This window comes from Veillonella parvula (assembly GCF_040094895.1).
Taxonomy (GTDB): Bacteria; Bacillota; Negativicutes; order Veillonellales; family Veillonellaceae; genus Veillonella; species Veillonella parvula_L.
In genome coordinates, this window is the sequence record NZ_JBBNGV010000001.1 from 230687 (window position 1) to 346029 (window position 115343).

Genomic DNA, 115343 nt, shown 5'->3' on the forward strand with positions numbered 1-115343 from the left:
GAAGTGGCCACACTAAAACGCTTTGGTTTAACACCCATGCAGTACAATGTTTTAGAGTTTGTCTATGTATCATCTTGTAGTCCAACATTAGGCTTTATAGTAGATGAATTACGCATGTCATATGGTAATTTGTTTGAAGTCGTTAAAAATCTAGCGAAAAAAGGCTTAGTTAATTGTGATACTTGTCCAAATGATAAACGATCTAAATGCTTAGCTTTGACCTATGAAGGAAAGACTTTATTTGAAGAGGTACAAGTGGTACATGATAAAGTCTTAGGGAATACATTTTCTGCTATGTGTATGCGTAAAAAGGGAGAAATGAAATCAAACTTATCATATGTACTTAGCCATTTTAGTCAGGAAAAAGTAGACTAATCTGTTCAGATTAAATATGGTAGCTTAATGTTTAAAGAGGTTAGATAATAAGCATTGTATTAAAACATTAGTATATAAGTATAGGAATTAAACTGCTAAAATTAAGAATCCTACAATTTCCGGTAATAAGAAATTGTAGGATTCTGATAGCTAATTAATTTTATGCAATTCCGATCCAGTGCCAGTATGTGAGTGCAAATACGAGCATCATGATATAGCCGATGATGGTTAATGGAATGCCTGTAGTCATAAATGTTTTTACGTCGAATGTATCTGTTCCGTAAGCTACCATGCCTTGTGGTGAGTTTACTGGTAATACTAAACCGAAGCAGATTGCATATTGCATGAGCATTGTTACGCCAAGTGGATTAAGTCCTTCTGCGGAATGTCCCATAACGATGGATATTACGATAGGAATCATGGCAGACGAGAGAGCTGTAGCTGATGCAAATCCAAGATGGATTAAAATCAGAAAGGCAGCCATAATAGCAATCAAAAGGAACACACTTGCCGTTTCAAGGGAGAAGGCATTTACAAATACCTGTGCGAGCCAAGTAGCAGCTTTTGTTTTAAGTAATACGGAACCAAGTCCTATACCAGCTCCAAACATAACAATCGATCCCCAGTCGATATTTGGCTGTGCAAACTTCCAGTCCATAATACCAATTTTAGGGAAGAAGAATAAGGCAATTGCAATAATTGTAGTTGTTGTAGTATCGATAGAGTGTAGTTTACCCCCTGTGGCCCACAATGCTAATAAACCAATGGAGATGCATAATAGTTTCTTTTCATCAAATGTCATTGGACCGATTTCTTTACGCATTTTAGCGAGTTGTACATCACCGCCAACGAGCTCTTTAAACTCTGGTTTGATAAAAGCTTGCGTTACAAAGTAGGTAATAATAGCCATAATTATGGAGAACGGTGCAGCTGCTGTGAGCCAATCAATCCAGCTTACCGATGTGTCCATCTGTGTTTGCATAAATCCAACAGCCACGAGGTTTTGAGCGGCTGCTGTTTGAATCATAATATTCCAAAACGTATCTACTTGTACGGCACCTATCATGAGCAAGGCTGCTACACGGCTTTTACGTTCAATACCTAAGTTTTCGACGATACCGATAATAATTGGGGCCAAACAAGCGATACGAGCCGTTGCACTCGGCACAAAGAAGGCGAGAATAAGTCCTGTAATAATAACACCTAAATAGATGCGGCTAACCTTTGTGCCTACACTAGATAATACGAGCATAGCAATGCGACGATCGAGACCTGTTTTACGCATGGCTACGGAAATAAACATCGCTGCACCTACGAGAATCATCGCAGGGGAAGAATAACCTGAAATAATCAGCTTTAAGGCATTGGCCGTGCCCATAGCTTTCGCTGGCGCTTCTGGATTTGGAGAGAAGCCTAGTAATAAGGCAGTGAGTGCCGTAATCATAGTCGCACTTACCGGATAGGATACAGCCGATGTCATCCACAAGATGATAGCAAAGGCGAGGACACCAATCATGCGATGTCCACCAGTAGATAATGTCTCTGGTGTTGGTAATAATAAAATGCCAACTAACACAATAAAAGCAAGAATAAGACCTATATTTTGAACTGTTGTACGAGCCTTTTGAGGAGGCAAGCTAGTTGTTACACTCATAATAAAACCCCTTTCAGTTTGTGTAATACCTATTACTGTATAATACTTAGTTAGATAATGTTTAGTTAGATAATACTCAGTTTAAAAATATCTAGTTAGATAATACATAGCTAGATAATACTCACTTAAATAATACTCAGTTAGATAATATGTTGTTAGATAATACCTTGCTAGGTAGTATATATTATATATATTATATATATTATTGTATCGTATTTTTCTATAGAATTAAAAATCATATTATAGAAATATTGTATACATAAAGGGGGATAGGTGTCAGTAAGTATGCCTATATACAGAACTTATAATCTCTGTTATACTGTAAGAGTTGTAATAATAAATTGCTGAGAGCAACTTAAGATTGTTGTTGACTTTCATTATCTAATTTGTTATTATAATTAAGTAATTTATGAAGCAGAGGCCATCCGCCACTCACCTAATACCAAGAAGTATGAGGTTAATATAGAGAATTCTATTCGGATGGTGTTTGCCGTCCGTTTTTTTTTATTCTCTTGGAGGTGAACGCTATTAGCAAGGATACACCACGCATTAATGAAGAGATTCGTGCTCGTGAACTTCGTGTCGTAGGTCCTGAAAACGAACAAATCGGTATTATGTCTGGCCGTGAGGCTTTGGCATTGGCTGAAGAACAGCATCTTGATCTTGTGGAAATTGCACCTAACGCTAAACCACCAGTAGCTCGCATTATGAACTACGGTAAATATCGTTATGAACAACAAAAACGCGAGAAAGAAGCGAAGAAAAAACAAAAAATCGTAACTTTGAAAGAAGTCAAATTACGTCCACATATTGAAGACCATGACTTTTACGTAAAAATGAAAAATGCATCCAAATTCTTGGCTGAAGGTAACAAAGTAAAAGTAACCATTATGTTCCGCGGTCGTGAGCTTTCACACCCTGAACTCGGCATGGCGGTATTGACACGTTTTGCTGATGAACTCAAAGAAACGGCGTCTATTGAAAAAGCAGCTAAGTTAGAAGGTCGTAACATGACCATGATTTTAGTAAGTAAATAAGGTATTGGGAGGATTATATTATGCCAAAAATTAAAACTCGTCGCGCAGCGGCTAAACGTTTCGCAGTAACTGGTACTGGTGAATTCAAGCGTGCGAAAGCTTTCAAAAGCCACATTCTTGAGAAGAAATCTCCAGCTCGTAAACGTAATTTACGTAAAGCTACATTGGTTGCAAAAGCTGACCACAAACGCGTAGCTAAATGCTTACCATACGCTTAATCGTTAACTATTAGATCGATACATCGTAATTTAGGAGGAATATACAATGGCAAGAGTGAAAAAGGGCGTTACAGCTCATGCACGTCATAAAAAGATTTTAAAATTAGCTAAAGGTTACCGTGGTACACGTTCCCGTTTGTTCAAAAAAGCTAACGAAACAGTAATGAAAGCGTTGTACTACGCTCGTCGTGACCGTCGTGCGAAAAAACGCGAATTCCGTCAATTGTGGATCGCTCGTATCAACGCAGCGGCTCGCATCAACGGTACAACTTACAGTCGTTTCATCGCTGGTTTAGCTAAAGCAGGCGTTGAAGTTAACCGTAAAATGTTGGCTGACTTGGCAGTTAACGATGCAGCAGCATTCGCTAAACTTGTTGAAGTAGCTAAAAACGCTTAATAGCATAACCATATATATATTGAGGACTCTCTTTGGAGGGTCCTTTTTTATGTGGTGAAAGTAATAGATTATCAATACTTTTATAATATGATATTCTATACATATAATGTGTGTGATAATATTAAAAGAGAGGATTTAAATTAATGAAAAAGTTATTTTCTATGTTATTGTTAGTATGTATAGTAATACCATTACAAATTCAAGCTATATCGATGGAAGCTATTAAAAATGATAAGAATAATATTCCTATTCTTACAGGGAAAAATGCCATTACGTATTTTGTAGACAAGAGTTCTATTAAAAGAATAGAAGAGAACCAGTTTATTTATAAAGCACAGGCAGTTGTATATGAGGTTGAAAATAATAATAGTCGTAGAACTAACTCATATATTCACAAGGTTTTAGTTACTTATCGTTATAATATAAACCATTCTGTAGCCAGCGTATTACGTACTCCACAGTATGCACAAGACTATTCACTCCTCATATATGCTAAACAAGCTAGCTCTGGTATGAAATTAACGATAAATAGTGTGGAAGATTTTAATTATGAAGGTGTGGCTTTGGGGAATTTCGGTAATATTCCACAACAATATGTTGATGTAGCTTTGCGTGATCCTAAATATGTTGTAGGTAACTATATCTTTAAAGAAGCTTATGGTACAGCTTTTGAAAATATGGCTCTTCATAAGAAATAAGATAAATGAGTTTATGGAAGTAGCTAAAAACGCTTAATAGCATAATAATACAGATTAAGGACTCTCTTTGGAGGGTCCTTTTTTGTATGGTGAAAGTATGATATAGCTACATTTATATTTTAGTGTAAAATACTAAATCGTTTTAGCTGTTTTATAAAGTGAAATAAACTATCAAAAAAGTAAAATATAAAAGAGGAGTTTTATTATAGCTTGTAGAACTAACATAGTAATAAACCTATTTAAGGTGCTTGTAAAAGGAGACATTATTATGGGAATCTTTAAAAAGCTATGTATGACCTCTATGTTAGGTGTTATGTTAACTGTACCAACGTATGCAACTGTTGTTACAGGCAGTCAATCAGATGTAAATTTAGATTTAAAGTATCCTTTAGTTTATACAGATCATGCTTATGCTCAAAGAGTTATTAATACAGATATTGCAAATTATGTACTCGAAGCAAAGGATATGTATTACAACCAACATATTTATCAAGTTTCTCAAAACTATAAGGTTACCTATGAGGATAGTCAAGTTGTTTCAATCCTACTAACTACCTATTATTACTACGCCGGAGCTGCTCATGGTATGTATAATACAAGAGGTCTTGTATATAATAAAGTAACAGGTCAACGCATTCCATTATATAACTATATAAAAATTGCGAATGCAGCACAATTGGATAACGGCTTACGATCCCATGTATTAAGTTATTATACAGGTAATCATACAAAGAGCTATATTCCAAGTGGATGGAGTGTAAAATATGTAACCGATAACTATTGCTTACGTGGTAAGGGGAACATTGATCTAGTTTACCAACCATATGAACTAGGACCGTACGCAGCTGGTAATACCTATATTGGTTTTACACCAAAAGCCATTGAATACTTTAACAGAATGAACTCCTGATAAAAGTATGTTGCTATATTGATCCTAACTGTATTTTGATGAATTAAATAGTATTCTTGTAATATACGACAAAAGCCTATAGTACATTTTTAGTACTATAGGCCTTTATCGTATTTACCATATTATCTTCTAAATCCGCCGCATCCTCTAGTATTAGAGTTTGGACCGCAATAATTTTGGTTGTTATTGGTGCCTGGTGCATAGTTAGTATTGTTCGTATTGTTATCGGAGTTGTATTGTGTGTTAGTGTTGCAATTGTACTGAGAGTTATTGCATACATAATCGTAAGCAAATCCAGTAGATACAACAGCGGTTACGGCTAAAGCAGTCATGATGAGTATACGTTTTGTAAATTTCATAGTAATTACCTCCTTGTTCCTATATTTATATTATACTACTATGAGTCAAATAAAATATGATATTCTATATATATAATATTGGGGAGACATTATGTGAAAGGATGAGAGTTTATGATGAAACGTGCGTTAATGGCTGCACTATGTTTTAGTTTTGTGACATTAGGTAGCCAAGCAATTGATATTAATATACCAGGTGCGGATCCTACAATATCGAAGGATGCATATCAGAATTATCGTAAGACTGGTAATGAAGTCCAAAAGACTGAAAATATTATAGCTAATCAGATACGAGATGAATATAACAATAATGGGTCTAAAAAATGGACACTAGATGAGTTGTTATACTTTACTAAGGAATTGTATCATTCCACAAAACAGTCTTCTTCTGTTTTTATTCTTAAGGATAATGGGGCAAATATTAAATTTACTGTACCAGAGAGTAGCCAATTTGGTAAAACTATAAAAGGGGACCCATTAACTACAGATGTTCAAAAAGGAAATTTCCGCTTAATTGAAGGAAATATACATTATACTATTCGTAAGAGTGGTGAAAGCCAAGCTAAGGAAAATTCGTTCTCGTATCCTACTGTTAGAAATGCTACATGGGAGATTGGGCAGACTAAAAGTGGAGCTTTAGAAGGGGCCATTAACTTTGGTGTAAAGTCCGATCCTTTGATGTCTTATCATATTAGTTATGATTTGATTAAGAAAAAGGAACTAGAACTATTAAAGACACATGATCAGGAGTATGTGTATAAAGAGCTAATGTCACCATTAGTTAATTATGTACTACCTTCAATTGAACCAGCAAAACAAATACTTTCAAAAACTAAACCCATAACTATTAATGGATTTACTTTTCAAACTTTAAAATCAAGTGATTTGGCCTATCATGGCCCTGATAATGATGCAATTTATATCTATGATGGTAAAAAATATCGTGAAGGTATTATGGTGAGAGAATTAAAACCGGAAGAGTTGGCTAATCGTCATCAAATTAATTATAAATTGATACGATTCTTCATTATGTATAAGCCATATTCTGATTTCAAGCCAATTCAATATGCAACGGTTTGGAATGATGCCACTCCTGCTATCTATATGGAAGTAGAACGATCTATATCTAGAATGTACATTCAATCACTATATGATGATAAATACTTATATACTCACTTTATAATGGCCGATTTAGATTATAAAACACCATCAAAAGACTTACGCGATATAGTTCAATATGTGGACAATGCAAATGACAAAGATAAATATGCTAAAAGCCAAGCTGGGATGGGAGCTATGCCTAAAGGTATATATGAAAAATCATTTGGAAAATAAGGGAAATAGTCAATCTCATATATAATCTTGACTTGATTCTAAATTTAATTTATGAAAATATATATGTAAGCTTTACCACATATAAACACTATTACTCTAGTAAAGTGTTTATATGTGGCATTTTTTGTAGTAGAATAAAATTAATTACTATGAATAAATCATGAAAAATTAGGAGATATTATGGGTGCCGAATTAAATCAAAAATTATTTAGTGCTGCTGATAGTTTACGCGGTAAGATGAGTGCTGATCAATATAAAGATTATCTTTTAGGGCTAATTTTTTATAAATATTTATCTGATAAATTATTAGAGTCTACAGTTGTAAAAGCTTATAAATCCCTTGATGAATATAATACAGTAGCAAAGCAAACAGAACTGTATAAATCTTATATTTTAAATGATAAAAGCAAAGCGTTTTTTATTGCGACTATGTCAGATACGTTAGGGTATCATATAGAACCACAATATCTTTTTAGTGAGCTTGCTAATTCTGTTAAGGATAACTCTTTTGAATTGGTTCATTTGAGAAATGCTTTTGTACGATTGGAAACGGCATACAAACAATTCGAAGGTCTATTTGATGATATTGATTTAGATTCAAAACAACTTGGTGTAGATGCAAATCAACGAAATATTACCATTAGTGAAGTTATTAAAAAACTAGATGAAGTTGATGTGTTAGGTCATGATGGTGATGTGATTGGTGATGCATATGAATATCTGATTGGTGAATTTGCTGCTGGCTCAGGTAAAAAAGCAGGTGAGTTTTACACCCCCCAACAAGTATCTAATATGATGGCTCAAATTGTAACAATTGGACAAGAGGATACACCATCGTTTACTGTATACGACCCTACAATGGGTTCTGGTTCATTGATGCTAAATGTACGTAAGTATTTAAATAATCCGGATCGTGTACAATACCATGGACAAGAACTTAACGTAACTACATATAATCTTGCACGCATGAATCTTATTCTTCATGAAGTAAATGCTGAAGATCAACGTCTACATAATGGGGATACACTAAATAAAGACTGGCCGACAGATGAGCCGTATATGTTTGATTCTGTAGTTATGAATCCTCCATACTCTGCAAAGTGGTCTGCAGATTCTACATTTATGGATGATGCACGTTTTAATCGTTATGGAAAGTTAGCACCTAAATCTAAAGCTGACTTTGCTTTTCTCTTACATGGCTTTTATCATTTAAAAACATCTGGTACCATGGCAATTGTTTTGCCACATGGTGTTTTATTTAGAGGGGCAGCAGAAGGTACAATTCGAAAAAAACTATTAGAAGATGGAAGTATTTATGCGGTGATTGGGATGCCTGCAAATCTATTTTTTGGAACATCCATACCGACTACTGTAATTATTCTTAAAAAGAATCGACCAGGACGAGATGTGTTATTCATTGATGCAAGTAATGATTTCACAAAATTCAAAAATCAGAATAAATTGGAACCAGAGCACATAAAACGTATTGTTGATACATATAAAAGTCGTGAAAGCATTGAAAAGTACTCTTATTTAGCACCATTTGAAGAAATTAAAGAAAATGATTTTAACCTAAATATTCCACGCTATGTTGATACATTCGAAGAAGAAGCTCCTATTGACATGGTTGTACTTGGCAAAGAGCTGAATGCTATTAAAGAAGAAGAAGCAAAATTAGAAAAAGAAATTTATGATATGCTTCTTCAGTTAGACTGTACTGATGAAGATAAAGATTGGTTAAATGGTGTACTTGAGGTATTTAATTATGGCAAATAAACCAAGAATACGATTTAGGGGATTTACTGAAGATTGGGAACAGCGTAAGCTAGATGATATTGCCAAAATAAAAACTGGTGGAGGAACTCCTAAAACAGCTAATCCTGAATATTGGAGTGGTAATATACCTTGGATACAGTCATCAGATTTAGTTGAAGGTGATATTGTGCATGTTAATATAAATAAATTTATTAACAATAATGCGTTAAAGAATTCAGCAGCTAAATTGATCTCTCGTGATTCAATTGCTTTAGTTACGAGAGTGGGTGTTGGTAAAGTTGCAGTAATAAATCAAGATTTTACTACTAGTCAAGATTTTTTGTCTTTGAGTGATTTTGATGGAAGTGATATTAAATTTCTTGCATATCAACTATATCGATTAATGCAAGAAAATGCCAAAGTACTTCAAGGAACATCAATAAAAGGGATTACAAAAACTGAATTAATTGAACAAAGTATATCGATACCTAGCTCGGGCCAAGAACAAAACCTGATTTCCGCTGTATTATCAAAAATAGATAGTATTATTACCCTTCATCAGTGTAAGCTTAAAAAACTCAATTTAGCTAAAAAATCATTGTTACAAAAATTATTTCCAAGAAATGGAAGTCAAATTCCAGGGGTTAGATTTAAAGGGTTTACTGATGCTTGGGAACAGCGTAAGTTGGGTGATGTAGCAATTATTACTGGGGGAGGAACTCCAAGCACTAATGTTCCTGAATATTGGAATGGAGATATTGATTGGTATTCTCCAGTAGAAATAGGTAAGAATCGCTATGTTAGTAAAAGTACTCGAAAAATAACAAAGTTGGGTCTAGAGAAAAGTTCTGCTAAATTACTTCCAATTGGAACTGTTTTATTCACATCAAGGGCAGGTATAGGTAATACAGCAATTTTACAAGCTGAAGGGTGTACAAATCAGGGGTTTCAATCGATTACTCCTGATTCAAAAGAATTAGATACGTATTTTTTATATACTATGACACCGAGATTAAAGCGTTATGGAGAAGTAACTGGTGCAGGATCAACCTTTGTTGAAGTTTCTGGTAAACAAATGGAAAAGATGAGTTTAGTACTCCCTTCATTAGAGGAACAAAAACAAATAGGCCGATTTTTTAGGACTATAGATGATTCTATTACCCTTCATCAGCGTAAGTTAGAAAGGTTACAAGAAGTAAAAAAAGGCTTGCTTCAAAAAATGTTTGTATAGAATTACAGGGATAACTATATGGGGAAATTAAATAATACAAAAGAAGCTCAGCTCGAACAAAATCTAATTGATTTACTTTGTGCACAACATGGACAATGGACTTTTCGGTCGGATTTAAAAACAGAAGAAGATTTATGGAACAATTTACGTAATATTATTGAGATTCGAAATAAAAGTGAACTTAATGATAATATGTTAACTGATAGTGAGTTTGAGCGAATTCGATCAGAAATATTGGCAAATACTAAAACGCCTTTTGAAGCCGCAAAATGGCTGCGTGGTGAAAAGGGAAAGTGTTCAGTTGTTCTGGAAAGAGATAATGGTTTAGGGCGTATAGAGTTAATTATTTATTCTAGTATTGAAAAAAATGGTGGTTTTTCTTCTTATGAAATAGTACATCAAATTGCAAAAAATAAATCTAACTTAGAAGAACGAAGTCGTCGATTTGATATTACTTTATTGATAGGTGGTCTGCCGATTATTCAAATAGAATTAAAAACAGCCATAGCAAAGGATGGGGTTAAGCAAGCCTATTATCAAATAGAAAAATATATTGATGAAGGGACATTTTCAAATACTATATTCCAAACGCTACAGCTATATGTTATGTCTAATGAACAAACGACTCGATATATGGCTGCTGCTCCAAAAGGTGAGTTACAAGAAAAATTTATGTTTGGTTGGCGAACTCGAGATAACACAAGGGTTGAGAATATTAATGAGTTTGTAAAGCAGGTATTAAATATTCCAAGAGCTCATGAATTAGTATCTGAATATATGATTCTTAGTGAAGAAGTAAGCAGTAAGATATTAATGGTCTTACACCCATACCAAATTCATGCTATAGAAGCAATTTTTGAGGCTGCAAGTAAACATCAATCTGGTTATATTTGGCATGCAACTGGTTCAGGTAAGACTATAACTAGTTTTGTATCTACAAAACTACTTGCCCAAAAGAGTGGGATAGATAGAACTATTATGCTGTTAGATAGAAAAGATTTAGATAATCAAACGACATCAGAGTTTACTAAATTTGCCTCTGCTTACTCAACAGGTGTAAATACTAACAAAAATACACTTATAGTCGGCACGGGGAATACCGAGGAGCTTTCAAATGCTCTTAAACAGGATTCAAGTTCTAATGTAGTAATTGTGACTACACGCCAAAAACTAAATAAGGCTGTTGAATACTTGCAAGAAAAAGAACCAGGAAGACTTGCTAACCTTCGAGGAAAACATATTGTATTTATTGTTGATGAATGTCATAGAGCTATTAGTGCTCAAAATATGGATGATATTAAAAAAGTATTTCCAAAATCGACATGGTTTGGATTTACAGGTACACCTATTTTTGAGGAGAATAAAAAGAGTTCTGATGGTCAATATGCCCGCACTACACATGATCAATATGGAGAAGTTTTACATCGATATACTATAAAAAATGCGCTTGAAGATGGATCTGTATTGGGATTTCAGGTAGAACATGAATCTACTATACATCAGGATGAACTGGCGAATGTAGTGTATCGAGCAATGCGTTCGGAAGAAAAAAATATCAATTATACCGATGAGGAGCTAGTGTCTACTATTGAATCTATGAAGGATATTGATAAAGAGCAATATTTACAGAGTACACATTATGAGTCAGATGACCATATTCAATCTGTAATTCGCAAAATTTTAAGCCCTAACAATGCATATAGTAAATTTGTATTCAAAGATGGTAAGCCAACAATGTCTGCTATTTTGACAACTAGTTCCATTGATATGGCGAAGCGTTATTATAAGGCAATTAAGAAATTTACAGCCGATAAGAACTGGTTAGAAACACAGTTTCCTAATAATCCTTTGCGCCAGGGTGCGGTTATGAATGATCCAGATTTTCCACGTGTGGCAATTACATACTCTTTAGAGGAAAATACAAAGGATTCAGCATTAAAAGAAACTGAAATGGCTGAGATTATTGATGAGTATAATCAGATGTTTGGGACCTCTTGGTCTATTGAAAGTATTAATCGTTATAATGGTGACATTAACAATAGGTTAGCGCGTAAAAAGGGTGAGTTTAAAGAATTTGGTAAACATTTAGATTTAGTTATTGTTGTAGATCGATTATTAACAGGATTTGATGCTCCTAGATGTCAAACCTTGTTTGTAGATCGGAACTTACAATATGCTGGACTCATACAAGCATTTTCTAGAACTAATCGAACATATAAAGGAAAAGATAAAGGTTTGATTACAACCTTTAGAAAACCTGCGACGATGAAGGAACATGTATATGCAGCAACGCGGTTGTATTCTCAAACGAATAATAATAGTAGTTTGATCTACCCAACATATGAAGAATCTAAAAAGAAGTTTAATGCTGCATATACAGCTTTAGTAAAATTAGAGGCTATAAATCCAAATAATCCTATTACTGAATATGCTCCCGTTTCAGATCGAATTAACTTTGTGAAGTGCTTCCAGGATTTAAATAAAGCTTATCGTGCTATTGCCTCATATGATGACTTTAACATAGAACTTGATAATGACAAACATGGTACCTTTTCTAAAAAGATTGCAATTATAGAAGACAATATTGGCTTATATAATACGATAAAAGCATCCTTAAAACCTGATGATAAGAATGAACCTGGTATTGAATTAATTGATTTCTTTGATTCTAGTACAGTACAGACATATACTGTTGATAAGAGCTATATAGATGCTTTATTAAGTGAATATGAGGCGAACAGTCAAGACACTCGTGCAAAAATTGAAGATGCTTTAACAAAGTTGAATAAGAGTGAATCAGTCCGTACTATTTATAAACATATTCTTGATGATATTGATACACAGGTGATAGATAAAGATAGTAATCTATTGAAAATAAAAAGAGAATATTTTACTAAAGCTTATGACTCTATTGTTGAATCCTTTGCATCAATATGGTGTGTTGATCCGGATGAACTTATGGTTTCTGTAAATCAATCTACACTAGGTGAAGATATATACAATAAAAATAGAATAGTAGGCAGTGCTAACTATCCTGTATATGTACAACAACACCCCGATTCTGATCCATTTTCATATCCTCAACACATGATAGAAGCATGGGAAGTATGTTTGTTTGATGAAGTTATACCGTTAAGAGATGAATTGAAGTAGCAACATAAAATCTTATAGTATATTTGTTAATAAAAGAATATCCGAAGTTTTGTCCGTATATGGTCAGAAACGTTTAGATTTGGTCGTATTAGACATTATATGGTGTTTAATACGGCTTTTTATTTTCTTGGGAACAGCGTAAGTTGGGGGAAACATTTGAATACCTACAAAATAATACTTTGTCTAGAGACTCATTAAATTATAAAAAACCCAATGTAAAGAATATTCATTATGGTGATATCCTTGTTAAATTTGATGAGATACTAGACGGATCTAGTAAAGATATACCTTATATTAATTCTGAGTTTGATTTATCTAAATTTAGTAAATCATTACTCCGAGATGGGGATATCATCTTTTCGGATACAGCTGAAGATGATACTGTTGGTAAAGCGATTGAGTTGCAGAATGTAAATGCGCCATTTATTCTTGGTGGTTTACATACAATCCCTTGTAGACCACTAATTCCATTTGGTAAAGGTTATTTAGGTAATTTTTTTAATTCAAATTCTTATAGGATGCAGCTTAGACCATTAGTTCAGGGCATAAAAGTTAGTTCGATATCTAAATCTGCCTTGAAAGATACAATGATTGAATATCCAAAAAATCTAGATGAACAAGAAAAAATTGGTAGTTTATTTTACCATATTGCTAAAATGATTACCCTTCATCAGCAAGAGCCATTTCTATGTGGGAACAGCGTAAATGGTGGGGTGGAATTATGTTGACAATAGAGGAAAAATCCGAACTATTTTATATTTATTACGAAAAGTGGATACGAATTTATAAAGAAGGGGCTATTCGTAATGTAACAATGCGAAAATATGAGATAACTCTATTATGGTTAAAAAAATTAGTTCCTGAACTTAAGCTTTCACAATTAAACAGAATATCGTATCAACAATTATTAAATGATTATGCAGAGTTTCATGAACGACAAACAACAATGGACTTTCATCATCAAATTAAAGCAGCTATATTGGATGCAGTAGATGAAGGATTTATTGATAGGGATCCGACGCGGAAGGCTATTATAAAAGGTCGGTCACCGAGAATAAAGAAAATCAAATATCTAAATCAGTTTGAATTACATACCTTGTTAGTTAACTTGAAGTTGACATCCGAGATTAACTGGGATTGGTTGATATTGATAATAGCAAAAACTGGGATGCGATTTTCAGAAGCTTTAGCATTAACACCAAAGGATTTTGATTTTTCACATCAATCATTGATTGTGGATAAAACGTGGGATTATAAAGGAAATGGTGGATTCCTGCCAACGAAGAATCGCTCATCAGTGAGAAAAATACAGCTTGATTGGCAAACAATCATAAAGTTCTCAGAACTAATTAAAGGCTTACCTGAAGATAAGCCTATATTTGTTAAAGGTCGTGTATTCAATTCGACAATAAATGGTGTATTAGAACGGTATTGTAAAAAGTTGGGAATACCAGTCATATCAATTCATGGATTACGACATACACATGCTTCACTATTACTCTTTGCAGGAGTGTCGATTGCAAGTGTCGCAAGAAGACTTGGGCATGCGAGTATGACGACAACACAAAAAACATATATACATATTATTCAAGAAATGGAAAATAGAGATATTGATCTAGTGATGCGGTCTATGGCTGGATTAGCATGAGAATTATTATATAGAAATGGCTTTTACTGATGAAGGGTAATATCTTTATTAATCAAAGAAAAAAGATTTGCTATTTTCTCTTGCTCTAATAGGAGTTGTGGAATCATATAATCAATATTACTAATAGTTGACCAATTCACATAAATTTGGGTATTACCTTGACTCGCTTTAACAATATATTTTCTTTGTTCTGGTGCATTTAACATATGGTATAAAAACATAGGAAGAAAATCCTTTGTATCAACCTCAATTCGTTCTGTTCGCTGATTATATACATATGTATTATCTTGATCGATTAATAGTACCCGGCCAATTATATTCCCTGAAGCGGTCTTATCATTTAAGATCATTGTTAAATCATATTTATTAAGAATCCTAGACTTAGTTTTGTCTGTCTTATTAACCCTTAATCCTTGATCATTATAAACTGATTCTTCTGAATAACTACCAATATTAATAACTTTATAAGTTCCTCCATCAACAAATTCTGATTCAATTGATGTTCCACCTGTCGCTATTCCAAAATCATTTAGCTTACGCTGTTCCCAAGTTTTATTAAATGAAAGGTTGTTTTATGAATAAAATAAATTATATTAATTTTGAAAATATAAAAAGTTTCGGATCTGGAAATGAATCTTTTAAATTAAAATTTCAAAACTGTGATGCTAATAGTTTTAATATTATTGTAGCGCCAAATGGTAGTGGAAAAAGTAGTCTTGCGACTGCATTACAGGGAGTTGCACATGGAACAATAAAATTGGATAGTCAAGATTTATATAAATCAGATTTTGAACCTAGAGTAACTATAAAATTAGATGGAATATACAATGGTATATATATTTCAGATAAAAGCAAATCTGAAATAAGTAAGCATATGGACATTTTTGTAATTAATAGCTCTTTAAATGCTAGAAAAGTAAATCACTATGCTTCGGGAAGTGTATTTAGTACTGCAGATTTAGCAATAGATGGAATTAAATTATATGAAAATATTCCTGAAAAGTGTGTACTTAATTATAAGTATCAAATTATATGTAAATTATATCGTTTAAAAAGAAATTATTTAATAAATTTAAGTAATATATTTTTGGATTATAATTTTTTGGAGAGTATTTATAATAATAAAAATATAATAAAAAAATGTTTTGATCAAAAGAAGATAAAAAATGCTTTTAATGTATATTTAGATGGTATTAGAACCTCTAACATAAATAATGATTCTTTTAATCGGGCCAAAACCTTTATAATGAATAACGTTAATGTTATTCAAGTTATAAATATTATAAAAGCGTTTATAAAAACAGATGATATTGATGTAATAATTACAACATTAATTCAAGTTATTAATTTTTGTGGAGAGCAATTATTAATTGATGGCAAAATTATAGATAAATCGTTTAAATATTCAAAGTATAAATATGACAAAAAACGTATCGATGAACACATTAATATTTTCAATACGACAGGAAGAACGATTGTATCTAAGGTTAAAAATAATTCATTAATTATAGATTTTTTTAGTCCCAAAATGATGTCGAATGGTGAACGTGATATTTTATGTTTTATTGGAAATTTGATAAAATTTGAAATTAACTTTAAGAAAAATATTGGCTTATTAGTAATTGATGAAATCTTTGATTATTTAGATGGTGGGAATCTTTTGGCAGTTCAATACTACCTTAGTAACTTTATAAAAAGCTGTAAAAAGAATAATAAGCTATTATTTCCACTGATTTTAACTCATCTTGACCCTGAGGTTTTTAAAACATATGTCTTCAAAAAACAAAAGATACATTATTATATAAGTCATTCTCGAGCTTTTGATTTTAATAGTGAGCTTATTAAAGTGATTAAATTACGCTCATCACTACAAGACTCTGACAAAAAGAAGGTAATTGAGAAATTCTGTTTACATTACTGTAATAAAGAGTGTAATTTGTCTGATTATGAAATATCGTTGGGAGATATTACTAACAACTTTGAGTTATATAAGGAGTTATTTCAGGAGGTAACTGATAAATATTTAGTTTCTGATTCGAATACTTTTGATCCTATAAAAGTGGCTTTAGCAATAAGAATTAAAATTGAAAAGATGATTTATAATGAAGTCTCGCCCAATCTAAGAGATAAGTTAATTGAAGAGCATACAACGAAAGGGAAAATTGAATTTGCAGATTCTTATAATCTCGAAGTCCCCGAAATTTATTACATATTAAGCCCTGTGTATAATGATATTTTGCATTTATCAAATAATAATGATGTTGTTAAGCAAAAAATGGTTTCATGTTATTTATATTTGAATAATAGATTAATTCGTCAAATGGTTAAGTTAGTTTTTCAAGAGACATAATCATATTTGACTAATTATATTAAGATATAGTTAAAGGCTCTACCTATTAATGATATTTAATAATTGAATCTTAAACTATTTAAAGGCCTTCGATGAGTACCTTATAAATAGAAACCTTAATACAATAAATTGATATTCGATAATATAAGGTTATCTTGGCTAAAAATTTTCATTAAATTCCTTCATTCTACCTGTATAATGTTTTCATTAGTCTAAAGAGAGGGTAGGTATAGATGAAAGATACTGCAAAGCAAATTATAAAGTATTGGTATTCACTTGAATGTTTGCAACCGAAAGAGGTTCCTAAGTATAAAGCAATTTCTAAGAAGTATGTTAATGAGCTTGTATTTACTACTGAGAATGATACAACTACTATTTATCAACAGTCTGTAATAAAATCTTATTGGAAAAGAACTAATTCACGTGTTTCTACGTATGTAGTACCCTTACCAAATGATCCTTATAATTACTCTATTATTGATGAGATTAAATATTTTAAGGATGAAAAGGAATATGTTTTAGACGATGAACATGCTGTTCTGTTATGTGTAGTTAAAGGGACTGAAATATTAGAGACTTTCATTGATAAATTAGAAATTGAATATCCTGAAAAACCATATTTAGGAAATGTGTATAGTGCATCATTTATCGTTGATGCGGAGGGATACTATAAAGAGGGGAGTCTACAAATTGCTCCTTTTATTTGGGTGATTCATCAAATGATGTCTCAGCCTGATGTGGAGTTTAAAGATATTAAGCTAGATGGCTGGGATGAGGTTGTTAAAGAAATCGAGGATGGTTTTAATCTTCCTGAGGAAAAGGTATCCCTTGATAAGGCTGCACGTGTGATCAATGCGTATATACAAGAGCATATCTTGGATACTATGGGCGTTACAATGTTTCGTGCCGGTGATATCTATGGTTATTGCGGTTTTAAGGAAGAGGAGATTCAGCTTGTTAAAGCTGATACAATGCCTATTAATGATTTAAAGTCTAGTTTCTTCCTTGATGATTTACAGTTGGTGTTACAACATATTGATACATTAAAGGATGATGATAAGGTATTGTCTTATATCAATAGTCTTAATCAAGATATTGAGCATTATGATTTGTTGAAAGATACTGAACAGATGCGTAAATGGTATAATCCGAAGGTGTTACCATATGGTAGATGGCCGTCTGAGTTTAATTTGTCATTTATGCAGCAAATTGCTGTTAATATTGCTAAGGCGAGTCCTAAGGGTATCTTTTCTGTTAATGGACCTCCAGGTACAGGAAAAACAACATTATTAAAAGATATAATTGCTAGCAATATTGTTGAACGTGCTGCTAAGTTTTGTGAAGGTAATAATGTAAACGATATCTTTAAGAAAGTTATGGGTCGGGATGGGACATCTTTTTACTATGATATACCTAGTGATATTGCCGTATATGGCATGCTGGTGCTTTCATCAAATAACAAGGCTGTCGAAAATATTACATTAGAATTACCTAATATTTCCTCTATAAAAGAGGGAACGAATGGGTCTACATTGTTTAATCCAAGGTCCGCAGACCAACAGGTTGATTTATCTTGTTTTGCTAAGGATAAGAATTATGAATACGTTAAATCGAGAGAGGTATATTTTACCTTTTTAGCGGATCGTTTAGCGGAGAGTAATGAACAATGGGGCCTAATTTCTGCGAGACTTGGTAAGAAGTCTAATATAAACACATTTATGCCAGTATTAGATGTATTATCCTCAGATATGTCCTCTATTATGCGTATGCCTAGTGCTCAAGTTGCTTTTGAAAGTGCCAAGAAACAGTTTCAGGCTCAACATAATCTTGTAAAAGCATTGTTTACTTATGTAACAGCCTATGAAAAGAATATTTATTTGATTCAAGAATTAAAGGGTAAAATCGATAAATTAAAAGAGGAAGTTCTTGTAATCAATGAACAATTAAGTAAGTATGATGATTTAGATGATAATTTGTTGAAGTTGATAGAGCGTAAAAATAGTATTGAGTCTAAATTAATAGAGTTGAACCGCAAACGTTCTATTATTGATAAGATTTGGAGTGCTACTAACTGGTCTATTTTAAAAGCCATGAGTAATACTGCATTGTTATCAGTTATTGAAGAGGAGACTACAAATCTTAAAAAAGTTAAAGGTGAATTAGATGCATTACATCAGTTGGTCAATGAGCGTGAATCTATAATCAATACGAAAGATGGTCTATTATCTGATATTAAAGAACTTGATGGTGCTGTCCAAAATGCAGAACATACACAGCAAGATATTTTAGGTACATTAAAAATTAGTACTAAAGATCCTATACATTGTTTTGATGATATATCGTCAAAGTTAATGTCACCTGATGAGGACCGAGCAGAGGCCCATACAGCGTTCTTATATATGTGCAACTACTTAAATGAATGTAGAGAGCATTTGCTATATGATGCCTTACAATTACAAAAGGCTGTTGTTATTAGTGATGCCTTCAGAAAAAATATGCAATTACTTAGTCAGTATTGGGGCTCATTAAATGATAGGAAAAATTTACAGAAAAATTTTGACCTTGATGCCATATTCCCTGCATTACTTAATTCCTTGATGATTGCAGTACCAGTTATTTCCTCTACCTTTGCTTCTGTGGAGAGATTCTTGATTAATTGTAAATCTGAAAGTTCGTTAGGTACAATTATTATCGATGAAGCAGGACAAGCGTCACCTCATATGCTTGTAGGGGCATTATTCCGTTCGCAAAAGGCAATAGTAGTTGGTGATCCTAAACAGATTGAACCGGTACAAACTGTACAGGATTTGTTTGTCGAAAAAATTGGTGGCGAAGGTATTGGTAAATATCGGAGTAAAGAGTTATCTGTACAAAGTTTAGCTGATGCACAAAATCCATTTGCAGGCATTATCAAAAATCTTGATGGTTCCGAATCTTGGGGCGGTTGCCCGCTCGTTATTCATAGACGCTGTAAGAATCCTATGTTTACAGTAGCTAATGAGTTATCTTATGGTGGCTTTATGATTAATAAGACCATGGATCCTAAAGAGCCTATTGAGCCATGCAAAGAGAGCTGTTGGATAACATATGATACAAGTAATATTGAATCTACTACGAGTAAAGATCGATATATACAATTACAAGGTCAAATTGCTTTTGAATTGATTCAAAAGCTACGAGCAAGAAATGTGGAGTTTAAAGATATTTTTATCATTACACCATTTACTAGTGTTGCATATGGGTTTAAAAAGTATATGGAATCCCTTAGTGATGATATTGTGAATTGGACTAAAGAGGATAATAAGAAAGATTGGTTAGATGATAATATAGGGACTGTACATACCTTCCAAGGTAAAGAGGCTAAAGTCGTTATTTATATGTTAGGTTGTCAAAGCGATGACTCTGCTAATGGAGCTATTAAATGGGTTAACGCCAATAATGTTAATGTAGCCTTTACAAGAGCAAGGGAGTATATCTATGTTATTGGTGATGCTCCAAAATGGGCAGAACTCAATAAAAATCTTGCATTCGTGCAACGATACTTGCCTATATATACTTTAGAAGATTTCTAAGTTAATAAATTGTAACGACTATAGTAGATTGCTAGATTATAAGTCTTAGGTTACTATAGATGTTTCTATAAAGAATTTATATGTACAATAAAAGTCTATAAAACAAAACAAGGAAAGAAATCCTTAGTCCCCTTTCCTTGTTTAGGTATGATATAATTTATACCCAAGTGAGGCATAAATGGTTCTGTCGCCAGACTTCGCTTCTAGTATTTATAATTGAAAAAACGGTCTGACATCATGTCAGGCCGTTTCTTCATGTTTAAATGGAGTTATTAGTTGTGTAACTCTCGTTTTCCGTATATTTTTAGGACTATAGCAATAATTGTATTTAACACAAATAGAGCGGCAAAACATTCTAAAGCAGTAGTATAGCCATATCCTGCTTCGTGAAAGTATGATACGAGCATAGGGCCTGCGATGCCCGCTAATCCCCAAGCAGTTAGAATACGGCCATGAATAGTCGATAGTTGACGTATACCATAAAGGTCAGCTAGATATGCTGGCATACAGGAGAATCCGCCGCCATAGCATGTGATAATGAGAAGGATTAAAATTTGGAATGTTAGGGCGCTATTGGTTTGAGCGAGTAGATAGAATGCGATGATTTCTATCATAAAGAATAGTATGTAAGTTTGTGCTCGTCCAAGGTAATCGGAGATAGTAGACCATGCAATGCGACCCCCGCCATTGAAGATACCGATGATACCAACCAGTGATGCAGCTGCTGCAGGTGTCATACCAATGGCTTCCTGTGCCATAGGGGAAGCTAAGGATAGTAGGCCTATACCACAGGTAATATTAATAAAGAATACCCACCAAAGGGCCCCGAATTGCCAAGTTTTCATGGCATCATTGGCTAGTATGCCATGGGTATGAACGTACATGGCGGATTTATCTTTCGTAGTTCGAGTTGGGTGTTTTGGTTGAGGTGCTTTCAAATAGAGCGAAGAGGCGCTCATAATTATGAGATAGATTACACCGAGGATAATGAAAGTATCTACCAATCCAACCTGAGCTACAAGGTATTGCATAAGAGGCCCTGCAATGAGAGAAGCAAACCCAAAACCCATAATAGCTAAACCAGTAGCAAATCCTGGGCGATTTGGAAAGTATTTCACGAGTGTAGAAACTGGTGTTATATAACCAATGCCTAGTCCAATGCCACCGATGATGCCGTAGAAGAGATAGAGTAAGGTAAGATTGTGTATGCTAAGTGCATAGGCCGTACCCAATAATCCGGTTACCCAGAATAACATAGCGAGAAGTCCACTTTTCTTAGGGCCAATTTTTTCTGCAAAGGAGCCAAGAAAGCCCGCAGATAGTCCGAGCATTAAAATGGCTAACGAGAATGTCCATGTTGTTTGCGATAAAGTAAAACCCATATCTGCCATAATAGGACGTGTGAGTACACTCCATGCATATACGCTACCAATGGATATGTGCAAACCAATGGCTGCTAATGCAATAAACCAACGATTTCTCATAAGAAAACTCCTTTCATATAGGTGAGATACTCAGATATAGATAAAGAAGCATTTGTTACGAGAAGGCAATAAAAAAGACCATCTGAACAAAAGCTTGCCCAGACGGTCGGCTATCACACGATGTGTGCTACTGTGCATGTAGTCAATTCTACGTATCCGTCAGCCCAGTAGGAATATATTACAAATATAGCAATTGAAAGGACATCTTGTCGGTGATCTAAGTCACTATCGTATGCATTATGATGATTTATAATTGAAAACAAGGAAAGAAATCTTTGGATTTCTTTCCTTGTTTAGATATGATATAATTTATATCAAAGTGAGGCATAAATGGTTTGGTCGCCAGACTTCGCTTTTAAAGTAAATATTTGAAGAAACGGTCTGACTTCTAAGTCGGGCCTTTTTCGTTTTGTAATTACTATCATAAAAACGAATTAACTATGTTACAATACAATTAATATTAGTGTTTAGTGGGGGAGATATATATGAAACGTTGTATTATATTACTAAGTTTAGGCTTGTGTCTAGCTGGACCGATGCTTTCACACGCTAACGATATTAGACCTCTAATACATGTTACGAATGTACATAATGGTCAATATGATGAGGGTTTAGATGCTATTACAGAAACCAAGTTTTTTGGGCCGTATCAGTTCCGTGTATTGAAGGACTCTGTGGAGACTAAGGGGGAAACTAAAGATATAGATGGGAGAGCCTTTAGAACCTCTGATGGTGTCTTCATGCATGTGAAGGCTAGAACTATTGATAATACAAGTGCGACCTTAGATAAAGAGATTGAAAAAATTGTTAAAGATAGAACGGTTCCTGAACCTACTGCAAAGATGGTATTGCCTGTTAAGCATGATGTAACAGAGGTCGATAATGATGGTGTGCGCAGTTTACTAGCTGAATTTATGTATGGCTGGCCATTACATAATAGGACGGACATGGTATTAGTTACTGATTATGAAGATACTCGTTACTATTATAAGTTGCAGTTTTATAGAGACCAGCTACCAAATGGTGTTCGCATTGAGCAGTTGCGCAAAATGATTATGGATGCGCAGTTTAGTTATAAATAAGGTGTTTTTGATCAGACTTCCATATTTGTGTATCCTAATGTATTTAGTCAGTCTGTAATATTTAGCTGAACGGGTATAGTAAAAGTAAATTAAAAAGAGGTTCCTATGAGTCAACTTGTGACCATTAGGAACCTCTTTTGTTGTGCAAGAGTTTATATAGTTTTCAAACTATTATAATATGCTTTTACCTAAAGGAAATTATTATTTATTTAAGCTTTCAACAATGCTTACAATATCGTCTGCTTTTCGGGCAATATGTGTGACGCCTAGTTCTTGATGGAGAGATTCCTCTCTAAAGCCCCATGTAACACCGATGCAAAGTAGGCCGGAGTTTTCTGCAGTAGCTACGTCAACTTCAGAGTCACCTACATAAATAGATTCGTTCGGTGTAGAGTTTAGTTCTTTTAAGGCTTGTAGTACCATATCTGGTGCTGGTTTACGTTGTAATCCTGGTCTTTCACCAATGGCAACAGGTAAACGATCACCAAAGTACTCTTTATTGAGTGGCGTTACACCTTCTTGGATTTTGTTGGATACGATGGCTAATTTATAACCTTGTTTACGCAGTATATCAAGCATATCTAGGATGCCTGGGTAAGGAGCTGTTGTGTCTTTTAAATGCTCACCATAGTAAGCTTTGAACTCCTCAATGTATGGATCTAATTCATGATCAGCTACTGTACTTGGTAAACATTGACGCATCAAATAGGTTACTGCATTACCCAGAGCTACTTTTACCTCTGTTAGCGATTTTTCAGGGAAGTTATGTGTACGTAGTACATGATTTACGGCGTTGGCTAAATCTGTAGCTGTATTGAGCAATGTGCCGTCGCAATCAAAAACGATAGTAGTATATTTCATAGGGGCCTCCGATTTTAAATCAATATGTACTTTTTAAGTATATGATAAATATGTAGAAAATCAAGAGAATAGACCTATTAGTTATTATAATTGTGTTACAATAATAGAAGTAATAAGTACAGTGTATAGGAGGCGTAGTATGACTGAAATACAAGCTCTTTTATTGATAAAATCTATTCTTGAATCCGCAGATATTCACGGTATTGAACATATGTTAAGTGAAGATTGTGAGTATCTGTCTACAGGCCGTGGCATCATTGGACGAAACCGCAATGAAACTGTTGAGTTTTTGTCCTCTATGACTGAGTCCATCAAGGCTGATAATGTACCTGTTACTTGCAAGGTCATGCATATTACTGATGTGTATGAGGAGGATGCGTTATTTCACGAGGGGCGTCATGGTTTAACCATTTCCTATGAAAGTAACGATAATTACGTGTACATGATTTTTGTAGACGTAAATGATGAAGGACTTGTAGATCGTATCGTTTCAAGCCAAGAAAATTATAGTATCGAGTATGATGATCTTCGTTTTGGCACTGATGAAAGCGAATATGCCTTTATTTCTGCGCCTACTACTGTGAAAGACTGGACTACAGCCCTTAGTATATGGCTTGAAACCGCGAATGTTGATGTAGACGATTTCTATCAATATATCGATGAAGACACACGCGTTGTATTCCAAAAAGGCGATGCTGAATCTATAACCCTTGAAAGCGGCCTAGATGTAGAGGATTACTTTGATCAATTAATGAACCAACACTTTGATGCGGTGCCTCATATCATTCGCGATGAAGAAGATGGTCTTATTTTAACCTATGGGCCTATGAGTACCATTGCAACCCTCAATGAAGAAGGCGCATTAGCCCTTATTAGTATCTATATCGATACACGTGACGAAGACGAAGCTACCGATGAAGTTGGTTATATCGAAGAGGACTTAACGAAGGACACTATTATAGAAGAGAATCTATATTAGTCGATACGACTCTTTTGATAGAGCTAATTTAATTACGATTAATAGATAAAATAAAAACTACCAGTTAAACATATATCTTTTAAACAGACCTTCTACTATGAAAGGATAAGTCACTAGATATTGTGAATAACTGGTAGTTTTTTGTATTATTTACATTTCGTCATGGTCTTTAATGAGACCAGCTTTTTTCTTTTTCCAGTAGGAGTAGTAGAATGGCAAGATTACGATACAGCCGCCTAGACCCCATAATAATTGGTTAGTTTGAGCTTGGGCAAGCATCCATAGGGATGTGCCGATAGCGATGACTGGGATTAAGTAGCCACCAGGGATTGTGTAGGAACGAGCTTTGTCTGCCCATTTGCGACGGAAGATAATAACAGCCAAACACGTTGGTAGATATTGTGTAAAGCGAGATACTGCACTGATGGCTGCTAGTGTAGTAAAGGAGCCGGACCAGGCAAGTAAAACACTGGCAATGGCAGTAACGATGGCTGCTACATATGGTGCGTTGTAACGATTGCGTTTTGCCAACGCACTTGGTAGCATACCATCTTCCGCCATGGATGTAGCTACACGAGGCGCATAGTAAGCTTCAGCAAAGTTGATACCACCCATAGAGATTAAGGTGCCTATTAATACGATATACATGCCAATAGGTCCAACAATCACATTGAATGCATCTTGTACTGGAGCCTTAGTATTTGCTAAATCTGTACCAAGTACACCAATAGATACGGCGAGGATCGCCATATATAGAACCGATACAAGAAGCATACACATGATAATAGCACGTGGTAAGTTCTTTTTAGGATTTTTCATATCTTCTGCAGCAATGGCAATGACTTCAAACCCTGTATAGGCAAAGAATAGAAGAACCGCAGCTTGAGCAAATGATCCATCTACATAGATGTCTTGAGGGAAGACTGGCGTAAAGTTAGCTCCATTTATAAAGAAAATACCAATTGCAATAAATAGGGCAAGAGGAACTAGCTTAGATATAGTGATTAAGTTGTTAACAAATTTGGATACGTTAACACCAAATATATTTACAATCGTAAGGCCTACAATTAAGATAAATGAAATGACATCCTTTGCAAAATCACCACTTAAAGCTGGTACTGCAGCACCTAATGCTGTAGCAAAACCAACGGCCATAGCCGCCCAAGCAATGACGGTAACAATCCATTTAAGAACACCCACTTCAAATGCCCAGAAGTCACCTAAAGCATGTTTTGCATATAGATAAGGACCACCATTGCGTGTAAATAAACTGGCTGCTTCTGCAAAGCAAAGGGCGATGCAGCCAGCGATAACGGCGTCAAATAAGAGTACACCTAAACTAGCGGAACCAATTATGGAATATGCTTTATTAGGTAGTAGGAAAATACCTGTTCCTACAATACCATTGATGCCAAGGAGTACAATACTCCAAAAGCCAAATTTTCCTGTTTCTTTCATGATACAATCTTCCTACTATTTAGTTATATTTTCTTGAGTTGCTTTTACGAATGCAGTAAATAAACGTTTTGCATTTTCATCATTTGTAGACATCATTTCTGGGTGGAACTGACAGGCTACTAACCAAGGATAGGCTGGATCCTCTAAACCTTCTACAGTACCATCCTTAGCTCTTGCTACAACTTGTAATCCTTTACCGACATTTTTAACTGTTTGGTGATGATGGGAGTTCGTAATCCAAGTATTGCAACCTATAGCACCAGCTAGTTTTGATTTGGAATCAATTTCTACAGTATGGGTGCCAAGAGAAGGTGTTTGATTCTGAGAGTGTTTTATTGTACAGTTTTGATCATATTTTAAATCTTGGAATAAAGAGCCGCCACGATATACATTTAAGATTTGTAAGCCACGACAGATACAAAAGATAGGAATTTGTTTTTCTTCTGCTGCTTTGATTAAAGCAAAGTCGAATCGATCGCGCTCCGGAAATACATCGCCAAGACCTTGCAAAGGTTCTTCTCCATAGTGAAGAGGATATACATCATGACCGCCGGATAATAACAAGCCGTCAAGCTTTGCTACCGTTTCGCGAGCTACATCAAGATTTTCGGTAAATGGAATTATAACAGGAATGCCACCAGTTTCCTCAATAGAACGAGGATAGTCTTGGTTTACGTAAGAACGCAATAAATCTACGTAAGGACCACCATTATCTCGTAAGATATTGCCAGATATGCCAATAAATGGTTTCGTCATAATATCACCTCATATGTGTAAAAATCTGTACAACCTGATGTTAGTGTATCAGATTTTTATGGATAAAAACACTACTAATAGATATAATTATAAGACTTATAATAGAGAAAATATGTTAAAGTTGATACATTTTACTATATTTTCTTTCAAGATATAGTTGTATAAGTTTATTGCGAAACATGATATGATAAACTACGAATGAACTGTACGGGAGGTTTACTATGGTTTTTCTAACATCTTTGCAAAGTATCATACCTATTGTGCTACTTATTTTGTTAGGATATATATTAAAAGGACAGGGCATGTTTAACCCTACCTTTAGTGGTAATTTATCGCGATTTATCATGTCGGTTGCATTACCAGCGGGAGTATTTATATCCGTATTACATCACCTACATACTTCAGATATATGGAATTTACGATATGGCATGTTAGTGGTTGTCCTAACATATGTTATTGCATATATTGTAGCGTTCATTATGATGAAAATGCTGAAAGTTCCTAAAGGACGACGTGGTATTTTTATCAATATGGTAGTAAATGATAACTGCTTGTTTATTGGGTTACCAGTGCAAATTGCACTCTTTGGGCAAGATGCGCTACCGTATTTCCTGTTATATTACATCGGTAACACTATTTCCGTATGGATGGTAGGGGTATTTCTTATAGAACTAGATCCACTGCCAAATCCTAAAGTAGATTTTAATAATGGATCCCATAAGATTGATAGTATACATAATAGTTCAGTATCTATTGAAGGTAAAAGCAAGAAGCATAAATTTGATTGGAAGAAGTTATTACCACCACCTTTGATAGGTTTTTTTGTGGCATTAATTTTCTTGTTCTTTGAAATTCCTTTACTTCCAATTTTGCATACTACCTTAAATTATTTAGGTGATATGGTAACCCCATTATCCTTGATTTATATTGGTATTGTACTTCATGATGCGGGTTTAAAGAGCATGCGTTTAAATAAAGACTCCATCGGTGGGATTGTAGGACGATTTGTTATTTCCCCGATTATCATGTTCTGTTTGATTATGGTTTTACAATATGGAGCAGGTATAGTTCAAGAACCAATTGTAATCATCACCTTTGTTGTACAATCAGCAGGACCTGTTATTGCAGTATTGCCGATTGTAGCTAATGAATCAAAAGCTGATTTGCCATTTGCTACAGGTTTAGTCATGATTAGTACCATACTATTTGTTGTAGTAATTCCAATTATAATGGAAATTTTAACAATGATAGGTATACAGGCTTAAAATAAGAAGAAGATTAAAATAAGTAAATAAAAAATAGGTTCCTAATGGTCATATAGGTGACTATTAGGAACCTATTTTTATGTAAGTATATATAGCTTATCTAAAGAATCTACCAACGAGTGGCATGCTAGCACCATCGTTTTTATTGAGGCCTTTTAAAAGGACCATGATAATAACGTAGAGCAATAAGCCTTCGATACCAGTGAGTATAAAGTTAGCCCACATTGGTAAGATATCTGTTAAATAGTGGTAACTCAAGAAGATGAGTATACCCATAACACCAGCACTGACCACGTTTTTCCAAAGAAGGGAAATATCAAGGAAGTAGCCTGTGTATTTTTTGATATAAATCAAGTTAAGTAATGCCGCAAAGCCAATATCAGCAACGGTTGCCCAAGCGGCACCGCCGATGCCCAGCCAAGGAATAGCGGTCAGTGTCCAGTTAAGGATGACCTTGATTATGAGAGAAATCCCCATATTTATGACTGGAATACGTGGCCTGTTGAGACCTTGTAGGATACCTGTTGTTACTTGATGTACACCTAGGAAGAATATAGAGAACGCCGTGATTTGCGTTGCTAGTTCTGCCTTAGGCGCATTGTAAATCAGTGTAACGGTTGGGGCAGCAAGTACATATAATAGCACTGTAAATGGTACGGTTGCCATAAATGTTAGTCGCATAGAGCCTGCAGTGCGATCATAGATACCTTGATGATCGCGTTTTGCAAAGGCATGAGAGATAGCAGGTACAATGCTTGTCGCAAGGGCTGCGGTAATGATGGTAGCCAAGTTAATGAGTGGCACCGCCATCCCAGTAAGGTAACCGAATAGTTCTGTTACTTCGTTCATCGGGAACCCAGCATCTAATAAGCGACGTGGTACGATAAGTAAGTCGAGATTCGCCGTCAACGGTAACATGATACTTGCTAAGGAAATTGGTATAGACAATGTTAAGAGTCGTGACAAAATTTCTTTAGCTGATTCACGAGGACCATCGTAGCTTTCACCAGTACTACTAGCCTTAGGTAATTTGTAGTAGTAATACAACAGCACCAGGAAGGCCCCAAAAGCACCTACACCAGCACCCAAACTAGCACCACCTGCTGCGGCTGGTAAGCCATAAGGCAATAAAATAGCAGCAGCACCAAGCATAACGATAACCCGTAGTAATTGTTCTACAATTTGGCTAATCGCCGTGGGCGTCATCATTTCATAGCCTTGAATATACCCGCGGAAACAGGAAATCCATGTTACAAAGAATACTGCCGGAGCGAGCGCGATGATAGAGTAGTAGGCACGGCTTTCAGCAATGAGACCACTAGAGATTAACCAATCTGCACCAAAGTACATGGCAAGACTGGCGATAAAACCTGTTATAGTCAACATTGTAAAAGAAATATTGAATACTCTCTTAGCACCACCAAAGTCGTGTAAGGCTAATCGTTCTGCCGTCAAAATAGAGATGGCAATCGGCACACCTGCGCTCGAAATTTGTAATAGTAACAAATAGATAGGAAAGGCCATCTGATAGATACCGATGCCTTCACCACCTAAGATGCGAGATAGAAGAATCCAGTTGATACTACCGATGGCTTTCACTACGAAACCGGCAATTGTTAAAATTAAGGTTCCTTTTAAAAATCCACTAGCCATTGATTATAGTTTGTTAGAAGAACCTAATACATTTTTGATTTTGTGAGCTACCATGCCTTTAATAGCATCACGAGCAGGTCCTAAATATTTACGTGGGTCAAACTCAGATGGGTTTTGAGCCAAGTATTCGCGTACAGATGCAGTCATAGCGAGGCGAAGGTCTGTATCGATGTTGATTTTGCAAACCGCCATTTGAGCTGCTTTGCGAAGCATTTCTTCAGGTACGCCTTGTGCACCAGGAATGTTGCCACCAAATTCATTACATTTTGCTACGAATTCAGGCAATACGGAGGATGCCCCATGCAATACGATTGGGAAGTTAGGCAATAATTCGCCCACTTTTTTCAAACGATCGAAATCCAGGTAAGGGTTGCCTTTGAATTTGTATGCACCGTGGCTAGTACCAATAGCGATTGCTAAGGAGTCTACACCTGTGAGATGGACAAATTCAGCAGCTTGTTCAGGATCAGTGAAGCGAGCATCTGCATCAGATACATTTACATCATCTTCAACGCCTGCTAAACGGCCCAATTCTGCTTCTACTACAACGCCGTGAGCGTGAGCATATTCAACAACTTGTTTTGTGATTTTTACGTTTTCATCGAAATCATGATGAGATGCATCAATCATAACAGATGTAAAACCACCATCTACACAGTCTTTACAAATTTCGAAGGAATCGCCGTGGTCAAGGTGAAGAGCGATTGGTAGATTGCTGTCTTCAAGAGCGGCTTCCACAAGTTTTACAAGGTAAATATGTTTAGCATATTTACGTGCGCCTGCAGATACTTGCAAGATAAGAGGAGATTGTTCCTCTTTTGCTGCATCTACAATACCTTGTACGATTTCCATGTTGTTTACATTGAAAGCGCCAACAGCATAGCCGCCTTCATAGGCTTTTTTGAACATTTCTGTAGTAGTAACTAATGGCATGTTGTCCTCCTTGGCCATAGGGCCTGTTATATCATGTTATTAATACCGTGACTGCTAATATTTCTAGTTTGTAAGAACTAGATGCATTTCTGTTATTGCAATCATATATCAATTCAAGTTAAGTATATCAAGAAACACTATAAAGGGCCAATATTTTTTGTATAACTTATGCATAAATTTCGTCTTATTTTGTGACCCATGTGGGTTATTTCTGTGTGTTAGCATTTATTTAGTGGTGTTATATCAGCTCAATCGTTCAGCAATACATTCATATCCTCTGGCATCTCTGCATGCAGTTCGATCCATTCATTTGTTATGGGATGGTAAAAGCTTACGTGCGATGCATGCAGTGCTTGGCGTTGAATAAATTCTAGATGACCACCGTATAAGTCATCACCAGCTAGTGGATACCCTAGTTGAGATAAATGAACTCGAATCTGATGAGTGCGCCCTGTGTGTAATAAGCATTGCACATGAGTAAAGTGATTATGATCTATTAGAGAGTTGTCAGTTGGACATATATTACTATTATTAATCAAATTATCAGAGTTGTTTTTACTATAGTTAATTTTGCTTGTATTTTTACTAATCACTGTTATATCTGTGCGAGCCGGCTTTCCTTGGTCTGTACAACAACGCTCAATGATACTGCCTGGTTTACGACCTATAGGCCAGTTAATGCTTATAGGCACAGACGGGAGATGTCCTTCTACAATGGCGTCGTAGCTTTTGTAAAAATAGGTGTGTTTTTTATCAAAAGCATGTTGGACCACTGATGTTTTAGCAATGATGACAATACCTGAGGTATCCTTATCTAATCGGTGTACGGGATGGAAATCATAATGCTGATTTGTTTCTTGGTAGTAATGAAGTACACCATTTGCTAGCGTATGATCTCGTACGGTAGAAGTAGGGTGCATAAGAATACCAGCCGCCTTATTAATGACTAAAATATATTCGTCCTCATATATGATATCTAGTTCCATAGGGCTTAAACTAAACTCTTGCTCTGGTGTTAACTTCATAATGAGATGATCGCCACCGTGAATGAGCGTATTCCAGGTAGCAGGTTTACCATTAATTGTTATGATGCCATCACTTCGTAAACGTCGTCTCATGCGCTGGGAGATATGCTGTTGTTTTATAATATGATTTATAGATTGTGTGTGTACATCAGAATCTACAATTAAGTCGATTATTGTTGCTGTTTTCATACGTATTATTATAACAAATAAAATAAAAATGAAGAATTTTTCATAATTCGTTGTTTTTATGAAGGTCCATATAGTATAATTTGAATTATTAAATTTTATACATTATTTATGTGTGAACTTTTTTTACTGTAAAACCGTGTGTTTAGTTATAACAGTATATTTTATGAACTATATATGTATGTTAATGACTGTATGGTTATAGCTTATTCTATAAAAGGAGAGGTTTATGAATATTAACAAGAAATCTGTATTAGTCGCATGTGTGTTAGCGGCTATGTCTACAACAACTTTTGCGGCATCTACTACAACATCTACTAGTAGCACAACGGTAACAAATCACGATACACCAACATCTACTAGTACACGTGTAACTCGTGAGCAACATACAACGACTACATCAACTTCTACTGTGCGTACAGAGAGCTCTAGCTCCACTAAAAGCACAAAAGCTAGTGTAGGTGTTATGACTCCTCAAAAAATTGAAGAGCGTAGTGCACTTTCTGGCTATATAGCAGCTGATGTGGCGAGTGCATTAAATCCTTATCGCAATGCACCTAAATCTTTAAAATCTGGTAAAGGCACTACTTTCAAAAATGACGAAGTCCTTGAACATGGTGTATTAGCAGCTATGAAACAAGGTGGTAAATGGGGTGTTATCCGTCCAGACGGTACCGTTGCCATTGAGCCTAAGTATAAAGAAATTAAAGATGTTGATTATAAAACGGGCAATGTGTTAGCTCAAGTAGATAAGAAAACAGACACTTGGGTTACGCCTAAGGGTGTAGAAATCTCTGAAGAGGAAGCTTTAAAAGAACGTGTAAAACAAGAAGCAACTCAAGAGTATGCAAGTGATTCTTATGTAGAGTTTAAAGAAAAAGGTAAATATGGCTTTAAAACTACTGATGATAAAGTAGTGATTGCTCCACAATTCCGTCAAATCGTGACTGGATTTAGCGAAGACCGTGCTTTTGTTAAAAATGCTAAAGGTAAAATCGTAGCGATTGATGGTACTGGTAAAGAATTATTTAATGCTCCATCTAAAGAGGTATATAGATACCGTAATGGTCTGGCTGAATACCGCCGCTCTGTGAGTGGCTTTAATTTAGGTGGTCTTGTAGGTGGCTTCATCGTGGGCGGTATCCTTGGAGGTGCGCTTTTAGGTGGTCAACATTATCACGTAGGTGGTTTTGCCTATGATGGTGCAAAACGTGGCTATATCGATCGTTCTGGTAATATCGTAATCGACAGCAAAAAAGATAAAGTATGGCCTATCACAGCTTATGGTACGGTAATCAAAGATGCTGGTAACTTATACTTTGTGAACCGTAAAGGTGAAGTTGTTATTCAACCAGGCGATTACGATGCAGGTGAAATGGATAAATTAAATGGTCTATTAGCGTTAAGAGACAATAAGACTGAGAAATGGGGCATTTTCGATGTATCAACAGGTAAGCAAGTAGTAACCTTCAAATATGATTCTATTTCCTTTGCAGGGACTGATCGTTTAGTGGTTGTGAAAGATCATGTTAAAAACCTTATCGATATGAATAGTGGTAAATCCTTGTATTCTGCTCAAACAGAAGCAACTATTGAACCGTTCAACAACGATACTGTAACATGGGTTCATACTGGTAAAGAGGGCTATACAATCATAGATAATAATGGTCATATTTTATTTAGAGATACAAACAAACTTATTGAAGACGCTAAGTCCTTTAACCATGGTTTCAGCTCTGTTAAGTCTAAAGGTAAATGGGGAATCATGAACTCCAAAGGCGAATGGCTTGTACAACCTACATATGATGCGGTAAACGTTTTATAATATAATGGGTTGTAGAATTCCTTTGAATTTGTATTGTCTTTAGTTTTGGCTTAATTAGTATTTTTAGTTATAGTTCTTAGCTATAAACTAAATACAACATAATAGCGTTATACAGAAACTAGCAATGTACATGTATTATGTATGTTGCTAGTTTTTTATATTATTGTCTTGTATATTGCGTTGCATAACCGTATTAGAGAACTTTCACTATACTTATAAAAGCTTCATTAATACATAGCTAACAATTATAATTAAGAAAATCGATTTACCTAGAAAATAAGCGTATTTTAAGGTATAATTATAGAGATGTATTCCGATTTGGTGTAGTTTTACACTTTCACTTGGAATATGAGGATGATGAAAGTAATGCTATGAACCTTATGCCCAACAGGTTCAGGTGTAGGAGGTATAAAATGGCTAAAGATTGTTCCTTTGATGTTGTGTCTGAAGTGGATATGCAGGAAGTGGATAATGCGGTAAACCAAGCGAAAAAAGAGATTGGTACGCGCTATGATTTCCGTGGCTCTAAAGCAGAAATTAGTCTTGAAGGCGACACTATCAAAATCATCGGTGATGATGAATATAAATTGAATGCCATTATCGATGTTTTAAAAGGCAAGATGGTTAAACGTAACGTAGCAATTAAAAATCTTGACTACGGTAAAGTTGAACCAGCAGCAGGTGCAACAGTTCGCCAAATCATTACTATTAAAAAAGGCATTACTAAAGAAAATGCTAAAGAAGTAGTAAAAGCAATTAAAAACATGAAAATTAAGGTACAAGCATCTATCCAAGAGGATCAAGTGCGCGTATCTGGTAAGGATAAAGATGATTTGCAAGCAGTAATCCAAATGCTAAAACAATTGGATATCCCTGTAGAATTGCAATTCGTTAACTTCCGTTCTTAATACTATATGTCCATAGGATAGGTTAGTTAGACTCGTTTGAGTCTCTAATACTATCAGTGTAGGAGGCCTTATGAAAGTGGAGGACATGAAGGGTGGATATACCACAGGTTCATGTGCTACGGCAGGTATGAAAGCTGGTTTATTGGCCCTCTTAGATAAGAATATTGTGGACCAAGTGGTCATTGAGAACCCTCAAGGGCAGTACATTGAGGTTCCTATTAAAGCGGTAGAGATTATATCCGATACAGAGGCGAAGGTGACCGTCATGAAAGACGGGGGCGATGATCCTGATGTAACTCATGGCAATGATGTGGAAACGACAGTGACCCTTGATAATACTGGTGAGCTGCGATTCCGAGCAGGCTTTGGTGTAGGTACCGTAACGAAACCAGGTCTTGCTATGCCGCCAGGTGAACCGGCTATCAATCCAGGACCTCGGACGATGATGAACATCGTCTTTGAAGAGCTTTGTGTCCATGGTCAAGGTGTAACGGTAACCGTTAGTGTTCCTAATGGTAAGGTATTAGCGAAGAAAACCTTGAATCATACACTTGGTATCGAAGGTGGCATTTCCATTATTGGTACTACCGGTATTGTTAAGCCTATGAGTGAAGAAGGGTTTAAGAACTCGTTAGTGCCACAGTTGAAAGTTATGAAGGCTAACGGATGTGAAACAGCTGTTCTCGTACCGGGGCGTATCGGTCAAGATCTTGCAGAGCAAGTATTAGGTATTCATAAGAACCAAATGGCAGAAACGAGTAACTTTATTGGCTTTATGCTTGAAAAGGCTGTACAGATTGGATTCAAGCGAATCTTAATCATTGGGCATATCGGTAAGTTAATCAAACTAGCTAGTGGCAGCTTCCATACTCATAATCGCATGAGTGATGGCCGCATGGAAAGTATCGTGGCCTATGCTGCCTTAGAAGGGGCATCGCAAGCAGTTTGTGAAGAGTTATTTAATTGCCAAACTACTGAGTCTACCTTCCCTATCTTGGCGCGAGAAGGTCTTACTGGTGTGTACCAACGTGTTGTAGATCGTGCATCTCTACGTAGTGAGCGCTATATTGCGAACGAAGCAGAGGTAGGTATCATCATTACGACCTTAAAAGGCGAGATTTTGGCAATGGATAAACATGCAAAAGAGATAGGAGAACTTGAACATTGGCACATACCTTGTATATCGTAGGCATTGGTCCGGGTAATCCTGATTATGTGGTGCCTAGAGGTCTTAATTTAATTAAACATGCTACAGTACTGGTAGGCAGTGAACGGTCCTTAGAGGACTTTCAAGAGCCTGGACAAATTACATATCCTGTAACGGGTAAACTTAGTTTACTAGCCGAACAAATTGAGCATGAGCTCAAGAGCCATGACGTGGTGGTCATGGTTAGTGGTGATACAGGCTATTATAGCTTGTTGCCCTATTTAAAGAAGAAATTTACTGCTAATCCTATTGAGGTGGTACCAGGTATTAGTTCTATGACCTTTGCCTTTGCTCGACTCAATGAGGTGTGGCATGATGCGGACTTGATGAGTTTTCATGGGCGCCAACCGGCACCAGAGAAACTCGTGTATGAAGCAGGTAAAAAGATGGGGTTCTTAACTGACCCAGAATATAATCCAGCGCATATTGCGCGTATTTTAATAGATGCAGGTTGGCCAAAAGAAACGAGAGCGGCAGCCCTTGAGCGCTTGAGTTATGATGATGAAAAAATCGTAGACTCTACGCTAGAGGTGTTAACTGAGCTCGAAGGCTTTGGTCATTCTGTAATGGTGGTACTAGGATGAGACATTTTTTCGGAATTCCTGATGAGGAGTTTATACGCGGCGATGTGCCGATGACGAAATGCGAAATTCGTAAAGCCGTTATGAACGAGGCACGCATCGAGGAGGATAGCATCGTCCTTGACGTAGGTGCTGGTACGGGCTCTATTTCTATTGAAGCAGCCTTGGCAGCTCCTAAAGGGCATGTATATGCCATTGAGCGCTTTGATAAAGGCATCGACCTTATCAATGAGAATATAAAGAAATTCAATGTAAATAATATGACCGTAATCAAATCCAAAGCTCCTGAAGGCATGGAAGAATTGCCAGAGCTTGATGCGGTTATCATCGGTGGTAGCGCTGGTGGCATGACAGGCATCATGGACGAAGCGCAACGTCTTTTAAAAGTAGGCGGCCGTTTAGTAGTGACGGCTGTAACGATGGAGACTGGCTATACCATTCTGAAAGAGTTGAAAGGTCGTCCTTTCACGTATGAAGGTTACCAAATGTCTATCAGTCGTTACCGCAAGGCTGGTCCTTATCATTTGTTAGACCCATTGAGTCCAATTTTCATCGTATCTGCAACGCGTATCGCAGAAGGAGAGTAATATGGTTGACGTACATATCGTAGGTGCAGGCCCTGGGGATCCTGAGTTAATTACTCGCAAAGGGTATCGTTTAGTGCAAGAGGCAGATGTTGTAATTTATGCGGGTTCCTTGGTAAACCCTGCCATTTTAGAGGCTTGTAAACCAGGCTGTGAAATTCATAACAGTGCTACGATGAACCTTGATGAGGTTTTAGCTGTTATGAAAGCGGCCGTTGAGGCTGGTAAACGTGTAGTTCGCCTTCACACAGGTGACCCTGCTATTTACGGTGCTATTCAAGAGCAAATGGATGCATTGGCTGGCATGGGTATCTCTTATGAAGTCGTACCGGGCGTAAGCTCTTTCCTTGCTACAGCAGCGGCATTGAAACAAGAGTATACATTACCAAATGTATCTCAAACAGTTATTATTACGCGTATGGAAGGCCGTACGCCGATGCCTCCAAAGGAAAAATTGCGCATGTTAGCATCTCATGAAGCGACAATGTGTATTTTCCTTAGTGTTCAAATGTTAGATAAGGTTGTAGCTGAACTTATCGAGGGTGGTTATGACAAAACGACTCCAGTGGCTATCGTGGTAAAAGCTTCTTGGCCAGACCAACGTATTATCCGCGGCACATTGGAAACCATTGCGGACATCGTAGCGAAAGAAGGCGTATTGCGCCAAGCTATGATTGTAGTAAGCCATGTATTAGATAGTGAATACGAATTGTCTAAACTCTATGACAAAGGCTTTGCTCACATGTACCGCAGTGCTAAGGACTAGTATGATGAAAGAACTAGAAATTGGTGCGCCTATGACGGAAGCTAAGAAGAATAGAACGGCTATTCTTTCTGTTTCTGAACGAGGTGCAAAGCTAGGTCAACGTATCAAGTCTTTGGTGGTACCTTATGCGGATTGCTTTGAAAAGAAAAACCGTCCCTCTGGTGGAGAGGCTATTTATTTTGATTCCCTCAAAAATCACATAGGACAGATTTTCAAGGATTACGACCAAGTATTATGTATTATGGCACTCGGCATTGTAGTTCGCATGATTGCACCGTATATTGAGCACAAATCCAAGGACCCTGCTGTAGTTGTAATGGACGAAGTAGGGCACCATGTAATCAGTTTATTATCTGGTCACCTTGGGGGCGCCAACGAATGGACGCAGTCCATTTCGCTGGCCATCGGTGCGGACCCTGTTATTACGACGGCTACGGATGTAAACGGATTGCCAGCGCCTGACGTGTTGGCGCGCCACGAGCATCTATTGGTAGATGATTTTCAAACCTTAATCAATGTGAACTCTGCCATCGTTGGAGGAGAGCGTGTTGATTATTATATCGATGCAAGCTTACCGAATGCAGAGCATTTAGAACAAGCTGCGAAAGCTCATATTGGTAAACATGGTATGGTTCATATTGTTTCTTTGGATCAACTTGAGTCTATTCCCTGTAAAAATGAGAGCGCTGGAGAGGGCTCATCTCGAGTTGTAATTACTGATAAAGTAATGACCGAGTATGGTCATCAATTGATTTTGCGCCCTCGTACGTATACGATGGGCATTGGCTGTCGTCGAGATACGCCGAAGGAATTGATTCTTGATGCTATTCAACAGTCGCTAGCAGCACATAAGCTTTCACCAAAGAGCCTTGTAACGGCTGCATCGGTCATAGTTAAACAAGATGAAGTAGGCCTCTTAGAGGCTATGCAAATTATGGGGTGGCCTATCGTGTTCTATACACAAGACGAGATGGCACCACTCATTGAACAAGAAGAATTAAAAGAATCTAATTTTGTAAAAGGAACTATAGGAGTAGGAAACGTATGCGAGACAACGGCATTACTAGCGGCCAAGAGCCGAACACTAATACAGCACAAAACAATTTATCCCAAAACAACGGTAGCCATTGCTCAGGTAACATCAAAGTAATCGGCATCGGCCCTGGCGATGAAGAGTTCATGACACCTCAAGCACGTGAAGCTATCTTAGCGGCTGACCGTGTTGTAGGTTATTTGACTTATCTTGACTTGATTAAAGACCTAATTGAAGGTAAAGAGACTGTAGGCACTGCCATGATGCAAGAGGTAGATCGTTGCCAACAAGCAGTTGATTTAGCAGTAGAAGGTCATCAAGTCGTAGTTGTATCATCTGGTGACTCTGGCGTATACGGCATGGCAGGTCTTGTGTTGGAACTTGCTAATAAAATACCAGCAGAAAAACGTCCTTCCGTAGATATCGTACCTGGCCTTAGTGCTGTAAACGTAGCGGCTTCTGTTTTAGGCGCTCCGTTGATGCATGACTTTGCAGTTATTTCTCTTAGTGACTTGATGACTCCATGGGATTTAATTAAAAAACGTGCTGACCTTTGTGCACAAGGTGACATGGTTATCTCCTTGTACAACCCGCGCAGTAAAAAACGCGTTACTCATTTAGATGAAGTTCGTGAAATCGTTCTTAAATACCGCGATCCTAAAACACCTGTTGGTATCGTGCAAAAAGCAGGTCGTCCAGGGCAACACATGGTAATTTCTGACCTTGAGAATTTTACAAACGAAGAAGTGGATATGCAAACACTTGTTATTATCGGCAATAGTCAAACCTATGTTGAAAATGGTCGCATGATTACACCTCGAGGCTACAAATTATGATTTGGGTCATCGCTGGTACCTTGGATGGTCGTACCTTAGCGGTAGACATCCAAGAACGGACAGGTGAAGAGGTTCTCGTTACTGTTGTGAGTCAATATGGGGCAGAGCTTGCTGCCCATAAAGGCATTACTGTTCATACGGGCCGTCTTGATCAAGAGGCTATGCAAAATTTGATTAAGAAACACAACGTACGTTTATTAATCGATGCAAGCCATCCGTATGCGGCTATTGTTACAGCTACGGCCCAAGATGCAGCAAAAGCTGAAGGTATTCCTTTTGTTCGCTTTGAACGTAAAGAGGTGCCATTGCCAGACTATGATAAATTGCATATCGTAGTGGATGAGGTAGAAGCCGCTAATTTAGCTGGCAAATTGGCAAAGGAAAACAATAAACATGTGTATTTGACCACAGGTAGTAAGACAATGCACATCTTTGCTAAATCTGAGGCTTTACAAGATTGTGAAGTATGGACACGTATTTTGCCGACCGCCGAGGTGTTACAAATGATGGAAGACCTCAACGTGAGTCCTAAGCGCATTGTTGCTGTCCAAGGTCCATTTTCTTATGATATGAACCGCATCATGTTCCACGATACACAGGCAAGCGTTGTAGTTATGAAAAACTCTGGCCTTGTAGGTGGTGCTGATACAAAATTACAAGCAGCTATGGATCTTGGTATCCATGTTATTGTTATCGATCGTCCGCGTGTTAAACTTGAAAGTCACGTGGTATCATCAAATGATGAATTCTTTAAATTATGGGAGGACACTAATGGATTACGTTAAAAATCCTAAAGCTATTGAAGATAAAAGCATGGAAATCATTTACGATTATGTAAAGGATTTAGGCTTAACAGATGATGAAGTGCGCGTTGTATCTCGTACAGTACATGCGTCTGGCGATGTTGAATATGCTCAACTTGTAAAAATGAGCCCTGATGCTGTTCAAAAAGGTATTGAAGCATTGGATAATGGTGCAGATATTTATACAGATGTAGAAATGGTTCGCACAGGTATTTCTAAGCCAGCTCTTAAAATTCGCGGTAATGAAGTGCACTGCTTAATTAAAGATGAAAATGTAGCTAAAATGGCTAAAGAATTAGGTGTAACTCGCTCCATCGCAGCTATGCGTACCTTTGGCAAACAATTAGAAGGACAAATCGTTGCTATCGGTAATGCACCAACTGCATTGTATGAAGTATTGCGCCTTGCTTTAGAAGAAGGCATTAAACCAGCTCTTATCATTGGTATTCCTGTAGGCTTCGTAGGTGCAGCAGAATCCAAAGACTATCTGATGGAAGTATCTCCGGTTCCTTACATCACTGTAAAAGGCAACAAAGGTGGTAGCCCAATCGCTGCCTCCGTATGTAATGCATTGCTTTATACAGACGTAAAACGCAATGACATGCTCTTCGTAGAAGGCAAAGAATCTAAATAATACAAAACCCGAATCGTATATGTAGTTTTGCGATTCGGGTTTTACTGTATATATTATTGAGAGGGGATTCATATGGCATCAAGTAATGAACGAAAATTATTTCGCGTATCAGTGATTTGTATCTTAATCATCGCCGTTATTACGAGCATGATTATATCTCTTATTTGGGGATCAACACCCGTATCATTAGCTGAGATTTGGCATACATTATGGTCTAGTGAGCTAACTGATACATCTTCACAAATTATTTGGAATATTCGATTGCCTCGCAATATTGTAGCTGCGTTAGTGGGGGCTTGTCTAGCTGTATCTGGTGCAATTTTGCAAGCAGTTATGAAAAATCCCCTAGCGGATCCACAGATTGTAGGAGTATCCTCTGGTGCAGGACTAGCTGGTGTTATCATATTTATTTTATTTCCTGGGTATGATCATATAGTTCCTTTAGTGGCCTTTTTAGGTGCTATGGCTGCAGCGCTCATGGTGTATGCATTAGCATGGAAAAATGGAGTGCGACCTAGTCGTATTATCTTAGCTGGTGTTGCGGTCGCAGCCTTTTTAGGCTCAGGTATTTCAGCACTACTTGTATTCTTCGGTGATCGTGTACAAGGGGCATTGCTTTGGATGGTAGGGGGACTCGCTGCACGCAGTTGGCCTCAGGTAGAAGTGCTGTTTCCATATGCTATAATTGGTCTTATTTTTGCCTGTTTAGGAGCTAAACGACTTACCATTTTAAGTTTAGGTGATGAAACTGCAAAGGGATTAGGCCTTAAGGTAGAACAAACACGGTTTATTATGACTGCAGTGGCTGCTCTTTTAGCGGCTGGTGCTGTAAGTATAGCTGGGCTTATCGGATTTGTAGGTTTGGTTATTCCCCATATGTTACGTCTTATAATCGGTAACGACTATGCATATTTACTGCCTGGATCCGCATTATTAGGCGCACTAGTTCTTGTTGTCAGTGATACAATAGGACGTGTTATGTGGAGCCCTATAGAGGTACCAGTGGGCATTATTATGGCATTTTTTGGAGCGCCGTTCTTCTTGTATCTGTTGAGGAGGGATAACTAATGAATACCGCTATTGATGTAAAACAGTTATCCGTAACTCTTGGTAATCGTCATATTCTACATGACATTAATGTATCGGTTCCTATCGGTAAAATTACGACATTAATTGGGCCTAATGGTTGTGGTAAAAGTACGCTTTTACGATCTATGATCGGATATATTCATAGTCCTCATGAATGTATTACCATATTTGATAAACCGTTACAATCATATTCTCAAAACAATCTGGCAAGGCAAATGGCATTTTTGCCACAAGTACCGAATATGCCAAAGGATATGACTGTAGAAGAATTGGTATATTGTGGACGGTATCCATACCAAACGTGGTGGAAAAACACGGCTAAAGAAGATCGTGAGATTGTTGACTATGCGTTACATATCACGAAAACGAATCATTTGCGAGAACAATTAATCCCATTCCTATCTGGTGGTGAACGGCAACGCGTTTGGATTGCTATGGCGCTAGCACAGCAACCAAAATTATTAGTCTTAGACGAACCAACAACATATTTAGATATTAATCACCAATTAGAAATTATGGAGTTATTGAAACGATTAAATAAGGAACAAGATTTAACCGTTCTCATGGTACTTCACGAACTAACACAGGCGGTTCAATATTCACATTATATGGCTGTTATAAAAGAAGGCCATTTAGTAGTATCAGGAGAGACAAGTAAAATTATATCGGATGAGTTGTTTAGAGATGTATTCTCTGTAGATGTACAACTTGATACATTTGATAATAAAAAATATGTGCGCGTAAAAGGATTAGTTGAGTAGCTTGATACTAATAGAAAAAGAGGGCATTCCCTATTTGGGGGATGCCCTCTTTCGCATGATACAATATGTTAGAATGTAACATTAATACCGTATGCTTCTTTAACTAAACGTGCCATAGCTTCAGGTGTTTGTAGTCCTGGGTTTAATAGGAATAGTTTAGATGGTAAGTATATTACGCGGTTATTTTGTACGGCTTTTAAATTAGCCCATGCAGGATTATCTGTCATAGCTTGTTTCATAGCTTTTGTAATTTCTTCTTCTTTACCCATTGTAACAACAAAGATAATATCAGGGTTATCTGCAGTCAATGTTTCAAGAGAGTAAGGGACAGTTTTATCCTTAGTTGTGCCTTCTAAGTGGGAGGCAACAACGTTTGTCATGCCTAGTTCTTTTACCATAGATGCAGTAACTGCTTCATCAGTTTCGGCAGTTACACCTTTTCCTGTGGCACGTAATACGGCAACACGTGCAGGCTGTTGATTCTTAACAGCATCTTTTACCTTGGTAATATTGCTTTCATAGGTATTAATAACAGATTTAGCCTTATCTTGATGGTTGGTTAACTCGCCAAGGAATGTTAACATTGGTACATTATCTTTAATACCATCGTAATCAAAAAGTACGGTTGGAATATTATTAGCTTGTAATTGGGATTCATATTTTTTATGTTGATTTACTAAACCCAATACTACATCTGGCTTCAAGCCTAATAGTTGTTCCATGTTGATATTTGCAGTTTGACCAAGAGCGGGTAGAGCTTCTAATTCTGGGGCTAATTTATCCGTTGTATTGGCACGGCTAATGGCTTTACCATCGACAGCATAAAGCATAGATAAAACAGAATTAGATAATACAGCAATTTTTTGTGGATCCTTTGGTACAGTATAGGTTTGACCATTAAAGGTCAACTCCTTCGTAGTAGCAGAAGAGCTGGATGTGGTTTTACCACACCCAGCTAGTGCTAGTACAATCATAACCAAAGCGATACTACCGAGTAGTAGTTTTTTCATGATGTACTCCTATGAATGTTATATATGCAATAACGATCTTAGTTATATTGATTATTTTTCTAATGCATCCCAAGCTTCGTTAGCACGTTCAACGAATAAGTTACGGATGTTTTGGTTTTCACCTAAACCATGGATGTAAGTGTCAACTTTGAAGCCTTCTTTTTCAAGAATGGATTTGTGGGAATCTGGTTCGTTACCAGCCATGTCGTTGTTTGCATGGTCACCAGCAACCATCATGAAAGGCATCAATGTAACATGTTTAATACCATGTAATTTCAATTGAGGGATAACTTGTTCAAGATTTGGTGTACCTTCTACTGTGTAGATGAATACATTTTTCATGCCAAGAGTATGGATACGGTCTTGAATTACAGAATAGTATGCATTGGAAGGATCTGGAGTACCATGAGCCATGATAAGAAGACCATCTTCTTTACCTAATTTAGGGAATTGGGATTGAACAGCTTTTAATGTTTCAATAACTTGGTCAGTTTGGTTTTCTTGACCCATCCAGTACATAAGAGAAGTACCGAGTGTCATTTTTTTGAAATCATTTTTGTATAAATTATATACTGCTGCATCGTAGTTATATTCCATACCAGGAATTACATCTAGAGATGCCAATGCAACGCGAGTGTAACCATCTTTTTTAAGTTCAGCTAAAGCTTCTTCAGGCGTAGGGTATGTTATACCTTCTTTTTGTTGGATACGATCACGAATAATATGGCTTGTGAAAGCAGTTATCACTTTAGTATTTGGGTGAGCTGCCTTAATAGCATCTACAGTAGCATCGATTGTTTTCACACGAGTATCTTTATAAGTTGTACCAAAGCTCATAACAACCATAGCATCTTTGTTTGGCAAGTTTTGTAAAGCTTCTGTATTATGTGTACGAACACCAATTGCAGCGGCTTCTTTCAATGCTGGTGTAGGATCTTTTACTTCCTCATTTAATTGATATGCAGCATTAGATACAACTGGTGCACCAAAGGATACTGCAAGACCTAGAATAGCGGATGCTAAAGCTAATTGTTTTTTCATTTCTATACTCCTATCTATAACTATAACTACACTAATATGCAATCATTTACATAGTTCTATTATATGAAAACTATGGATTCATTGCATATATATAACCTTATTTCAATCGTAACAAAGCGGAAAACAGGTGTCAATAAACCCTATACCCCTAGAAGTATAGAGAAATTAAAAAGTTTTTAATAAATTAATGTGATGAATAAAGTATGATAGTACATTTTATAATTATATTCTTATTGGTTATAAGGATATGAATATGTGAATATATAAGTGATTTTATTTGATCTTTATTTAGGCATATTTTGATGGGGCCCCATAACATTACTACAAATATATTAAAAATGATGCCCTATACTTGTTTGCTCCTCGTTCCTGATGTCGCTACACAAGTACAGGGCATCATTTTTATTACTGTAGTTATGTAGGCGTCCCATCAAAATATGATATATAATAAATATAAATATAAAATTTTAGTAAAATAAAATTATCATATAAAAGAGAGAAGGACTATGTTTGTTTTTTTGAGAGAGAACAAATTCTTTTAAAACAGAATGTATACGATCTACTACATAATACTAGGATAGGTAGAAAAGCTTTTTTACTTATTGTTTGGTAAGGGATCTTGGCAATTTGTAAAAGACCTCTAGGTTTATATTCTATGAAATAGGAAATAGATTATAATATATGATTTATTAATTTTAGGCATTAGTATATGGTTATTATATGATATTTTTCTTATGTATAAAGCAAAGAATAAATCACAAGTCCTAATAGAGTTTATATTGCTTGCTGTATTAATTGCTGGATACTTAATAAATAAACTGTATGAAACTAACTATTTTGTATCAGATATATATTTTTATTTAGGTATGGTATTAGCGGTTATTATATATTGTTGTATATTATGGTTACATAGTTATAAATATATAAATACTGACGACGAGAGAAAAAAGAAAAATATAATTAATTCAATTCTAACAATTCATGCAATCATATTTTTATATGGATTAGTGATAGTTTGGATAGTATTCTTTTAGATTTTAATATGATTCTTAATTAAAACATGGTGTTGGACTCCTTTGAGTTTAACACCATTGGTAGATATGTTTGAGAATATTGTAAATGGAGGATGGATACCATTGAGTAAATCAGATTTTCAAAATAATTTTACTAAATATAAAGGGTAGATTATGCATCTTAAAATAAATATCCCTAATGACTGTAATTTATTCAAAGCTAATATACGAGCATTAGGAGATTCTAATATTTTTAGAAATAGACGTTTAAATATTATAACAGCAATAACATATTATGCTGCGATAGTATTTATATTCTTAATGACAATGGCTTTAGGTTTTTATGTTAACCCTAGATTATATAGCGCCTTTTTTTATGGGATTGATATGATAACTAATATATTGTTTTTAGTTGTATTGGGATATCGATGTCAAGATTATGGGATTCATAGATATATAGGTATTTTATGTGTTGTTGTAATTAGTTCCCTTATTACCTTATATTGTGGTGGTGATTTTTTTGTAAGTCCTAGTAATTATATTTTAGCGGTATCGGATACAACTATTTCTCTTAATAAACCCTTTTTTTTCATGGTAATGAATAGAATGATTTTTTTATTACTTTTAATTCCTGGAAGCCAAAAGAATTCGTATGGTGATAGACCTGCATCCGGATTTTGGGATGGCTCTTATTTAGTAATGGATCCTTTAAATATTAAAATTGTAAAGAGTAAGATTAGAAAATTATGGAATAATTTAATTGGTAAAAAGGACTATGATGATACATTAAGGTCTGGTAATGCTATAAAAGAGCAAAAGTTTGAGTTTATGGAAGTTCTCCAAAAAATTCTCATTAAAGATATTTTTAATTTTGAGGGCCGATCTTCTAGAGATGAACTGATGATATTTACTATGCTATTTTCTGTGCTATCAATGTTATTAAGTTATATAAATATATCTGATATATTGAATAGTTATGTTGTTAATATTTTTATAATTGACGTCTTAGTCGCTATTATTATATTAGTACCTTATATAAGTTTACTTGTTCGTCGTCTTCATGATAGTGGAAATAGTGGTCTTTGGCTTTTCTTTATAGTAGTTCCTATTGTAAACGTATATGTTTTATATATGCTATTTTTTAAGCCAACCTATAATGATGAGACAATCAAATGCTGAAATTGATTTTTTATTTATTTTTAGAGAAAATTGATAGGTTGGTATGTTTGAGAATATTGTAATTGGTCTCTTTGGCTTATTAATGGTGAATTATCTCGTCATATTTGAAGTATATTTTGATTATTATTCTTTGTATTGCTTGTGTCTTTGATCTATGGCGTCATAATCGCTCAGGCAAAATCACAGCTGACGACAAGAGAATGTATGATACCTTTATAGGTCGAATTAAGTTCATTGTTATGTTTTTACTTGTTTTATGTGGTGTTGCATCGGTTATACATTATTTTGGTTGATTTTGATATTTTTTCTCATTGACTTCTATAGATTAATCTTGTACTATTATTACATAGTAGTTGATAACAATTTTCAATTGTGAAAGTTGTTTCATGTATGAGTAATATGGAGGTCACATATGAAAGGCATAATTATTGCATCCTTTGGATCAATTTACCAAGATGCTGTGGAGAAATCCATTGGCAGTATAGAGAAAAAAGTACGTTCCATGTATAGTGATATGGAGGTACGCCGCGTATTCTTATCTGATGCATTAGTAGAGAAGTGGAATGAGAAATACGAAGATAAGATTTCTTCTTTCACAGAGGCTATGCAAGATTTCGCTCGTATGGGTATCGATGAGGTGTACATTCAACCTATTACATTGGTGGCAGATCAGTGTTACCAACAAATGCGCAAACAAGCATTAAAATTTTTACATAGCAATGAATATGGTTTTAGCCAGGTAAATATTGGTAAACCATTGCTTACCTCTTTAGGTGTAAAAAATTATGCCGATGATTATGAAGCAACATTAGAAAGCATTGTTCGTCACGTTAATACAAAAGCACTTAATAAATCTGTTGTGCTCATGGCGAATGGTCAAAATCAATTAGAGTTCAGTACATTGCAATTAAAGGCGATGTATGGTGCAGCACCAAATGTAGTAGTATTTACTACAAATGGTTTCCCTACTTTTAAACAAGCTCTTACTTTCTTGGATCGTATGGGGCATAAAGATTTATTAGTTGTACCATTGGCTCTCATAGGTTCTACACATTTAATGGATTATCTTGGCGGTGAACGCTCCGATTCCATTTATGCTTTACTCGCTGAGGAAGGCTACAATGTTGACATCTGGAATGAAGGGCTTGGGGAAAACCCACATGTACAAGATTTATTTTTGAAACATTTAGGTCAAGCTATCCGCATGTCTGATCGGAAACGGCCCATGCCTAGAGAATCCGTAAAACCTGTCATGACAAATTCTCGCTTAGAAGCGCAAGGTTTGATTTCTTGATTTTTGCTATTACATAATTAGACATACAACACTCCACTCTTTCACATTAATAAAAATCCTCCTTGTTGGACATCCAATGAGGAGGATTTTTACTTTTACCATGAAAGATAAGAATAATTTCTATTTTATACGTACCACGGTATGCCCCTATAGAATGGTCTATGGTATGATTAAGATACATTATTAGTTAATATAAGGAGACATTCATGAAACAAGCTATTTTAGTTGTTGCCTTTGGATCCACTGTGGACAGTGCTCGTGAACATAATATCGATTCCGTAGTAGAACATATTCGTAAATCGTATCCGGATTATACTGTAGAATTAGCTTTTTCCTCTCGTATCATCGTTAAGCGCTTACGTGAGCGTGGTATTGAGATTCCTACTGAACAAGGGGCGTTAGAAAAACTAATTCGAGAAGGTTATACACATGTATATGTGCAGCCACTTCATTTCACCGGTGGTGAAGAGTTCGATAAATTGAAAAATAATATCCTTGCTCATGAAGGGGAAGGACAACTCGAAGTATTACGTGTAGGTAGACCTCTCGTATACTATATGGGACAAGAAGAGCACCCAGATGATTACCAAATCTTGATTGACCATTTCATTAAATCTCTTAATATTTCCAAAGATGATGGTTTGTTATTGGTCGGTCATGGAGGTCTTGGTTCTGGCAATTCTTCATATGGTAATTTACAGTTTAAGCTAATCCGTAATGGACTTACGAATGTGCGTATTGCTGTACTTGAAAACGCACCATATGTGTCAGATGTAGCAATGCCTTGGGAATGGCTTGATGGTAAACGTCCAAAAACAATTTATGTACATCCATTATTATTAGTCCTTGGTGATCATGCGCAAAATGATCTTTTTGGCGATGAAGAGGATAGTATAGTGAATGAACTCGCTGAAGCAGGTTATGAGGTTAAACCAATCAATGCTGGTTTAGGTGAGTACGAAGTAATTCAAGATATTTTCCGTCAGCATTTACAAGATTGTATCGATGATTTGTATGGCAAACGTAGTGCTCATCGTCCTACAATACCAAATATTAAATAGTGTCTTTGTATATATTGCATAAATTAGTTATAATAAAAGATATTGCAATTATAAATAGAGTGTAGCTATAAGAAGAGGAGATACCCATGAAAGGTAAATTATATGGTATTGGCGTAGGCCCTGGCGATTCTGAATTGATGACTGTGAAAGCTGCTCGCATCGTAGGTGAAGCAGATATTATTATCACACCTAAAACAGAAAAGAAAGATGGTTCCGTAGCCCTTGATATTGCATCCCCATATATACAAGAACATACAGAAATCGTTCCCGTTGTATTCCCAATGGTGTTGGATGATTCTACGCAAGAGGAAGGCTGGCAAGAGGCTAAACGCGTTATCTTGTCTTACTTAGATGAAGGTAAAAGTGTTGTATTCTTAACATTGGGTGACCCGATGTTCTATAGTACATATATGTATGTATATCGTTTGATTGAAAATACAGGTCATGAAATTGAAACAATTCCTGGTGTGACTGCATTCTGTGCTATCGGATCTCACCTTGGCTATCCAATTGTAGAGAAGGAAGAGGTATTGGCCATCGTTCCAGCTACAGCGCCTAAAGAAAAAATCGATGCTGTATTAGCTGTTGCAGATGATGCAGTTATCATGAAGGTATATAAAAACTTTGATGAAGTACAAGAAACCTTGATTAAACATAATATGGCAGATGATGCGGTTATGATTAGCCGTGTAGGCTTGCCTGATGAGCAAGTATTCGTAGGTTTAGATAATATGCCAAAAGATACTAAACTCAACTACTTATCTACAATTCTTGCAAAACGCAAGGATCGTTAACAAACACATCGTATTACGAGGTAATATCTATGAACACAGTACAGATTCCACGTGTTGTCATTGCTGGCACTAATTCTGGTGTTGGTAAAACAACTATCGTAGCGGGCTTATTGGCCGCTTATGCAAATGGTGGACGTACGGTGCAATCCTTTAAAGTGGGCCCGGATTATATTGATCCGGGCTTTCATAAAATTGCATCCGGCCGTGACAGTTATAATTTAGATACGTGGCTTGTGCCACCTCATAAATTAAATCCTTTCTTTGCTACTATGGCGCACGATGTAGACCTTGCCATTATTGAAGGTGTTATGGGCCTTTATGATGGTGGGCGAGAAGGTGTTAGCTCTACAGCTCAAATTGCTAAACAGTTAAATGCACCAGTGGTGCTCGTTATTGATTGCAAGGCTATGGGTGAAAGTGCGGCTGCTATTGCAAAAGGTTTCCGTGATTATGACCCAGAGGTAAACTTTGGCGGTGTTATCTTAAACCGCTTAGGCTCTGCTAATCATGAGCGTATGGTTCGTGAAGGGATGGATAAAATCGGCGTACCTGTTATTGGTGCCATTTATCGTGATGATCGTATGCATTCGCCAGAGCGTCATTTAGGACTTACACCAGTTACTGAAATCGATCCAACAGAGGCAATTAATACGATTCGAGAAGCTGTTGAGAAGATGGTAAATCTCGATGCATTATTGGAAATTGCTACTGGTGCACCAACTATTGAACTACCAGATGCTATAGATGTTAAATCCATTGAAAAACGTGTGAAAATCGGTGTAGCTTATGATGAGGCGTTCTCTTTTTACTATCCAGCTAGTCTTGCTGCGTTAGAGGAAAAAGGGGCTGAGCTTGTTTACTTTAGTCCGCTTAATGACTCGGTAATTCCTGATGTAGACGGACTTGTATTCGGTGGTGGCTTCCCAGAAATGTTTTTATTCCAGTTATCTAGTAATGAGTCTATGAAGGAATCTATCCGCCAAGCTAATGCACAAGGTATGCCTATTTATGCCGAATGTGGTGGCCTTATGTATCTTTGTGAAAGTATTCATGACTTTGAAGGCTCTGTATATAAAACTGTAGGTATTGTACCTGCCAATTGTGTGATGCAACAAAAGCTTCAAAAGGTGGGCTATGTTACAGCAACTGCAAAGAGAGATACTTTATTAGGCGCTATGAATACAGCTATTCGTGGTCATGAGTTTCATTTCTCTACAATGGAGCCAACTATAGATGACTTCCCATGGGCTTTTCATTTAGAAGGAGGCCGTAAACCTCAATCGTATGACGGCGGCTATGCAACAAAAAATGTATTAGCTTCTTACTTACATTTGAACTTTGCTGGCTCTGATGAAGGGGCACAACACTTTGTTGATACATGTGCTACTTATAAAGCTCAAAAGTAATTGATGTATTTAATCGGTTTATATCATTAAGTATTATCGCAATTACATTTATAAGTATTATCGTAAATACATTCATAAGTATTGTTGCGATTACATAGCTAAGTACTAGTGAGATGTTATTGATTGGGAATAGTTAGTTCTAAGGGGCAGGTTCGTATTAAAGGAGCTATTATGAATGAACGAGGTTTAATTCTAGTTAATACAGGCAATGGTAAAGGTAAAACAACAGCTGCTTTAGGTGTTGTTTTGCGTGCTGTTGGACAAGGTTTTAAGGTTCTTATATTACAATTTATTAAGAGCGGTAATGGCTATGGTGAATTAGCAGGTCTCGCTAAACTAGGTGATCAAGTTGAAATTCGCTCTATGGGAAAAGGTTTTATTTACTATAAACGGGATGAAGTAGGGGAAGCTGAGCTTGCTCGCCACAAAGAAGCAGCACAAGCCGCTTGGCGTACATTAGTAGAGGAAGTAAACTCCGACAAATGGGATCTAATTGTTATGGATGAAATAAATAATGCCATTAATTATGAGCTTATCGATGTGCATTCTGTAGTGGAAATGCTTAAAAATAAGCCAAAAAGACTTCATGTTGTTTTGACGGGGCGTTATGCTAAACCTGAAATCATTGATATGGCGGATACTGTAACAGAAATGACGGTAGTAAAGCATGCTTATGAAAAGGGCATAAAAGCGGCTAAGGGCATAGAATTTTGATTTAATTCAAAAAAATCGAAAAAAATCGAAAAAGAACTTGCTAAAACTATATCGAAAATGTATAATATAGTCATAAGCACAGAGGTGCTCAATATTCTTGACATTAAGTATGTATATAAGACTAACCAGGAGGTTAACTATGGCTGTACATGATTACATTAAATCTGGCGATTTCGCTACTGAAAAACACGTTCCTGTTATCGAAACAGTTGACACTGTAAAAGCAGGTGAAACATTCCACGTTACTTTATCCGTAGGTAAAGACATTGCACATCCAAACACTGTAGAACATCACATTGATTGGATTAAATTGTACTTCGTAGCTGAGGGCACTCAATTACCATTCGAAGTTGGCGCTATCGAGTTCAACGTTCATGGTGACGGTGCAACTGCAAACGAAGGTCCTGTAGCAGCAGTTTCTGAAGGTACTTTAGCAGTAGCTTTGAAAAAATCCGGTAAATTGATCGCTGTTTCTTACTGCAATATCCATGGCTTGTGGGAATCCGAAAAAGATATCGTAGTTGCTTAATTAACTAAAACAACTAATAAAGACCAGCCCTAGGGCTGGTCTTTTTGTATATCTATGTGTTCACATAGTTTAATAATGAGGCAAAGTTAAACTTTTAATAGTAGATATTTAATGGCATTATGGCTAATACATGTTAGGATTGTTTAATGCATATTCATAATATTATAGACATATTATTTGATTTTTAATGTCCGCATAAAAAGGAGTTTTGTATCACTCCAGTGGATTAATTGCTATACATCCCTTTACAGTGCTATTTGTTTGTGGTAAAGTATATGCATATTGATATTTAGTAAACATAGTTAAATGAGGGATTATTGTGGCCTTAATCGTTAAAAAATTTGGTGGTAGTTCCGTAGCTACACCAGAAAAAATATTTAATATTGTTGATCGCGTTCTTCGTGAGAAGCAAGCTGACGATAAAATTGTTCTTGTTGTATCTGCTATGGGTGATACAACTGATGACTTGGTGGCCTTAGCTAAACAAGTTACATCCAAGCCGTATGGTCGTGAAATGGACCGCTTGTTGTCTACCGGTGAACAAGTAACAATTGCTTTGATGGCAATGGCTTTTAACGAACGTGGTCAGGAATCTGTATCCTTAACAGGTGATCAAGCAGGTATTACAAGTAGTGATACGTTTAATAAAGGTCGCATTTTGGGCGTTGATCCTAATCGTGTGTTTGAAGCTTTGGATGAAGGTAAAATTGTAGTAGTTGCTGGTTTCCAAGGTATAACTGAATATGGTGATATGGTGACATTAGGCCGTGGTGGCTCTGATACAACAGCTGTTGCATTGGCAGGTGCTATGAAAGCGGATGTATGTGAGATTTTTACGGATGTAGACGGCGTATATTCTACAGATCCTCGCGTGGCGAAGGAAGCTTTCAAATTAGAAGAAGTAACGTATGGCGAAATGCTTGAAATGGCACGCCTTGGTGCCGGTGTAATGCAACCGCGTGCCGTAGAAATGGGTTTCCGTTATGGTGTACCTATTCATGTACGTTCTACATTTAGTGATAAACCAGGTACTATTATTCGGGAGGATTATACTGTGGAAGCAAATAAACACGTAATTACTGGCGTAGCTGATGATACAAATACAGCAAAAGTAGCCCTTGTAGGCGTTGAAAATAAACCAGGCGTTGCAGCGACTGTATTCAAAGCATTAGCTGCCAGAAACGTTGACGTAGATATGATTGTTCAATCTATCCGTTCCGTAGGAGAACCAAAAACTGATCTTATCTTTACAGTAGCTATGGATGATGTGGTATTAGCTCGAGAAGTATTAGAAGAATTACAAAAAGCAGTAGATATTGAAGCTGTTAATATTGATGAAAAAATGGCTAAAGTTTCCATTATTGGTGCAGGTATGTTAGGACAACCTGGTGTAGCTGCGCAAATGTTTGATATCTTGAGCCAAGAAGGTATCAATATTGAAATCATTTCTACTTCTGAAATTAGTATTTCTTGCCTTGTTGCTGAAGATCGCGTAAAAGATGCTGTTCGTGTAATTCATAATGGCTTATTGTTAGATCAACGAGGTTAATCACTGCATGGATAGTCTACGTAGTTTTATGGATGAAATGCTCAATGACCAAGGTCGTAAGGAAGGTTTCATTAGCGATCTACTAGGAAATCTAAAAAATCAGCCTATTCCAACATTGGAACAAGCTCAAACTGGTTACACAACAATGAGTAATTTACATGGTATCTTCTATGATTACGATAAGTCTGAGGTTACTATTACTTACAAGGTTGTACCAGATATGTATCAACCATATACATTGAGTTTTATACAATTCGAAGCCGTGTTAGAAGGCTTATTAACCTTGCGTCGCAATCAAAAGTGGCAGATGCAACATAATAAATAATATGAACCCCATGGGAATACTTGCCTATGGGGTTTTATAATTCGATAATTATTCTTAACATCTATATATAGAGTCATCGATATGATATAATAAATTATTCAGAGAGAAATCATTATATTAGTATAGAAAGAAGGGACAGCATGGAAATAAATAAGGTTTATTCTGGCTTTCGCCTTGACCGTATTGAGCGCATTGATGAGATCAATGGTACCGCTTATGAAATGAAACATGAAAAGTCTGGTGCACGTTTAATTTATATTGATTCGCCAGATTCTAATAAAGTATTCAATATCGCTTTTAGAACAACACCACATAATAGTACTGGTGTAGCACATATTATGGAACATTCCGTTTTATGTGGTTCTCGTAAGTTTCCTTTAAAAGAGCCATTTGTTGAGCTTGTTAAGGGGTCTTTAAACACGTTCTTAAACGCTATGACCTACCCTGATAAAACAATGTATCCTGTAGCCAGCAAGAATGATAAAGACTTCCACAACTTGATGGACGTATATCTTGATGCTGTATTCTATCCACGCGTTCGTGAAGATGCGGAAATCGTGATGCAAGAAGGTTGGCATTATGAGTTAGATAGTGCGGACGATGAACTTACCTATAAAGGCGTTGTCTTCAATGAGATGAAGGGTGTTTATTCCTCTCCGGATTCCGTTTTAGAGCGCCAAATGATGCGTGAACTTTTCCCAGACACCACTTATGGTGTTGATTCTGGTGGAGATCCTGACCATATTACAGACTTAACTTATAAAGAGTTCCAAGAGTTCTATCGAGTTCATTATCATCCGTCCAATAGTTATATCTTCCTTTATGGTGATATGAATATTGAAGAGCAATTGGCATTCTTGAATGATGAGTACTTAAGTCATTTTGATGCTATTGCGGTTAATACAGAGGTTGGTATACAAACGCCATTTACGGAAGGTAAAGTGGTAAGTTATCCATATAGCGTAGGTTCTGAAGAGCCAACAGACAACCGAACTTTACATTCCTTTGCCTATGTGTTACCTGATGTAACTCCTGAGCATAGCTTGGCTTTTGAGGTATTAACACATGTATTGTTGACATCTCCTGCGGCTCCTCTTAAACAGGCTTTGGTGAAAGCCGGTATCGGCTCTGATGTGAGTGGTTATTATCTTGATAGCATTCGTCAACCTTTGTGGACCGTGCAAGCAACTGGTTCTAATCTCGATAAACAAGCTGACTTGCAGCGTATTGTGGAATCTACATTGCAAGAACTTTGTGATAACGGTTTAGATAAAGAATTATTAGAAGCTTCCTTGAATAGCATTGAGTTTGCTCTTCGTGAAAGCGACTTTGGTGGTCGACCAATTGGTCTTGCTTATGTTATCCGTATGATGGATAATTGGCTATATGACAATGACCCACTTGAGTTATTACACTACGAAGAAGCATTAGTGAATATTCGCAAGGGCTTATCCGGTACGTACTTTGAAGATTTAATTCGTCAATCTATCTTAAATAACAATCATAAAGTGCTTATTTCTATTTATCCTGAACGTGGTCTTCAAGAGCGCAAGGATGCAGAGGTTAAAGAATATTTAGCTTCTGTAAAAGCTAAGATGACTCCAGAAGAAATCGAAGCGATTGTAGAGCAAACAAAACGACTTAAACTTCGTCAAGAGGCTCCAGATAGCGACGAAGCATTAGCGTCGATTCCATTGCTTGAATTATCAGATTTAAATCCTAATATTGAAGAAGTAGAACGTCGTGAAAGTAAAATTGGCAATACTACAGTACATTTTGTACCTACTTTCACAAAAGGCATCAACTATGTAGGTCTTTACTTTAATTTAAGTTGTCTTACAGAAGATGAGTTGTTCTATGCCGATATTCTAAGTGATATTATCGGTCGTATCAACACATCTGAACGTGGCTACGAAGCATTGGCGAAAGATATCAATATGAATCTTGGTGGTTTAAGCTCAGATATTACGGCTATTAGCAAAGATGGTAAGCGTGATGAATTTACGCCTCTCATGATTGTTCGAGCTAAAGCTTTGCATTCTAAATTACCTGACTTATGCCGTTTGATTAACGAAGTAGTACAAAAAGCAGATTATAGTGACCATAGACGCTTGACCGAACTTGTTCAAGAAAGCAAAGCTATTTGGGATAATGAAGCGTTTCGTCGTGGCAACTCCATTGTAAGTCAACGTGTTATGGCACAAGTATCTGCAGTTGGTAAATTTAGAGATAATGGTAACTTTGGTTACTATCAAAAGATTAGCGAATTGGCTTCTAATCCTGCGGCATTACCATTATTGCCTGAAAAATTAGCTGATGTGGCTCGTAAGATTTTCCGTGCTAATAATGTGGATATCATGTTCGTTGGTGAAGAAGGCGAATTAGAAGCCTTTGAACATCTCATGAAACCATTGATTGAAACCTGGGATACTACTGACTTAAGTAATGATACATTAAAAATTACGCGTTTGTCTGGTAATGATGGTATCGTTACAGCTGGTAAAGTTCAATACGTAGCTCAAGGTGGTAACTTTATAGACCATGGGTATAAACACGTAGGCCCAATGAGTGTATTGGAAACGATTTTACGCTATGAGTATCTATGGATTCGTATTCGTGTACAAGGCGGTGCTTACGGTGCCTTTGCAAACTTCTATGACGATGGTAATATGATTTTCTGTAGCTATCGCGATCCAAACTTGGTAGAAACATTAAATGTATATAAAGAATTACCTCAATACCTTCGTGAGTTTACGTTGACTGATCGTGAGATGCGTAAATATATTATCGGTACTATGAGCTCCTTGGACTTGCCTATGACTCCTGCGTTGCGTGGTCCACGTGCGATGGGAATGTATTTTAGCGGTGCTAAACTAGAGGATAAGGTAGAGTTTCGTAAACAAGTTATCGCTTGTAAGCCAGAGGATATCGTTGCTTTAGCAGATGTGGTAGAACCAGTATTGAAGGACAATCATATTTGTACAATGGGGAATGAACAAAAAATTAAAGACGCTGGTAAGGTATTCGATAACATTATTTCTCTAGGATAATCGTTTTATATCATTTATAGTGGCATATTCTGTGTAAGTTTACGGGATATGCCACTTGTTTTGTACTGTAGGAGAGCATCATGAAAGGACGATTTGCTCCAAGCCCCACAGGATATATCCATCTCGGAAATGTATGGATAGCCCTCTTATCTTATATTTCTACGAAGCAACAAAAAGGGCAGTATGTTGTGCGAATGGAGGATATAGACATCCAACGCTCTAAACGTGAGTTAGGGGAAGCTCTATTAGATGATTTAGAGTGGCTAGGATTTGAATGGGATGAAGGACCTCGCGTTGGTGGTCCAGAAGCAACATATTGGCAAAGTGAACGACAAACATATTATGGAGACGTATTAGAAAATCTTGCATCAGAAAAACTAATTTATCCTTGCTTTTGTAATCGCACAAGATTGCATTCTATTGCTTCGGCGCCCCATGTAGGAGAGGTAGTACATCGATATGATGGTCATTGCCGCCATCTAGAGGATAAATTGATAAAAGAGTTTATGATGTCTAAGGAACCATCTTTACGTTTAGCCGTTAATTCCTGTGATATAGATTTCGTAGATCGTTGGCAAGGCTTTCAACATATTCATTTGGAAGGTGAATTAGATGATTATGTATTGCGTCGTGGTGACGGTATGTATGCCTATAATTTAGCTGTTGTACTGGATGATATTGCTATGGGGATAACAGAGGTCATTCGTGGAGACGATTTACTAGAGACTACAGGGCAGCAAATATATTTATATAGAACATTACAAACCAGTTTCAAATCTAAAAATATACAACTACCTTCTTATGGGCATGCTCCATTATTAATTGATTCTGAAGGGCATAGATTATCTAAGCGACAAAAGAGTATTACTATTCGTGAATTACGTGAAAATCAATGGTCTCCTAATAGAATTTTAGGTGAGCTGGCTATTGTAGGGGGGGTAGTTGAGGCTCATACATTAAGTCGTAGAGAAATTAGTTTATCTGAATTAATTGAGATTGATTTAAATGTACCTAGTCTTAGTCAGAAAACGATTGAGATACAAATTAAAGAATAGAGTAGTAAAATAGTATTGATTTATGTTATAGGATGTTTGCTAAAAGAGAATAATTCTTTAACTATATAATTCGATATAATATATTGACAATATTCGATATTTATTTATAATAGTATATAAGAGGTGGTCGAAATGACAATTCAACAAGCTTTAGATCAAAAAGTATGGGCCGTTATTGGAGCTACCCATAAAACCGAGAAGTTCGGTTATAAGATTTATAAATGTCTTAAAGATCACGGATATGAAGTATATCCAGTCAATCCTAATATTGCAGAAATAGATGGAGACACTTGTTACTCTAGTCTTTCTGCACTTCCCGTTGTGCCTGCTGTGGTAGATTTTGTTGTACCTGAAGCAGCGGGGTTAGCTGCACTTGATGAATGCAAAGAACTTGGCATTTCTGTTGTGTGGTTGCAACCGGGGGCGGATAAACCATCTGTTGTTGAAAAAGCACATGCTTTAGATCTGCATGTCATTCAAGATTGTGTATTAGTTCAATTACCGTAGGAGGGTACAATGAGCGAATTAAAAGATTTAAAAACTGCTGAATATCAAGATTTAGTAAACCAAGGTGGTGTTACTGTTGTTGACTTCTGGGCTCCATGGTGCGGTTATTGCGTACGTATGATGCCAATCATTGAAGAAATTGCAGGTGAGCTTGAAGGTAAAGCTAACTTTGTAAAAGTAAATGCTGATGAAGAACCAGAATTAGCACGTAACTTACAAGTTGAAGTATTGCCTACATTCGTTATTCTAAAAGATGGTGAAGTAGTAGACCGTAAAATTGGTTTCTTGCCTAAAGGCGATCTTCAAGCGGCTATCGAATCTAAATTCTAATACTATAATTAAAATCATATAAATAGAGGAAAACCTCATCAATGTATGTGTTGTACATTGATGAGGTTTTTTTGCTTTTTTAATATAGACCTAAATATATTTAACGTTTATGCGTTACTAAACATAATACATTGAGTTCCTAAACATAATACATCTAAAAGTGGGGTTTATGTCCATTTAAGGATTGGTATTATGCAATTGTGGTGGAGAGTGGTTTAAATTGTTTATTTTTGAATATTTAATCGAACATATGTATTGTAGAAAAGAGGAGAAAAATAGAGATTAAACAAGAAAAATATAAAAAAGTGGGATAAAAATAGATTTTTTATTGTGAAAGGTGGGGAATTGTGGTAGAATTTACCATATAGTGGTGGATAAGAAATAGTAAAGGGCGGTGATACATATGTTCATGGGCGAATATAATCACACCATTGATACAAAAGGGCGGATGATTATACCTGCTAAAATACGTGAACAACTAGGCGATTTGTGCATCGTTACAAAAGGCCTAGATAACTGCTTGGCTATTTACACCGAAGAGGCATGGAAAAAAATTTCTACAGCTTTACAATCACAATCCTCCACTAAAGCTAGCGTGCGTGCTTTAAAACGTTTTGTTTTTGGTAGTGCCGCTGAACTTGAATATGATAAACAAGGTCGTGTCCTCATTCCTGTACCATTACGTGAATATGCAAGCCTTGATAAACAGGCTGTTATTGTAGGTGCTGGAGACCACGTTGAAATTTGGAGCCGTGAAAAATACGATTTCTATGATGAGCAAGTGGCTGAGAGTATGGAAGAATTAGTCGAAGGGCTTGAAGGGATTATGTTATAGGAGGCTATGATGGAATTTAATCATACTAGCGTACTCTTACGTGAAACGGTGGACTCCGTCGTAACTAATCCAAAAGGCATTTATGTGGACTGTACCCTTGGTGGGGCAGGACATGCTCATGCAGTGGGCGAGATGCTAGATCCAGAAGGCATGATTATAGGTTTAGATCAGGATGAAGATGCTTTGAGTGTAGCTCGACAGCGTTTATCTGATTTGAAATGTCAGGTGTTAACAATACCTACAAACTTTTCTAACTTAAAAGAAGCCCTCCAAAATGCGGGCATTTATGAAGTCGATGGTTTTATATTTGATCTTGGTGTATCCAGCTATCAACTAGATACTCCTGAACGAGGTTTTTCATATATGAATGATGGACCTCTTGATATGCGAATGGATAAAGATGCACCTCTCACGGCAGAGGAAATTGTCAATGAATATGACAGTGAACAATTACTACAAATTATCCGCGATTATGGGGAAGAACGATGGGCTAAAAGAATTGTCGAGTTTATTGTTGAAGCACGTCAAGAAAAAAGAATTACTACTACTGGCGAGTTAGTTAGAATTATTAAGAATGCAATACCTGCAAAGGCGCGACAAGATGGACCTCATCCGGCAAAACGGACGTTTCAGGCCATACGTATTGAAGTAAATAGAGAGTTAGCAATTTTGCATGATAGTTTTGTAGATGCTGTATCGATGTTAAAACCAAAGGGAAAGATTGGAGTTATTACATTCCACTCCTTGGAAGATCGAATTACAAAGCAAACTTTTAAAGAGTTAAGTACTGCATGTATATGTCCTCCACAATTGCCTGTGTGTGTTTGTAATCACAAGGCAGTTGTAAAGGCAAAGAATAAGGCTATAGAGCCAAGTATAGGGGAGATTGAAGTTAATCCGAGAGCTAGAAGCGCTAAATTGCGCGTAGCAGTAAAGTTGTAGATTTGGAAGGGGTTAAGTGTTATGTTAGCGAGAAAGGCTGTTGTGGGCCAAGTAAAAGGTGATATGTTGGTCATTGCACAAGGGAGAAGACGTAGTGCAAACGTAGCTTTAGATTTAAGCCCTATGATGTGGCAAGTTGTATATGGTATTGCTGCATTAGTTGCATGCTTACTTATCATGATGGTTATGAATGCATACAGTACAAAGTTGGGCTATGAGGTAGTTAAAACACAGCAAGCTGTAGTACAATTAACAAAAGATAACGATGCATTGGACGTTGAAGTGGCTTCCTTGAAGTCTCCTGTACGTATCCAACAAATCGCAGAAGAACAACTAGGAATGGTTTTGCCTGATTCTTTTGTTTATAGCACAAAAAGCGCTGTTACTGAACGTAATGTACAAGAGAAACAGCAAATTATAGACTAGCAGGCGAAGCAGCTCGTATTGGGCTGCTTTCCTTTGCGTGTAAAGGAGATTGTATATGAAACACTTACAAGATATAGTAAAAGCCTTACATGCACCGCATGTAGAAGGTAATACAGCTGTTAAAATTTTAGATGTTACCGCTGATTCTCGTGCTGTAAAAGCAGGTAGTTTATTTATTGCTTTAGATGGTGCTACTGTCGATGGACATGATTATGTTAATAAAGCTGTTGAGGCTGGGGCAGTAGCTGTATTAGTATCTAAACCTGTTGAGATAAGTAGTGATGTTTGTGTTATCACTGTTGAAGATACACGTGCGGCTATGATGGCCTGTGTGCCATACTTTTTTGATTATCCAGCCAATTCCATGCGCATGATTGGTGTCACTGGTACTAATGGTAAAACGACTACAACTCATATGATTCGCCATATTTTGAAAGCTCAAGGTCATAAGGTCGGTGTGATTGGTACTGTTCATATCATGATTGGTGATACATCATATCCGATTCATAATACGACTCCTGACGTAGTAGATTTACAACATATTTTGCATCAAATGGTAGAAGAGGGTGTTACACATTGTGTAATGGAAGTATCTTCTCATGCGTTGGCTTTAGGACGCGTATCTGGTGTTGAGTATGATACGGCTGTATTCACAAATCTTACACAAGATCATTTAGACTTTCACAAAACATTTGAAAATTACTTGGCAGCTAAATGTAAACTATTTGAACAGGTTAGCAAACCAAACCAAATAAAATCTGGTAAGGGTGCTGTTATCAATATCGATGATGCCTATGGGCATCGGGTTGTTGAAAAAACTACAGCCCCTATCATTACCTATAGTATTAATGGTAGCGGCACATTGAATGCTCATGACGTAGATATGACGCCAAAGTCTAGCCGTTATACTGTATCTTATGATGGTCATGATTATACAGTTGCAATGAATACGACTGGCTTGTTTAATGTGTATAATACATTAGCAGCTATTGGTGCCTGCCTATTAGAAGGTATTTCCATGGAAGACATCGATAAAGCGTTGAAAACATTTAGTGCTGTACCTGGTCGTTTTGAATTGATTGAAGAAGGTCAACCATTTGCTGTTGTTGTAGACTATGCACATACACCAGATGGGTTAGAAAATATTTTACAAACAGCAAAGGCTGTTCAAGAAAATCGTATTATTGTAGTCTTTGGCTGTGGCGGTGACCGAGATGCAACCAAACGTCCTATTATGGGACGTATTGCAGCACAATACGGTGATGTTGTGTATGTTACATCTGATAATCCGCGTACAGAGGATCCTGTACAAATTGTTAAAGATGTGGAAGTCGGCGTTAAAGACGGCCTTCGAGAAGGAACTCACTATGAAGTTATCGTTGATCGTAGGGAAGCGATTCAACATGCAATACAACATGCAAAACCTGGGGATATTGTACTCATTGCAGGTAAGGGGCATGAGGATTACCAAATCTTAAAGGATAAAACGATCCATTTTGATGATCGTGAAGAGGCGCGAGCAGCCCTCAAGGAGATCTAATATGGCAGAATTTACATTGTCTCAAGTACTGGAGGCCACAAAGGGGACGAGTGCACATACCGATAATATTAAGTTTTTAGATGTGTCTACTGATACAAGAACTATTGAATCAGGCTTTTTATTTGTAGCCTTAAAAGGTGATACCTTTGATGGCCATGATTTTATCAATGCGGCTATCGAAAAAGGTGCTACAGGGGCTATCGTTGAAAAAGGACGTTCTGTAGAAGGTATTGTTTGCATCGAGGTAGACAATACTTTGGTAGCATATCAAAACTTAGCACGATATCATCGTCGCCGCTTTGATATTCCTGTAGTTGCTATTACTGGTTCCTCTGGTAAGACAACGACAAAAGAAATGGTGGCAGCCGTACTTGGCACAGAATTTAATGTATTAAAAACTGAGAAAAATTTTAATAATGAAATTGGCTTGCCAAAAACCTTGTTACGTTTGACCGCTGAGCATGAAGCCTGTGTTGTTGAAATGGGTATGCGTGGGCTCGGACAAATCGAAGAATTGGCCTTGATTGCAGAACCAACGATGGGGATTATTACTAATGTTGGTACTAGTCATATCGAGCTTTTAGGTTCTCGCGAAGCCATTGCTGAAGCGAAAGGTGAGTTGATTCGTTGCTTGCCTGAAAATAGTGTGGCTATCCTTAATGAAGATGATCCATATGTAAAAGCTATGGATCGTTTAGCTAAGGGTAAAACAATTACCTATGGTATTGAACGGAATGCTACTTGTATTGGTAGCCATCTGCGCTATAAAAAAGACGGTATTAAGTTCACTTGTAAGTGTTATGATGAAGTTTTTGATATCTTTTTGCCTATGATTGGTGAACACAATGTATATGATGCATTGGCGGCTATCGTTGCAGGTCGAGTGCTAGGCATTAAATCTAACACAATTCGCAAAGGTTTGAGTGAGTTTAGTGGAACTCCAATGCGTCAAGAAATCGTCCCATTTGAAGATATTGTTATCTTAAATGATGCTTATAATGCAAACCCGTCATCCATGGCAGAAGCTATTAAAGCACTTGGTCAATTAGAAGGTAAGCGTAAAATTGCGATGCTAGGCGATATGCTCGAGCTCGGCGACTTCTCTGAAGAAGCACATCGTGAAATCGGTCATTTGCTTGCTGAAGAGGGTTATAGTGTTGTATTCACCTTTGGTGATGCTGCTGCCTTCATTGCAAAGGAATCAAAAAAAGCAGGTTTAATTACATTCCGTTGTAACAGCCATTTAGAAATGGCCAACGCATATAGTGATATTCGTGAAAAAGGGGATGTTATCCTTGTGAAAGGTTCTCGTGGTTTACGAATGGAGCGCGTTGTTGAAGAATTAAAGGATCGAGAATAATAGGTAACGGCTAGTTATATCTAGCCGTCCTATTTATTAATAAGTAGAGGATTCATATGATAAATCACATTCTATTAGCCTTCGTAGCGACTTTCATCATTACGGTAGTGCTAGGTAAAATTGCTATTCCTATGTTGCGTTCTTTGCACGCACAACAAAGTATTCGTGAAGAAGGCCCTGAAAGTCATCAAGCAAAAGCCGGTACGCCAACAATGGGTGGTGCTTTCATGATGGTGGCCCTTATTATTGGCGTGGCATTGTTTGCACCATGGAATGTGGGCACAGGAATGTTATTATTCTTAACACTGGGTCATTGTTTATTAGGTTTTTTTGATGATTTTGTAAAAGCTGTAAAAAAACGCAATCTTGGTTTAACAGCGAAGCAAAAATTACTTGGCCAATTTATATTGGCTGCCGTATTCTGTTATTGCATTACTGAGATTATGGTTGTTCCTACCACATTATGGATTCCTGTTGTAGATACACAATTACAATTGGGATGGGGTTATTATGTATTGGCATTTTTGATTATTGTAGGAGCTACAAATGCAGTAAATTTAACAGATGGTCTTGATGGTCTTGCTGGTGGTACATCAGCAGTGGCGGCGATAGCATTCTCTGTTATTGGTTTGATGGCTGCATCGATGACAAATTCTATTGGTGCTGAAAGTGTTGCGTACTTCGGCGCTATAATAGCAGCTGTATGTCTTGGCTTTTTGGTATATAATGTGAACCCTGCAAAAGTGTTCATGGGGGATACAGGCTCTTTGGCATTAGGTGGTGCCTTTGCAGCAATGGCTATTTTAACTAAAACAGAATTGCTACTTGTGGTGATTGGTGGCATTTTTGTTATGGAAGCATTATCTGTTATTATTCAAGTTATTTCTTTCAAAACACGTGGTGTGCGTGTATTTAAGATGAGTCCTATTCATCACCATTTTGAACTTTCCGGATGGGCAGAACAAACAGTTGTTAATCGTTTCTGGTTTGGTGGCGCTGTTTTAGCCATTATTGGTGTACTTTTAGCGACTATAACTTTATAAGATAATACTTAACGGAAGTTGTAAATAATGGTATGCTTATTAGATAGGATACATTAATTTTATAAATAATTTAGGTGATATAGATGGAATATGGAGATAAACATATACTTGTTCTTGGCGCTGGAGCTAGCGGTATAGGTGCATCTTGGGTATTAGCCCAAGTGGGTGCGCATGTTGTGTTAAATGATTATAAGCCTATGACACTGCCTACGGCTGAGGAGAAACGACTCGTTGCGGCAGGGGTAAATATTATTACAGGACATCAAGATGAATCCTTGCTAGATGGCGTGGATCGTATCGTTATTTCTCCAGGTATTTCTTTAGACATTCCGATTGTAAAAGCAGCACATGCCCGTGGTATTGACGTGGTCAGTGAAGTAGAATTAGCTTATGAAGTATCTAAATCACCTATCGTAGCTGTTACTGGTACAAATGGTAAGACTACGACAACAACCTTATTAACTAAAGTACTAGAAGGCTCTGGAAAACCAGTTCACGTCGGTGGAAATATTGGGGATTCCCTTAGTGAAGTGGCGTATTCTATGCCTGCAGGCGGTTTTTTGGTAGCTGAATTATCTAGTTATCAATTAGAGACAATCAAGTATTTTAGGCCTATTGGGGCTATTATGCTCAATATTACTCCAGATCACTTAGCTCGTCATAAGACGATGGAAAACTATATTGCTGCGAAGGAACGCATCTTTGAAAATCAATTAAGTACAGATTATTTAGTGTTGAATATAGATGATCCCGTTGTAGCTGATATGGAACATCGTTCGCCTAGTCATATTCTAAAAATTAGTCAAAAAAAAGCCGTAGAGAATGGCGCTTATTATGCTGATGGGCAATGTTATATTGCTAAAGATGGGGTAGCAAAATTTGTTATTGGAAATGAAGACATTCATATTCCAGGCAGTCATAATATTGAAAACATATTGACCGTTATTGCTTTATCTCATGCATTGGGCGTACCTGTAGAAACAATTCATCGTATTATTAGTGAGTTCCATGGCGTTGAACATCGTTTAGAACGCGTTAAGACGATTGATGGTATTACATTTTATAATGATTCTAAAGCGACTAATGTAGATTCTGTGGTTAAAGCATTAGAATCCTTTGATCAACAAGTTATTCTATTAGCTGGTGGTCATGATAAAATGACGCCTTTAGAAGACTTCATGGAGTTAGTTAAGGAGAAGACTAAAGCTGTTATTTTCATGGGGGAAGCAGCAGATCGTTTTGAGACGGCTGCAAAAGAGGCTGGTGTGAAGCCGATTTATCGTGCTTTATCCATGAAAGAAGCCGTAGAACAAGGCTATAAATTGGCAGAGACTGGCGATATTGTGCTATTATCTCCGGCTTGCTCAAGCTTTGATTGGTACAGCTGTTTTGAAGAGCGTGGAGATGACTTTAAACGTTGTGTTCATATGTTGCAAGAGGGAGGACACCATTAATGAAACGTGTTATTATTTCAGGTGGTGGCACTGGTGGACATATATATCCAGCAATAACTATATATAAGGAAATTATGAAACAAAATCCTGATGCAAAGGTGTTATATGTTGGTACCAAGCAAGGTCTCGAGGCTACATTAGTTCCTAAAGAGGGGATAGAGTTTACTACGATTCCTGTGCAAGGCTTGCAGCGTCAATTATCGTTAGGTACATTAGTTACATTAGGTAAAACTGCTTTAGGCATTGTAAAAGCTAATGCTATAGTTTGTAAGTTTAAACCTGATGTGGTTATTGGTACTGGTGGTTATGTATGTGGGCCTGTTCTCTTGGCTGCAGCATTACATAATATTCCTACTATAATTCAAGAACAGAATGTTATAGCAGGTATTACTAATAAAATTCTGAGCCGTTTTGTTGATGTGGTAGCCCTAGGCTATAAGGATGCAGAAGCATCGTTTTCTAAAGCAAAGCGCGTAGTCTATACAGGGAATCCTGTTCGTCCAGATGTGCTAGTTGATTCGAGAACAGAGGGACGTAACTATTTCAACTTAAGTGATGATACTTTTACAGTACTCATAGCTGGAGGTTCTCGAGGGGCGAGAACTATTAACAATGCTATGATAGATGTACATAAACACTTCCAAGGTGTGAAAGGTATTAAATTAATCCATATTACGGGAAACGGAGAATATGAATCTGTTTTATCCCAATTGGGTATTACAGATGGGGATGGTTTAGGTAGTTCATCTTTGATTTTGCCGTATTTACATGATATGCCAAAAGCACTAGCAGCAGCCGATTTAGCAGTATTTAGATCTGGTGCTATAGGTCTTGCAGAATTAGCAGTTCGCGGTATTCCATCCGTATTGATACCGTATCCATACGCAGCGGAAGATCATCAAACCTATAATGCACGTATCTTTGTACAAGAAGGGGCGGCTCATATGATTGTAGATAAAATGTTGAGTGCTCACGATTTAATAGGGGAAATCGAGATGTTTATGGCCAACCGTGATTTGTTGGCACAAATGGGAGACCGAGCATTGCAATTGGGGAAACCGAATGCGGCTCATGATATTGCAAAATTAGCTTTATCTATTGCAAAGTAACAAGGAGAGGTTTTATGTTAGACGGTATTCACAAAATTCACCTTATCGGTATTGGTGGATCTGGTATGCGTGCGATAGCGAATATTTTGATTCAAAAAGGTTATGATGTATCTGGTTCAGATATTGCTGAATCTGCAGTAATTTCTAAGTTTAGAGATATGGGTGCCACGGTGCATATCGGTCATAATAAAGAATATGTAAATGGTGTTGATGCCATAGTTCGTTCTACAGCGATTCGTGAAGACAATCCTGAAATTGTTGCCGCTAAAGAGCAAGGGATTACCATTTTACATCGTTCTGATATTGTAAAGGCTGTATTAGATGTAACAGATGGTATCGCAGTAGCTGGTGCGCATGGTAAAACATCTACAACTTCAATGATTGGACAAATTTTAGTGGAGGCTAATGCGGACCCTACGGTAATTATCGGTGGCGAAGTAGATTATCTCAAGGGTAGCAGTTGCCTTGGGAAAGGCCATTTTTCAGTTGTGGAAGCGGATGAGAGCGATGGTTCATTTTTAAAATTGCATCCACATACTATCGTTATAACTAATATTGAAGATGATCATATGGATCATTATAAGACTATGGATAACTTGTTAAACGCTTTCTGTGAGTTCGTCGAAACGTTACCAGAAGCGGGCAAGGCTATCGTATGTGGTGATAATGAAAATATTCGTTATGTTATGAGCCGCGTAAAACGTACTTTTATTACATATGGCTTAGAGGATAATAATGATTATGTAGCAAAAAATATTCATTATGTGGACTCTTCCTTGGTATATGATGTATATCATAAAGGTATTAATATAAGCCGTATTAGCTTGCGCGTGCCTGGAGAACATAATGTATTAAACTCATTGGCAGCCTTTATTGTGGCTCATGAATGTTGCGGTGTAGAAAATCGCTTTATTACAAAAGCGTTAGGTAAATTTATCGGTGCAAAACGACGTTTTGAAACAAAAGGTCATGTTGCTGGCGTCTGGGTTGTCGATGATTATGCACATCATCCAACAGAAATTAAAGCGACCTTAAGAGCAGCAAAAGAACTTGAAAAACATCGCGTTATTTGTGTGTTTCAACCGCATCGGTATACACGTACAAGCTTGTTGAAAGATGAATTTGCCACTGCTTTTACAAGTGCTGATGAAATATATATGACAGATATTTACAGTTCTGGTGAAGATCCGATTGCAGGTATCGATGGACGTACTATTCCTGACGCTGTTGAAGCTGCTACAAATAAGGTTGTACATTATGTACCATCTGTTGATGATATACCGGCTGTATTGGCAAAAATTGTGCGACCTAACGATCTGGTTATCACAATGGGGGCTGGTTCTATTAATCAATATGGACCAAAATTATTAGCTATATTGGAGGAAGGCTTACAATGAAAGATAGAAAAATAATCGTATTGATGGGTGGCCCTTCCAAAGAGGCTGAAGTATCTCGCCGTACTGGCGCTGCTATTGCGGAAGCACTCGAAAGTAAAGGGTATAATGCTCAAACATTAGAACTTAATCCTCGTACTGTTTTAAAAGACATTGAATCCTTAGGTGGAGAGATTGTATTTAATGCAATTCACGGTCGTTATGGTGAAGATGGTGCATTACAAGGCTTACTTGAAATGGCAGAAATTCCATATACTGGATCGGGCATCATGGCTCATGCGGTAGGAATGAATAAAAAAGTAAGCAAAGATGTTTTCAAAGGGGCTAATATTCCAACAGCTACTTCTGAATCCTTTAATGGTAATTTAGAATCTGCAGAAGCTATTATAGGACATATTCGTAAACAATTTACGATTCCTGTAGTGGTGAAATCTGCTACTCAAGGCTCTAGTATTGGCGTTACCATCGTTCGTGATGAGGCACAATTGGAAGCTGCTGTTACAGAAGCGCTAAAATATGATCCGATTCTTGTAGTAGAGCAATTTCTTGATGGTCGCGAATTTACAGTATCCGTTCTTGACGGCAAGGCATTGTCAGTAATTGAAATCCGTCCACATTCTGGGGAGTATGACTATACCAGTAAATATACTGTAGGTGCTACAGAATATTTAGTACCTGCGCCTATTAGTGAAGAAATGACTGCTGAAATGCAACGCATAGGGGAACTTGTGTATCGCGAAGTACAAGGCAGTGGGGTTATTCGTGTTGATATTATGACAGATCATGCAGATAATATGTATGTTCTAGAATACAATACTGTGCCAGGTATGACGGCAACGTCTTTAGTACCAAAGGCAGCTAAAGAAATGGGAATTGACTTTCCAACATTATGTGAAAAGATTCTATTAACAGCTAGTATAGGGAAATTTTAAGGGCTGAATAGAACATAAGGAGTTATCTATGGATGATAAGCAATACCATCCATCCAACTCTGGGGAGATGCAGTCTTCTACACCTGTTCATGATGAACGGGCTGTATTTAGAAAACGAGTGTTAAAAATCGGTGGTGCAGTTACTCTCGTGTTGGTGGGATTGTTTACACTACCTATTCCTTTTGGATCCTTAAAAATTATAGGATCGGATAAGGTAACTGTACAAGATGTAATGGTAGCAGGGGATATTCATGAACCTGTAAATATATTGCAAATTAGTACAGAGAAATTAAAAACTAGATTGGCGAAAGACTTACGGGTTGAAGAGGCCCAAATTAGTTATCAATTGCCATTTACAATGGTTGTACGTGTCATAGAACGCAAGGCTGTTGCAGTAGTACCAGCTCAGTTTGGTTATTTAACACTTGACAGTAAAGGTCAAGTGATTGCATCAGAGCCAGCCATACAAGATACGTCGGTACCGATGATATCAGGCGTTAAGGCGGGAAATATTTTGTTAGGTGATACCGTTGTGGATAAGCCCATTTTGGCGGCTCTTGAATACTTAAACTCTCTTGATGAGAGCACATTCAAGAATATTGCAGAAGTCAATATAGGAGATCCTGATGCAATAATGGCTTATACCGTATCGGGGGTGCAAATTAGATTAGGGGATAGTAAAGATTTACCTAAAAAAGCCGAGTTAACTCAGTCTATGTTACAAGATATTAAGACAACACATAGCAATGTACAATATATAGATGTTAATGTTTCATCGCCATATATAAAAACTGATGTAATACCGGAAGTTAAAAAGCATCAGACAGGAACAAAGACTACAGAAATTTCATCTACTAAGAAGGATGATAAAAAACAAGATAAGCAAGGTCATGTTGAAGATAAAAGGTAGATGATTGTCGTGAGACACGAACGGTGGGCAATAGCCTTAGTCAGTTGTATATTGGGTTTCATGGTTGTCACCCAATATAAGATGACTCAAGATAATATAGAAGAAAATATCCGTTTACAACGAGCTGGTGATTTAGCCGTACAATTGCGAGAGGCCCAAAGTGAACGTGATGCATTGTTAAAACAAATAGAAGAGCTTAAACAGTCTGGTGCTACTGGCAATGTTAAAGCAGACGAACAGTTGATGATGAAAGCTGCTTTAACTAATGTTAAAGGTACGGGTGTTAGTGTATTAATCGAGGATAGCTTAAAGCCAATTCAAAGTGGTGAAAATCCTAATTTATATGTAATTCATGATGAAGATATTTTACGTATTGTTAATGAATTGCGAGCTGGTGGGGCTGAGGCGATAGCTATCAATGATCAACGTCTCATAGGGACTTCTGAAATACGATGCTCTGGTCCAACTATTACCGTGAATGGTAAGGTTTTTGGGGCTCCTTTTACAGTTAAAGCGATTGGTGATCCAAAAACATTAAATTCTGCGCTCACCATGCGAGGCGGTGTGGTAGATTCCTTGAAACACTGGGGCATAAAGGTAACCATAAAGGAAGAAAATGAAATAGCTATTCCAGCTTTTACAGGAACCTTCAGAGAAGAGCATATAAAGCCTAATGAAACAGGAGGTAAAGAATGAATATTTATATCTTTGCCATTGTTGGTCTAATTGTAGGTACTACATTAGGGTGGCTTTCACCATTTCATATACCTATAAGTTATGCAAATTACACATCAGTCGCTGTTCTGGCTGCACTAGATGCTGTATTTGGTGGTAGCCGTGCTGCATTGGAACGAACCTTTGATCTTAGTAATTTTGTGCTTGGGTTCTTTTCAAATGTTGTGTTAGCTGTTATTCTTGTATATGTAGGTGACCTCATAGGAATTAACCTATATTACGTAGCTCTTATTGGCTTTGGATTGCATGTATTTATTAATGTAGGCGCTATACGAAAGATTATTATGACTAAGCGATTCTAATAAATCACATTCTATATAGTGGAAAGTTTTTAAATTTTAGTGTAAAATAAATGTAATTGTTATAAGATTGTCAGTATATAAATCGATACATTGGGACGTATATTGATACGATAGATAACGATAAGAGGAGGAAGTTCAATGTCTGATTTTGCAAATATTAAAGTTATCGGTGTTGGTGGCGGCGGTAATAACGCTGTTAATCGCATGGTAGATAGCGATCTTAAAGGTGTTCAATTTTTATCCGCTAATACTGAAAGCCAAGTGCTTGAATTATCTAAAGCGGATGTAACGATTCAAATTGGCGAGAAGGTTACAAAAGGTCTTGGTGCAGGCGCAAATCCACAAATCGGTGAAGAGGCTGCTCAAGAAAGCCGCGAAGAAATTATAAAAGCTCTTGAAGGTGCTGATATGGTATTCGTAACTGCTGGTATGGGTGGTGGTACTGGTACAGGTGCTGCTCCTATCGTTGCAGAATGTGCTAAAGAAATCGGTGCATTGACAGTCGGCGTCGTTACTAAACCGTTCGCATTTGAAGGTAAACGCCGTCGTGCACAAGCGGAAAAAGGCATTGAATTCTTGACTCAAAAAGTAGATACTATTATCGTTATTCCTAATGATAAATTGTTGCAAGTTGTAGATAAAAAATGTTCCTTAAGCGATGCATTCCGTACAGCTGATGATGTACTTCGCCAAGGTATCAAGGGCATTTCAGACTTGATTCAAGTTCCTGGCTTGATCAATCTTGATTTTGCAGATGTTAAAACTATCATGACTGAACAAGGCGAAGCATTGATGGGGATTGGCGTTGGCGAAGGTGAAAACCGCGCTGCTGACGCAGCTAAAATGGCTATTAATAGCCCATTGTTGGAAACATCTATCGATGGTGCAAAAGGCATCTTACTCAATATTTCTGGTAGTGCTAACTTAAGCTTGTTTGAAATTAATGAAGCTGCCGAAATTATTTCTGAAGCGGCGGATCCTGATGCAAATATTATCTTCGGTTCCGTTATCGATGAAAGCTTAGGCGATACAGTTCAAATTACTGTTGTGGCAACTGGTTTTAATTCAAATACTAAGAATGTACCTGAATTCGGTAAAACAACAACTACATCCCGTCCGGCATCCACTACAAATACTAACAGTGGTATCCCTGATATCCCTGTATTCATGAAACGCTAATTTATAGATTGTATAATTACTATACCTATTGATTAGTAACTTATTAAGACATACCGTTGGTATGTGTATAGGAGGTAAAAATGAAGAAATTAGTATTATTAACTTTAGCAGCTACAGTTGTAGCCGGTAGTGCATTTGCTGCAGCTCCTGTAACGAAAATTAGTGATGGATCCACTAAGGTACAAGCTGATTATGCTTTTAAACAACACGTATCTAACGGTGGCGGCAATAGCAATGATGGTTTCGGTGTTTCTTTACAACACGACCTTTCCAATAAAGCCGCATTACAATACTCTTACGATAAATTAAATGCAAAAAATGGTGATATTAAAGATCATCAATTAGCATTGGTTTATAAAGTACATCCAAATGTAAATTTATATGGTGCAGGTACTGCGATTCGTACAAATGATACTGAACTTGGTTTCCAAGCTGGTGTTATCGGTCATGTACCTTTGACTAATAAAGTAAACGGCTTTGCTAAGGCTGGTTGGGGTAATGATATTAAGCAAACTTATCAAGTAGGTGCTCAATATGAAGTACGCCCTGATGTAGATTTGAATGTATACTATGGCTATGATAAATATAGTGTAGATAGCAATGATAAAACTGCAAAAGGTTTACACGCTGGTGTAGGCTATTCCTTCTAAGGATGATGATGACCACTCTTTTGAGTGGTCTTTTTTTATATATTTACTGTTTTATTGTATATTTGTTAATTATTTTTCCTAAATAAGGTACTTAATATATTCTATATATATATTTAATAAGTGTTGAGTTACTAATAGTTAGTTAAATCTTCTATGTATACAATATATTTACTGAATATACGTTGTATATTTAAATTAGTTTAGGTATGATAAATATGTAATATTCATTTCAGATAGGATGGTGCTAGTTATGACAAGTGTTGCTGCAAAGCATGCAAAAGGAAAAAAATTAAAAGACGTGATCTTCGTAACTGCTGGTCAAGCTCAAGCTGATGCTAAAGAAAATGGCCGTGAGAATGTTGTAAATGGTACGTTGGGTGCTATTCATGATGAAGAGGGAAACTTAGTTTTTCTTAAGACCGTTAAAGAAGAATATTTGAGTCTTTCGGATTCTGAACATGTTGGTTATGCACCAATTGCGGGTATTCCAGATTTTTTGTGTGCTGCAGAAAAAGAATGTTTTGGAAATTTCCGCCCAGAAGGTCATATTCGTAGCATTGCTACCGCAGGTGGCACTGGTGGTATTCATCATTTGATTCATAACTATACGGAGCCTGGTGATGAAGTATTAACAGCGGATTGGTACTGGGGTGCATACCGTGTTATTTGTAGTGATACTGGACGTACACTAGTTACGTATTCCTTATTTGATGAACATAATAACTTTAATCATGAGGCATTCCAAAATCGTGTAAACGAATTGGCGGCTAAACAAACAAATGTGGTTGTTATCTTTAATACACCTGGTAATAACCCAACCGGCTACTCTATTGAGGATAAAGATTGGGATTCTATCCTTAATTTCCTGAAGGATTTAGTTGCTATTGGTCGAAATAATGTGATTATTGGTATTGATGTAGCATATCTTGATTACTCTGGTGAAAAAGATGAGGTACGTGCGTTCTTCAATAAATTTAGTCATTTGCCAAAAGAAATTCTCACCTGTGTGTGTTATAGCTTATCTAAAGGATTTACTATGTATGGTCAGCGCGTTGGTGCGATGATTGGAATCTCTGACGATGAAGAAATAGCTGATGAGTTTTTCGAAGTTAACAAATCTACAAGTCGTGCTACATGGTCCAATATTTGTCGCCCCGCAATGCGTACAATGGCTAATATTGTGGCTGATCCAGCTAAGTTTAAGGAATATGAAGCTGAACGCAATTGCTATTATCAATTAATTCGCGATCGTGCTGATATCTTTAAACAAGAAGCAGCACAAGTAGGACTTCCCATGTTACCTTACCGTGGTGGGTTCTTTATTACAATCCCTACAGACTCTGCAAATGCTATCTGTGAAGAGTTGAAGAAAGAACATATTTATATTATTGCATTAGCAAATGGTATTCGTATAGCGGCCTGTGGTATTCCTAAAAAACAAATGACAGGACTCGCAGGAAAAATTTATACTGCTATGAAACGTCTTGGCAAATTATAATCGATAAGTAAAACTTATACTAAAAGCTGCTTGATCCATATATCAAGTGGCTTTTTTCTATACATATATCATTAAAACTAATTATTCTTAATATGTAAAATCTTGTATAGTTAAAGGTAGCATATATGAAGTTTTTGTTTGTTGAGGTATTTTATGCAACAATATGTAAGAACAATGTTTATAACTTTAGTTATATGCATTGGTATTTTTTTGGCCTCTCTCGTGATAGGCCGTTTCTTTATTCCCATAAATGAAGTGATGAATATCTTATCTTCCAAATTTCTAGTACTACCTATAACATGGGATGCATCTATGTATAATGTAGTAATGGAAATTAGACTACCTCGAGTATTAGGGGCTATTGCTGTAGGTATTGCATTAGCCGTTTCTGGTGCCGCCTACCAAGGGGTATTCCGTAACGATTTAGTATCTCCAGATTTATTAGGTGTGTCACATGGCGCTAGTGTAGGTGCATGTATAGGTATATTATTGCATTTATCGTTATATGGCGTTGCCATACTAGCCTTTATGGGTGGTATTTTGGCGGTTTGTTTAACCTTGTTATTGCCTAAATTGATTCAGAATCAATCGCGTATCGTTTTAGTATTATGTGGTATTATCGTTTCCGGATTTATGGCTGCTATAATTGGTTTGCTTAAATATATTGCAGATCCTGATACAGAGTTACAAGATATTGTTTATTGGCAGTTGGGAAGCTTAGCAAAGGTTACGTGGGATAATTTGCTATATGTATTGCCTATTATTATCATTGGCACAATCGCAGTGTTAGCCTTAAGATGGAGACTTAATATTTTGTCTCTTTCTGATCAAGAGGCTCAAAGCTTAGGGGTAAATGTAAATCGAGAACGACTTGTTATCATCGGTATTTCTACGCTTCTAACAGCTGCAGCAGTATGCCTTAGCGGTACTATCGGCTGGGTTGGTCTTGTTATACCACATTTATCTAGAATGTTAGTAGGTAATGATCATAAAAAATTAATTCCCGCTACGATTTTAGTGAGTGCTTCTTTTTTGATGATTGCTGATTTATTTGCTCGTTCCTTAACAACTGCAGAGATTCCACTTGGGATTTTATGTGGTTTTATTGGGACACCGTTCTTTGCATGGGTATTATATAAACAACGGAGGTACTTCTAATGGATTCATTTGAACTCGTCGTTGATTCTATATCATTTGCCTATGATAAGAACCAACCCAATATTTTTAGTGATTTATCCTTCTCTGTAAAAGCTGGTGATGCATTGGCGTTACTAGGTAGGAATGGGGTAGGCAAATCTACCTTATTAAGCTGTTTAATGTGCTTTAATCATGTTCAACAAGGACATATTTATTGTAGTGGTGTAGACTTAATGACTGCATCAATCAAGGAACGGGCTAAGTTAATTGCTTTTGTACCACAGATTATAGGGGCTGATATAGCTTATACGGTACGAGATTATATTTCCTTTGGTGCTACCTTGCGAACCGGTATGTTCTCATCTCCAGGTAAAGAAGAATTTGAAAAAACTGATTCTATTATGGACATGCTTGGTATTACGGCGTTAAAGGACAAACCATGCCGTGATTTAAGTGGTGGTCAACGGCAATTAGTTGCTATAGGTCGTGCCTTGTTACAAGATACACGCTTATTACTTATGGATGAGCCTACATCTGCTTTAGATATACGTAATCAGGTTATTGTTTTAGAAACAATTGATCAATTACGCGCCCAAGGATATGCTATTATTTTCACTACACATTTACCGGAACAGGCGTTGTTGTTAAATAGCCGTGTTGGTTTATGTCGTGGTGGATCTATAGATTTTTATGATTCTGTTAGTGATGTGACCTTAGAAGCGCTCGAGGAGATTTATAAGACTAAGCTAAGCTTATTCTATAGCGATACAGTTAATCGTACTGTATGTGTTATCCCTCAATTAGGTCAGAAAGGAATGTAAGTATGAAGCGTATTATTGTATTTTTATTAGCCCTTATGACGGCTCTATTCATGTTAGCTGGATGTGGCACAGAGAATGCATCACAAGGTAATCAATCTGCTACGCGTGTAGTAAAGGATATCGATGGAACAGATGTAACAATTCCTAAAGATATAACAAAGGTTGCCGATTTATGGCATGCCAATAATCAAGTTGTATTGATGCTTGGTGGTGCGGATAAATTAGTGTCTACCACAACTTCTGTTCAAGGCTTGCCTTGGTTCGCTAAAGTGTACCCACGCATTAAAGAAATTCCAGCACCTGTAAAAGGTACTGATGTACAAATGGAAGAAATCCAAAAATTAAAACCTCAAGTTGTATTAGCAAGTAATAAGAATCAAATTGAAATGGCGCGTAATGCAGGGATTCCAGCAGTTCGTGTAAACTTCCAAGACTATGATGGATTACGTAAAGTTATTAATATTACAGCTGAAGTATTAGGTGATAAAGCCCCTGAAATGGCAAAACAATACCTAGCTTACTTAGATGGTAAAATTAAATTTGCTGAAGATAGAACAAAAAGTATTGATGATGCTAACCGTCCATCTGTATTACATATTGTAGGTGGAGACAACTTATTAAAGGTTGATGGCGATAAAACAATTATCAATGAATGGATTCGTTACGCTGGTGGTAAAAATGCCATCACTACTAAAGGTTCTCAAATTACTGTAACAATGGAAGAAATCGTTAAAGCTAACCCTGATATTATCATTATTGGTGGTACACAATCACGCAAAGGTATTGAAGCGATTAAGAATGATCCACAATGGGCAAGCCTTAAAGCAGTACAAAACGGTCGTATTTACAGCAATCCTGTAGGTACTTTCAACTGGGATCGTTACAGTGCTGAGTCTGCATTACAAATCTTATGGGCAGGTCAAATCATACAACCTCAATTATTTAATGATATTGATTTAGTGAAAGAAACAAAATTATTCTATAAGACTTTCTTACGCTATGATTTATCTGATGCTGAGGCACAACGTATTATTGCTGGAGAAGGACCTCAATAGAAATATTGATACTAGTCTAGTAATATATTTTATTTATTTAGAAGCGAAAATAGTAAAAATAAAAATCAAAAGCGTACGCATTAGGAAATATCCTTCATGCGTACGCTTTTGTAGTCTTAGTGAATATCTTTATGTTCTTTAATATCTTGGTCAGCTTCTTTAGCTAAATCTTCTAGAGCTCGTTTAGGAGCGGTCCTTTCACCTGTTTCTGGGTCTACAAATTCAACGCGATCCAAGGTGCTTGTAATTTGACCACGAATGAAGCTTAAGTAGATTTCGTATAATTCTTTTTTTTCTGCTAATTCCTCTGGTGTTAATTCTTGCCCAGATTTTTTCTTTGCAGCTAGTTCATTTATTCGTTTTAATGTATCGTTAATATGACTCATATGCGCCTCCTGTATTCTATATTAGAATAGCATGTTTTATTATAACATAGAACTTAATGAATACGTATGGTAAGATATAAGTTGTACGCGTCTGTACTTTCACAGGTGAGAAAGGAGAACTGTATGCGTGTAACAAAAGCGATAAAGGCAGAGCAGTTGAAACTGTTACAAGAGCATTATTTTGATGCAAAACCTGCCCTTGAGTATACAAATGAATTTGAATTATTAGTTGCTGTAGTTTTGTCTGCACAATGTACGGATGAACGAGTTAATATTGTTACTAAACGATTGTTCCCAGAACTTAATCATCCTGCAAAGATGCTTGCAATCGGAGTTGCTAAGTTAGAGACTCTCATTAAAGATTGCGGCCTTTATAAGTCCAAGGCAAAAAACTTAATTGCTACTTGTCAAATTTTAGTTGAACAATATCATGGAGAGGTGCCTCGTGAGTTTGATCAACTCGTTGAATTGCCTGGTGTGGGGCGTAAAACAGCAAATGTTGTGGTATCCGTTTTATTTGGTACACCAGCCATTGCGGTAGATACACATGTATTTCGCGTGTCTAACCGATTAAAATTAGGTATTGCTAAGACGCCGGAAGAGATGGAACAAAAGTTACAAAAGGCAATTCCAAAAAAGGACTGGGCTGCTGCACACCACTGGTTAATCTATCATGGCCGTAGAGTGTGTAAGGCTCGTAAGCCTTTGTGTAATGAATGTTTTTTAAATCATCTATGTCCTTCAGCCGGAAAGGTTTAATATGAAAGTAAATAACGAAGAATTTATTGCCCTTTGTGCTAATCATGGTATTGAGGGAATTGATATTGTAAATGAGTTAATGCGTTTTAAAGTGCTAGATCAATTGATTTCTAGTAATGCTAGCTCCCGTGAGTGGGGGGTAACGGCAGATGATTTATATGCGTTAGCAGAAAAATCCACAGTAGAATCCTTTGGTCCTGTACCATATGATTTGAATACATTCCAAGCTCTTTATGGACCATCCTTTAGAGTGGAATTGTTTGATTTTATTAGTGACACAGGCATTTTAGAAGGTCTAGATGTAGGCACTATTTGGGAAACTCCTGTTCGTGAAAGTATCGAAGCTCATAGTAAAACGGGAGAATTGGTTCTGTATGCTTATGTAGAAGAATATGCAGGCATGGTTGAAGAGATTCTTCAATCTTATGAAGATAAAAAAGTCGTTCTGTATACGGCATCTCCCGTGTGTTATAGCATTTTGACACGTTTATATCCGATGGCTCAAATCATTAATCAATGGCCTCATCGTAGCTATTTTGACCATATCTTTACAGGCACAGTTGGTATGTTCCAATCCTCTGAAGATATTGTAGAAGAGGTCGCTAACGGATTACATAACTTGGTTCCAGAAGGGACTGCTCAATTATTCTTACCTGCTACAATGGCACAAAATCAATTGGGCTTAAATAATATGGCGTTGCAATTTTTCTTGAACCAAAAACGAGTAGAAGCTATACGAGAATGGACTCCATTAGGGGCTTATGAAATCGTATATGGTAAATACGATGTAAAAAAAATGCGTGTTGGTCTTCGTGAACGTGTAGGGGATGAGTGGAAAACAATTAATTATATTCCATTACCTCATGGCGTATTTGCGCAATTGCCAGTATTTACGGTATTAAATTATGGCTTGTCCTTGCGCTCTATTTTGTTGCCCGGCGGTCAAACGGACGTAGCCTTAGGTCAAGATGGTATTTATTGCATTGATAGCCGTGTATCTGAATTAGGTCGCACTGCTCTTATTGAAAGTGGAGCTTATTTTCTTACTTTTAAACGTCATACTGATTATATTGATGTAGATATTACGACAGAAGCGCCTGTAGATGATATGTACTGGATGTTCCCAGATGCTGAATTAGCATATATGTGGTATGCCTATTTCTGTAGCACTACGGGTCAAACATTGATTCAAGAAATCTCCATGCTCGTTCAAACAGATGAATCCTTTGGCTATATGCTTAGTAGCGTACGTCGTCGCGTATTAGATGTAAAGGATGAAGCCCAACTAATTAAATCTGTACAGGCTGCTGACGAGGCATATATCAAGGCTGTTACGGAGGCTACAAGGAGTTGGAAAGAGACCGTAGATTCATTAGGTGCACAAGTTATGCCACCTACAGCTTCTATTGATATTGAAGATTATAGTGACTATAAAAAAGAATTGTAAATCATATAATTTTGGTTTAAAATATATCGTATCCTAAAAAATATAAACTACTAAATATAGTAGATACGAAACATAGCATATGAATATGTAAGAAAGGAGGACCTATGGCAGTTATTAATTTTGAAATCTTCAAGGTTATTGGTACTTTATCTGAAGATAAAGATGGTTGGAAAAAACAATTAACATGTACTAGTTGGGGAAAATACAATCCTAAGTTTGATCTTCGTGCTTGGGATAGTGAATATACAAGCATGAAAAAAGGTATTACCCTTTCTTTAGAGGAGCTTATTGCATTGCGTGACATCCTCAACGAAAGTGACTTGGAAGCTATTTTAGCTGAGGCTATTGAAGAAAAGCAAGCGTCCAAGGAATAGTATTGGTTACTTGCATTTGTGCAGGTGTCATGCTATAATCTATAAGAATAATATTGATTGCTGGAAAGAGGTGTATAGAATGAAACAAGGTATTCATCCAGACTATAAAGAAGCTACAGTAACTTGCGGTTGTGGCAACACATTCAAAACTGGCTCTGTAAAAGAAGACCTTCGTGTAGACGTTTGCTCCAAATGCCATCCGTTCTTCACTGGTCAACAACGTGCGGCTCAAGCTCGTGGTCGTATTGAACAATTTAACAAACGTTACGGCAAATAATTTGTTTTGTAATGTAACATGTATTGGCAGGGCTGTTGGCTCTGCCTATATTTGTTTATGAGAGGAGATCTTGTGAACAGAGAACGTATAAAAAAGTTTGTCGGAGGACAGGCTGTGATCGAAGGTGTCATGATGAGAGGCCCTGGCTATACGGCAACTGCCGTACGTGAACCTGCGGGAACTATTGTAGTTCAAAAAGAGGCTACAAAGTCCATTGCTGACACATATCCAATATTGAAAAAACCATTTCTTCGTGGCTGTGTAGCTCTCTATGAATCTCTAGTGATAGGCATGAAGGCTTTATCCTTCTCTGCTAAGGCTGCTGGCGATGAAGAGGAAGAAATGTCTAATAGTGAAATCGCCATTACCATGGTCATTTCTACACTGTTTGCGATAGCTGTGTTTTTGGCATTGCCTACATTTATCGTAAAATTCATTCCTGGTGTACAGGATAATCATATAGTATTAAATCTCATTGAAGGTGTCATTCGTTTAGTACTTTTCTTACTTTATATTTGGGGGATTGGTCTTACGAAGGATATTCAACGAGTTTTCCAATATCATGGGGCAGAGCATAAAACGATTCATACTTATGAATTAGATTTGCCTTTAACTGTAGAAAACGTTCGCCAACAAAGTCGCTTACATGCGCGATGTGGTACAAACTTCTTACTTATTGTTATGGTAGTTAGTATCTTTGTATTTGCTTTCTTGGGTTGGCCCAATTTGTTGGAACGTATCATGAGCCGCGTACTCCTTATGCCTGTAGTAGCTGGTATTGCGTACGAGGTGATTCGTCTTGCTGGACGTAGCGATCATTCTTTTGTGAAAGCTCTTATTAAACCAGGTCTTGCGTTACAATATATGACAACGCGTGAACCAGAAGATGATCAAATTGAAGTTGCTATACGAGCTTTAGAAGAGGTCCGTCCGCCTGAGAGTGACGCATATGAAGAGGAATAAACATGTTAGTTGATAAATTACAAGTTATTGAAGATAAATTTATGGATCTTGAGCAGCGTATTAGTGACCCAGAGGTCATTGCTCGCCAAGATGAATGGCGTAAATTGACCCGTCAACATGCTCAATTATCTGAAACCGTTGAAACGTTCCGTACTTATAAAAAAGTTTTATCTGGTATTGATGAAGCTATGGAAGTTATTGAAGATAAATCCATGGACGAAGAATTCCGAGAAATGGCTCAAGAGGAATTGAAAGAGTTAAAACCTCAAAAAGAGGAATTGGAAGAAAAGTTGCAAGTTCTATTATTGCCTAAGGATCCTAATGATGATAAAAATATTATCATTGAAATTCGCGGGGGCGCTGGCGGTGATGAAGCTGCATTATTTGCAGGCGACTTGTTCCGCATGTACACAAAATATGCGGAAAGCCAAGGCTGGCGTTGTGAGATTATCGATGCTAATGAACCAGAGCTTGGTGGCTTTAAAGAGGTTATTTTCTCTGTGGATGGTGAAAATGTATACTCTAAGATGAAATTTGAATCTGGTGTACATCGTGTACAACGTGTACCGGCTACAGAAACACAAGGCCGTGTACATACATCTACAGTTACAGTAGCCGTATTGCCAGAGATGGAAGATGTTGATATTGAAGTTAATGAAAAAGATTTAAAAATTGATACATATCGTGCGAGTGGTGCCGGTGGTCAGCATATCAATAAAACTGAGTCTGCTGTTCGTATTACACACTTACCATCTGGTATCGTTGTAGCATGTCAAGATCAACGATCTCAATTACAAAACCGTGAAAAAGCTATGCGTGTATTGCGTGCTAAGTTACAGGATCAAGCTGAACAAGAGGCCATTTCTAGTATGGCTGCAGATCGTAAGAGTCAAGTCGGCACCGGTGATCGTAGTGAACGTATTCGCACCTATAACTACCCACAAGGTCGCGTCACAGATCATCGTATTAATTTAACATTATATAAATTAGATGCTATTTTAAATGGCGATCTTGATGAAATTATTCAAGCCTTAAATGCTGCAGACCAAGCGGCAAAAATGCAGGAGGCTAATACAAATGCATAAGGAGATTTGGACAATCGGTCGTATTCTCCAGTGGACAGAGCAGTACTTTCAAAGCAAGGAGATGGATACACCTCGACTTGATGGGGAAGTACTGCTTTCTCACGTTTTAGGTAAAGATCGGATTTATCTATATACCCATTATGACCAACCGCTTATTCAAGACGAGCTCGATGCCTTTAGGCCTCTCGTTCAACAACGGGCTAAGGAGCATTGTGTAGCGGCTATCATTGGGGAAAAGGACTTTATGGGGTTGACCTTTAAGGTGAATGATAAGGTATTGATTCCACGACCTGATACGGAAACCTTGATTGAGCATGTACTAGGTACTTATCCAAAAGATAGTAATGTGCGTATTCTTGATGTATGCACAGGCCCTGGGACGATATTGTTAAGTTTACTACACTATTTGCCGAATGCGTGTGGTGTAGGTCTTGAAATATCTACCGATGCTTTGTTAGTGGCTGAGGAGAACGGTGAAAGATTCAACTTAAATGATCGTGTTCAATTTTTAGAGTCCGATATGTTTTCTGCCTTGGCTGGTAACGCTGAAAAGTTTGACCTCATCGTATCGAATCCACCATATATTCGTACGGGAGATGCTAAATTATTGTCTCAAGACGTGTTAAATGAGCCGCATATTGCCTTGTTTGGTGGTGAAGATGGTTTAGAATTCTATCGTATTTTAGCAAAAGAATGTAGAAATTATTTAAACGCTAATGGCCGTGTGGCGTTTGAAGTAGGCTTTGACCAAGCAGAAGAGGTAGGTGCTTTATTGCAAGAAACAGGTCAATATTCGAATATTCAATTTATAGCTGACCTCGGTGGTCATAACCGGATAGTGACAGCTGTATATGAGGGCTAATATGGATACTAAAATCATTACAAATCCATCAGAACAAGATATAGATACGTTAGCCCGTGCTTTGCGCAATGGTGAATTGGTGTCTATTCCTACAGAAACTGTATATGGATTAGGTGCAAATGGTCTAGATCCAGAGGCGATGGATAAAATCTATGCTGCCAAAGGACGGCCTTCTGATAATCCACTCATTTTGCATGTTCCTAATAGTGAAAGCATAAAACCTTTAGTAACAGAAATTTCTGCTACGGCGCAAGCCTTAATGGATGCATTCTGGCCAGGGCCATTAACGATTACATTGCCTAAATCTGATTTAGTGCCAGATCGTGCAACAGGTGGGTTAACTCGTGTGGCGCTTCGGTGTCCTGATCATGAGGCATGTCGAGTATTATTAGAGCGTGCAGGCATACCTATAGCGGCACCTAGTGCCAATATTTCAGGGCGCCCAAGTCCAACTACTGCAGAAGATGTATATAATGATATGAATGGTCGCATTTCCTATATCTTAGATGCTGGTCCATGTACGATTGGTGTAGAGTCTACTGTTGTGGAAGTCCATGATGATAAGGTCATTATATTGAGACCTGGTGGAATTACAAAAGCTCAACTTGAAGGTGTTGTGTCTACAGTTGAGTATGATACTGCTCTAGTTAATGCTACCACTAAGCCAAAGGCTCCCGGGATGAAATATACGCATTATGCACCTGATGCACCTATGACAGTTGTTGTAGGTAATCCAGAGGACATAGCATCTATGTTTAAGGCGCTTTCAGAAGGTATAGAAGGTCCCATAGGGTGTTTGGTAAGTCATGAAACGTATAACTTGATTAAAGAGGATGGACAATTTATGTGCCATTGTTTTGGCCATCATGGAGATGCATTAGCATTGGGGCACGACTTTTATAAAAGTCTATTACATTTTAATGAAAATCATGTTACGCTAATCCTAGCAGAAGGTGTTGATGATGATGGTTTTGGTGTTGCCATTATGAATCGAATGGAAAAAGCATCGAGTCATCATATCATTTATAAGTAAATTTACTAGCATAAAGATGTCCACTGATAATAGAAAAATGTCTTTACATATTGGATAGATTTGCTATAATGTATAAAGTAATCACAAAATGTGATTGAGTAAGGATGTTATTATGAATATTTTATTTGTATGTACCGGTAACACTTGCCGCAGCCCAATGGCTGAAGGTATTACACGGGCTCTTGCAGTGGAGAAACATAAGGATGTTACAACTGTATCAGCTGGTTTATTTGCCGCTTATGGAGCAAAACCAACTGAACAAGCCGTAGTAGCTGTCCGTTCCATTGCAGATATTTCCAACCATGAATCGAGACCCTTAACGATGGAACTCGTAAATGCAGCAGATCTTATTCTTGGTATGACGAAAGATCACAAATCTGTACTACTTCGCCAATTCCCCTTTGAGGAAGGTAAAATTAAAACAATTTCCGAGTGGGGTGGTCTAGATGGTGATGTTACGGACCCATATGGATCTGACCAAACCGTATATAATCAATGTGCGGAACAAATTTATCACTTAGTAGAGGCTGGTCTTACATCAGTGCCTCAGAAGGCGTAGGAGATGAAATTATGAAAGTTGCAATCGGTTGTGATCATGGCGGATTAAATCTGAAGGAATCTGTTAAAGAGGTATTGAGTGCATTGGGACATGAAGTAGAGGATTTTGGTTGTTATTCAGCTGAGTCTTGCGACTATCCTGATATTGCAGTACCTGTAGCAAATGCAGTTGTATCTGGTCAAGCAGATCGCGGTATTTTGATTTGTGGTACGGGTATCGGTATCGGTATTGCAGCAAATAAGATAGCGGGCATTCGCGCTGCTCTTTGTCATGATACATTTTCTGCTCACGCATGTCGTGAACATAATGATGCGAACATCCTTACTATGGGTGAACGCGTTATTGGACCAGGCCTTGCTAACGATATTGTAACCATTTTTATGGAAACTGAGTTTGAAGGTGGACGTCATGCACGTCGTGTAGAGAAAATAAAAGCATTAGAGAAATAATACATCATTACTTTATAGATAGTTGTTCTATATGAGGAGGATACTCATGAGTTTCTTAGAAAAACAAGACCCTAATATTCAAGCTGTTATCAACCAAGAGTTAGCACGCCAACGCGATAAATTAGAAATGATTGCTTCTGAAAATTTTGTTTCTCAAGCTGTAATGGAAGCTCAAGGTAGCGTATTGACTAACAAATATGCAGAAGGGTATCCTGGCAAACGCTATTATGGCGGTTGTGAAAATGTTGATGTTATTGAAACATTGGCTATCGAACGTGCAAAACGCCTGTTCGGTGCAGAACATGCTAATGTACAACCTCACTCTGGTTCTCAAGCAAACTTTGGCGTGTATTTCGCATTATTACAACCAGGTGATACTATTGTGGGTATGAACTTGTCCCACGGCGGTCATTTGACTCATGGTTCTCCAGTTAACGTATCTGGTACATATTTCAATGTAGTACCTTATGGTGTAGATGCTGAAACACAACAAATCGACTACGATGAGTTCCGTAAAATTGTATTAGAAGCAAAACCTAAGTTGATTATCGCTGGTGGTAGTGCTTATAGCCGTCAAATCGACTTTAAGAAAATGGCTGAAGTGGCACACGAAGTAGATGCTATTTTCATGGTAGATATGGCTCACTTTGCTGGACTTGTAGCAGCTGGTTTACATCCAAACCCTGTGGAATATGCAGATATCGTTACTACAACAACTCATAAAACATTGCGTGGCCCTCGTGGTGGTATGATTCTTTGCAAAGAAAAGTATGCTAAAGCAATCGATAAAGCTATCTTCCCTGGCATCCAAGGTGGTCCTTTGATGCATGTTATCGCTGCTAAAGCTGTAGCATTTGGTGAAGCTTTACAACCTGAGTTCAAAGTATATGCACAACAAGTCATCGACAATGCAAAAGCGCTGGCTGCAGCATTACAAGAAAAGGGCTTAACAATTGTTTCTGGCGGTACAGATACTCATGTTATGCTTGTAGATGTTCGTAATACTGGTTTAACTGGTAAAGAAGCTGAACACTTACTCGATGAAGTAGGTATTACATGTAATAAAAATACAATTCCATTTGATCCAGCTAGCCCATTTGTAACAAGCGGTATTCGTCTTGGTACGCCAGCTCTTACAACGCGTGGTTTGCAAGTGAAAGATATGGAAGAAATTGCCGATATTATTGCAGTGGTTCTTAAAAATCCTGAGGATAAATCGGTCCATGAAGAAGCTAGTAAACGTGTTGCTGCACTTTGTGAAGCGTATCCATTGTACTAATCGATTGTATTAATATTAAATATATATTTATAGTCCTATAAGTTTATAGGTAGTGTAAAAGGGGTGTGCCATCGGCACATCCCTTTCAATATTTTTATGGCATGATTTTCTAATCTGTGATAGAGTAAATATGATAGTTAATCGCTAGAATGGGATATGTATATTGTTTTATAGGAGGACAGTCATGAAAGTTAATGTTATGACACATCCATTGATTCAACACAAAGTTACATTGATGCGTGACGTACAAACAGGCTCTAAAGATTTCAGAGAACTACTTGATGAAATTACTATGTTGATGGGGTATGAAATTACACGCAACTTACCACTTGAGGATGTGGAGGTAGAAACACCACTAACTAAAATGACTGGCAAACGAATTGCAGGTAAAAAACTGGGTATTATTCCAATTCTTCGCGCTGGTCTAGGTATGGTAAATGGTATGCTTAGTTTAATTCCAACTGCAAAAGTTGGTCATATTGGTTTGTACCGTGATCCTGAAACTTTGAAACCAGTAGAATACTACTGTAAACTACCAGCTGACGTAGGGGAACGCGACTTCATCGTAACTGATCCAATGCTTGCTACTGGTGGTAGTGCAGCCGCAGCGATTACATTGCTAAAAGAAAAAGGTGCTAAACATATTAAATTAATGTGCTTAGTAGCTGCTCCCGAAGGTGTAGAGGCTGTAAATAAAGAACATCCTGATGTTCCTATTTATGTAGCGGCCCTCGACGAAAAACTTAATGATCATGGTTACATCTTACCTGGCTTAGGGGATGCTGGTGACCGTATCTTCGGTACAAAATAAAATACAATAAAACGACATATTAGAATATAATAAGGGGACATGACGACATATTATTAGATTTGAAATAATAACAAATTATCTAAGGCGTATGTCGTTTTCTCTTATTTAGGGTTGAATAAAAATTACATAAGGTATACAATACAAGTGTAAAAGTATTTTTTTATTTTAGGTGGGACGGATTTTGTTCACATGGGACGAAAAACGATTCATGTAATCCCAACGGGTAAAGGAGGGACCCGATGAACGAATTTCTAATGATATGTGAACGTATTGTTCCTGAAATTGTTAGCGTATTGAAGGAGCGATACAAAATACTAAACCACCTTGTTTATGAAGAGCCTATAGGCCGTAGAACATTAGCTACAGCAACGGATCTTCCAGAGCGAACCGTACGAAGTCATATTGAGTTAATGCGTGCTAATGGTCTTGTAGACATTTATAAACCAGGGATTTTTCTCACTGATGAGGGACATGCAATTGTTCCGAAGTTACGAAATTTTTTAAATGAGCTAGATCGTATTAACGAGCTAGAACATCGATTGACTGAAGCACTTCATATCGATAGAGTTGTTATTACACCTACAGAAGGAACCTTGATGGTTAAAAAGTTAGGTTTTACAGCGGCAAAGTTATTGCAAGACCTATTGAAACCTAATGCAGTAGTAGCCATCAGTGGCGGTAGTACCATGGCAGCAATAGCTGAAGAAATGCCTATCTTACCTTTCAATCCTACTGTGGTACCAGCCCGTGGTGGCGTTGGTGAAGTAGTGGAATACCAAGCTAATGTAATTGCTTCGGTGCTTGCTGAACGACTAAGTGGTTCCTATAAGATGCTCCATTTACCTGATGGACTTTCACAAGACTCATTACATATGCTCATGACTTGTGAACCACAAATTAAAGAAATTGGAGACCTCATTAGTAGGACTGACGTACTATTATTTGGTATTGGTACTGCAATGCGCATGGCGGATCAGCGCCATATTGCCGATGATGTGCGTAAGCAGTTGGTAGATAATCATGCGGTAGGTGAAGCACTTGGTCAATATTGTGACATTGAGGGTAAGTTAATTTATTCTACCAATAATATTGGTTTATCACTTCCCGATGTAGTAAAGGTTCCCAATGTTATTGCTGTAGCTGGTGGACAAGAAAAAGCGAGCGCTATTATAGGTGTGATGCGAGCTTGCCAGAAAGGGATACTTATCATTGATGAGCAAGCAGCCGAAGGTATGCGTCAATTGTTACAAATTTCTGCCTTATAGGCGAATTAGTAGTTATAAATTTTAGTTTGAATTTGGTTAGAATTTTTGTTATTAGGAGGATCTAACAATGGCAGTAAAAGTTGGTATTAACGGTTTTGGTCGTATCGGTAAATGTGTAGTTCGCGCAGCGATTAATAATCCTGATGTGGATGTAGTGGCAATTAATGCAACTGGTGATAATGAAGGTACTGCATTATTGTTAAAATACGATTCCGTACATGGTACAATTCCTAACGAAGTAACATTCGACGAAGAAAATATCTATGTTGATGGCAAAAAAATCCGCGTATTCCACGACCGCGATGCTTCCAAATTACCTTGGTCTGAAGAAGGTGTAGAAATCGTAATTGAATGTACAGGTAAATATCGCGATGCAGAAGAAGCAAAAGTTCATTTAGAACAACCTACAGTTAAAAAGGTATTGATTTCTGCACCTGGTAAAAATGAAGACTTAACTATGGTTATGGGTGTTAACCAAGATATGTACGATCCTGCAAAACACCATATCATCTCCAATGCATCTTGCACAACAAACTGTTTGGCTCCATTCGCTAAAGTATTATGTGATGAATTCGGTATTAAACGCGGCATGATGACTACTATTCATTCCTATACAAATGACCAAAAAATTCTTGATGCACGTCATAAAGACCCTCGTCGTGCTCGTGCAGCTGCTATGTCCATCATCCCTACAACTACTGGTGCAGCAAAAGCTGTTGCTAAAGTATTGCCTCAATTAAAAGGTAAATTAGATGGCTTCGCATTGCGCGTTCCAACTCCAGACGTATCTGCTACAGATCTTGTTTGCGAACTTGAAAAACCTGCTACTAAAGAAGAAATCAATGAAGCATTCCGCAAAGCAGCTGCTGGCGAATTAAAAGGTATCTTAGGTGTATCTGATGTGCCATTAGTATCTTGTGACTTTAGCTCCGATCCACGTAGCTCCATTGTTGACGCTGATTTAACAATGGTTATGGATGGCAATATGGTAAAAGTTGTTTCTTGGTATGATAACGAATGGGGTTACTCCGAACGTCTTATCGACATGGCCGCATTTATAGCAAGCAAAGGCTTATAATCAGGAGGCTTTAATGAAACAAACAATTGAAGGTTTACAAGTAGCTAATAAAACAGTATTTGTTCGTGTTGATTTTAATGTTCCTATGAAAGACGGTGTCATCACTGATGACACTCGTATTCGTAGTGCATTACCTACTATCAATTACTTAATCGAAAAAGGGGCAAAGGTTATCCTTGCTTCTCACTTTGGTCGTCCTAAGGGGGAACGCAAATCAGAAATGTCTTTGGCACCATGTGCTAAGCATTTATCTGACCTTATCAACAAGCCTGTAGCATTCGTAGATGACTGTATTGGCCCTAAGGTTGAAGAATCCGTAAATGCATTACAACCTGGCGATGTATTGATGCTTGAAAATTTGCGTTATCACAACGAAGAAACTAAAAACGACCCTGAGTTTGCTAAGCAATTGGCAGCTCTTGCAGATGTTGCTATCAATGATGCGTTTGGTGTTTCTCACCGTAATGCAGCATCCGTAGTTGGTATTGCTGACTATATTCCTATGGTAGCAGGTTTCTTGCTCAAAAAAGAAATTGAAGCATTAAGTGCAGCTGTAGTACATCCTAAAACACCTATGGCGGCAATCATTGGTGGTGCAAAAGTAACAGATAAAATTTCTGTTATTTCTAACCTTTTGCCTAAAGTGGATGTAATGATTATCGGCGGTGGCATGGCTAATGCGTTCATTAAAGCACAAGGATGCAACATTGGTAGCTCTTTATTTGAAGAAGGCCAAGAAGCTATCGCTACAGACCTTGTTATGGAAGCTCGCGTAGCAGGTGCTAAATTATTAACACCTATCGATGCTGTAGTAGCAGATGCTTTCAGCAACGATGCTAATACTAAAATTGTAGACGTTGATCAAATCGAAGACGGCTGGATGATATTAGATATTGGGCCTAAAACACGCGAACTTTATATAGAAGCATTGGCGCCAATGAAGACTATTATTTGGAATGGTCCTATGGGCGTATTTGAAATGGAAAACTTTGCAGCTGGTACGAATGCAGTAGCGAAAGCTGTAGCTGAATCCGATGCGATGACTATCGTTGGCGGTGGCGACTCTGTGGCAGCCATTGAAAAAAGTGGCTTAGCAGATAAAATTAGCCACATCTCCACAGGTGGCGGTGCATCTTTAGAGTTCTTAGAAGGCAAAATTCTACCAGGTATTGCTGCATTGTCTGAGGCATAATATGAGAAAACCCATTATTGCAGGGAATTGGAAAATGAATGGCACCATTGCGTCTGGATCAATTCTGATCGAAGCGTTTAACAGCGTGTTACAAGATATGGAATTGTTCTGTGATGTAGTTGTATGTCCGCCTTTCACAGCCATCGAACGTGCTGTAGTATTGACGAAAAATACAGCTATGGAAGTAGGTGCACAAACTATGGATTATCATGATGCTGGTGCGTTTACTGGTGAGATTTCACCACTTATGCTTACAGAGGTAGGCGTTAATTATGTAATCATCGGTCACTCTGAGCGCCGTGAATATTATGGTGAAACAGATGAGACCGTTAATGCAAAAATTAAAAGTGCATTTCATCATAATTTGAATCCTATTGTCTGTGTTGGTGAAAGCTTAGAACAACGTGAAACTGGTCATACACTTGACTGGATTACGTCACAACTTAAAGGGGCTTTGGCTGATATTCCGAAAGAGCAAGTCAGCCAATTGATTATTGCGTATGAACCAATTTGGGCTATCGGTACTGGCAAGACCGCAACGGCTGATCAAGCCGAAGAGGTATGTAAAGAAATTCGAAGTTACATTCGATCTTTATACGATAGTGAAACTGCTGAGGCAATACGCATCCAGTATGGTGGTAGCGTTAAATCAGAAAATGCATTAGAAATTCTTGGAGAGCCTAATATAGATGGAGCTCTTGTAGGTGGTGCATCCCTTGTGGTTGATGAATTTATTGATATTATTAAAGCGGCGAATCAAGTAAGCGCTTAATATGAGGTTAAAAATGGCTAAATTAGAGGCTCCCGTAATGCTAGTCATCTTAGATGGCTTTGGCTTGGGGGATCAAACAGATACAACCAATGCTGTAGTACAGGCGAAGCCGCTCTGTTTTAATCGATTATGGGATACGTATCCACATACAACATTAGAAGCATCAGGGCTTGCGGTAGGTCTTCCAGAAGGTCAAATGGGGAACTCTGAAGTAGGCCATTTAAATCTTGGCTCTGGTCGCATCGTCTATCAAGATTTGACACGTATTACAAAAGATGTCGAGTCCGGTGAGTTTTATAATCGTCCTGTTATGAAGGAACTATACAAAGTAGCTAAAGAACAAAGCTTACATCTTATTGGGTTAGTTTCAGACGGCAATGTGCATTGCTCCTTAGATCACATTAAGGCAGTCATTAAAGGAGCTCATGATAATGGGATCGAGCATGTGTATGTACATGCTTTGCTCGATGGTCGTGATGTAGCTCCGCAATGTGCACAAGGTTATTTAAAAGACTTAGAAGCGTATATGGCTGAGTTAAACTGTGGCAAGATTGCTACTGTGAGTGGTCGCTATTATGCGATGGACCGCGATAATCGTTGGGATCGTGTTGAGTTGGCATACAATGCGATTGTAAATGGTCAAGGTGAAACAGCTGCATCTGCTTGTGAAGCCGTGCAACAGTCCTATGATAAAGATGCAGCAGATGAGTTTGTTCTTCCTACAGTCATTGATGGTGAAGGAACCATCAAAAATGGTGATGCTGTCATCTTCTGTAACTTCCGTCCAGATCGTGGTCGTGAACTTACAAAAGCACTAGTATTACCTGATTTTGATGGCTTTAAACGGAAGCCACTATCTATATATATGGCAACTATGACAAAATACGAGGATGGTTTGCCCGTACATATTGTGTATGAAAAGGATACATTATCTGAAACATTAGGTGAAGTTCTAAGTGCAGATGGTTATCGCCAATTGCGTATTGCGGAAACAGAAAAGTATGCTCATGTTACATATTTCTTCAATGGCGGTGAAGAGGAACCCTTTGAAGGTGAGGACCGCATTCTCGTAAAATCCCCTCAAGTGGCAACCTATGATTTACAGCCAGAAATGAGCGCTTATGAAGTGACCGATAAGGTTGTACAAGCAATTCAAGATGAAACGTATGATATGATCATTTTGAACTTTGCTAATCCAGATATGGTCGGTCATACGGGTAGCTTTGAAGCCGCTGTTAAAGCAGTTCAAGCTGTGGATACTTGTTTGGGGCGTATTGTAGAGGCTATTCGCAGCAAAAATGGTCATCTGTTGATTACAGCAGACCATGGCAATGCTGAGCTTATGGTCAACCATGAAACCGGTAAGGTGCATACGGCACATACTACGAATTTAGTTCCTTTAATTTTAATGAGCGACACACTTAAAACAGCTACATTAGAAGCTGGTAAACTATGTGATATTGCGCCTACATTATTAGACTTGGCTGGTATAGAACAACCAACAGCCATGACAGGACATAGTTTAGTGCATAAAGCATAATATAGAGCTTTCACTATATTAGTAGTTAATTAGAGTTATAAGCCTATAAGGTTAAGCTCAATATATATAATGGCTGTCAGATGGCAGTTATTCCATTAGATTTTATGAGGTGAAGAAATGGCAGTAATTGAACAAGTCATTGCAAGAGAGATTTTAGATTCCCGCGGTAATCCAACAGTTGAAGTTGAAGTATGTTTAGAAGATGGTACTATTGCGACAGCAGCAGTTCCATCTGGTGCTTCCACAGGTATGTTTGAAGCCGTAGAATTACGGGATGGAGATAAATCCCGTTACTCCGGTAAAGGTGTTTTAAAAGCTATCGATAATGTAAATGCTAAAATCGGTCCTGCACTTATCGGTTATGATGCTACAGAACAAGTAGCAATCGATAACTTGATGTTGCAACTTGACGGTACAGACAATAAATCTAACCTTGGTGCAAACGCAATTCTTGGCGTATCTATGGCAGTAGCTCGTGCGGCGGCTGAATCTTTGGACTTGCCATTATTTGTATATCTTGGTGGCTTCAATGCTAAAGAGTTGCCAGTTCCTATGATGAATATCTTGAATGGTGGCGCACATGCAGATAACAACGTAGATATTCAAGAATTCATGATCATGCCTGTAGGCGCTAAATCTTTTGCAGAAGCTCTTCGTAGCTGTGCAGAAGTATACCATACTTTGAAATCCGTACTTCACAATAAAGGTCTTAGTACTGCAGTAGGTGATGAAGGTGGTTTCGCACCTAACTTGTCATCTAATGAAGAAGCATTAGAAGTAATCTGTGAAGCTATTAAAGCTGCTGGTTATGAACCAGGAAAAGATTTCAAATTGGCACTTGATTCTGCATCTTCTGAATTCTACGAAGATGGTAAATACAATCTAGCTGGCGAAGGCAAAGTTAAAACAGCTGCTGAAATGGTAGACTTTTACGAATACCTAGTAGGTAAATACCCAATCGTATCCATCGAAGATGGTCTTGCTGAAGAAGATTGGGAAGGCTGGAAATTATTGACAGAACGCCTTGGTGACCGCGTACAACTTGTTGGTGATGATTTATTTGTGACTAACACAAAACGTTTGGCTCGTGGTATTGAGCTTGGTGTAGGTAATTCTATTCTTGTAAAAGTTAATCAAATCGGTACTCTCACTGAAGCTTTTGATGCTATGGAACTTGCTAAACGTGCTGGTTACACTTGCGTAGTATCTCACCGCTCTGGTGAAACTGCAGATACATTCATTGCTGATATTGCTGTAGCTGTAAATGCTGGTCAAATCAAGACTGGCGCACCGGCTCGTTCTGAACGTGTAGCAAAATATAATCAATTACTTCGCATTGAAGAAATGTTATACGAAACAGCTCAATATAAAGGTAATGACGTTTTTTATAACTTAAAATAAGATACGTTATATCTAATAGTCCAATAAGGGCGCCCTTTGGGGCGCCTTTTTTGTATGTCTAAAAATAGAAAAGTTTTCGCTTCGTGGATTTTTAAAAATAAAAGAGGGATTTAGAGGCTGATGTCGAAACCTATAACGCCATACGCTAGTGTGAGGTAAAAACATACCGCAAGGTATTGGAGGTGACCATGTATGTAGACGTAACATTAGACGATATTATCTTGTATGCCTTAGAACACCATGTGAGCGATATCCACTTTGATCCCGTTAAAAGTGGTGCTCATGTTCGGTTGCGAAAAGATGGACTGCTGCAACATTACATGACTGTATCATTTGAAGAAGCTGAACTCATTATCAACCGTATTAAGGTTTGTAGCTCTCTAGATATTAGCGAGAAGCGTTTACCACAAGATGGGCGTTGGTCTTGGAGTCATAAAAATAAGTCTGTAACGATGCGTGTATCTACATTGCCTAGCCTATACGGAGAAACCTTAGTATGTCGCCTTATGGGAAATGAAGGGAGTCATAAAGACTTAAAAGAATTAGGCATGCAGCCGGATATCTTTGAGCACATTGAACAATTATTAAAACGTCCTTATGGATTATTACTTATCTGTGGACCTACAGGCAGTGGTAAGACAGCTACTTTATATGCCATGCTTCGCATGTTAAATTTAGACGAAACTAAGCTTATCTGTCTTGAAGATCCTGTAGAAGCCGAAATCAAAGGGGCTATACAAATTGGTATTAATGAAAAGATTGGATTTACCTTTGCCAAAGGTCTTCGCTCTGTATTACGGCAAGATCCAGATACGATTATGATTGGTGAAATTAGGGATAAGGAGACCGCAGAGTTAGCCGTTAAGTCTGCTTTAACGGGGCATCGCGTATTATCTACTATACATACCAATACAGCTATAGGCGTTGTAACGCGACTCATGGATATGGGCGTAGAGCCGTACTTAATACGGGCTACTTTAATGGGGGCTATTGCACAACGGCTAGTACGAAAATTCGATGGTACATCATATCAGGGACGGACTGCTCTATTTGAATACTTAGAAATACCAGCTAATTCAGCTCATTGGGACGAATTAGAAACACATTTATTATTGTCATTAGAAGAGTCTGCTCGTAAGGCCGTATCTCAGCATGTTACATCTATAGAGGAGGTGCATCGTTGTGGACTCATGCTGTAAGAGTGAAAGTTTAGAAACTATTGTAGAAAATGCAATACAACTATCATCAACAGATATTCATCTACAATGTGGTCAGCCTATCTATTTGCGACATGGTGATGGATTAAGGGCTACTTCCTTTATGTGTACTACAGAATTAATCGAGGATATATTGCGTCGTTGCGGTATAGCATCCTATGAGTGGCAGTCTCTTGATGAGGCTTGTTCCTGTTGTGGTGTGCGTATCCGTGTTCATCTATATCGAGCTAATCAGACCATATGTGGTACATTGCGATTACTTTGTCATCAGCAACTTAAGTTAGATGATAATAGTGAAGGTCAGTTATTACAAAAGCTATGTGAAGCACATGATGGTCTATTGCTTGTTTGTGGCCCTACAGGCAGTGGTAAAAGTTTTACCTTAGCTTGTTGTATTGATTATATAAATCAGACTATGGAGCGTCACATTATTACCTTAGAAGACCCTATCGAATTTGAGTTTGTATCTAAAAAGTCTTTAATACATCAACGACAATTAGGTGCTGATATTAATACTATGTCAGATGGTATTCGAGATGCTTTACGAGAGGATCCGGATGTCATTATGGTAGGCGAACTTCGAGATCGTGAAACCCTTGAAGCGGCACTTCATGCGGCAGAGACTGGTCACCTTGTAATGGCAACTATGCATACACAGCGTGCAGTGATGGCGGTTCACCGCATGATTTCTCTATTTCCTGGGGAGCAACAAGAAGAGATACGCAATCAAATATCTCAAGTGTTACGGGCCGTTATATGTCAGCGTTTACTTCGATGGAATAAAAAGTTCATTACTATTCGTGATATTTTGCTAAATACCCATGCAGTAGCAAATTTGATACGGACCCGTAAGGAACCACAAATCATATCTATTCAAGAAACGCAACTACCGATGAAAACATTAGAAATGGCTGTGCGAGATGTAAAGGCACAATATGGAGCCCAACAACAATTGCATACCTTGCTTGATCAACAATTATCGTAGGTGAATATATGGAGGCTTATGAATATGTCGTAAAAAATAATCAAAATGAAACAGAAAAAGGTTTGATGTGGGGGGATTCAGAACAAGAAATTGCAATACGGTTAAAACGAGATGGTTATAGAATTTATAGGATATCGTTGCAGGATGAAAGAAAGAAACATAAATGGAATCATACTATGGTGGTAGATGTGACTTATCAATTAGGTCTACTCATTGAATCTGGTGTTCCGTTACGGCGAGCCTTACAGTTGCTCTGCCAGGGGAAACGAGGACTACTCTATACAGCTTTATATGAATCCATAGAGCGTGGTCAGACTTTATCACAGGCTTTACGAAGTGAAGGATGTCCTCCTATTGCTTTGGCTTTACTAGAAAGTGGTGAAGCAGCGGGCACCTTGGGTGAGAGTTTACAATATATATCCCGTCACTATGATTGGGAGAGGCAGCTGAAACAAAAGGTTATGAGTGCTATTTCCTACCCTTTATTTCTTCTTTTAATGATGAATATATTTTTTCTAGTTACCATTTTGTTTATTATTCCTTCGTTTGAACAGGTATTTACCACTATGCATATTACATTACCTTTGATGACGCGAGCTCTTTTTGCATTAGGACAAGGGTTAAAATCACATCCTCTAATGGTAATAGCTATACATTGTGTTGTAATAGGTTCCTTAGCATTTGCTTATAAACAGCATAGTATAAAGTGTAAAGTACATCGTTGGCTTTGGCTGTTGGCTCACCGATACCAATGGAGTACTTGTGTGTATTATACAAGTATGTTAAAAGTTTGGGCTCTCTTATTAGATTCTGGTATTTCTATCATTCACACCATGAATATCACGCGCCCTTTGTGGGGGAATATATATGGTGTTGAATGTAGTAAACAAGTGGAAGCAAGATTATTATCAGGACACTCACTGGAAGAAAGCTTACGTAGTGGTCAAATAGGAAACGCTTTTATATGGCAAATGGTGTCCATTGGAGAAGAGAGTGGTGAATTAGTAAAAATGTTAAACCACTGTGGCTACTACTATGAATCTATACTTTCAAAATATATTGCTCGTTTAGAACGATTATTGGAACCAATTTTACTAACCATAATGGGAATCGGTGTTGCCGTATTAGTTGTATCTGTTATGTACCCCTTATTTACGTCCATTGCCAACTTAGGAGGACAATAGACAATGTTATTACTTAACTATTAAAAGGAGAATATTATGAAGTCTGTTATGCATATGATTCATGGAGTGAATCATCGATTAGAAATGTGCGGTCAATGGGTCGTAGATCGACTACATATTTCTCGTGTTCGAGAAGGGTTTAAAAAATCGAGAAAAGGCGGATTTACTCTCGTTGAGTTAATGGTTGTAGTAGCGGTTATCGCTATATTAGCGGCTATTGCGATGCCACAATTCTTATCTGCAGCGGATAAAGCTCGAAACGCTAAAGAAACAGCAGATATTCAAATTATTAAAAATGCCACTCAATTGTATATGATTGATAAGAATGTCGACACACCTCCAACAGTAGAAAATCTATATAAGGAAGGATATCTTACTGAACATGTTAAGACTGCAAAAGGAAAAGAATACACTATTACTTATGAAGTTGTCAGTGGTGGGACTTCAAAATCTGTTGTTGTTAAAGCACCTAATGAGCCTTAATTAACTTGTATAGATTATGAATTATATACGTTAGTTATATGAAAGGACAAGGTATGAAAGGGACTAATTATGTAATAGGACTTTTTGTATATATAGCATCTATATTGTTACCTATTATAGTTTCATCAAAAGCAATATCTTATACTCACATTGCTTTGTATGCTGTGTTTTCACTCATCATCATAGCAGGTGCTACCATCGATATGCATTACTATATATTGCCTGATGAAGGGGCATTAGTTCTTGTAATAGGTGGCATTATATATAGCTATATAAATGATCAATCTATGTTAGTAACCTTATTAAGTTTTATCAGCGTAGGTACTATTACATATGGACTTCGTTTGATTAGCCATAAAGGCTTTGGCGTAGGCGATATTAAATGGTTTTCTGCTATTGCAATATGGCTCACTCCATGGGAAATTATATGTTTCTTTTACGTAACTTTTTGTGTTGGTTCTCTCTATCTCTTACTCACCGGTTATCGTAATCGATATATCCCATTTGGTCCCTTTCTATGCTTTGGCGGATGGTGTGCCTTACATGGTGGTTCCTATATGGAGGTGCTTTATCAATGGTTAAGGTGCAACTTATAAATCGTCAAAGTGGATCTTTATTGGCGGAATGGATTATTACTATTGGTTTAATCTTATTGCTCATTTCTATTGCCTTACCTATTGTGACAACACCTAGTCGTTATACTTTAAATGGTGCTACGCAAGAGGTGGCGTATATGCTCAAGAAAGTTCAACTGTGGTCTATGTTAGGGCATAAATCTAATGGTAAAGGGAGAATGCTTTTTATTTTAAATAAGGACAGTTATACCTTAGAGGAAGATGTTAATCATCATACGGTAAACATATCATTACCGCAAAATATTGAGAATGAACGGTCTATGACAATTATTTCTTTTTCAGCCTTGGGCTTACCCTATGATGGGACAGAAATTATTTTGAAAGATCGTGAAAGTGGTGAGAAAAATCGCATATGGATATCTGTACAAACGGGGCGTATTAGGTGGGAAGAAGTGCACTGAAGGATTTATGTATGGTGATGTCTTAATATCAGCTGCTATAATCATGCTCATTTTACCTATTGTATTATCTATATTTTGGATGGCTACTCTTACGGTATATAAGGCGTATTATTGGGATCATATATTGCAAGATACCATAACGTATTTAGAAAAGGCTAAAGCTTCTTACTATAAAACTGGAACAATAGAAGCAGGTGTATATAACTCTCAATTCACTATGAGTCCTAGTGAAAAAATTACTTATAAAACACATATAAAGCCTGTAGTGATAGAAGGTGTATCTTTACAACGATTAACAGTAGATGCCATCGATAATCAATCTGTTGTCTACTCTCTATCAGTTGATTTGGAGGGGATACATTGAACGGCGAGGATATAGAAAAGGTAATTGGAAAGAATAAAGAATACAAGCAGAATCCCATAACAGATAGAAATAAAAATAGAAATGATATGGGTTTTATTTTGTATTCTACACTTATTAGTATGATGATTTCTATCATAGTCCTTACCTTATTGTTAGGTATCGTATTCTATGCAGTTATGTGGGATGCTAAATTACTTGATAGTGTAGCTATGATGGAGGATGGTCGATATACACGGCGTATGGTTGTGGCTCATATGATATGGAATCCTGTGAAGGTTACTGTAGAAGATCGTAATACAAGTTTATATATTCACGATACAAAGCGCACAACCTTAACTGTACAACGTCATGCATTATACAGAAAATTAACGGATGGTAGCTTGCAACCTGTCAGTGGTAGTCGAATTGTAGGAACTACAGATAAAAGAAATGTGGGCTATACCCAAGAATACCCTTTTAGTGTAGATACTAATGGGACCGTGTATTTACGTTGGTATATTAATAATCGTTTTGTTAATGATAGAAAATACACAAGTGGTTATGGAGGATTATCCATATATGAGGTCTCTGTTGGACAGAGTGCTATTTATGATTGGTATACAAGTAAAGAGGAGACAGATTATGAACGTAGGAGCCCATAACGCGGGCTTTATTACATATATAGCGATACTTACAATGTCCTTTTTATTATTATTAGCTTTTATGGGGCTGCGTATAGGACAAATATGTGAAAGTAATGTGGTAGACGAATTGCATTTGGAAGAGGCTCATTACGCGGCACAGAAAGGTGTTCATTGGTTTGTGGGCTATTGTAAATTAGGAAATGTATGGGACTTTCAAAATAAATTAGTTGTGATAGATGATGAAAATGTAGAGATTACTATTGAAGCAGACCAATCAACAGATAATCCGCGACATATTATGAGTTATGGAAAATTGAAAAATAGTGAAATCGTGAGTCGTGTACATATGTATGTGACCGTAGATAAAGAAAAACATATGCATGTTATAAAGGTAAAACCTTATTGAGGTGATTCTATGAAACGAAAAAAGAGAATACATTCTGGAGTATGTATAACTGACGAACATATTGTATGTGTTACCGCTCATATAGAAAATAAAACAATGGTCATTACTGATGCGTTAGAAATGAAGCGTACAGGACCTATTGATGAAGACGTTACAAAATTTATAGAAACGTATGATTTAGATGAAGGGGCTTATAGTATTGTTGCTAATATTGATACACAAATGCATGTAGCACCTTATGATCCTCATGATTTTGATATGAAGGAGTTTATAAAGTGGAATATAGAGGACTACTTTAGTTTTGAGGGGGATAGTTTCCAAATGGATGCTTGTCGCCGGGAATATCCACGACACAATTATCATATGTTTATGGTGGCTGTAGATCGGCATTCACTAGAGCTTTTGAAGCAAGGTATACGAGATACTTATGCACCCGTTGATGTTATTGATTTTTGGCCTATTCCTATTTGTTATTGCTTGATGCGGCGCAGCGGTACTGTAACAGGTGTTGTGGAAGAAGGCGCCATGCATTTATGGCTTTGGTGGAATGATATATGCATTCAAGAGTGTATTGTACCTATTACTGGTAGCGATGTAGCTGAAGCTATGGATAAGTTAGAAGTGAGATTACAAGACTTTGGTATAGATGAGATACAGGGAATTCGGATGTATGGGTTAGAATCTATAACAAATGAAGAACGGACAGATATGGAAGGTATAATTTCCATGTATGGAGAAACTGAATATATTCCATTATTATTCTTAGGTCGTGGCCGTAATCGTTGCAAGCAAGGGCAATTAGATTGGGACATGGCTATTGGTATGGCGGCAAGGGGGCTTAAATGGATTGGATTGGGCTGGTAAGGACAGATGTATTAATTTAATGCCTCGCTCGTTACGATGGCATAGTTTATGGCATACCTATCGATACCTTCTTTATGGGATAAGTCTTATATACATTATAGTAGGGCTTGTTACTATATATAGTTGTTGGTCAAGCTATCGTAGCTATGAAAATCGAAAGATAGACTTTGTGCGATTGCAAGCAAATGCTCAGTATCAAGAAATACATCAACAATATGGTGAATTAATGGAAATAAGAAATAAAATAATAAAGAATAAAATCCTTAAGAATCAAACAGATATATTACCCAATACAATGGTCCTATATATTCTTGATGCCGCTATGTCAGAACATATTAGTCTACAGCATCTTAGCATTAAGGATGGGCGTATCAGTATAGATGGTATAGGTACGAGTGACGAAATGTGTCGTAAATTTATTGCTATTCTCCAACAAAAATTACTAGGGATGGAGTGTCATGGAACAGTTAAAGCAGATAAAGGTGTTTATACATTCCATATGGACGGATCTAAAAGAGAGCACAACATATCAGGTCGAGAGAATATTAACGGGCCTAGTGTTGTGGGGGATGCTCATTAGCCTTTCTATGTATGGGCATATTTATTTTGAAGACAAAAATAATAGCTTAAAAAATCAACAAGATAATTATAATATACAAATGAATGCTGAGTCAGATTATATAGTGTCTAATGAAGCAAAACTATTAGAATCTTTTACACGGAACAAGACATCTAATACAAGTTCTAATACAAATATTTTTGATTCCTTGCAAGGAGAACCATTAATGATTGTCAGTACTGATGAGCATGAAGGTATACTAGAATTAACAGTATTAGGTAGTACAGAGCGTATGATTAACTGGATAAATACTGTTGAAGAAAAGGATCCTTCACGCCGTATAGAAATAGAAGATATAGAACGTAAAGGTAATGTAGTTTATGTGCATTGTGCAATTAAATCGATTATAAAACCTTAATGAAAATCGGGTGTACTGTATAGAGACAGATTATAGATTTTATGTTTATAGTCTGTCTTTGTTTTTGGACCATTTTATAGTACAATGAAGGATATGTAATGATAAGGGGCACATAATAGATGATAATAAAACGGAATATTATGCTCATCGGTTCTATGGGAAGTGGCAAAAGTCACTTTGGACGGAACCTTGCAGAACGCAAGGGTTGGCAATTTGTAGATACCGATCGCGTATTAGAAAGTCGTTTTGGGTTGCCCATTGCTGAGATTTTTAAAAAGATAGGAGAAAAAGCATTCCGCCGCGCCGAAATGGATGTACTAAAAAAGGTTTGCTTATACCATGAAGCAGTGATTTCTGTGGGTGGGAATTTTCCTATTGAACATCGCACCTTAAAGGTATTAAAAAAATATTCCTATATTATTGGTATCCGAGCTGCACAATTCCGTATTGTCAGTCGCGTGAATCGCCGTGTTGGGAAACGGCCTACCATGGACTATAGTAATGTGAATGCCTTTGTACATGCTATGATACAATCGTGGAAGCCCGTGTATAAGCAGTGCGATTTTGTACTAGATACAACAAATGGCCGGACCTATGATTTTATACAGCGTATTGAGGATGAATTAGATGCCTCAGATGTGCAATTTAAAGCAAGACGTCAACCCAATGATATAAACGATGTAGATGCTAAAGAAGCATCTGAAGATATACAATTTAATAATCAACAAAGTAGGAAAAAAGAGATTTCTGAAGCAGTATCAAAAAGAGCAATGTCTAATAAAATTCGTTATGATAAACGGTATAAACAAAAGACTTCTAATCAAACGAATAAAAAAGGTAAGGCACATAGTATATCCAAACAACGTACACCACAAGGGGGTAATGGATATGAGAAGAATCGCAATACTAACAAGCGGCGGAGACGCACCTGGAATGAACGCCGCCATAAGAGCGCTAACTAGAAAAGCTATACATGAAGGTTTTGAAATATTTGGTATTGAACGTGGCTATTTAGGTATCATTGAGGAAAAGATATTTCCCTTATCGAATCGAGACGTTGGTGGCATCATAACACAAGGTGGTACGATGCTGAAAACGGCACGCTTTCCAGAATTTCAGAATGAAGAAATTCAACGCAAAGCTTATGAAATTTTGAAAACTTATGACATTGACCATTTGGTTGTTATCGGTGGTGATGGCTCCATGCGTGGTGCTACAAGTTTATCTAAACTTGGTATGTCTACTATGACCATTCCATGTACGATAGATAATGACATGGGTGGTACACAATATACGATAGGCTATGATACGGCTCTTAATACGGTAGTTGATGCGGTTGGGCGTATTCGTGATACATCAAACTCCCATGAACGTGTAGCTATTGTGGAGGTTATGGGGCGCAAAGCTGGACATATTGCATTAAAGGCAGGCCTAGCTTGTGGGGCAGAAATAGTTTTGGTTCCTGAAAATCCCATGCCTTTACATGCGGTTTGTCGTCATTTAAAGGAAACACAAATTCGGGGTAAAGAATATAGTGTTATCCTCGTTGCAGAAGGTGCCTATAACAGCGGTGAGGTGAAAGCTTTTATCAAGGAGCATACAGAATTTGATCCTAGCCTAACTGTGTTAGGCTACTTACAACGTGGCGGTGGTCCATCGGCATTTGATGCTATTTTATCGGCTCGCATGAGTGAAGTCTGTATTAATTTATTGATGAGTGGTGTCGCTAACCGATTAGTAGGTTATATAGATGGTCATATCCGTGCACTATCTTATGAAGAGGCAGAACGTCTTGAATTTCCAATCGATGAGAAGGATTATAGATTATTGTCAATATTGAGTAGTTAATGGCCCGTAAGGGCCATTTTTTATATATCATAATTTATTCATTAATGAAATTATATTGCGTAAAAGCAATTGGTGCTGTATAATTTAAAAATACTATATGTGTTGATATAGAATAAATGTCTTTTTAATATATCTTCATCTTAAAAAAAGGAGATCATAATGAAAGAGTTCTTACAAAAGCATCGTAAACGTATAGTAACAGGTGCTGTTGTTCTTTGTGTTCTTGGTGGCGGCACATATTACTACATGGATAGTCTAAATGCAAATCAAGCACAAACGTTATATACTACTGGCAAGGTTGAAAAGGGTGATGTAAAAACTAGTATCAGTGCCACAGGTACTATTAACCCTGTAAATTATGTAGATGTTTCTACAAATGTTGCTGGTAAACTTGAAAAAGTTTTAGTTAAAGAGAATGATCAAGTTACGGCCGGTCAAGTTATCGCTTATATTGATACACGTCAATTACAAGCATCTGTTGATGATGCTCGTGCAGCGTTAGCCAAAGCAGAACTTGATATGAATCGTTATAAATCCTTGGCGGCTCAAGATGCTATTGCACAACAAACATATGATGATTCTGTAACATCTTATGAACGTGCTAAATCTACTTATGAACGTGCTGCCGCAGATTTAAGTGATGCTACTATTACAGCTCCAATGTCTGGGACTGTTGTTGGTACACCGCTAAAAGCCGGTCAAACTATTAGTACTGGTATTTCCACACAAATGATCATTGCTACCATTGCAGATTTAAAAAATTTAGAGATTTATCTTACTGTAGACGAAACCGATATTGGCAATATCAAACAAGGTGCTAAGGTAGAGTTTACTGTAGATTCTAAGCCAGGTGAAACTTTCACCGGTTACGTTTCTGAAATTGCAAAAGGTACAAAAGGTAATATGGGCACAACAAGTAGTAGCGTTGTGTACTATACTGTTAAGGTTCAAATTCCTGAAAATATTGCAGGTAATTTCTTACCAACTATGACGGCTCGTGCCACAATCTTTGGTGAAGATATTAAAAATACATTGGTAGTTCCTCTTACTGCTGTACGTACGGACAAACAAGGTGAGTATGTATATGTTATAAAAGATGGTCAACCAGTACGAACCGCTGTCTCTACAGGTGTAACTGGGGATACTAATGTTCAAATCTTAAAAGGTTTATCTGAAGGTGATGAAATTATCGTAAGCGGTGATGTGAATGCACCAAAAAATAATGTAGCTGGACCATTCTAAGGGTAGGTGCTTATGAACCAAACAGTAATTGACATACAAGGAATTACAAAAACCTATGTGAATGGCAAATTATCAGTACCTGTTCTACATGGCATTGATTTAGTTGTCAATAAGGGTGAATTTGTATCCATTATGGGACCATCTGGCTCAGGTAAATCAACCTTTATGAATATTCTTGGATGTTTGGACCGACCTACAACTGGTTCTTATCGACTCAATGGAGACGAGGTTGCTACCTTATCTGATGATGAACTTGCGTATGTACGTAACAAACAGATAGGTTTTGTATTTCAAAGCTTTAATTTGTTGACAAAATTGACAGCCCTAGAAAATGTAGCGCTTCCTATGATTTATGCCGGTGTAAATAAAAAGATGCGCATTGAACGGGCCACTCAATTATTACAGTCTGTCGGCTTGGGCGAGCGTATGGACCATTTGCCATCCGAGTTGTCTGGTGGGCAACGTCAACGCGTGGCGATTGCTCGTGCATTGGCAAATAATCCTGCTATTATCATGGCTGATGAACCGACAGGGAATCTTGACTCCAAGTCAACCATTGACGTTATGAACATCTTTCGAGGCCTTCATGATGAAGGCCGTACGATTCTTCTAGTTACACATGAACCGGATATTGCTACGTACGCGAGTCGTAATGTAGTCTTGAAAGATGGGATAATCGTAGAGGATTCGATCAATTCTAATATGACTCCTATAAAGGAGGTGCCTAATGTATAAAGAAAGTTTTCTAATGGCATGGGCTTCCTTGATTGCTAATAAATTGCGCTCCCTCTTGACCATGTTAGGTATCATTATCGGTGTAGCAGCTGTTATTGCCTTGGTATCTATCGGTAATGGGGTGAAGCAAGATATTGAGAATTCTATTTCTAGCTTAGGCTCTAACTTGTTGGTAGTTCTGCCAGGGGCGCCGCGGACGCCAGGTGCTAGATCTTCGCAGGGGTCCATGAAATCGTTGAAAATATCTGACTATGAAGCTATTGCTAAGTTAGAAGGTGTAAAAGCCGCCAGTCCTATGACAAATGGCTCTTATGTGGTGATTTATCAAAATAAAAACTGGACTACATCTGTTGCGGGGGTTAATTCTAACTTTCAGGACGTAAATAATTGGACTATGACATCTGGTCGATTTTTCTCCGATAAAAATGTTCAGAACCGAGAACGTGTAGCGGTTGTGGGACAAACGGTAGTAAAAAATTTGTTTGCTGATGAAGATCCTGTAGGCAAGGAAATCCGTGTTAAAAATATTCCATTCCGTGTCATTGGTGTTCTCAAAAGTAAAGGGAACGGAACCATGGGTAATGACCAAGACGATACGGTGTTAATTCCATATACAACATCAATGGAGCGCGTAGAGGGCATTGACTATCTTCGCAGGGTGTATGTTGTGGCTAAGGATGATGGGGGCATTGACCGTTTGCAGGCAGATATAGAGAATTTGTTGCGTGTTCGTCATAATATAAAAGATACAAATTTGGATGATTTTAATATTCAAAATATGAAATCTATTATGGAAACAGTGGCTCAGACGACGGGAACATTTACGTTATTCCTAGGGGCTGTAGCTGCGATTTCACTCGTTGTAGGTGGTATTGGTATTATGAACATCATGCTTGTATCTGTAACGGAACGGACTCGAGAAATTGGCGTGCGTAAAGCTTTGGGGGCTACGTATAGCGTAATTGTTACACAATTCTTAATAGAAGCTGTTGTAATAAGTTTGATGGGGGGCTTTATTGGTATTGCTTTCGGTATAGGAGCCTCAAAAGTAATCGGAATGGTATCTGGAATGAGTACAATTGTATCTGTTCCAACAATCATAATGTCCTTTGCCTTTTCCATGGCTATTGGTTTGATTTTTGGTATATACCCAGCCCGTAAAGCGGCTAAGCTCAATCCAATCGATGCATTGCATTATGAATAGTTTTGAATTTATAAATGTGTTTTCTTAAGAACATACCATATAATTAGATAGAGTTATTCGCATATGGTGCGTTGCATGATACAATATGTATGATGTAACGCACCATTTTTATATGTTTGTATTGAATTTTGACATATAACTATAAAGATTTTCATACAGGTAATGTAATAGACTTAGTATTTAGATTAGTTAATCTATGGGTATGTATATAGAATGGAGAACCTTATGGCTACAACATTGTTAGAATATTTCAACGAATTACGAGATCAAAACCCATTTTCTTGGGTGAAAGATTCTGAGATTACAGCAGTGGAACCAGGTCATGCGGAAATGACATTGCAAACAAATGAAACAGATTACTGCAATTTTAGAGGGGATTTGCATGGTGCCGTATGTATTGGCTTAGCAGATAGTGTGATGGGGACTGCTTGTTTTACATTGGGAAAATCTGTTAGCACCATTGATCTTAATGGTAACTATGTGAAAGCTGTTAAAGGCGGTGCTGTATTGCGTGGTGTAGCCAATGTAGAGCACAATGGTAAAACTACTATGGTTGCTACCGCTCGTATTTATAATGAATTAGGTGAACTTGTTCACTTGGCACGGGGTACATTTTTTGTACTAGAAGAGAAGCCATTACCTGATTTACCATGGCGTTTTATTGAAGAAGACAACCCTGATTTGGTATAATATAAGTTAGACTTTTACAAATAGGAGGATGCTTGAATGGAACAAGAATTACAACGTATTAAGGCAGAAGCCCTTGATGCCATCAAAGACGCTGCTGATCAACAAGCGTTGCAAGATATACGTGTTAAATATTTAGGTAAAAAAGGCGAGGTAACGGCTTTACTAAAAGGTCTTGGTAAATTATCTCCAGAAGAACGTCCGAAGGCTGGCGCCCTCGTTAATGCTGTTCGTGAAGCGTTAGAGGCTGAAATTGATACAGTTAAAGCTCGTATGGAAACTGCAGAGTTAAATGCTCGTTTAGAAAAAGAGCGCATCGATATTACATTGCCTGGCCGTGCACAAAAAGCTGGTCATATCCATCCATTAACAAAGGTTAATGAAATGATTGAAGACTTCTTCATGAAAATGGGGTATACCGTTGAAGAAGGTCCAGAAGTAGAGCAAGATTACTATAACTTTGAATGCTTAAACTTGCCTAAAGATCATCCTGCACGTGATATGCAAGATTCCTTCTATATTACAGAAAACTTCTTATTGCGCACGCATACATCTCCAGTACAAGCTCGTACAATGCAACGTCATGAACCTAATAGCCCAATCCGTATGATTGCGCCTGGTAAGGTTTACCGTTGGGACTATGATGCGACTCATTCCCCTGTATTCCATCAAGTGGAAGGCCTCATCATCGATGAGCATATTACATTTGCTGACTTAAAAGGCACATTAGAGTCCTTCTTACGTCACATGTATGGTGATGACACAAAGGTACGTTTCCGTACAAGCTTCTTCCCATTCACAGAACCATCTGCAGAGGTAGATATTTCTTGTGTAATGTGTGGTGGTGAAGGTTGCCGCGTATGTTCTCATACAGGCTGGCTTGAAATTTTGGGCTGCGGTATGGTTCATCCCGATGTATTGCGTATTAATGGGTACGATCCTGAAAAGGTTAAAGGCTTCGCCTTTGGCATGGGCGTAGAACGTATTGCTATGCTTTTATATGGCATTAACGATTTACGTCTATTCTTTGAAGATGATGTACGATTCTTGGAACAATTTTAGGAGGAACTCATGAAAGCAAGTTTACAGTGGATGAACGAATACGTGCCTGTGGATATGAATCGTCCTGCTCAAGAATTGGCCGATGAATTAACACAAGCTGGTATTCCTGTAGAAGATGTCATTGCTATGGATAATGGCATTAAGAAAATTTATACTGGTAAAATCGTGGAGATTACAAAACATCCAGATGCAGATAAATTACAAGTATGCCAAGTTGAATGCCTTACAGAAGAAGGCGAACCTGTTACAAAACAAATCGTAACGGCTGCTACTAATGTTGCAGTAGGTCAAATCGTGCCTGTAGCGTATCATAAATCTCGCTTAGCAGATGGTACAGAAATTAAAAAAGGTAAATTGCGTGGCGTTGTTTCTGAAGGCATGTTCTGTTCCGTTGCAGAATTTGGTATCTCTAGCGACTTAGTATTGCCAGAAGAAGCTCAAGGAATTTACATTTTCCCTGAAGGAACACCAATTGGTCTTGATGTAAAAGATGTTTTAGGCTTAAATGATACAGTATATGAATTTGAACTCACCGCTAACAGAGCTGATTGCTTCTCAATGGTTGGTTTGTCCCGTGAATTTGGAGTCATGACAAATCAAAAAGCTTTATTCCCTGTTATTATGGTTAACGAGAATGGCGAATCCATTGAAGGCAAAGCATCTGTATCTATCGAAGCTGATGATCTTTGTACGCGTTTTACAGCTCGTGTAGTAACTGATGTTAAGGTTGAGCCATCTCCATTGTGGATGCAAAACCGTTTACGTAATAGCGGCATTCGTCCTATTAATAATGTAGTAGACGTAACAAATTATGTTATGTTAGAACTTGGTCAACCTATGCATGCCTATGATTATGATCATGTAAAAGGTCATAAATTAGTGGCGAGACGTGCTAAAAATGGTGAAGTGCTTGTTACACTTGATGGTTCTGAACGCGAATTGAATGACTCCATGCTTATTATTGCTGATGCTGAACGTCCAGTAGGTGTAGCAGGTATCATGGGTGGCTTTGATAGTGAAGTGACAAACGAAACGACCACAGTTATGTTTGAAGCTGCTGTATTTAATGGTCCATCTATTCGACGCACTGCTAAAGCTCTCGGCATGCGTTCTGAAGCATCTAGTCGTTTCGAACGTGGTGTAAATCATAAATACACCGCCTATGCTATCGACAGAGCGGCGCAATTATTGCAACAAATTTGCCCTACTTGTAAAGTTGGTGTAGGCGTAATTGATGTATATAAAAATCCTGTAGAACAACATACAGTTACTTTCACAGCAGCACAAATCAATGATTACTTGGGTACAAACATTGAAAAAGACGAAATGGTTCGTATTTTGACAGCCCTTGAATTCGTTGTAACAGAAGAGGGCGACAAATTATCTGCCCTCGTTCCAACATGGCGCGGTGATGTAACAGTGATGCCTGATATCGCTGAAGAAATAGCTCGTATTTACAACTACGATAATATTACTCCGACAATTCCTGTAGCCGTATTGTCCTCTGGTGGTATGACACCTAAGAAAGCTCTTATTAAAGAGGTTACACATGCTTTGGCTAAATTGGGTATGACTCAAATCATTACATTTAGCTTCATGCATAAAGATGGTCTTTCCAATATGATGCTTCCTGAAGGGGATAGCCGTTATACAGCCATTCCAATCTTGAACCCTATTTCCGAAGAATTCCCTTATATGCGTACTACATTGGTGCCGGCTGTTATCGAAGCAGCAAAACGCAATATTGCACAACAAAATAAGGATCTTTGGTTATTTGAAACGGCTAATGTGTATGAACCAAAAGATTTACCTTTAACAGAAGTACCTCATGAACGCCCTATGGCTTGTGGTATTTTGATGGGGAAAGCAAACCAAGCTGGTTGGAATCAAGCAGAACGCACTACAGATTTCTATGATGTAAAAGGTATTGTAGATGCGTTGTTAGCTGAACTAGGCGTTACAAGCTATGAAGTTAATCGTGGCACTGAGCCATACTTTCACCCAGGTGTGAGTGCTCAATACGTAGTTGATGGTAAAATGATTGCTCAATATGGTGAATTACATCCACAAGTGAGCAAAAACTTTGACTTACCTGGCAAAGTATATATGTTTGAAATCGATTTGGAAGCCGTATTATCCTTAACGATTCCACCGTTCCGTTATACATCCTTCAGTAAATTCCCAGGCACTAGCCGTGACCTTGCCATCGTTGCACCTGTGTCCGTATCTAGTGGTGAAATTTTATCCATCATTAAAGAACATGGTGGAGAATATTTAGAAAGTGCGTCTATCTTTGATGTTTATGAAGGTGAACATATCGAAGCAGGTTACCGCAGTCTCGCATACAACTTACAATTCCGCTCTATGGAAGGTACGTTGAATGATGAGGATATTGACGGTAATATTCAAGCTATTATTGATGCATTAGCAGAAATTAACTGCAAATTACGTTAATTTTAAGCAGTATATTGAAAGGGTTTACCATATGGTAAACCCTTTTAGTACTATAGTTATGCCTTTAGTTAGGTAGAAAGGACTGTCCATGGAATTATTGGCTCCTGCCGGTACGATGGAAAACTTTATAGCCGCTTTAGAATCTGGAGCAGATGCCATTTATCTTGGTGGCAAAGGTTTTAATGCCCGAGCTCATGCAGCAAACTTTGGAATTGAGGAATTAACCGAGGCTATTCGCTTGGCCCATATTCTAGATGTGTCTGTATATGTAACGGTAAATATCCTCATAGGTGACTCCGAATTATCTGCTCTTGAGGCATATTTAAAGGACTTAGAGCGCATCGGCGTGGATGCTATCATCGTTCAAGATTTAGCAGTGGCTAAATTGGCGCAGCGAGTGGCTCCTAAATTACACTTACATGGCAGTACACAAATGACTGCAGCTACGCTCGATGCGGTTCGTTTTTATGAAAGTCTCGGTTTTACACGTGTCGTTTTAGCTCGTGAATTGAGCCTCGCTGAAATTGAACATATTTGCAAGAACTGTACAGCTGAAATCGAAGTCTTTGTACACGGTGCGTTGTGTGTATGTTATTCTGGTCAATGCTTAATGAGTTCTTTCATCGGTGGTCGCAGTGGTAACCGTGGTGCTTGTGCACAGCCTTGTCGGTTGCCTTATGAGCTATTGGATTCTTTAGGTACTAGCTTGTTGCCAAAACACGAAGCCTATCTATTAAGTCCAAAGGATCTTAACTATAGTGAATATATGAATGAACTTGTGGCGGCCGGTGTTACGTCCTTTAAGGTAGAAGGGCGTATGAAAAAGGTTTCCTACGTGCGTCAAGTTATTGGAACCTATCGTC

Annotated in this window: 112 protein-coding genes, 1 pseudogene and 1 riboswitch (2 of these 114 running past the window's edge); of the genes and pseudogenes, 100 read left to right on the forward strand and 13 right to left on the reverse strand. The window is 37.4% G+C overall.

From position 1 onward, the window contains the following. Window positions 1-375: the 3' portion of a MarR family winged helix-turn-helix transcriptional regulator gene (locus AAAT26_RS01045; RefSeq protein ID WP_158251055.1), read on the forward strand. It extends 183 nt beyond the left edge of the window; 375 of the gene's 558 nt are visible here — the last part of the coding sequence; the start codon falls outside the window, past its left edge; the stop codon is at window positions 373-375. A gap of 160 nt (window positions 376-535) precedes the next feature. On the opposite strand, the gene AAAT26_RS01050 is transcribed toward AAAT26_RS01045, so the two are convergent. Continuing rightward, the gene (locus AAAT26_RS01050; protein ID WP_314932973.1) at window positions 536-2029 is read right to left on the reverse strand and encodes a DASS family sodium-coupled anion symporter; all 1494 of its coding nucleotides are present in this window, start codon (window positions 2027-2029) and stop codon (window positions 536-538) included. A 518-nt stretch (window positions 2030-2547) separates the two neighbouring features. Between AAAT26_RS01050 and infC the strand changes: the two genes are divergently transcribed. The 5 genes from infC to AAAT26_RS01075 all read left to right on the forward strand — a co-directional run bounded on the left by infC (window position 2548) and on the right by AAAT26_RS01075 (window position 5289). Then, the gene (gene infC, locus AAAT26_RS01055) at window positions 2548-3066 is read left to right on the forward strand and encodes a translation initiation factor IF-3 (protein ID WP_008601314.1); all 519 of its coding nucleotides are present in this window, start codon (window positions 2548-2550) and stop codon (window positions 3064-3066) included. A 20-nt stretch (window positions 3067-3086) separates the two neighbouring features. Continuing rightward, window positions 3087-3284 (forward strand): 50S ribosomal protein L35, encoded by a 198-nt coding sequence (rpmI, locus tag AAAT26_RS01060; RefSeq protein WP_004696338.1) that lies wholly within the window; start codon window positions 3087-3089, stop codon window positions 3282-3284. A gap of 46 nt (window positions 3285-3330) precedes the next feature. Then, the gene (gene rplT / locus AAAT26_RS01065; protein WP_004696335.1) at window positions 3331-3681 is read left to right on the forward strand and encodes a 50S ribosomal protein L20; all 351 of its coding nucleotides are present in this window, start codon (window positions 3331-3333) and stop codon (window positions 3679-3681) included. Window positions 3682-3824: 143 nt separating this feature from the next. Beyond that, the gene (locus AAAT26_RS01070; RefSeq protein ID WP_316073566.1) at window positions 3825-4379 is read left to right on the forward strand and encodes a hypothetical protein; all 555 of its coding nucleotides are present in this window, start codon (window positions 3825-3827) and stop codon (window positions 4377-4379) included. Window positions 4380-4647: 268 nt separating this feature from the next. Then, on the forward strand, window positions 4648-5289 hold the full coding sequence (locus AAAT26_RS01075) for a PdaC/SigV domain-containing protein (protein WP_227037082.1): 642 nt from the start codon (window positions 4648-4650) through the stop codon (window positions 5287-5289). A gap of 122 nt (window positions 5290-5411) precedes the next feature. Here the strand turns inward: AAAT26_RS01075 and AAAT26_RS01080 are convergent, their stop codons facing one another. Further along, window positions 5412-5648, reverse strand: a complete 237-nt coding sequence (locus AAAT26_RS01080) for a hypothetical protein (protein WP_038125447.1) — start codon at window positions 5646-5648, stop codon at window positions 5412-5414. A gap of 111 nt (window positions 5649-5759) precedes the next feature. Here AAAT26_RS01080 and AAAT26_RS01085 point away from each other — a divergent pair, with 111 nt between their 5' ends. The 6 genes from AAAT26_RS01085 (at window position 5760) to AAAT26_RS01110 (ending at window position 14767) form a co-directional block, all read left to right on the forward strand. Further along, window positions 5760-6980 (forward strand): hypothetical protein, encoded by a 1221-nt coding sequence (locus AAAT26_RS01085; protein WP_349208760.1) that lies wholly within the window; start codon window positions 5760-5762, stop codon window positions 6978-6980. Window positions 6981-7160: 180 nt separating this feature from the next. Next, complete coding sequence (locus AAAT26_RS01090; protein ID WP_288327577.1) at window positions 7161-8756, forward strand: type I restriction-modification system subunit M; 1596 nt, start codon at window positions 7161-7163, stop codon at window positions 8754-8756. Next, window positions 8746-9966, forward strand: a complete 1221-nt coding sequence (locus tag AAAT26_RS01095) for a restriction endonuclease subunit S (protein ID WP_349208761.1) — start codon at window positions 8746-8748, stop codon at window positions 9964-9966. The genes AAAT26_RS01090 and AAAT26_RS01095 overlap by 11 nt, the downstream gene beginning before the upstream one ends. Window positions 9967-9984: 18 nt before the next feature. Further along, window positions 9985-13119 carry a type I restriction endonuclease subunit R gene (locus AAAT26_RS01100; RefSeq protein ID WP_288327573.1) on the forward strand — a complete coding sequence of 1045 codons (3135 nt, stop codon included), beginning with the start codon at window positions 9985-9987 and terminating at the stop codon, window positions 13117-13119. A 143-nt stretch (window positions 13120-13262) separates the two neighbouring features. After that, entirely contained in the window at window positions 13263-13847 is a 585-nt protein-coding gene (locus AAAT26_RS01105; protein ID WP_316689376.1) for a restriction endonuclease subunit S domain-containing protein, read from the forward strand. Beyond that, window positions 13808-14767, forward strand: coding sequence for a site-specific integrase (locus tag AAAT26_RS01110; protein ID WP_298606197.1), 960 nt, complete (start codon window positions 13808-13810; stop codon window positions 14765-14767). The genes AAAT26_RS01105 and AAAT26_RS01110 overlap by 40 nt, the downstream gene beginning before the upstream one ends. A 23-nt stretch (window positions 14768-14790) precedes the next feature. Here the strand turns inward: AAAT26_RS01110 and AAAT26_RS01115 are convergent. Continuing rightward, window positions 14791-15312, reverse strand: a pseudogene (locus AAAT26_RS01115) (restriction endonuclease subunit S); the annotation flags it as partial. A gap of 29 nt (window positions 15313-15341) precedes the next feature. On the opposite strand from AAAT26_RS01115, the gene AAAT26_RS01120 reads away from it, so the two are divergent. Continuing rightward, window positions 15342-17117, forward strand: coding sequence for a hypothetical protein (locus AAAT26_RS01120; protein WP_316689377.1), 1776 nt, complete (start codon window positions 15342-15344; stop codon window positions 17115-17117). A gap of 233 nt (window positions 17118-17350) precedes the next feature. Further along, window positions 17351-20689, forward strand: coding sequence for an AAA domain-containing protein (locus AAAT26_RS01125; RefSeq protein ID WP_349208762.1), 3339 nt, complete (start codon window positions 17351-17353; stop codon window positions 20687-20689). A gap of 272 nt (window positions 20690-20961) precedes the next feature. Here the strand turns inward: AAAT26_RS01125 and AAAT26_RS01130 are convergent, their stop codons facing one another. Then, the gene (locus AAAT26_RS01130; RefSeq protein ID WP_349208763.1) at window positions 20962-22173 is read right to left on the reverse strand and encodes an L-lactate MFS transporter; all 1212 of its coding nucleotides are present in this window, start codon (window positions 22171-22173) and stop codon (window positions 20962-20964) included. A gap of 89 nt (window positions 22174-22262) precedes the next feature. Then, window positions 22263-22350, reverse strand: a riboswitch (ZMP/ZTP riboswitch). Between the two features lie 308 nt (window positions 22351-22658). Here AAAT26_RS01130 and AAAT26_RS01135 point away from each other — a divergent pair. Continuing rightward, complete coding sequence (locus AAAT26_RS01135; protein ID WP_349208764.1) at window positions 22659-23255, forward strand: hypothetical protein; 597 nt, start codon at window positions 22659-22661, stop codon at window positions 23253-23255. Between the two features lie 201 nt (window positions 23256-23456). On the opposite strand, the gene AAAT26_RS01140 is transcribed toward AAAT26_RS01135, so the two are convergent. Next, window positions 23457-24116, reverse strand: coding sequence for an HAD family hydrolase (locus AAAT26_RS01140; RefSeq protein WP_008601288.1), 660 nt, complete (start codon window positions 24114-24116; stop codon window positions 23457-23459). Window positions 24117-24255: 139 nt separating this feature from the next. On the opposite strand from AAAT26_RS01140, the gene AAAT26_RS01145 reads away from it, so the two are divergent. Then, window positions 24256-25095 carry a hypothetical protein gene (locus AAAT26_RS01145; protein ID WP_024061928.1) on the forward strand — a complete coding sequence of 280 codons (840 nt, stop codon included), beginning with the start codon at window positions 24256-24258 and terminating at the stop codon, window positions 25093-25095. A gap of 150 nt (window positions 25096-25245) precedes the next feature. Here AAAT26_RS01145 and AAAT26_RS01150 read toward each other — a convergent pair whose 3' ends face one another. Beyond that, window positions 25246-26553 (reverse strand): APC family permease, encoded by a 1308-nt coding sequence (locus AAAT26_RS01150; protein WP_008601283.1) that lies wholly within the window; start codon window positions 26551-26553, stop codon window positions 25246-25248. A 15-nt stretch (window positions 26554-26568) separates the two neighbouring features. Continuing rightward, window positions 26569-27309: a gamma-glutamyl-gamma-aminobutyrate hydrolase family protein gene (locus AAAT26_RS01155; RefSeq protein ID WP_008601281.1), complete on the reverse strand. Its 741-nt coding sequence runs from the start codon at window positions 27307-27309 to the stop codon at window positions 26569-26571. A gap of 221 nt (window positions 27310-27530) precedes the next feature. On the opposite strand from AAAT26_RS01155, the gene AAAT26_RS01160 reads away from it, so the two are divergent. Then, complete coding sequence (locus AAAT26_RS01160) at window positions 27531-28574, forward strand: AEC family transporter (protein WP_349208765.1); 1044 nt, start codon at window positions 27531-27533, stop codon at window positions 28572-28574. Window positions 28575-28670: 96 nt separating this feature from the next. On the opposite strand, the gene AAAT26_RS01165 is transcribed toward AAAT26_RS01160, so the two are convergent. The 3 genes from AAAT26_RS01165 to AAAT26_RS01175 form a co-directional block, all read right to left on the reverse strand. Next, window positions 28671-30227: a putative polysaccharide biosynthesis protein gene (locus AAAT26_RS01165; protein ID WP_008601278.1), complete on the reverse strand. Its 1557-nt coding sequence runs from the start codon at window positions 30225-30227 to the stop codon at window positions 28671-28673. Between the two features lie 3 nt (window positions 30228-30230). Next, complete coding sequence (gene fba, locus AAAT26_RS01170) at window positions 30231-31160, reverse strand: class II fructose-1,6-bisphosphate aldolase (protein WP_004696283.1); 930 nt, start codon at window positions 31158-31160, stop codon at window positions 30231-30233. Window positions 31161-31408: 248 nt separating this feature from the next. Continuing rightward, window positions 31409-32374, reverse strand: coding sequence for an RluA family pseudouridine synthase (locus AAAT26_RS01175; protein ID WP_008601276.1), 966 nt, complete (start codon window positions 32372-32374; stop codon window positions 31409-31411). A 226-nt stretch (window positions 32375-32600) separates the two neighbouring features. Here AAAT26_RS01175 and AAAT26_RS01180 point away from each other — a divergent pair, with 226 nt between their 5' ends. From AAAT26_RS01180 to AAAT26_RS01235, 12 genes are all read left to right on the forward strand, one after another. Further along, window positions 32601-34196 (forward strand): WG repeat-containing protein, encoded by a 1596-nt coding sequence (locus tag AAAT26_RS01180; protein ID WP_156697609.1) that lies wholly within the window; start codon window positions 32601-32603, stop codon window positions 34194-34196. A 413-nt stretch (window positions 34197-34609) separates the two neighbouring features. Next, the gene (locus AAAT26_RS01185) at window positions 34610-35104 is read left to right on the forward strand and encodes a YajQ family cyclic di-GMP-binding protein (protein WP_004696277.1); all 495 of its coding nucleotides are present in this window, start codon (window positions 34610-34612) and stop codon (window positions 35102-35104) included. 70 nt (window positions 35105-35174) lie between these two features. Then, window positions 35175-36293: a cobalt-precorrin-5B (C(1))-methyltransferase CbiD gene (gene cbiD, locus AAAT26_RS01190; protein WP_155086148.1), complete on the forward strand. Its 1119-nt coding sequence runs from the start codon at window positions 35175-35177 to the stop codon at window positions 36291-36293. Then, window positions 36269-36895: a precorrin-6y C5,15-methyltransferase (decarboxylating) subunit CbiE gene (gene cbiE / locus AAAT26_RS01195; RefSeq protein ID WP_155086149.1), complete on the forward strand. Its 627-nt coding sequence runs from the start codon at window positions 36269-36271 to the stop codon at window positions 36893-36895. Before cbiD ends, cbiE begins: the two co-directional genes overlap by 25 nt. Then, window positions 36892-37479: a precorrin-6Y C5,15-methyltransferase (decarboxylating) subunit CbiT gene (cbiT, locus tag AAAT26_RS01200; protein ID WP_004697307.1), complete on the forward strand. Its 588-nt coding sequence runs from the start codon at window positions 36892-36894 to the stop codon at window positions 37477-37479. Before cbiE ends, cbiT begins: the two co-directional genes overlap by 4 nt. Window position 37480: 1 nt before the next feature. Next, on the forward strand, window positions 37481-38242 hold the full coding sequence (cobM, locus tag AAAT26_RS01205; protein WP_004696269.1) for a precorrin-4 C(11)-methyltransferase: 762 nt from the start codon (window positions 37481-37483) through the stop codon (window positions 38240-38242). Window positions 38243-38246: 4 nt separating this feature from the next. Next, a complete protein-coding gene (locus AAAT26_RS01210) occupies window positions 38247-39392 on the forward strand; it encodes a cobalt-precorrin 5A hydrolase (RefSeq protein ID WP_316589119.1) in 1146 nt (381 codons plus the stop codon). A 29-nt stretch (window positions 39393-39421) separates the two neighbouring features. Further along, window positions 39422-40111: a precorrin-3B C(17)-methyltransferase gene (cobJ, locus tag AAAT26_RS01215; RefSeq protein WP_232055015.1), complete on the forward strand. Its 690-nt coding sequence runs from the start codon at window positions 39422-39424 to the stop codon at window positions 40109-40111. Continuing rightward, on the forward strand, window positions 40108-40896 hold the full coding sequence (gene cobK, locus AAAT26_RS01220; protein WP_008714166.1) for a precorrin-6A reductase: 789 nt from the start codon (window positions 40108-40110) through the stop codon (window positions 40894-40896). Before cobJ ends, cobK begins: the two co-directional genes overlap by 4 nt. Beyond that, window positions 40883-41548, forward strand: a complete 666-nt coding sequence (locus tag AAAT26_RS01225) for a precorrin-8X methylmutase (protein ID WP_004696261.1) — start codon at window positions 40883-40885, stop codon at window positions 41546-41548. Before cobK ends, AAAT26_RS01225 begins: the two co-directional genes overlap by 14 nt. Before the next feature lie 72 nt (window positions 41549-41620). Next, window positions 41621-42616: a FecCD family ABC transporter permease gene (locus tag AAAT26_RS01230; protein ID WP_156697606.1), complete on the forward strand. Its 996-nt coding sequence runs from the start codon at window positions 41621-41623 to the stop codon at window positions 42614-42616. Beyond that, entirely contained in the window at window positions 42616-43398 is a 783-nt protein-coding gene (locus tag AAAT26_RS01235) for an ABC transporter ATP-binding protein (RefSeq protein ID WP_008601260.1), read from the forward strand. Before AAAT26_RS01230 ends, AAAT26_RS01235 begins: the two co-directional genes overlap by 1 nt. A 68-nt stretch (window positions 43399-43466) precedes the next feature. Here AAAT26_RS01235 and AAAT26_RS01240 read toward each other — a convergent pair whose 3' ends face one another. Beyond that, window positions 43467-44408, reverse strand: coding sequence for an ABC transporter substrate-binding protein (locus AAAT26_RS01240; RefSeq protein ID WP_008601258.1), 942 nt, complete (start codon window positions 44406-44408; stop codon window positions 43467-43469). Between the two features lie 51 nt (window positions 44409-44459). Further along, on the reverse strand, window positions 44460-45449 hold the full coding sequence (locus AAAT26_RS01245) for a sirohydrochlorin cobaltochelatase (protein ID WP_004696254.1): 990 nt from the start codon (window positions 45447-45449) through the stop codon (window positions 44460-44462). A gap of 1187 nt (window positions 45450-46636) precedes the next feature. Between AAAT26_RS01245 and AAAT26_RS01250 the strand changes: the two genes are divergently transcribed. The 32 genes from AAAT26_RS01250 (at window position 46637) to AAAT26_RS01405 (ending at window position 79577) form a co-directional block, all read left to right on the forward strand. Then, window positions 46637-47641, forward strand: coding sequence for a DUF805 domain-containing protein (locus tag AAAT26_RS01250; RefSeq protein ID WP_156697604.1), 1005 nt, complete (start codon window positions 46637-46639; stop codon window positions 47639-47641). A gap of 412 nt (window positions 47642-48053) precedes the next feature. Beyond that, window positions 48054-48935: a sirohydrochlorin cobaltochelatase gene (locus AAAT26_RS01255; RefSeq protein WP_004696252.1), complete on the forward strand. Its 882-nt coding sequence runs from the start codon at window positions 48054-48056 to the stop codon at window positions 48933-48935. 206 nt (window positions 48936-49141) lie between these two features. Further along, window positions 49142-49996: a sirohydrochlorin cobaltochelatase gene (locus AAAT26_RS01260; protein WP_349208766.1), complete on the forward strand. Its 855-nt coding sequence runs from the start codon at window positions 49142-49144 to the stop codon at window positions 49994-49996. Window positions 49997-50082: 86 nt separating this feature from the next. Further along, the gene (cobI, locus tag AAAT26_RS01265; RefSeq protein ID WP_012864519.1) at window positions 50083-50790 is read left to right on the forward strand and encodes a precorrin-2 C(20)-methyltransferase; all 708 of its coding nucleotides are present in this window, start codon (window positions 50083-50085) and stop codon (window positions 50788-50790) included. Between the two features lie 29 nt (window positions 50791-50819). Continuing rightward, window positions 50820-52196, forward strand: a complete 1377-nt coding sequence (locus AAAT26_RS01270; RefSeq protein ID WP_287529054.1) for a cobyrinic acid a,c-diamide synthase CobB — start codon at window positions 50820-50822, stop codon at window positions 52194-52196. A gap of 171 nt (window positions 52197-52367) precedes the next feature. Continuing rightward, window positions 52368-52910: a cob(I)yrinic acid a,c-diamide adenosyltransferase gene (cobO, locus tag AAAT26_RS01275; RefSeq protein WP_349208767.1), complete on the forward strand. Its 543-nt coding sequence runs from the start codon at window positions 52368-52370 to the stop codon at window positions 52908-52910. A gap of 139 nt (window positions 52911-53049) precedes the next feature. Continuing rightward, window positions 53050-53439: a class II SORL domain-containing protein gene (locus AAAT26_RS01280; protein WP_004696242.1), complete on the forward strand. Its 390-nt coding sequence runs from the start codon at window positions 53050-53052 to the stop codon at window positions 53437-53439. 319 nt (window positions 53440-53758) lie between these two features. Further along, window positions 53759-54988, forward strand: a complete 1230-nt coding sequence (locus AAAT26_RS01285; protein ID WP_004696945.1) for an aspartate kinase — start codon at window positions 53759-53761, stop codon at window positions 54986-54988. 7 nt (window positions 54989-54995) lie between these two features. After that, window positions 54996-55313 (forward strand): hypothetical protein, encoded by a 318-nt coding sequence (locus AAAT26_RS01290; RefSeq protein WP_004696238.1) that lies wholly within the window; start codon window positions 54996-54998, stop codon window positions 55311-55313. 140 nt (window positions 55314-55453) lie between these two features. Then, entirely contained in the window at window positions 55454-58363 is a 2910-nt protein-coding gene (locus AAAT26_RS01295) for an insulinase family protein (protein ID WP_349208768.1), read from the forward strand. 80 nt (window positions 58364-58443) lie between these two features. After that, a complete protein-coding gene (gene gluQRS / locus AAAT26_RS01300; RefSeq protein WP_008601245.1) occupies window positions 58444-59418 on the forward strand; it encodes a tRNA glutamyl-Q(34) synthetase GluQRS in 975 nt (324 codons plus the stop codon). Window positions 59419-59550: 132 nt separating this feature from the next. Continuing rightward, entirely contained in the window at window positions 59551-59925 is a 375-nt protein-coding gene (locus AAAT26_RS01305; protein ID WP_021148278.1) for a CoA-binding protein, read from the forward strand. 9 nt (window positions 59926-59934) lie between these two features. Then, window positions 59935-60255, forward strand: coding sequence for a thioredoxin (trxA, locus tag AAAT26_RS01310; protein WP_004696229.1), 321 nt, complete (start codon window positions 59935-59937; stop codon window positions 60253-60255). Between the two features lie 403 nt (window positions 60256-60658). Then, window positions 60659-61090, forward strand: a complete 432-nt coding sequence (mraZ, locus tag AAAT26_RS01315) for a division/cell wall cluster transcriptional repressor MraZ (protein WP_004696227.1) — start codon at window positions 60659-60661, stop codon at window positions 61088-61090. 9 nt (window positions 61091-61099) lie between these two features. Beyond that, entirely contained in the window at window positions 61100-62032 is a 933-nt protein-coding gene (gene rsmH / locus AAAT26_RS01320; RefSeq protein WP_004696226.1) for a 16S rRNA (cytosine(1402)-N(4))-methyltransferase RsmH, read from the forward strand. Window positions 62033-62053: 21 nt separating this feature from the next. Then, complete coding sequence (gene ftsL / locus AAAT26_RS01325; protein WP_004697156.1) at window positions 62054-62458, forward strand: cell division protein FtsL; 405 nt, start codon at window positions 62054-62056, stop codon at window positions 62456-62458. A gap of 55 nt (window positions 62459-62513) precedes the next feature. Continuing rightward, the gene (locus AAAT26_RS01330) at window positions 62514-63998 is read left to right on the forward strand and encodes a UDP-N-acetylmuramoyl-L-alanyl-D-glutamate--2,6-diaminopimelate ligase (protein WP_349208769.1); all 1485 of its coding nucleotides are present in this window, start codon (window positions 62514-62516) and stop codon (window positions 63996-63998) included. A 1-nt stretch (window position 63999) separates the two neighbouring features. Continuing rightward, window positions 64000-65358 (forward strand): UDP-N-acetylmuramoyl-tripeptide--D-alanyl-D-alanine ligase, encoded by a 1359-nt coding sequence (locus AAAT26_RS01335; RefSeq protein ID WP_349208770.1) that lies wholly within the window; start codon window positions 64000-64002, stop codon window positions 65356-65358. A gap of 56 nt (window positions 65359-65414) precedes the next feature. Further along, a complete protein-coding gene (mraY, locus tag AAAT26_RS01340) occupies window positions 65415-66401 on the forward strand; it encodes a phospho-N-acetylmuramoyl-pentapeptide-transferase (protein WP_008601232.1) in 987 nt (328 codons plus the stop codon). 83 nt (window positions 66402-66484) lie between these two features. Then, on the forward strand, window positions 66485-67855 hold the full coding sequence (gene murD / locus AAAT26_RS01345) for a UDP-N-acetylmuramoyl-L-alanine--D-glutamate ligase (RefSeq protein WP_195395121.1): 1371 nt from the start codon (window positions 66485-66487) through the stop codon (window positions 67853-67855). Next, on the forward strand, window positions 67855-68964 hold the full coding sequence (gene murG / locus AAAT26_RS01350) for an undecaprenyldiphospho-muramoylpentapeptide beta-N-acetylglucosaminyltransferase (protein ID WP_004696212.1): 1110 nt from the start codon (window positions 67855-67857) through the stop codon (window positions 68962-68964). The genes murD and murG overlap by 1 nt, the downstream gene beginning before the upstream one ends. 14 nt (window positions 68965-68978) lie before the next feature. Next, the gene (gene murC, locus AAAT26_RS01355) at window positions 68979-70361 is read left to right on the forward strand and encodes a UDP-N-acetylmuramate--L-alanine ligase (RefSeq protein ID WP_008601228.1); all 1383 of its coding nucleotides are present in this window, start codon (window positions 68979-68981) and stop codon (window positions 70359-70361) included. Then, window positions 70358-71290 carry a D-alanine--D-alanine ligase family protein gene (locus AAAT26_RS01360; RefSeq protein ID WP_004696208.1) on the forward strand — a complete coding sequence of 311 codons (933 nt, stop codon included), beginning with the start codon at window positions 70358-70360 and terminating at the stop codon, window positions 71288-71290. Before murC ends, AAAT26_RS01360 begins: the two co-directional genes overlap by 4 nt. Window positions 71291-71318: 28 nt before the next feature. Further along, window positions 71319-72200, forward strand: a complete 882-nt coding sequence (locus AAAT26_RS01365; RefSeq protein WP_349208771.1) for a cell division protein FtsQ/DivIB — start codon at window positions 71319-71321, stop codon at window positions 72198-72200. After that, a complete protein-coding gene (locus tag AAAT26_RS01370; protein ID WP_060919741.1) occupies window positions 72201-72896 on the forward strand; it encodes a DUF881 domain-containing protein in 696 nt (231 codons plus the stop codon). Further along, the gene (locus AAAT26_RS01375; protein WP_004696202.1) at window positions 72893-73237 is read left to right on the forward strand and encodes a small basic family protein; all 345 of its coding nucleotides are present in this window, start codon (window positions 72893-72895) and stop codon (window positions 73235-73237) included. The genes AAAT26_RS01370 and AAAT26_RS01375 overlap by 4 nt, the downstream gene beginning before the upstream one ends. A 138-nt stretch (window positions 73238-73375) precedes the next feature. Beyond that, window positions 73376-74416, forward strand: a complete 1041-nt coding sequence (gene ftsZ, locus AAAT26_RS01380; RefSeq protein ID WP_004697140.1) for a cell division protein FtsZ — start codon at window positions 73376-73378, stop codon at window positions 74414-74416. An 80-nt stretch (window positions 74417-74496) separates the two neighbouring features. Beyond that, window positions 74497-75066, forward strand: a complete 570-nt coding sequence (locus AAAT26_RS01385) for an outer membrane beta-barrel protein (RefSeq protein ID WP_004696198.1) — start codon at window positions 74497-74499, stop codon at window positions 75064-75066. 250 nt (window positions 75067-75316) lie between these two features. Next, a complete protein-coding gene (locus AAAT26_RS01390) occupies window positions 75317-76564 on the forward strand; it encodes an aminotransferase class I/II-fold pyridoxal phosphate-dependent enzyme (protein WP_024061906.1) in 1248 nt (415 codons plus the stop codon). Between the two features lie 174 nt (window positions 76565-76738). Continuing rightward, window positions 76739-77722, forward strand: a complete 984-nt coding sequence (locus tag AAAT26_RS01395; RefSeq protein ID WP_259343145.1) for a FecCD family ABC transporter permease — start codon at window positions 76739-76741, stop codon at window positions 77720-77722. Next, the gene (locus AAAT26_RS01400; RefSeq protein ID WP_119563024.1) at window positions 77722-78522 is read left to right on the forward strand and encodes an ABC transporter ATP-binding protein; all 801 of its coding nucleotides are present in this window, start codon (window positions 77722-77724) and stop codon (window positions 78520-78522) included. The genes AAAT26_RS01395 and AAAT26_RS01400 overlap by 1 nt, the downstream gene beginning before the upstream one ends. Before the next feature lie 2 nt (window positions 78523-78524). Next, window positions 78525-79577, forward strand: coding sequence for an ABC transporter substrate-binding protein (locus tag AAAT26_RS01405; protein WP_229055809.1), 1053 nt, complete (start codon window positions 78525-78527; stop codon window positions 79575-79577). Window positions 79578-79693: 116 nt separating this feature from the next. Here the strand turns inward: AAAT26_RS01405 and AAAT26_RS01410 are convergent, their stop codons facing one another. Then, window positions 79694-79963, reverse strand: a complete 270-nt coding sequence (locus tag AAAT26_RS01410) for a DUF896 domain-containing protein (RefSeq protein WP_060919736.1) — start codon at window positions 79961-79963, stop codon at window positions 79694-79696. Between the two features lie 123 nt (window positions 79964-80086). Between AAAT26_RS01410 and nth the strand changes: the two genes are divergently transcribed. From nth to AAAT26_RS01605, 39 genes are all read left to right on the forward strand, one after another. Further along, a complete protein-coding gene (gene nth, locus AAAT26_RS01415; RefSeq protein WP_060919735.1) occupies window positions 80087-80722 on the forward strand; it encodes an endonuclease III in 636 nt (211 codons plus the stop codon). 1 nt (window position 80723) lies between these two features. Further along, window positions 80724-82169 (forward strand): hypothetical protein, encoded by a 1446-nt coding sequence (locus AAAT26_RS01420; RefSeq protein WP_278471695.1) that lies wholly within the window; start codon window positions 80724-80726, stop codon window positions 82167-82169. A gap of 104 nt (window positions 82170-82273) precedes the next feature. Beyond that, the gene (locus AAAT26_RS01425; RefSeq protein WP_004696187.1) at window positions 82274-82543 is read left to right on the forward strand and encodes a YdbC family protein; all 270 of its coding nucleotides are present in this window, start codon (window positions 82274-82276) and stop codon (window positions 82541-82543) included. A 79-nt stretch (window positions 82544-82622) separates the two neighbouring features. After that, a complete protein-coding gene (gene rpmE, locus AAAT26_RS01430) occupies window positions 82623-82820 on the forward strand; it encodes a 50S ribosomal protein L31 (protein ID WP_004696185.1) in 198 nt (65 codons plus the stop codon). 57 nt (window positions 82821-82877) lie between these two features. Beyond that, the gene (locus tag AAAT26_RS01435) at window positions 82878-83783 is read left to right on the forward strand and encodes a DUF1385 domain-containing protein (RefSeq protein WP_195395115.1); all 906 of its coding nucleotides are present in this window, start codon (window positions 82878-82880) and stop codon (window positions 83781-83783) included. A 2-nt stretch (window positions 83784-83785) separates the two neighbouring features. Next, window positions 83786-84868: a peptide chain release factor 1 gene (gene prfA / locus AAAT26_RS01440; RefSeq protein WP_004697261.1), complete on the forward strand. Its 1083-nt coding sequence runs from the start codon at window positions 83786-83788 to the stop codon at window positions 84866-84868. Then, a complete protein-coding gene (gene prmC / locus AAAT26_RS01445) occupies window positions 84861-85730 on the forward strand; it encodes a peptide chain release factor N(5)-glutamine methyltransferase (protein ID WP_349208772.1) in 870 nt (289 codons plus the stop codon). The genes prfA and prmC overlap by 8 nt, the downstream gene beginning before the upstream one ends. A 1-nt stretch (window position 85731) precedes the next feature. Then, window positions 85732-86763: an L-threonylcarbamoyladenylate synthase gene (locus AAAT26_RS01450; protein WP_195395113.1), complete on the forward strand. Its 1032-nt coding sequence runs from the start codon at window positions 85732-85734 to the stop codon at window positions 86761-86763. Window positions 86764-86875: 112 nt separating this feature from the next. Then, window positions 86876-87322: a low molecular weight protein arginine phosphatase gene (locus AAAT26_RS01455; protein WP_118091298.1), complete on the forward strand. Its 447-nt coding sequence runs from the start codon at window positions 86876-86878 to the stop codon at window positions 87320-87322. Between the two features lie 11 nt (window positions 87323-87333). After that, a complete protein-coding gene (gene rpiB / locus AAAT26_RS01460; RefSeq protein ID WP_004696955.1) occupies window positions 87334-87771 on the forward strand; it encodes a ribose 5-phosphate isomerase B in 438 nt (145 codons plus the stop codon). A gap of 46 nt (window positions 87772-87817) precedes the next feature. Continuing rightward, a complete protein-coding gene (glyA, locus tag AAAT26_RS01465; RefSeq protein ID WP_004697326.1) occupies window positions 87818-89050 on the forward strand; it encodes a serine hydroxymethyltransferase in 1233 nt (410 codons plus the stop codon). Window positions 89051-89234: 184 nt separating this feature from the next. Beyond that, window positions 89235-89861, forward strand: a complete 627-nt coding sequence (gene upp / locus AAAT26_RS01470) for a uracil phosphoribosyltransferase (RefSeq protein WP_316066408.1) — start codon at window positions 89235-89237, stop codon at window positions 89859-89861. 239 nt (window positions 89862-90100) lie between these two features. Beyond that, on the forward strand, window positions 90101-91126 hold the full coding sequence (locus AAAT26_RS01475) for a sugar-binding transcriptional regulator (RefSeq protein ID WP_008714121.1): 1026 nt from the start codon (window positions 90101-90103) through the stop codon (window positions 91124-91126). 67 nt (window positions 91127-91193) lie between these two features. Then, a complete protein-coding gene (gap, locus tag AAAT26_RS01480; protein WP_349208773.1) occupies window positions 91194-92204 on the forward strand; it encodes a type I glyceraldehyde-3-phosphate dehydrogenase in 1011 nt (336 codons plus the stop codon). A 13-nt stretch (window positions 92205-92217) separates the two neighbouring features. Then, window positions 92218-93396, forward strand: coding sequence for a phosphoglycerate kinase (locus AAAT26_RS01485; protein WP_349208774.1), 1179 nt, complete (start codon window positions 92218-92220; stop codon window positions 93394-93396). 1 nt (window position 93397) lies between these two features. Then, on the forward strand, window positions 93398-94168 hold the full coding sequence (gene tpiA / locus AAAT26_RS01490) for a triose-phosphate isomerase (RefSeq protein ID WP_287518205.1): 771 nt from the start codon (window positions 93398-93400) through the stop codon (window positions 94166-94168). 13 nt (window positions 94169-94181) lie between these two features. After that, window positions 94182-95708, forward strand: a complete 1527-nt coding sequence (gpmI, locus tag AAAT26_RS01495; RefSeq protein WP_349208775.1) for a 2,3-bisphosphoglycerate-independent phosphoglycerate mutase — start codon at window positions 94182-94184, stop codon at window positions 95706-95708. Window positions 95709-95825: 117 nt separating this feature from the next. Continuing rightward, window positions 95826-97109 (forward strand): phosphopyruvate hydratase, encoded by a 1284-nt coding sequence (gene eno, locus AAAT26_RS01500; protein ID WP_349208776.1) that lies wholly within the window; start codon window positions 95826-95828, stop codon window positions 97107-97109. Window positions 97110-97297: 188 nt separating this feature from the next. Next, window positions 97298-98308, forward strand: coding sequence for a GspE/PulE family protein (locus AAAT26_RS01505; protein WP_174892267.1), 1011 nt, complete (start codon window positions 97298-97300; stop codon window positions 98306-98308). Next, window positions 98292-99311, forward strand: coding sequence for a type IV pilus twitching motility protein PilT (locus AAAT26_RS01510; protein WP_004697309.1), 1020 nt, complete (start codon window positions 98292-98294; stop codon window positions 99309-99311). The genes AAAT26_RS01505 and AAAT26_RS01510 overlap by 17 nt, the downstream gene beginning before the upstream one ends. 8 nt (window positions 99312-99319) lie before the next feature. Further along, on the forward strand, window positions 99320-100495 hold the full coding sequence (locus tag AAAT26_RS01515; protein WP_004697121.1) for a type II secretion system F family protein: 1176 nt from the start codon (window positions 99320-99322) through the stop codon (window positions 100493-100495). A 36-nt stretch (window positions 100496-100531) separates the two neighbouring features. Beyond that, window positions 100532-100978: a competence type IV pilus major pilin ComGC gene (locus AAAT26_RS01520; protein ID WP_004697182.1), complete on the forward strand. Its 447-nt coding sequence runs from the start codon at window positions 100532-100534 to the stop codon at window positions 100976-100978. Window positions 100979-101031: 53 nt separating this feature from the next. Next, window positions 101032-101574 carry a prepilin peptidase gene (locus AAAT26_RS01525; RefSeq protein WP_314050610.1) on the forward strand — a complete coding sequence of 181 codons (543 nt, stop codon included), beginning with the start codon at window positions 101032-101034 and terminating at the stop codon, window positions 101572-101574. Then, window positions 101553-102014: a hypothetical protein gene (locus tag AAAT26_RS01530; protein ID WP_024061885.1), complete on the forward strand. Its 462-nt coding sequence runs from the start codon at window positions 101553-101555 to the stop codon at window positions 102012-102014. Before AAAT26_RS01525 ends, AAAT26_RS01530 begins: the two co-directional genes overlap by 22 nt. A 7-nt stretch (window positions 102015-102021) precedes the next feature. Further along, window positions 102022-102378 (forward strand): hypothetical protein, encoded by a 357-nt coding sequence (locus tag AAAT26_RS01535; protein ID WP_316058064.1) that lies wholly within the window; start codon window positions 102022-102024, stop codon window positions 102376-102378. Further along, complete coding sequence (locus AAAT26_RS01540) at window positions 102375-103019, forward strand: hypothetical protein (protein WP_227037025.1); 645 nt, start codon at window positions 102375-102377, stop codon at window positions 103017-103019. Before AAAT26_RS01535 ends, AAAT26_RS01540 begins: the two co-directional genes overlap by 4 nt. Continuing rightward, the gene (locus tag AAAT26_RS01545; RefSeq protein WP_021148255.1) at window positions 103000-103407 is read left to right on the forward strand and encodes a hypothetical protein; all 408 of its coding nucleotides are present in this window, start codon (window positions 103000-103002) and stop codon (window positions 103405-103407) included. Before AAAT26_RS01540 ends, AAAT26_RS01545 begins: the two co-directional genes overlap by 20 nt. 9 nt (window positions 103408-103416) lie before the next feature. After that, entirely contained in the window at window positions 103417-104271 is an 855-nt protein-coding gene (locus tag AAAT26_RS01550) for a hypothetical protein (RefSeq protein ID WP_101928352.1), read from the forward strand. Between the two features lie 322 nt (window positions 104272-104593). Then, complete coding sequence (locus AAAT26_RS01555) at window positions 104594-104851, forward strand: hypothetical protein (protein WP_278604837.1); 258 nt, start codon at window positions 104594-104596, stop codon at window positions 104849-104851. Beyond that, a complete protein-coding gene (locus AAAT26_RS01560; RefSeq protein WP_042986426.1) occupies window positions 104841-105248 on the forward strand; it encodes a hypothetical protein in 408 nt (135 codons plus the stop codon). Before AAAT26_RS01555 ends, AAAT26_RS01560 begins: the two co-directional genes overlap by 11 nt. 119 nt (window positions 105249-105367) lie before the next feature. Further along, complete coding sequence (locus AAAT26_RS01565; protein ID WP_060918894.1) at window positions 105368-106210, forward strand: shikimate kinase; 843 nt, start codon at window positions 105368-105370, stop codon at window positions 106208-106210. Then, on the forward strand, window positions 106182-107096 hold the full coding sequence (locus AAAT26_RS01570) for an ATP-dependent 6-phosphofructokinase (RefSeq protein WP_349208897.1): 915 nt from the start codon (window positions 106182-106184) through the stop codon (window positions 107094-107096). The genes AAAT26_RS01565 and AAAT26_RS01570 overlap by 29 nt, the downstream gene beginning before the upstream one ends. Window positions 107097-107255: 159 nt before the next feature. Beyond that, window positions 107256-108338: an efflux RND transporter periplasmic adaptor subunit gene (locus AAAT26_RS01575; RefSeq protein ID WP_004696124.1), complete on the forward strand. Its 1083-nt coding sequence runs from the start codon at window positions 107256-107258 to the stop codon at window positions 108336-108338. A gap of 12 nt (window positions 108339-108350) precedes the next feature. Next, a complete protein-coding gene (locus AAAT26_RS01580; protein ID WP_004696122.1) occupies window positions 108351-109073 on the forward strand; it encodes an ABC transporter ATP-binding protein in 723 nt (240 codons plus the stop codon). Continuing rightward, a complete protein-coding gene (locus AAAT26_RS01585; protein ID WP_021148250.1) occupies window positions 109066-110277 on the forward strand; it encodes an ABC transporter permease in 1212 nt (403 codons plus the stop codon). Before AAAT26_RS01580 ends, AAAT26_RS01585 begins: the two co-directional genes overlap by 8 nt. 225 nt (window positions 110278-110502) lie before the next feature. Further along, window positions 110503-110967, forward strand: a complete 465-nt coding sequence (locus AAAT26_RS01590; RefSeq protein ID WP_004696117.1) for a PaaI family thioesterase — start codon at window positions 110503-110505, stop codon at window positions 110965-110967. Between the two features lie 36 nt (window positions 110968-111003). Beyond that, the gene (gene pheS / locus AAAT26_RS01595; RefSeq protein ID WP_008601159.1) at window positions 111004-112026 is read left to right on the forward strand and encodes a phenylalanine--tRNA ligase subunit alpha; all 1023 of its coding nucleotides are present in this window, start codon (window positions 111004-111006) and stop codon (window positions 112024-112026) included. 9 nt (window positions 112027-112035) lie between these two features. Continuing rightward, entirely contained in the window at window positions 112036-114480 is a 2445-nt protein-coding gene (gene pheT / locus AAAT26_RS01600; RefSeq protein WP_278469565.1) for a phenylalanine--tRNA ligase subunit beta, read from the forward strand. A gap of 88 nt (window positions 114481-114568) precedes the next feature. Next, window positions 114569-115343, forward strand: the beginning of a protein-coding gene (locus tag AAAT26_RS01605) for a U32 family peptidase (RefSeq protein WP_316708563.1). 1649 nt of this gene lie beyond the right edge of the window; the window shows 775 of its 2424 coding nt (coding positions 1-775); it begins with the start codon at window positions 114569-114571; its stop codon lies beyond the right edge, outside the window.

Coding starts and splice junctions, on each gene's coding strand:
- nth (WP_060919735.1), top strand. CDS start 80,087: ATGCGTGTAACAAAAGCGATAAAGGCAGAGCAGTTGAAACTGTTACAA.
- cbiD (WP_155086148.1), top strand. CDS start 35,175: ATGAAAGTGGAGGACATGAAGGGTGGATATACCACAGGTTCATGTGCT.
- cobI (WP_012864519.1), top strand. CDS start 50,083: ATGAAAGGTAAATTATATGGTATTGGCGTAGGCCCTGGCGATTCTGAA.
- gap (WP_349208773.1), top strand. CDS start 91,194: ATGGCAGTAAAAGTTGGTATTAACGGTTTTGGTCGTATCGGTAAATGT.
- mraY (WP_008601232.1), top strand. CDS start 65,415: ATGATAAATCACATTCTATTAGCCTTCGTAGCGACTTTCATCATTACG.
- AAAT26_RS01330 (WP_349208769.1), top strand. CDS start 62,514: ATGAAACACTTACAAGATATAGTAAAAGCCTTACATGCACCGCATGTA.
- murD (WP_195395121.1), top strand. CDS start 66,485: ATGGAATATGGAGATAAACATATACTTGTTCTTGGCGCTGGAGCTAGC.
- AAAT26_RS01255 (WP_004696252.1), top strand. CDS start 48,054: ATGAAAGGCATAATTATTGCATCCTTTGGATCAATTTACCAAGATGCT.
- AAAT26_RS01280 (WP_004696242.1), top strand. CDS start 53,050: ATGGCTGTACATGATTACATTAAATCTGGCGATTTCGCTACTGAAAAA.
- rsmH (WP_004696226.1), top strand. CDS start 61,100: ATGGAATTTAATCATACTAGCGTACTCTTACGTGAAACGGTGGACTCC.
- AAAT26_RS01590 (WP_004696117.1), top strand. CDS start 110,503: ATGGCTACAACATTGTTAGAATATTTCAACGAATTACGAGATCAAAAC.
- AAAT26_RS01375 (WP_004696202.1), top strand. CDS start 72,893: ATGAATATTTATATCTTTGCCATTGTTGGTCTAATTGTAGGTACTACA.
- AAAT26_RS01130 (WP_349208763.1), bottom strand. CDS start 22,173: ATGAGAAATCGTTGGTTTATTGCATTAGCAGCCATTGGTTTGCACATA.
- ftsZ (WP_004697140.1), top strand. CDS start 73,376: ATGTCTGATTTTGCAAATATTAAAGTTATCGGTGTTGGTGGCGGCGGT.
- AAAT26_RS01225 (WP_004696261.1), top strand. CDS start 40,883: ATGGATTACGTTAAAAATCCTAAAGCTATTGAAGATAAAAGCATGGAA.
- AAAT26_RS01110 (WP_298606197.1), top strand. CDS start 13,808: ATGTGGGAACAGCGTAAATGGTGGGGTGGAATTATGTTGACAATAGAG.
- AAAT26_RS01070 (WP_316073566.1), top strand. CDS start 3,825: ATGAAAAAGTTATTTTCTATGTTATTGTTAGTATGTATAGTAATACCA.
- prfA (WP_004697261.1), top strand. CDS start 83,786: ATGTTAGTTGATAAATTACAAGTTATTGAAGATAAATTTATGGATCTT.
- AAAT26_RS01270 (WP_287529054.1), top strand. CDS start 50,820: ATGAACACAGTACAGATTCCACGTGTTGTCATTGCTGGCACTAATTCT.
- AAAT26_RS01295 (WP_349208768.1), top strand. CDS start 55,454: ATGGAAATAAATAAGGTTTATTCTGGCTTTCGCCTTGACCGTATTGAG.
- AAAT26_RS01135 (WP_349208764.1), top strand. CDS start 22,659: ATGAAACGTTGTATTATATTACTAAGTTTAGGCTTGTGTCTAGCTGGA.
- glyA (WP_004697326.1), top strand. CDS start 87,818: ATGAGTTTCTTAGAAAAACAAGACCCTAATATTCAAGCTGTTATCAAC.
- AAAT26_RS01150 (WP_008601283.1), bottom strand. CDS start 26,553: ATGAAAGAAACAGGAAAATTTGGCTTTTGGAGTATTGTACTCCTTGGC.
- AAAT26_RS01050 (WP_314932973.1), bottom strand. CDS start 2,029: ATGAGTGTAACAACTAGCTTGCCTCCTCAAAAGGCTCGTACAACAGTT.
- murG (WP_004696212.1), top strand. CDS start 67,855: ATGAAACGTGTTATTATTTCAGGTGGTGGCACTGGTGGACATATATAT.
- trxA (WP_004696229.1), top strand. CDS start 59,935: ATGAGCGAATTAAAAGATTTAAAAACTGCTGAATATCAAGATTTAGTA.
- AAAT26_RS01405 (WP_229055809.1), top strand. CDS start 78,525: ATGAAGCGTATTATTGTATTTTTATTAGCCCTTATGACGGCTCTATTC.
- AAAT26_RS01165 (WP_008601278.1), bottom strand. CDS start 30,227: ATGGCTAGTGGATTTTTAAAAGGAACCTTAATTTTAACAATTGCCGGT.
- AAAT26_RS01535 (WP_316058064.1), top strand. CDS start 102,022: ATGTATGGTGATGTCTTAATATCAGCTGCTATAATCATGCTCATTTTA.
- AAAT26_RS01245 (WP_004696254.1), bottom strand. CDS start 45,449: ATGAAAAAACAATTAGCTTTAGCATCCGCTATTCTAGGTCTTGCAGTA.
- AAAT26_RS01160 (WP_349208765.1), top strand. CDS start 27,531: ATGGTTTTTCTAACATCTTTGCAAAGTATCATACCTATTGTGCTACTT.
- AAAT26_RS01485 (WP_349208774.1), top strand. CDS start 92,218: ATGAAACAAACAATTGAAGGTTTACAAGTAGCTAATAAAACAGTATTT.
- AAAT26_RS01530 (WP_024061885.1), top strand. CDS start 101,553: ATGGTTAAGGTGCAACTTATAAATCGTCAAAGTGGATCTTTATTGGCG.
- AAAT26_RS01450 (WP_195395113.1), top strand. CDS start 85,732: ATGGATACTAAAATCATTACAAATCCATCAGAACAAGATATAGATACG.
- cbiT (WP_004697307.1), top strand. CDS start 36,892: ATGAGACATTTTTTCGGAATTCCTGATGAGGAGTTTATACGCGGCGAT.
- pheS (WP_008601159.1), top strand. CDS start 111,004: ATGGAACAAGAATTACAACGTATTAAGGCAGAAGCCCTTGATGCCATC.
- AAAT26_RS01125 (WP_349208762.1), top strand. CDS start 17,351: ATGAAAGATACTGCAAAGCAAATTATAAAGTATTGGTATTCACTTGAA.
- gpmI (WP_349208775.1), top strand. CDS start 94,182: ATGGCTAAATTAGAGGCTCCCGTAATGCTAGTCATCTTAGATGGCTTT.
- AAAT26_RS01385 (WP_004696198.1), top strand. CDS start 74,497: ATGAAGAAATTAGTATTATTAACTTTAGCAGCTACAGTTGTAGCCGGT.
- AAAT26_RS01370 (WP_060919741.1), top strand. CDS start 72,201: ATGATTGTCGTGAGACACGAACGGTGGGCAATAGCCTTAGTCAGTTGT.
- AAAT26_RS01365 (WP_349208771.1), top strand. CDS start 71,319: ATGGATGATAAGCAATACCATCCATCCAACTCTGGGGAGATGCAGTCT.
- AAAT26_RS01575 (WP_004696124.1), top strand. CDS start 107,256: ATGAAAGAGTTCTTACAAAAGCATCGTAAACGTATAGTAACAGGTGCT.
- cobM (WP_004696269.1), top strand. CDS start 37,481: ATGGTTGACGTACATATCGTAGGTGCAGGCCCTGGGGATCCTGAGTTA.
- AAAT26_RS01505 (WP_174892267.1), top strand. CDS start 97,298: ATGTATGTAGACGTAACATTAGACGATATTATCTTGTATGCCTTAGAA.
- AAAT26_RS01100 (WP_288327573.1), top strand. CDS start 9,985: ATGGGGAAATTAAATAATACAAAAGAAGCTCAGCTCGAACAAAATCTA.
- AAAT26_RS01240 (WP_008601258.1), bottom strand. CDS start 44,408: ATGAAAAAACTACTACTCGGTAGTATCGCTTTGGTTATGATTGTACTA.
- AAAT26_RS01185 (WP_004696277.1), top strand. CDS start 34,610: ATGGCTAAAGATTGTTCCTTTGATGTTGTGTCTGAAGTGGATATGCAG.
- AAAT26_RS01335 (WP_349208770.1), top strand. CDS start 64,000: ATGGCAGAATTTACATTGTCTCAAGTACTGGAGGCCACAAAGGGGACG.
- rplT (WP_004696335.1), top strand. CDS start 3,331: ATGGCAAGAGTGAAAAAGGGCGTTACAGCTCATGCACGTCATAAAAAG.
- AAAT26_RS01425 (WP_004696187.1), top strand. CDS start 82,274: ATGGCAGTTATTAATTTTGAAATCTTCAAGGTTATTGGTACTTTATCT.
- AAAT26_RS01420 (WP_278471695.1), top strand. CDS start 80,724: ATGAAAGTAAATAACGAAGAATTTATTGCCCTTTGTGCTAATCATGGT.
- AAAT26_RS01290 (WP_004696238.1), top strand. CDS start 54,996: ATGGATAGTCTACGTAGTTTTATGGATGAAATGCTCAATGACCAAGGT.
- cobJ (WP_232055015.1), top strand. CDS start 39,422: ATGACACCTCAAGCACGTGAAGCTATCTTAGCGGCTGACCGTGTTGTA.
- AAAT26_RS01235 (WP_008601260.1), top strand. CDS start 42,616: ATGAATACCGCTATTGATGTAAAACAGTTATCCGTAACTCTTGGTAAT.
- AAAT26_RS01555 (WP_278604837.1), top strand. CDS start 104,594: ATGTCAGAACATATTAGTCTACAGCATCTTAGCATTAAGGATGGGCGT.
- AAAT26_RS01180 (WP_156697609.1), top strand. CDS start 32,601: ATGAATATTAACAAGAAATCTGTATTAGTCGCATGTGTGTTAGCGGCT.
- AAAT26_RS01565 (WP_060918894.1), top strand. CDS start 105,368: ATGATAATAAAACGGAATATTATGCTCATCGGTTCTATGGGAAGTGGC.
- AAAT26_RS01550 (WP_101928352.1), top strand. CDS start 103,417: ATGAAACGAAAAAAGAGAATACATTCTGGAGTATGTATAACTGACGAA.
- AAAT26_RS01360 (WP_004696208.1), top strand. CDS start 70,358: ATGAAAGATAGAAAAATAATCGTATTGATGGGTGGCCCTTCCAAAGAG.
- AAAT26_RS01545 (WP_021148255.1), top strand. CDS start 103,000: ATGAACGTAGGAGCCCATAACGCGGGCTTTATTACATATATAGCGATA.
- AAAT26_RS01230 (WP_156697606.1), top strand. CDS start 41,621: ATGGCATCAAGTAATGAACGAAAATTATTTCGCGTATCAGTGATTTGT.
- AAAT26_RS01210 (WP_316589119.1), top strand. CDS start 38,247: ATGAAAGAACTAGAAATTGGTGCGCCTATGACGGAAGCTAAGAAGAAT.
- mraZ (WP_004696227.1), top strand. CDS start 60,659: ATGTTCATGGGCGAATATAATCACACCATTGATACAAAAGGGCGGATG.
- ftsL (WP_004697156.1), top strand. CDS start 62,054: ATGTTAGCGAGAAAGGCTGTTGTGGGCCAAGTAAAAGGTGATATGTTG.
- cobK (WP_008714166.1), top strand. CDS start 40,108: ATGATTTGGGTCATCGCTGGTACCTTGGATGGTCGTACCTTAGCGGTA.
- AAAT26_RS01525 (WP_314050610.1), top strand. CDS start 101,032: ATGAAAGGGACTAATTATGTAATAGGACTTTTTGTATATATAGCATCT.
- eno (WP_349208776.1), top strand. CDS start 95,826: ATGGCAGTAATTGAACAAGTCATTGCAAGAGAGATTTTAGATTCCCGC.
- pheT (WP_278469565.1), top strand. CDS start 112,036: ATGAAAGCAAGTTTACAGTGGATGAACGAATACGTGCCTGTGGATATG.
- AAAT26_RS01145 (WP_024061928.1), top strand. CDS start 24,256: ATGACTGAAATACAAGCTCTTTTATTGATAAAATCTATTCTTGAATCC.
- AAAT26_RS01250 (WP_156697604.1), top strand. CDS start 46,637: ATGCATCTTAAAATAAATATCCCTAATGACTGTAATTTATTCAAAGCT.
- AAAT26_RS01585 (WP_021148250.1), top strand. CDS start 109,066: ATGTATAAAGAAAGTTTTCTAATGGCATGGGCTTCCTTGATTGCTAAT.
- AAAT26_RS01570 (WP_349208897.1), top strand. CDS start 106,182: ATGAACGCCGCCATAAGAGCGCTAACTAGAAAAGCTATACATGAAGGT.
- AAAT26_RS01095 (WP_349208761.1), top strand. CDS start 8,746: ATGGCAAATAAACCAAGAATACGATTTAGGGGATTTACTGAAGATTGG.
- prmC (WP_349208772.1), top strand. CDS start 84,861: ATGCATAAGGAGATTTGGACAATCGGTCGTATTCTCCAGTGGACAGAG.
- AAAT26_RS01560 (WP_042986426.1), top strand. CDS start 104,841: ATGCTCATTAGCCTTTCTATGTATGGGCATATTTATTTTGAAGACAAA.
- AAAT26_RS01085 (WP_349208760.1), top strand. CDS start 5,760: ATGATGAAACGTGCGTTAATGGCTGCACTATGTTTTAGTTTTGTGACA.
- murC (WP_008601228.1), top strand. CDS start 68,979: ATGTTAGACGGTATTCACAAAATTCACCTTATCGGTATTGGTGGATCT.
- rpmE (WP_004696185.1), top strand. CDS start 82,623: ATGAAACAAGGTATTCATCCAGACTATAAAGAAGCTACAGTAACTTGC.
- AAAT26_RS01140 (WP_008601288.1), bottom strand. CDS start 24,116: ATGAAATATACTACTATCGTTTTTGATTGCGACGGCACATTGCTCAAT.
- AAAT26_RS01395 (WP_259343145.1), top strand. CDS start 76,739: ATGTTTATAACTTTAGTTATATGCATTGGTATTTTTTTGGCCTCTCTC.
- rpiB (WP_004696955.1), top strand. CDS start 87,334: ATGAAAGTTGCAATCGGTTGTGATCATGGCGGATTAAATCTGAAGGAA.
- cobO (WP_349208767.1), top strand. CDS start 52,368: ATGAATGAACGAGGTTTAATTCTAGTTAATACAGGCAATGGTAAAGGT.
- AAAT26_RS01260 (WP_349208766.1), top strand. CDS start 49,142: ATGAAACAAGCTATTTTAGTTGTTGCCTTTGGATCCACTGTGGACAGT.
- AAAT26_RS01305 (WP_021148278.1), top strand. CDS start 59,551: ATGACAATTCAACAAGCTTTAGATCAAAAAGTATGGGCCGTTATTGGA.
- upp (WP_316066408.1), top strand. CDS start 89,235: ATGAAAGTTAATGTTATGACACATCCATTGATTCAACACAAAGTTACA.
- AAAT26_RS01435 (WP_195395115.1), top strand. CDS start 82,878: ATGAGAGGAGATCTTGTGAACAGAGAACGTATAAAAAAGTTTGTCGGA.
- AAAT26_RS01075 (WP_227037082.1), top strand. CDS start 4,648: ATGGGAATCTTTAAAAAGCTATGTATGACCTCTATGTTAGGTGTTATG.
- rpmI (WP_004696338.1), top strand. CDS start 3,087: ATGCCAAAAATTAAAACTCGTCGCGCAGCGGCTAAACGTTTCGCAGTA.
- AAAT26_RS01400 (WP_119563024.1), top strand. CDS start 77,722: ATGGATTCATTTGAACTCGTCGTTGATTCTATATCATTTGCCTATGAT.
- AAAT26_RS01455 (WP_118091298.1), top strand. CDS start 86,876: ATGAATATTTTATTTGTATGTACCGGTAACACTTGCCGCAGCCCAATG.
- AAAT26_RS01580 (WP_004696122.1), top strand. CDS start 108,351: ATGAACCAAACAGTAATTGACATACAAGGAATTACAAAAACCTATGTG.
- AAAT26_RS01080 (WP_038125447.1), bottom strand. CDS start 5,648: ATGAAATTTACAAAACGTATACTCATCATGACTGCTTTAGCCGTAACC.
- AAAT26_RS01090 (WP_288327577.1), top strand. CDS start 7,161: ATGGGTGCCGAATTAAATCAAAAATTATTTAGTGCTGCTGATAGTTTA.
- AAAT26_RS01410 (WP_060919736.1), bottom strand. CDS start 79,963: ATGAGTCATATTAACGATACATTAAAACGAATAAATGAACTAGCTGCA.
- AAAT26_RS01175 (WP_008601276.1), bottom strand. CDS start 32,374: ATGAAAACAGCAACAATAATCGACTTAATTGTAGATTCTGATGTACAC.
- AAAT26_RS01475 (WP_008714121.1), top strand. CDS start 90,101: ATGAACGAATTTCTAATGATATGTGAACGTATTGTTCCTGAAATTGTT.
- tpiA (WP_287518205.1), top strand. CDS start 93,398: ATGAGAAAACCCATTATTGCAGGGAATTGGAAAATGAATGGCACCATT.
- AAAT26_RS01515 (WP_004697121.1), top strand. CDS start 99,320: ATGGAGGCTTATGAATATGTCGTAAAAAATAATCAAAATGAAACAGAA.
- fba (WP_004696283.1), bottom strand. CDS start 31,160: ATGCCATTAGTTACTACTACAGAAATGTTCAAAAAAGCCTATGAAGGC.
- AAAT26_RS01390 (WP_024061906.1), top strand. CDS start 75,317: ATGACAAGTGTTGCTGCAAAGCATGCAAAAGGAAAAAAATTAAAAGAC.
- gluQRS (WP_008601245.1), top strand. CDS start 58,444: ATGAAAGGACGATTTGCTCCAAGCCCCACAGGATATATCCATCTCGGA.
- AAAT26_RS01120 (WP_316689377.1), top strand. CDS start 15,342: ATGAATAAAATAAATTATATTAATTTTGAAAATATAAAAAGTTTCGGA.
- AAAT26_RS01520 (WP_004697182.1), top strand. CDS start 100,532: ATGAAGTCTGTTATGCATATGATTCATGGAGTGAATCATCGATTAGAA.
- AAAT26_RS01155 (WP_008601281.1), bottom strand. CDS start 27,309: ATGACGAAACCATTTATTGGCATATCTGGCAATATCTTACGAGATAAT.